This window comes from Methylocystis sp. (genome assembly GCF_051061285.1).
In the GTDB taxonomy this organism is placed as follows: Bacteria; Pseudomonadota; Alphaproteobacteria; order Rhizobiales; family Beijerinckiaceae; genus Methylocystis.
Window position 1 is genome coordinate 170,938 of the sequence record NZ_JBPFEA010000024.1, and the last position, 112,311, is coordinate 283,248.

Genomic DNA, 112,311 nt, shown 5'->3' on the forward strand with positions numbered 1-112,311 from the left:
GGACGGCGTCGCCCGATAGCCACCAGGCGGCTCCGGCGATACAAAGCGTGACAGGCAGAAGCAGCAGCGCGTAACGATCCGCCATGCGGATAAACGGGGCCTTGGCGGTCTGCGCCGCGGTGACCATGCGGACAATGCCAGAATAGGCGCTATCGCCGGCCGTGGCGACGGCGCGCATTTCGAATGCGTCGCCTACGTTGATCGTTCCGCTACTAACTGCCTGCCCCGCTTGCCGCATCACGGGGATCGGCTCGCCTGTTAGCATTGATTCATCGAGCAGAGCGCTGGAGCTGGCGACGTGACCGTCGATCGGAACGACCTCGCCGGCGCGCACCAGGACAACGTTCCCCACATCGATCTGATCGATCGGCACATCTTCGAGCGCGTCTCCGTGCTTGCGGTGTGCGAGACGCGGCGCGCGATCGATGAGCGCCTTCAAATCTCGTTCTGCGCGACCGACTGCGAAATCTTCGAGCGCCTGGCCGCCGGCATACATTACGGCGACGATCGCCCCGGCCAGCGTTTGGTCAAGCGCAAGAGCCGCCGTGATCGAAAAGAGCGCGAGCAAGTCGACGCCCATTCGCCCCGCGCGCAGGTCACGAATAATCGAAAACGCGAGAGCCGCGATAACGGGCGTAGCTGAGGTGATCCATGCCCAACGAGCAAGTCCGGAACGCCCGGCGGTCGTGGCGACAAGACCAACCACGAGCCCGCCCAATGCGATGACGATCAACGCACGCCGCATAGTTAGACCGTTGATCTGAATTGTTCCCCCCGTCCCCCGCGCCTTCGAACCCAGCTTCCATCACGAACACAACAATATCGCCCGCAGGATGTCGATTTTAGCCGCGCTCGATCGTCAAGCGCATAATCGCTCAGTCGCAGGCAGTGGCTTCCAGGGCTCGGTGCGCCACTCGGTCGCTGCCCCGCCCGCATGAGCGAGCGGTCGCCCCCGCGCTGGGAGGTCGTGCCCCGCGACTGCGCCAATGCAGCTCGACGCGCCCGTTACGGCCAACCTTGCATCCGATGGGCGCTTCGAATAGTTCGGACCGCGTCCCCTTTCAGAACCCTTTTTCAGAACGACTTGAAGCAGCGCAGCTTTCGCCGTCGCGCGTCGCCAAAACGCGCCTGCGACAGAGCGCCAATCTGGGCGCCACATTTGGCGCCAAAGCGGCGGCAAACTTGGCCGCACCCTGCCGGGACATTTCGCGAAAGCCGGCGTTTTCAAAGCCTTAACTATTCATCTTTACCGTAAGCGCGGACAAGAATTCGCCCTAAAGCAGCCAAAGCAAGGCCGCTTAGTTCTGGTGAGAATATGTGAAGGCGTTCCGTGCAGTTCTGGCTTTCGCCGAACTTTGTCGCGATTTCGCGCAAATGTCAGCGAAGCTCAGAAGCCTTGCGACGGAAGAGTAAATCGGAGGTAGGGGCGGATGATGCAAGGGATCGGTGCGCCAATCGATTTCATTTCTTTGGATCGCCGTATTTATTCTCGCAAGAGCTCGTCTCATCTGGTCATCGCCGGCGTCGCGCTGGCAGTGAGCCTGTCGGCGGGATGGTGGGCGCTCTCGCAGCGCCCGGCGACCGCCAGCTCTGAGACAGCCGCGGCGGCCCTCAGGCAAAGCGCCTCCGGCGCGCAAAATCCCTACGGCGCCATCGTCGGCCTCGGCGGCCGGCGGCAGACGCTGACGCTCGCCGAAACGACCATGCGCGGCGCCCTCGACGCCAGCATCCAGCCCGCCGCGCAAACGCCGCTTGCCGTCGTTCCCGAGCGCCAAGACGTCGATGGAGATCAGATCGCCTCGGCGGAGGACGCGCCGCTGCCGCCGCGCCGCCCGGTCGAACTCACCGTCGCCAGCCGCGGCCTTTATGAAGGCTCGCTGCGCCGCATGGCGCGCACCACCGTCGTGCCGGGCTCGGGACCGGACGACCGCTCGATCTTCGAGAGATTCTTCGGGCTCGGCGACGCCGCGCAATCGGCGCAAGAGGCGCGTCAGCAGCAGCCGCGCGGTCAGGCGCTCGCCTATGCGGCGCCGGACGGCGGCACGCTTTCCGACCTGAAATCCGGCATCCTAGGGGGCGTTTCGGGCGCGGCCGGCGCGGCGGTCGGACCTGCGGCGCGCTACGACCGCTACACCGCCGTCTATGACATCTCGTCGCATACGGTTTATCTGCCCAATGGCACAAAGCTCGAGGCGCATTCCGGCCTGCGCGAACATCTCGACGATCCGCGCTTCGTCCATCTGCGGATGCGCGGCGCGACCCCGCCTCATCTCTACGATCTGACGCCGCGCGAAGCGCTGTTCCATGGCGTCCAGGCGCTGCGTCTCACCCCGGTCGGCGGCGAAGGCGCGATCTTCGGCCGCGCCGGCCTTCTCGCGCATACTTACATGCTCGGCCCGAACGGCGATTCGAACGGCTGCGTGTCGTTCCGCGATTATCAGGCCTTCCTGCGCGCTTATAAGAACGGCGAGGTTCGCCGGCTCGCCGTCGTCGCGCATCTCTAAGCATTTATACTTACGCGTGAATACGAAAAGCGGCCGGTAGCGGCCGCTTTTTTGTGGTTTATGCTCGGTCATTCAGTTTGGAATGACCGCAAGTTCTTGTCGGGATTGCGAAGTTCCATTAGCGTACGGTTCGGAGCGCATGAGGGGTCGTGCATGTCCGTTTCGATTTATCTCATCAATCCTGCCGGCGATTTTCCAACTTATTTCGGCGGCGAGGCGCTGGCGGCGTCGGGCGTGGCGGGCGGCGTGATGATGGCGGACCTCGCCACGGCGACCGTCGCCGCGCTCGCCCCCAGGGACTTCGCCTTCGAACTCTGCGAAGAGCAGGTCGAACCGGTGAATTTCGACCATCCCGCCGACTGGATCGCGATCACCGGCAAGGTCAGCCAGCGCGGCCGGATGATCGCCATCGCCGACGAATTCCGCCGCCGCGGCAAGCGCGTCATCATCGGCGGCCCCTATGCGAGCCTGTCGCCGGCGCGGCTGCGCGATCACTGCGACGTGCTGGTGAGCGGCGAGATCGAGGCGATCGCCAGCGAGATCTTCTCCGATCTTCGCGCCGGCAAGCCGAAGGACAGCTATGTCGGCGACAAGCCGTCGCTCGCCGCTTCGCCGCCGCCGCGCTGGGACCTTTATCGCAACGACCGCGCGATTCTCGGCGCGGTGCAGACTTCGCGCGGCTGTCCGTTCGAATGCGAATTCTGCGACGTCATCCAATATCTGGGTCGCAAGCAGCGCCACAAGCCGATCGCCAACGTCCTCGCCGAACTCGATGCGCTCTGGGCGGCGGGCTATCGCACGGCCTTCCTCGCCGACGACAATTTCACCGCCTACCGCGCGCACTGCAAGGAGCTGCTCGCGGCGATCGCGCATTGGCGCCGCGATCGTCCGATGGAGTTCGTCACGCAGATCTCCATCGACGCGACTCGCGACGAGGAGCTGCTCGACATGTGCGTCGCGGCGGGCCTCACGCAGGTCTTCGTCGGCATCGAGACGCCCAATGTCGAAAGCTTGCGCGAGACCGGCAAGCGGCAGAATCTCAAGATCAGCCTCGTCGACGAAATCCAGAAGCTCGTCGATCACGGCATGTCGGTGATGGGCGGCATGATCGTCGGCTTCGATCACGACGGGCCGAGCGTCTTCGCCCAGCAGTATGATTTCGCCATGGCGACGCCGATCCCGATCTTCAGCCTCGGCGCGCTGATGGCGTCGGAAGCGACGCCGCTCTTCGACCGCATCGCGCGCGAAGGCCGCCTCATCACCGGCGGCGTCGAGACCCAGGCGGTGCCGTGGAGCTCCAACATCCAGTGCCAGACGATGAGCATGGAGGAGCTGCATCACGGCATGCAGAATCTCTGCAACGCGATCTACGCTCCGGCCGCCTTCGGCGAACGCATGCTGCGCCTGATCAGCACGTTTGGCCGCCACCGCAAGTCGCCTGCCCCGCAGCCCTTCGACCCCAAAGCCCTGCGCGAGGTCGAACAGCAGGCGATGCAGGTCGGCATGGACGTGCGCAAAATGGGCGAATCGGAAGGCCGCATGTGGAACAGGGTCTGGGGCGCCGCCGTGCGCAAGCCGGAGACCATCACCATCGTCGCGCGCATCATGTTCCAATATGCGCAGGCGCGGCACATGTTCGACAAGGGCGATTACTGGGAGCCGCAGCTCTCGAGCCCGCCCGCGGCGTCGCAGCGCGCGGCGTAGGACGGGGGCCCGGCTTCCTCATCCTGAGGAGCGAGCGAAGCTCGCGTCTCGAAGGACGAGGAAGCGTGCTCGCCATTCTCACCCTCGTCCTTCGAGACGCCGCTTCGATCTTCAGATCGAAGCGGCTCCTCAGGAATGAGGGTGAGGTGACGCGGCATCAAAACCACTACACAATGATCGCTTTCAATATCGACAGCGGCGCTTTCGAGCCCTTGACGCCGGCGAGAAGAATGCGCGTCGCCGGCGCGCCGGCGCGGGTGTGGATCGGCTGGATCGAGACGCCCCCTAGCCTTCCCTCGACAGCCGCGAGACATTCGGCGAGCGCGTCGGCGCGATGGATCATCACGAAGGCTCCGCCGGGCGCGAGCAGCGCGAGGCAGGCGCGCGTCCAATCGACGAGCGGCGCGCTGGCGACATGGGCGCGCGCCTTCGCCGCGTCGGGCGTGACGCGCACCTTGCCGGCGGCGTGAAAGGGCGGATTGGTGAGCACGAGCGCCGCCTTTTCGTCGATCAGTCCAGCGGCGCGGCGCGATTTCGCGGCGAGCACGTCGGCTTCGTAAACTGTCGCCCTTGCGTTAAGCGCATTCTCGACAACGTTTTCACGCGCGAGCGCACAAGACTCGCGGTCGATCTCCACAAGTCCAACGCTCGCGCCAGGGGCGCGCAGCGCCGCCATCAGCCCGACCGCGCCCGACCCGGCGCCGACGTCGAGAATGAGCCCCTGCTGATATTCCGGCGTCGCGGCGGCGAGCAGCTCGGCCTCCGTGCCGGAGCGGTGGCCGGCGGCGCTTTGACGCAGGCGCAGGCGCCCGTCGAGAAAACCGTCAAACTCTGTTGCGCGCTTCGTCATTGCGCCGGGAGGCTTACCACGGCGGACCGCGCGCACGCCTCGCCCGAGTGGGGAGGTCGCGCGCGCCGAGGCTCCGAGCGAAAGCGCAGAAATGCGCCGGCGAGCCTCGCTGGAGGCGGCGAAGCGACTCCCCGCCTCGACCTCGCACGAAGGCTCTTCGGTCGGGCATGACATGTAACATGTTGCGGACGTTGCGCGCGGCCCGCGTTCGGGACAAGGACGGAACGCGAACATCCTCGCCGACTTGCCGCCTCCATCCCAAAGCCGTAAGTTCGCGACCAGAAAACGTAAGGCTTAAGGGGGGTCCGTGGGTATCGTCATTCCGCTCGATGAGAAAAAGGACGCCGGCCTCGACAGCCTCCTCGAACTCATCAGGCCCGACCTGGAGCGCACCAATCAGCTGATCATTCAGCGCATGGGCTCCGACGTCACGACGATTCCCGAGGTCGCCAATCATCTCATCTCCGCCGGCGGCAAGCGTCTGCGGCCGATGCTCGTTCTCGCCACCGCCGGCATGTGCGGCTACAGGGGCGACGGGCATCTGAAATTCGCCGCCGGCATTGAATTCATGCATACGGCGACGCTGCTCCACGACGACGTCGTCGACGAAAGCGACATGCGCCGCGGCAAGATCGCCGCCCGCATGCTGTGGGGCAATCAGACCTGCGTGCTCGTCGGCGACTTCCTGCTCGGCCACGCCTTCAAGATGATGGTCGAGCCAGGCGTCATCGCGCCGCTCACCGTCGTTTCGCAAGCGGCGGCGGTGATCGCCGAAGGCGAGATCATGCAGCTCAACGCCGCGAAGGACACGACCACGACCGAGGACGCCTATATGGGCGTCATCCGCCGCAAGACGGCCGAGCTTTTCGCCGCCGCGGCCGAAGTCGGGGTGATGCTCGGCGGCAAGCCAAAGGCCGATGAAGCCGCCGCGCGCAGCTACGGCATGAATCTCGGCATCGCTTTCCAGCTCATCGACGACGCGCTCGATTACGGCGGCTCCTCGGCCAAGCTCGGCAAGAACATTGGCGACGACTTCCGCGAGGGCAAGATTACGCTGCCCGTGGTGCTCGCCTTTCGTCGCGGCAATGAGAAAGAGCGCGAGTTCTGGCGGCGCACGCTGGAAAAGGCCGAGATCAAGGACGGCGACGTCGAGACCGCCTGCGGGCTGATGAAGAAGCACAAGGCGCTCGACGACACGATCGAGCGCGCGACGCATTACGGCGCCATCGCACGCGACGCGATGGAGATTTTTCCCGCATCGCCCTGGAAGAGCGCGCTGCTCGAAGTCGTCGACTTCTGCATCGACCGCGTCTACTGAAGCGGGCTCCGAAAAAGTTGACAGACTTTTTCGGTGAGAACCTGCTCCAACGCTTTTATTTGGAGCGATTCCTTATCGAGCACATGAGTCCATGTGATCGGGAAGCGCTCTCGCGTCGCCGGCCGCGCGAGGCGGCCGGCGGGCCTATTATCCCTTCAGACAGTCGGTCTTGAAGTGTTTGCGGTCTTTGCCGTGAAGCCCTTTGGCGTCGGCTTGCGCGCGGCAGTCTTTTTCCCTCTCCGCATGCGTCCTGGCCGGAGCGGCGCTCGCAGGCTGCGCAGCGGCGGCAGGCGCTTCGGCGCTTGGCGCGGGCGCGTCTGCAGGCGCGGCGCTCTTTGGCGCGATCTCGGCGGGCGGCGCCCAGGCGGTCGGCGCGTCAGTTGGCGCAGACGCCTTCGGCTCGGCGAGCGCGGCGGCGCCTAAGGAGAGGCTGGCGCAAATGACGCCAGCGGCAATGCTTTTCATATTGGTGAACATTTTAAGTTTCTTCTTTGCTTCGAGGCGCGCCGCAACGCCGCATGTTGATCCAGTTGCGGCGCGACTCCATCACGCGCGAACGCGCTTACCCGTCGGCCACACCTCAAGCTTAGGCGATTTATGACAGTTTGTCTTTGATGCAGCGCAGCAGCGTGAAAATGCCGCCTCGAGCGCTTATCGATCACATGGAACATGTGATCGATAAGGAATCGCTCAAAATCAAAATATTGGAGCAGGTTCTCATCGAAAAAGTCTGTCAACTTTTTCGGAACCTGCTATCGCCGCCACCACACGTAGATCGCGACGCCGGCGATGAAGCTCGAATAGACAATCCTCCATGCGAGCCGGCGCAGCGTGGACGCACGGCGCACGGGAAGGACATCGGGTCGGGAAGGCTTTCGCTCGCCGACGGAAACCGGACTGAGCGCAGCATGTGAGTAACGCATGAATCGCTCCTTATCCAAAAGCGGACAGGTCATTGGCGGCAAGGCTAAGGCGCGATTGATTTACAAATTGCTTCGATCCCGTCCGCCGAGAGATCGCTGCCAGAGAGATCGCTGCGCAGCGCGCCATGCGGTGATAAAAGCCTCTGACGACAATCGGCGGAGGATGCCATGGCCCGCGACACGGCGGCGAAACTATCGGATTGGCGATTCGAACTTGCAGGCGCGCCGCCGCCCGTCGCCGCGCAGCGCCATACGCGCAGAGTCATCCATGGCCGCGTGCTCGATGATCCGTACGACTGGCTTGCCGCCAAAAACTGGCGCGAGGTGCTGCGTGACCCCGACGCTCTTCCCGTCGACATCGCCGAGCTGATCAAGGCGGAAAACGCCTACTGCGATCGCGTCATGGCGCCGCTCAAGAATTTGCGAAGGGCGCTGGTGGCCGAAATGCGCGGCCGCATCAAGGAGGATGACAGCGAGGTTCCCGAGCCGGACGGGCCTTACGCCTATTACGAACGCTTCCATGAAGGCGCGGAACATCCGCTCTACTGCCGGACGCCGCGAGAAGGCGGCGCCGAAACCGTGCTCCTCGACGGCGATGCGCTCGCCAAGGGCCACGACTTCTTCGACATCGGCGACGCGGCGCATGCGCCCGATCACGCGCAGCTTGCCTGGAGCGTCGATGACGCGGGTTCGGAGCTTTACGACATCCGCACCAGGACGTTGAGCGATGGCCTCGACCGCGCCGACGTCGTGAGCGACAGCGACGGCGCCATCGTCTGGCAGGCCAATTCGAAAGCCTACTACTATGTTCTGATCGACGAAAACCATCGCACCGCGCAGGTCTTTCGACACGAAGTGGGCGCCGATCCCGCCGACGACGCGCTGATCATCGAGGAAACCGACAGCGCCTGGTTCGTCAGCCTGCATGAAAGCCGCTGCAGGCGTTTCGCCATTGCGTCCATCCACGGCCATGACGCGACGGAATGCTGGCTGATCGACCTTCGCGAAGACGATCCGACGCCGCGCATTGTCGCGCCGCGCGAACCGCGACTACGCTACGACGTCGAGCCGCATGGCGACCTTCTCTACATCCGCAACAACGCCGACGGCGCGGATGATTTTCGCATTTCCGTCGCGCCGCTCGCCGAGCCGGGCCGCGAAAACTGGAAGGACGTCGTGCACCATCGCCACGGCGTCCTGATCGACTCCTTCACCGTGTATGCGCGCCATCTTGTCTGGCTGCTTCGGGAAAGCTCCTTGCCGAAGCTCGTCATCCGCGCGCTCTCCAGCGGCGAGGAACATGCGATTCACTTCGAGGAGGAAGCCTATGCGCTGTCGATTGATCCGGGACTTGAATTCGACACCGACATTCTGCGCTTCGTCTATTCGTCGATGACGACGCCAGACGAGACTTATGACTACGACATGGCTGCGCGCACGCGCGTCCTGCGCAAGCGCCAGGAAATTCCCTCTGGACACGATCCAAAGAACTATGTGACGAGACGCCTGTTCGCGACGGCGCGCGACGGCGAAATCGTGCCGATCACGCTCCTGCATCGCGCCGACTTCACGCCCGGCGGAGACGGCGCGCCGCTGCTGCTCTACGGCTATGGCGCCTATGGCTACGCGCTCTCGGCAAGCTTTAACGAAGACGCTCTATCGCTCGTCGATCGCGGCTTTGTCTATGCCCGCGCCCATATTCGCGGCGGAACCGACAAGGGCTGGCGCTGGTATGAAGACGGCAAGCTCGAGAAGAAGCAAAACAGCTTCTTGGACTTCATCGATTGCGCGCGGCATCTGGTTTCGGCCGGCTACACGCGCGAAGGCGGCGTCGTTGCGCAGGGAGGATCGGCGGGCGGTCTGCTGATGGGCGCAGTCGCCAACGAGGCGCCGGAGCTGTTCGCCGGCATCATCGCCAGCGTGCCTTTCGTCGACACGCTGAATACGATGCTGCGCGACGATCTTCCGCTGACGCCGCCCGAATGGCTGGAATGGGGCAACCCGATCGCCAGCGCCGAAGCCTATGATCGCCTAGCGTCCTATTCGCCTTACGACAATGTGCGCGCGCAACACTATCCGCCGATTCTCGCCGTCGCCGGCGTGACCGATCCTCGGGTCACCTATTGGGAGCCGCTCAAATGGGTCGCGAAGCTTCGCGCGACGATGAGCGGCGGCGGACCTGTGTTGCTGTTCACCCATATGGGCGCGGGCCACGCCGGCGCCTCTGGCCGTTTCGAAGCGCTTGAAGACACGGCGCTGGAATATGCCTTCGCGCTCGCCTGCGCCGCGCGCGCATTCAAAGACGACAGAGATGTCCTGGCGGAATGCTGAGGCGAGCCGCTGCATTTCCCGAGAGTCGGGAAATGCAGCGAAGAAAGTCACTTAGCGACGAAAGTCACTTGCTGGGATGCACCCACTCCGAATCGGGGGGTATGACCGGCTTGCTCTCGGCGGCCGGCGGGCTCGTTTCGGCGGGCGCGCTGGGCGCCGCCGTTTCGGCTGGCGCTGCGCTCACCGCAGCGGGCGCTTCGCTTTGATCTTCGGCGCGGACCGGCGCGCCGAACATTGCGCCTGCAGCGATTGCGGCCGTCAACAGCAGTAGTTTTTTCATATGGCGAATCCCCCTTTGGATTGGGCCCGAGTCGCGGGGTTGCGCTCATTTATGGCCGAGGCGGATTATAGTCGGCGAGTCCCTCGACTCAAGGAATAACGCCAAGCTTGGATTCGCATGTTTGATTCGCACTCATGTGGAAAGGCGATCGGCGACTCTGACGACGATGAGTTCAGTCGCCCATGCATCGCGACGCCGCCGATCGATTCACGCATGGCGATTCCCGACCCGTGTTTTTCTTGCCGCCGATCGCAGCTCGAACTGACGCTATGAGGTTGGCCCCTTCTTCCGCCTGATCTCTTCGGGCGGGGCCCATTCCTGGCCGCTCTGTGTTCCTTTCTTGCCCTCCACCGCCGGCGCGCCGGCGGTGGTTCCACTTGGGCCGGAAACGCCGCTTGGGTTGACGTCCTCCGCTTTGGGATTGTCCTTCTGCACCGATCCCGAAGGCTCAACAGGCGTGCCGGCGGCCGGCCCCGACGTCACGCCCTGCTCCTGTTGCTGCGGCTGCGACTGCTGATCCGACTGTTGTTGCGACGATTGCCCCTGCGGCTCCTCCTCGGCCAACGCCGCAGGCGCCAGAAAGGCGAGGGCAAGGCTTCCGATGACGGCGATTCTTGTCTTCATGTCGAACTCCCTGGCGGGGCGCAAACGCGCAATATTCGCCCCGCGGGTAAATGGAGGAGGGAGCAAAACTAGCAATGGCGTGAAGCGCGCCATGTAGCGCTCGCACACGCTTTGCCGTATTCAGCTTGCGCTTACGCCAGAGCGCTTTCCGATCACATGGACTCATGTGATCGATAAGGAAGCGCTCAAAATCAAAATGGTGGGGCAGGTTCTCTTCGAAAACGTCTGTCAACTTTTTCGGAACCTGCTCTAGGAGGAAGATGATGGCCGTCGACAGCAAGCACGCCGAAACGATTGCGCTCCACGCCGGCTGGCGCGCTGATGAGACCAACGGCGCCGTCGCCGTTCCGATCTATCAGACGACCTCCTATCAGTTTCACGACACCGAGCACGCCGCCAATCTTTTCGCGCTGAAAGAGCTCGGCCACATCTATACGCGCATCGGCAACCCGACGACCGGCGTATTGGAGGCGCGGCTCGCGGCGCTGGAGGGCGGCGTGGCGGCCCTGGCGCTGGCGTCGGGACAGGCGGCGTCGGCGCTGTCGATTCAAAATCTCGCGCGCGTCGGCGACAATGTCGTCTCGTCCACCGATCTTTACGGCGGAACCTGGAACCTCTTCGCCAATACGCTGAAGGACCAGGGCCTCGAAGTGCGCTTCGTCGATCCGGCCGATCCCGAGAATTTCCGCCGCGCCACCGACGATCGCACGCGCGCCTATTACGCCGAGACTCTGCCCAATCCGAAACTCACGGTGTTTCCGATCGCCGAGGTCGCGGCGATCGGCCGGGAACTCGGCGTTCCGCTGATCATGGACAACACCGCGGCGCCGATTCTTTGCCGGCCGATCGATCATGGCGCGGCGATCGTCGTTTATTCGACGACGAAATATCTTGGCGGCCACGGCACGTCGATCGGCGGCGCCATCATCGACTCCGGCAATTTCGGCTGGGAGAAATTTCCGCAGCGTCAGCCGGCGCTGAATACGCCAGATCCGAGCTATCATGGCGCCGTCTGGGTTGAGGCGGTCAAGCCGATCGGACCGGTCGCCTACATCATCAAGGCGCGCGCGACGCTGTTGCGCGATCTCGGTCCGGCGCCCTCGCCGTTCAACGCTTTTCTCACGCTGCAGGGCGTCGAGACGGTGACGCTGCGCATGGAACGTCATGTGCAGAACGCGCAGAAGGTCGTCGACTTCTTGAGTAAGCGCAGCGAAGTGACGCGGGTCATTCATCCGTCGCAGCAGACAGGCGAGATGCGACGGCGCGCCGACGCCTATCTGAAGGGCGGCTATGGCGCGCTGCTCGGCTTCGAGCTGAAGGGCGGCCTCGACGCCGGCCGCAGATTTATCGACGCGCTGGAGATGTTCTATCACGTCGCCAATATCGGCGACGCGCGCAGCCTCGCCATTCATCCGGCGACGACGACGCATTCGCAGCTCGCCGAGGAAGCGCAGCTCGCGAGCGGCGTGACGCCCGGCTATGTGCGGCTTTCGATCGGCATTGAACATATCGACGACATCATCGCCGATCTCGAAACGGGGCTGAACGCGGCGGGAGCGTAAGGCGCTCCCTTCTCCCGTGAAGCGGGAGAGTGGCCCCGCGACGCGGGGTCGGATGAGGGCGATGGCGATGGCGACGACATTTCTTGGTTTACAGGCGACGACGCCTCAGAAGTTCAAGAAGCCATGTGAGCGAATCGTCCATCGTTTGGCGTTGATCACGAGGCGCGGTCGCCCGAGCATGATCGTTTCGGACAACGGCACGGTTCACCTCGAACGCGACGGCAATCCGCGCTTTAGTGAAGATTATCGACGCTTTCGCCTCGCATTCGGCGCTTGTGTCCGTCCTGACGATCGAACCTGCCATTCGTCAAAAAAAAGGCAGGGGAGGCGGAGGAGGAGGTGGTGGCGGTGGCGGCAATCGACGCCATCGTCTGCGGCGTGGTCCCCACGAGTCTGGGGGCGGAGGCGGCGGTTCCCAGCCGGGCCCCGGAGGCGGCGGTCCCCAGCCAGGCTCCGCTTGTGCGAAAGTCGCCGACGCAACTGAGACGGCGCCGGCGAGCGCGGCCAATTCGCTACAACAAATAGCAAATGCCAGCGCTCCCGCCGTCGCGGTCAGCCGTTTGCGCCGTCGAGACGACACATCTTTGTTACACATGATGTCTTCACGCTTGATAGGAAAGAACGCGCTATGGTGATGAACATCGCCAGGCGGCTCAGCGTATCCGTGGAATATCTGCGACCCTTGGGAACGCCTAGAGCGCTTCCCGATCACATGGAATCATGTGATCGATTAGGAAGCGCTCAAAATCAAAACGTTGGAGCAGGTTCTCATCGAAAAAGTCTGTCAACTTTTTCGGAACCTGCTCTAGAAGGCCTTCGGCGGGCTTAGAATTGCATATGGATCGAAGCGATAGTTGAGTCCCGCTCGCACGACATGGAAACCCTGGTCGCCATGTCGACGTGGCCCAAAATCTGCGTTCTGGGAAAGGCGGACATAGAGGTATTCAACCTTCGCGGACCATTTCGGAGCGAAAGCCCATTCAACGCCGCCGCCGGCGGTCCAGCCTGCCCGCGCGCCGCCGCTTCCACCATAGGCGAATCCGCCGGTCCCATAAACGAGCAATGTCGGATTAACTACAGTTGTGCCCAAGCGTCCCCGAACCGTTCCAAACCAATGCACGCCACCCATGCTTGATCCCTGGATATCGGTTTCAAGGCCGGCGACAAACAGCGGCGAAAATTGGTGATTATAACCCAGCTGGCCGCCGCCGATGACGCCGCCGGCTCCCCTATTCGGCACTCCTCCTCCGAGGTTTGCGCCAACATAGAAGCCGGTCCAAAGCGGAGGTGGCGCAATCAAGTACGGCGGCGAAGATTTACGGGAAGACAAGTCCGCCGCCTGTGCGCCCATGGAAATCGCGCTAAAGACAACGAGCGCGCCAAGCGATCTTTTCATATCCTTACCCCTTTTTTATCCACGCTGTCCGGGTCGAGCGAACGCAGTGACGTCCGACAGTTCCGAGCCGCGCCTAGCATAGGGGGCTACTTCCTCGGCCGGACTGGGGCCAATTGATTTCAATTTGTTTCGGGCAGTCGCTCGTGCGAACTCGAGAATATAGGCGCTCTCGGCCCCTCGCGACGTCTGCCTTTTGGCGCGACGAGCTTGCCCGTCCCCCATCAACGTCACGCGACCCGAACGATGGCCACATGCCAACTATTCGCGTCCTTAGCCAAGCGGAGCAAGGCGCAGCAGACTGAGTGGGAAACGGCGGCCGGTCTTCGTCCTATCGCGCGAGTCGAGGGTGGAGACGCGCAAATGACGCGCCCTAATTCGCAATTTGGCTATTGTTCCGATAGCGAGCGACGCCAAAAGCCACACCCAAATTGTCACAACAATCGCCATCTCCCGCCATGAGCAATGATGATGCACAAGCACGACATGAGGCGCTAAACTCAAGGCTTCGTCGCGAGCCGGTCCACGATGGCGCGAATGGCGGCGATCTGCGGACCTTTCTTGGTATGGTGCTCGGCGTTGTCATAGCCCCACCAGTCCCAGCAGGCGTTAGGGTTCCACACGAAATTCAAGGTGTAGAACGGCCAGCCCCAGCCCCAGCGGCTGATGGTTTGCGGATACACAACGATAATATGGTTCGTATCCGCCCAACGATTGTAGCCGGCGTGCTTATAAAATGCGTCGCCGATTTGGGCGGCCTGCTGTTTGCAGCCATGCAGGGCGACATGTATGCGGCACGTCTCCAAGGCGCAGGCATGCGGCACATAGGCGTAGCCGACATCGCTTAGACTGTGATTGTAGGGATTGCCGTCGGGCAGAAATTCCTTCTGATCGAACTCGATATATTTTCCCGAAGGCTGCGCGCTCGGCGGATTGAGCGGACCGTAAATCTGTTCGAGCAATGCTTTCGCGGCGTCAAAATCGCAATCGACGATGAACGGAGCCTTGGTCGCGGCGCAGTCCTTGTCGCCATAGTCCTCGGTCACCATGGCGTGGCCCGCGCCGATGTCGTTTCGATAGACGATGCGATCCGGCGGCACATAAAACGAATAATAGTCGCGCGCCGCATCCATCACCACGGGAAGCACCACACCGTCCTTGCTGCCGGAAAACAGCCAGACGCGCGCATCGTTCAAATTGGCGACGTCGTCTATGGCGCCGGAGCGCGCGAGCGAGTCGGTGATGTCCTTCAGATGCGCCGGATCCGGGACAGGATGCGCGGCGTCCGGCTTCATGCAATTGCCGGTCGCGCGATTAGAACTCTGCTCCGCGCAGTCGTAAGGCACGCCGGCGATGATCCCCGCGCCTTTCACAACGCCGGAATGCGCCACATGGAACTGCAAGGCCATCGCGGCGCCCGATGAAAGCCCTGACACCGAAGTCTCGGACAGATTTGCGCCGTAAGCCGGCAGGCGCTCGGCGCCCGACGCAGCTTCGATCGCAAATAGGGCCGCGAAGGCGACAGCGACAAGGATTTTTGATTTGAGCAAACTGTTGCACATGAACTTTCTCCTTCAAATTACGCGCCCCAAGATTCATTACGCGCCCCAAGACTCAATCTGCGCAGAACGCCAAAAATCAGACGCTCGGCTGACCCTTCACGATCAGCGGATTGCCCGCGACGACGAGCGCGACCCTTCCCGCACTCCGCGAAACGGCCTGATGCAATTCGCCGGCCGCATCCCGAAAAGAACGCGCCAGCGCGTTTTCTGGCACGATGGACAATCCAACCTCGGACGAGACGGCGACGGTCGGCGCTGAACGGGACGACAACGCATGAACAAGCGCGGCGCGATCGCGCGAAAGATCGGCGCCGCCAAGCAGCCGATTGCTCAGCCAAAGCGTGAGACAGTCGATCAGCAGCGGTCCATCGACTGGCGCCTCGCAAATCGCTTCGACGAGCGCTTGCGCCGCTTCGACCGTGCGCCATTCCTCGCCGCGTCTTGCGCGATGCGCGTCGACGCGCGCGCGCATTTCCTCATCGAGAATGTCCGCCGTCGCAATATAGGTCCAGGGCGACGGATGCGTGACGATGAGACTTTCCGCATAAGCGCTTTTGCCGGAGCGCGCGCCGCCGAGCACAAGGGTGAGATACGGATTTTCGCTCATGTCTGGGCTCTTTGGAGCGGCGTGCGGGCGAGCAGAGCCCCTTCGCGATCGAATATGATGATCTCCAATTCGCAGTCCGCCGTATCGAGCGCCCGCGCGGCGGTTTTCCACGCATCGCGCGCGATCGGCGCTGCGAGATCGACCCCGGCGCTCCGCGCGACCTGCAAGGCTTCGAGCGCGCTATTGGCGTTGGCGATGAGCGCCGCAATCTCTTCGCCCGCGCCGACCTCGTGCGCGGTGTGCGCGAGCCGCGCAAGATCGATGCTCGAGCGCCCCGAATGAAGATCGAGCCGTCCTTGCGCGAGCTTGGTCATTTTGGCGAAGCCGCCGCCGATCGTGACGCGCGCGACAGGATGGGTGCGAAGATATTTCAACAGCCCGCCGACGAAATCGCCCATTTCGATGAGCGCCGTCTCCGGCAAATCATAAAGCCGCTTCACCGCCGCCTCGGAGGTCGAGCCTGTCGTGCCGGCGACATGCGCCAGGCCGCTCGCGCGCGCCACATCGACGCCGCGATGGATGCTGTCGATCCAGGCGGCGCAGGAAAAGGGCGTCACGATTCCGGTCGTGCCGAGAATGGAGAGTCCGCCAACGATCCCCAGTCGGCCGTTGAGCGTGTGCTTGGCCAATTCCTGGCCGCCGGGAATCGAAATTTCGATGTCGGCGTCCGCGCCGACGCCGATCTTCGCGCTCGCCTCGATGATCGCCTCAACCATCATCTTACGCGGCGTGGGATTGATCGCCGGCTCGCCGGGCGGCAGCGGAAGCCCCGGACGCGTCACTGTGCCGACGCCCTCGCCTGCGAAAAACCGCACGCCGGCGCCGGGAGCGCCGCGGCGCACTTGCACGCATATCAGGGCGCCGTGGGTGACGTCCGGATCGTCGCCGGCGTCCTTGACCACGCCGGCGCGGGCGAAATCCTCTTCCCGTTCGAAGGTCGCCAGCGCGAAGGCGACGCGCTTTCCCGACGGCAACGCGATCTCGACCGGATCGGGAGGCGGTGCGTCCGTCATCAGCGCCTCAAAGGCGGCGCGCGTCGCGGCGGTCGCGCAGGCGCCCGTCGTCCAGCCGCGGCGCAAAGGACGCCCACTTCCCGCATCGCTCATGCGCCCTCTTTACCGCGAAGCGCGGGCGCGCGACACCAGCGCGCCAATCCGCTAAAGATGCGGCGAATTCCAGATTTGAGGAGCACGCTTACATGTTGCGCAGCGTTTCATCCTTTCTCGGCCTTATCGCGCTGGCCGCCGCCGATTCAAGCGGCGCCCACGCTTTCGAACTCACAAGCCCCGACATCGCCGAAGGCAAGACGATCGATATGAAGCATGTCTATGATTCCATGAGCTGCACCGGTGAGAACGTCTCGCCGGAGCTCAATTGGAGCGACCCGCCTCCTGGCACCAAGAGCTTCGCCGTCGCCGTGCACGATCCCGATGCGCCGACGGGCGGCGCCGGCTTCTGGCACTGGCTCGTCGTCGATATTTCGGCCGACGTTCGCGGCTTGAAGCGCGGCGCCGGCGATGCGTCGGGTAAAAATTTGCCGCCCGGCGCGCATCAGTTGGAGACGGACTTCGGCGACAAGGCCTATGGCGGCCCCTGCCCGCCGCCCGGCAAACCGCACCGTTACGTTTTCACCGTTTATGCGCTCAAGACCGAGAAGCTCGGCGACGCCGCTCATGGCCGCACCGCCATCGCCGGCTTCACCATTAATCAGAATGCGCTGGCCAAGGCCTCGATCACCGCGCTTTTTGGACGGTGAATTTCGGCGTTGCGCTTCTGGCGCTCGCCATCGAGGCGGGCGCCGGCTATCCGGATGCGCTTTTTCGCAGGATCGGCCATCCGGTGACATGGATGGGGGCGTTGATCGTCGCGCTCGACCGAGGACTGAACCGTGAGGGCGATTCCTTCGCGCTTCGACGGTCGAAAGGCGCTCTCGCTCTCGCCGCGCTTCTTGTCGTCGCGGTTGGGAGCGGCGCGCTGATCGAACGCGCGGCGCTCGCGCTTCCGCTCGGCTGGATGGCGCTCGCTGTGGTTGCATCCAGCCTTCTGGCGCAGCGCAGTCTTCATGCGCATGTCGCCGCGGTCGCCGAGGCTCTGGCGATCTCGGTCGATGACGGCCGCGCGGCCGTCGCGAAAATCGTCGGCCGCGACGTGTCGGCGCTCGACGCCTCCGGCGTCGCCCGCGCCGCCATCGAGAGCCTCGCCGAGAATTTCTCCGACGGCGTCGTCGCGCCGGCGCTCTGGCTCGCGGTCTTCGGCCTGCCCGGCGCGCTGGCCTATAAGATCGTCAACACCGCCGACAGCATGATCGGCCACAAGTCGCCGCGCTACCGCGCCTTCGGCTGGGCCGCGGCCCGCTGCGACGATGTGATGAATGTCCTCCCCGCGCGCGCGGCTGCGGGCCTGCTGGCGATCGGCGCCTTGGCGGTGAACGGCGCCTCCCCGGCCAAAGCGCTGACGGCGGCCTGGCGCGATGCGCCGCGTCACGTCTCCCCCAACGCCGGCTGGCCCGAAGCCGCGGCCGCGGGGGCTCTTGGCCTCAAGCTCGGCGGGCCACGCTCCTACGGCGGGGCTGAGGCGGTGGACGGCGCGAGTCTAGGCGACGGCAGGCGCGAGGCCAATGCGGCGGATATCCGCCGCGCTTTGTCGCTCTATCAGATTTCAACCGCCATGCTCTGGTTTTCGCTTGCAGTCGGGGCCTTGGCTGCGAGAATATGACAGAACTGCAAATTTTCAGGTCCGTGGCGCCACAGCTCTGCTCGCCAGATTTCTAACTTAGCCCATCTTGAATGTGTTATAAGTTTGATTGTGCAGTGCAACATGAAACCGCAGCGCGGCGGCTGCGACGGGGGTGGCGGGGAGAAGCGTAAAGATGGACCGTATGTCTTACCAGCTGTACGAAATGTTGCACTTGGCTTTCGCGCCGGCGCGGGCGGCGACGGACGCGATGTTGCACGCGATGAAGAATCCGCTCAATCCGCTGCATCATACGTCGTTCGGCCGCAACGTCGCCGCCTCGGCGGAGCTGTTCGAGCGCATGACTCGCCGCTACGGGAAACCGCTGTTCGGCTTGGCCACGACGGTTGTCGACGGCGCCGAGGTCGAGATCGTCGAGGAGGTTGTCTGGAGCCGCCCCTTTTGCGGCCTGCTGCATTTCAAGCGGCAATTTACTGGTCCGGCGCCCCGACAGTCGAAATTGCTGATTGTCGCGCCGATGTCCGGCCACTACGCCACGCTGCTGCGCGGCACAGTCGAGGCGTTTTTGCCAACCCACGACGTCTACGTCACGGATTGGAGCGACGCGCGCACGGTGCCGCTCGTCGACGGCTCCTTCGATCTCGACGATTACATCGATTATCTCAGCGAAATCATGCGCTTCCTTGCACTGGACGCGACCCAAACGCCCTTGCATACGCTTGGCGTCTGTCAGGCCTCAGTGCCGCTCATCTGCGCGATCGCCGCGATGGAGGCGGACAACGATCCTGACGTCCCGGAATCCATGGTGCTGATCGGCGGCCCCATCGACCCCCGGGTGAATCCGACGGCCGTCAACAAGCTGGCGCAGCAGCGCGGCATGGATTGGTTCCGCCGCCATTGCATCCACACCGTGCCGTTTCCGCACGCGGGCATGGGACGCCAAGTCTATCCGGGCTTTCTGCAGCTTTCCGGCTTCATGTCGATGAATTTCGAGCGCCATATCTCGGCTCATCTTGAAATGTTCAACCATCTCGTCGAGGGAGACGGCGACTCCGCCGAAAGACACCGCGATTTTTACGACGAATATCTCGCGGTGATGGACCTGACCGCGGAATTCTATCTTCAAACCGTCGATCGCGTATTCGTCCGCCACGAGGTGCCGCTCGGCCTGTTGCGCCACCGCGGCAATCTCATCGACCTCAAAGCGATCAGCCACACGGCGCTCTTTGCCGTCGAGGGTGAAAAAGACGACATTTCCGGCGTCGGCCAGACCGAAGCCGCGCTGGATCTCTGCGCCAACATTCCTGCCGGCCGGAAGCGCCATTATGTGCAGAAAGGCGTCGGCCATTACGGCGTCTTCAACGGCTCGCGCTTTCGCGACGAGATCGCGCCGCGCATTCGCGCCTTCGCGACGGACATGGAGAGTCTCGACGGCATAGGGACGGCGCGTCCTCACCTTGCGTGGAGCGCGGAATAAAGGCAAACTCCGCGCCCTCGCCGCGCGATCAGAGTGAGCGCTTTCGCGCGCCTGACGCAATTATCCAAGGAACAATCGATGGACGTGCAGGACGCAGCCTCGCGCGAAGCGCTGCAAAAAGAAATTGACGCCATTCATTGGTATCATGAGTTCGATTTCGGAAACGGGCTGCGCGCCCTCAGCGTGTCGCAAGCCGACGATCACCGCCGCATCTGGCGCTTCATCGAGAACGAACTCGACAAGATCGATTTCGCCGGCAAGAGCGTGCTCGAAATCGGCTGCTGGGACGGATTCTGGAGCTTTTACGCCGAGCGGCGGGGCGCCAAGCGCGTTGTCGCCACCGACGACGTGAGCCAAAATTGGGCGAGCGGCGCCGGACTGCGCCTCGCCAAGAAGCTTTTAAAGTCCAACGTCGAGATCAATCAGAACGTTTCGATCTACGAAGCCTCGAAGCTTAACGAGACCTTCGACATCGTCATCTGTCTTGGCGTCTATTACCATCTCGTCGACCCCTTCGCGGGCTTCGCCGAAGTGCGGCATCTCATGCACGAAGGATCAATCGCGATTTTCGAAGGCGACGCGACGCTCGAATTGCGACCCGACACTTTTTATTGGGACATGTCGGATTCGGCCAAATCCTGCTTCGTGCCGACGCAGTGGGGCCTCAACCATATGTTGAAGACGGCTTATATGGATGTGGCCGCGCAGAGTTGGATGCGCCCGCCGCCGGCGTTCAAGCTCAATGTCGATCCGGCGCATCTTATCGGCTTCACCGGCGCGCTGGACCCTTCGGGCTTCGCGCCCCTGAAACATCGCGAGCGCATTCTCACCGTGGTGACGCCCTTCAGCGGCGAAAATCCGCTGCATCCCTATAAGCCGCCGTTCAACCTGTCGAAATTCGACACGCGCTGGAAATAAGCGCGCTCACAGGGTCGGCGTGAGGCCCGCGACGAAATTCTCGCGCGCCAATCTCATCAGCAATCCGCTCGTCGCCTCGTCGGCGAGCCAGGCGTCGACGCGCGGATTGCTAAGCTGCGATGGATCATGGCCGCTGTAGATCTTGTAGCAGGACGCGATGTACTGCGGCAGCGTCAGGAAGTCGCCCACCGACGTCGATATATGGTGGTTCTGCAGTTTGAACATATAGCCGCCCTGCGCGCCATATCGCTTGGCGATCGGCGGATAGATCGGGAAGATCTCGCTGCGCGCGAGATCATGAATGGCGTAGTAGTTGAAATTCACTGTCCGCGGCTTCAGTCCGACCGTCTCGAAAAGCTTCTTGGAGAGATCGAACAGCACAAAGCTCATCGGATGCACGGTGCTGTACATGAAGACGCCCCGGCGCGACCAGTTCATCAGCTCGGCCGAAAGATCGAGGCCATATCTGTCGCGCGTCGCATCGAGGAGTTCGCGCGACGCGTCGTTCCACATGTCGAAATAGCCGAGCGCGTCAAAGACGTTCTCGTTGAAGAGCGCGTTCGCCATCTCGACCGACAATCCCTTGCGATAGGCGAAAAGCGCGATCGCCGAATGGTAGGGACCGATCGGCCCGCAAACGAAACCGTGCATGCGCGACAGATCGTGAATATAGACGAGATCGGGATGAAAGGCCGCGAAGGTGATCGCAGGAAAGATCATCGTCTTCGGCAGGCGCTTGCACAATTCCTCCGATCCGCCGCCGCGCACATGACCGTCAAGAAAGTCATGCGAGAAGACGTAGTCGTAGGTCTCCAGCGTCTTGACGAAAAGGCCCATCGTCGAGCGGGCGCGGGCGATCATCGAAAAATGGTCAACCGTCGCGCTCGGATCGAGCACTTTCATCGCATAGGCGATGCCGAAACTCTGGCAGTTGCCGATGATGGCGATCCGTGGCCCGGTGTTGCGCATGACGCGGCCGGTGAATTTCGCGATCCTTGGCTCTATGGCGTATTGCCGCCAGGATTTTAAAATCTGTCTGTCAACCTGCGTTAACATGCGGTCTTTCATGGATTGGCGACGGCGCGGGCGTTCTCAGCGGCGCCGCCGGGTGACAAGCGGTCAGGCGCCGTTTATGTTGCGACGCCAGAGGGCTGCTCGCGAACGACGCGGGAAAAGCTCGATCCGCGACCATCGGCCGGATCAGAAAGGAGTGCGACCATGGCGGAGAACCCCTATAGCTCCCTACCCGACCATCGCTTTTGGCGCAAGGCGGTGACGTCGCTGCCGCCCTTCGCGCTCGATCCGATCATTCGCACGCCTTTCAAGATTTCGCCGCAGGACAAGGTCGCCACAGGCGGCAGCTGCTTCGCGCAAGAGATCGCCATGCACCTGCAGGCGAGCGGATTCCATTATTATCTCGCCGAGCAGCCGCCGGCCGGCATGTCCGCGGATGAGGCGCTGCGCCGCAACTACTCAATGTATTCCTGCCGCTACGGCAATCTCTACACGACCGCTCAGCTGCTGCAATTGATCGAACGCGCCTATGGACGCTTCACGCCGCAACTCGATCACTGGAACCGTCCGGAGGACGGCCGCGTCGTCGATCCGTTCCGGCCGCGCATCGAGCCGGACGGATACGCCACTGTTGACGAGATGCGCGCCGATCGCGAGCGGCATCTCGCCGCGGTCCGCCACATGTTCGAGACGATGGACGTCTTCGTTTTCACATTCGGCCACACCGAGACCTGGCGCCACAAGCCGGATGGCGCAATCCTGCAGCTCGCGCCGGGCGTCGCCGGCGGAACCTGGGATCCGAGCGTCTACGAGTTCTACAATATGACCGTCAGCGAAGTCGTGCGCGACTTCATGGCCGCCGTCGACCGCATTCGCGAGGTCAATCCCAAGGTTCGCATCGTGTTGAGCGTGTCGCCGGTCGGCATTATCGCGACCTACGAAGACCGGCACGTCATCGAATCGAACTGCGCCGTCAAGGCGATTCTGCGCGCCGCCGCCGACGAGGTCGTGCGGGCAAGGCCGAACATCGCCTATCTCCCATCCTATGATCTCGCCACGGTTTCCCCAAACGTGCCGATGTTCTATCGGGAGGATACGAGACGCATCAATCCCTATGGCGTCGATCGCGCCATGCGGGTGTTCTTCGACCATTTCACCGATCGCCGAAAAGAGCAGGATGCGGTGAAGGCGGTGAAAATCGACGTCGCCGCTGAAGCCGAGAGCAACTCCCGCGTCGTCTGCGACGAGGAAGCGATCGAGTCTGCTTAAAGAATAACGGCGGCGGGTCGGCGGTCGGGGTCGATTCGCCAGGAACGCCAAATTATGCGCCGACCGCCAAAGGACGCTTCAATGATTATTGGTTCGCTTGCGCTCGCGACGGCTGGCGCTTTCACCGGCGCTTCGCTCTATGTCAACTATGTCGAACAGCCGGCGCGGCTTGCGCTCACTGACGACGCGCTGATCAAGGAGTGGGAGCCCTCCGATCACCGCGGCTTCATTGTGCTCGCAAGTTTTGCCGCGCTTGCCGCCCTCTTCGGCTTCATCGCCTATCGCGAACTCGATGACGTCAGATGGCTTTTCGGCGCCCTGCTCGCCATTGCGAGCTGGCCCTATACCTATCTCGCCATCGTGCCGCTCAACAATCGCATCCTGGCGCTGATCCAGGCCGACGCGGCGCATGAGGCGCGCAAGGTCATCGACCTTTGGGGTCGCCTGGAGCTCGGTCAAACCGCGCTCGGGCTGGTCGCAACGCTCATCTACGTCTGGGCCGCCGCCTGATTTCCGAGAGCGGCGTTTAGCCAAAATTCATCTCGGATGCGTTCATCTGAGAAACGGATCTTGGAGGCGGCGCCATTTTTGAGTTGCGGATGACATGACCTACGATCTTATCGTGATCGGATCCGGTCCAGGCGGTTACGTTTGCGCGATCCGCGCGGCGCAACTTGGATTGAAGACGGCCGTCGTCGAGAAGGACCCGACATTCGGCGGCACATGCCTCAATGTCGGCTGCATTCCGTCGAAGGCGCTGCTTCACGCTTCGCATATGTTTGAAGAAGCCGCGCATGGATTGGCGCCGCTCGGCGTCATGGTCGATCCGCCGCGTCTAGATCTTGCGGCGATGATGAAGCACAAGGACGACACCGTCGGCGCGAACGTCAACGGCGTCGCGTTCCTGTTTAGAAAGCACAAGATCGAGTCGTTTCGCGGCGTTGGCCGGCTGAAGGGCGCCGGGCGAGTCGCGGTCGTCGGCCCCGACGGCGCCGTTCAAACGCTCGAAGCGAAGAATATTGTTCTCGCCACCGGTTCGGCTGTCGCGCCGCTGCGCGACGCCTCCGGCGCGGAGATTGCGGTCGACGAAAAGCTGATCCTTTCGTCGACCGGCGCCTTGGCCCTGGCGAAGACGCCGAAGCGGCTGGTCGTCGTCGGCGCGGGCGTCATCGGACTCGAGCTTGGATCGGTCTGGCGCCGGCTGGGAACGGAAGTCATTGCGATCGAATATCTCGATCGCATTCTCCCGGGCTTTGATCTCGAGATCGCCGCGCGCTTTCAGAAGATCCTCGAAAAGCAGGGCTTCGGTTTCCGCCTCGCCTCCAAGGTGACAGGCGTGCGGCGCGAGCGAACCGGCAAGGCCGAGCGCGCTGTGGTCTCCTATTCGTCGGTCGATGGCGCGACGTCCGACACGGTCGAGGCGGACGCGGTGCTCATCGCGACGGGCCGCATCCCGTTCACGCAGGGTCTCGGACTCGAGGACGCCGGCGTCGCCCTGGAGCGCGGGCGCGTCGTCATCCACGACGGCTTCGCGACCAATGTTCCAGGAGTCTACGCCATCGGCGACGTCGTGCGCGGACCGATGCTCGCCCATAAGGCTGAGGACGAAGGCATCGCCGTCGCCGAAATCCTCGCCGGACAGGCGGGGCATGTGAACTACGGCGTCATTCCCAGCGTCGTCTACACGATGCCGGAAGTCGCGGCGGTCGGCATGACCGAGGAAGAAGCCAAATCCCGAGGGATCGAGGTTGCGATCGGCAAATTTCCCTTTACCGCCAATGGTCGCGCGCGCGCGATGCGCGCGACCGACGGCTTCGTGAAGATCATCGCCGACGCCGCGACCGACCGGGTGCTCGGCGTCCACATTCTTGGCGCCGCGGCCGGCGAATTGATCGCTGAAGCTGCTGTGTTGATGGAATTTTCCGGCTCGGCGGAAGATCTCGCGCGCACCTGCCACGCCCATCCGACGCTCTCGGAGGCGATGCGCGAGGCGGCCTTCGCCGTCGCCAAACGCGCTATTCACATGTGAGCGGGTCTAAGTTTGGCCGTCGTGTTTCACGCCGCGCGCTGGCGCTACGCGCCCGCCGCATGTGAGAGGAAGAACTTATGGAAGATTGGAAACGGCGCCTGAGGGATGCGTTCTGGTTCACGCTCGCCGTCCTCTTTCTGGTCGAAACCTGGCTGTGGGATCATTTCAGCGAATGGCTGCACGATCTTGGACGCGCGCTTGGGCTTGAACGTTACGAACAGCAGTTCAAGGACTTCGTTGCGACGCTTACGCCCGTAAAAACATTGGCGATATTTATCGCGCCAGCGTTCGTGATTCTACCGGCCAAGCTGGTTGGTTTTGAATTGATCGCGCATGGACATGTGTTCACGGGGCTTATCGCGATCCTTCTCGCCAAAACGCTGGCGCTCGGCTGCATGTCGTTTCTTTTCGACATCTGCCGGGACAAGCTGATGCAGCTGGACCGCTTCCGTCAGATCTATTCGGTTGTCCTCGCGATTCGCGCCTGGGCGGCCAGACTGGTCGCGCCGTTCAAACAGCGCATTTATCAGACCGCCGACGCGATGTGCGGGCGAATAGAAGCGTTTATCGGCGTTGAAGCAGGCTCGCTGACGCGCAGCGTCGCGCGCTTGCGCGAACTCGCGCGTCAGAAACGTTCGGCCTGACTATTCGCAGATCGCGTATCCAAAGCAAAAATCGTCGTCGCTGAGCGACGGTCGAGAGAGAATCGTCGTGGCGCTTGCAACGCTTGCCGCGAACAGGAACAACATCAATACATACAAAACCAAATTGCGCATGACGGGCCCAGCCTTCCGCCTCTCGCTGCAACGGATATAAAAACTTGAAAGGCGCGGCGCTCCGCGTCTCCGCTCTTTCGAGCATTGATTTCGGGCGCGCCGGCCTTTCAGAATAAAAACGCAAATGTCGCGCGCGCGTTCCACGAATTGCGCGGCCAAATGAAATTTTTTACTGGCAAATCGCATAGCCGTAGCAAGGGTCCGAGGGTTTCGCTTGCGCGGACGTCGCGATGTAAGCGCCCGCGCCGGCGACTTCCAGCAAGAGAATGCTGACCACCAGAACTAAGCAGCCCATGCTTGTCGTCGGACGCATAACCATTTCCCCTCTTCTGTCGCCCGCCCCCTGCGAACATTCGCGACATTAAGATTCGTTTTACCAAGGCGCAGTGCGACGGCGCACACTGGCGATCGGTCGTCGAAGACCGGTTTGCTCGGGCTGCGGTTACGCCGAACGAGGGGCAAGACGTCTGATGGCCAACGAGACGTCTGATGGCAAAAATGACGACGCCCTCGCGCGCTGGGCGGAGGGCGTCGCAGGAAGCTTAATGAACTGTGGCGAAAAGCTTAGAGCACGACGACTTTCGTGCCGATCTTGACGCGATTGTAGAGATCGATCGCGTCGATGTCGCGCATGCGGATGCACCCCGAGGACACCGCCTGTCCGATCTTGTCCGGCTCATTTGTGCCATGGATACGATAAAGCGTATCCTTGCCGTTCTGATAGAGGTAGAGCGCGCGCGAGCCGAGCGGATTGTCGGGGCCGCCAGGCAGACCACCGGCATCCGCCGTCGGCTGGAGATGCGGCCAGCGCTCGAGCATGTCCTTTGGCGGGATCCACCGCGGCCATTCCTGCAAGCCGCCCACATAGGCCCGGCCGGTGAAGGCCATCGCGTCCTGACCGGTGGCGACGCCGTAGCGCACGGCCTTTCCGCCCGGCATGACATAGTAAAGGAATTTCGAGCGGTTATCGACGATGATCGAACCGACGGGCTCGTTCGTCTTATAATCGACGAGGTAGCGTTCGTATTGCGAGCTTACCCCAGCCTTGGGAGCAAGCGCCATGAATTCGGCGTCGCGGCCATTAAGCCTCGGATCGGGAAGAGGCGTTCCCCCGTTGCAACCCGCCAAAAAAACAGCGAGAAGCGCAGACGCCGCCGTCACATATCTGAAACTCATTTCAGGCACTCCTTTCCGCCGCAAAACAGTTGTTACGATTTTCTTATCATGAACTTTGGCGCTGGGATCACGTCTTCCGAATTATTCCCTTACTGTTGCGCCGGCGCCACGCTAACCGGCGCGAGCCCTCGCTTGAGCTTTACCATTTCTTTTTCATGGACAGGAGGCCGCGGAAGGCCGAGAATCATGGCGTTGACTGGCGTAGCGTCGCCCGCTTGGATTGCGTCGCAGCATTGAAAACCCTTCTCGTCACACATGAAAGCGGGCTCCTTCATGAGATGGGCCCCGGCCATCCCGAAGCCCCCGAACGGTTGCGGGCTATCCAACGCGGCTTGGAGCAAGCGCGATTCGCATCCCTGAGCCGAATGAGCGCGCCCCAAGCGCAAGCGGAGGCGCTGCAACGCGTCCATCCGCAATCCTATCTTGCAGCCCTTGAGCGCGCCGCGCCGCGCGAAGGCTATTCGGCGCTCGACAGCGATACGCTGATGTGTCCGAAGACGATCGAAGCTGTGTGGCGCGCCGCCGGCGGCGCCGTCGCGGCAGTGGACGAAGTCATGTCGGGACACGCCGACAACGCCTTCGTCGCTGTTCGGCCGCCCGGACATCATGCCGGCGTGCACAATCCAATGGGTTTTTGCTTCGTCAACAATGTCGCCGTGGCCGCGCGCCACGCCCTGGCGGCGCATGGGGCGGAACGGGTGGCGATCGTCGACTTCGACGTCCATCACGGCAATGGCACGCAAGAGATCTTCTGGGCCGACGACAAAGTGCTGTTCTGCTCGACGCATCAGGCGCCTTTTTATCCAGGCACGGGCGGGCGCAACGAAACCGGCGACCATGACAATATCGTCAATGCGCCGCTGCTCGCCGGTTCGACCGGGGACGCCTTTCGAGAAGCGCTCGCCGACCGAATCCTGCCGCGGGTGCGCGATTTCGCGCCCGATCTGATCCTGATTTCGGCGGGCTTCGACGCCCATGAGCGGGATCCGCTCGGCGGCCTGCGGCTCCGCGAGACGGATTTCGGCGACGCGACCAAACGGCTGATGGATATCGCCGACCGGCGCTGCGGCGGCCGCGTCGTCTCAATGCTCGAGGGCGGCTATGACGTTGACGCTCTGAGCCGCAGCGTCAACGCGCATGTGCTCGCGCTCATGGGGGTTGCGGAGGCGAGCGGTTAGTCTGGCGTCTACTCGCTTCCGATCAAAGCCTCTGCTCCAGGTCAAAAAGCCCTAAGGCTTCGCGCACTTCCGCCATGGTCTCTGCGGTTAGACTTTGCGCTTTGCGCGTCCCCTTTCGGAGAACGTCCATAACAAAATCAGGATCGCGCTTCAGTTCAAACCTCCGCTCGCGAATTGGGCCAAGTAACGCCTTTAAAACATCTCTCAGGCGCGATTTCAGCGCCATATCGCCGAGCCCGCCACGTTGATAACGAGCCTTTAGATGGGCGACGGCTTCACGGTCATCGTCGAATGCGTCGAGATAGGTGAAGACAACATTACCCTCGACACGGCCGGGATCAGAGGCGCGCAGATGGCCGGGATCGGTGTACATGCGCTGCACCGCCTCCTCTATCTCATCGTCACGTGCCGAGAGCGGAATAGCATTGCCCTGGGACTTGCTCATCTTCGATCTGCCATCGACGCCGGGAAGGCGTCCCACCCGCGGAATCAAAGCCCGAGCTTCGAGCAGCACGTGTCGACCGATCTGTCGATTAAGGCGCCGCACGATCTCGTTCGTTTGTTCGATGATCGGGGCCTGGTCTTCTCCCACAGGCACTAAAGTCGCCTTGAATGCCGTTATATCGGCAGCTTGCGCGGCCGGGTAACAAAGGAAGCCGGCAGGGATGTCGCGGTCGAAACCACGCGCGCGTATCTCATCCTTGATGGTCGGATTGCGCTCGAGACGGGCGAGACTGACAAAGTTCAAATACAGCAGCGTCAGCTCGGCGAGCGCGGGCAGAAGAGATTGGACGCAGATCGTGGACACAGCCGGGTCCACGCCAACGGCCAGATAGTCGAGGGCTACCTCGAACACGTTGCGGCGGACTTTTTCCGGGTCGTGTGCGTTATCGGTGAGCGCCTGTGAATCGGCGAGCAACAGATATTGCTCGTGAGTGTGTTGCAGGGCGACGCGGTTCTGAAGCGATCCCGCATAATGGCCTAGATGCAACGGACCGGTCGTACGATCACCGGTCAGGATCACGGGAGGAGGCGTTTTGGTCATGGCGCAAAGGGCTCTCTCGTTGAGAGCCGCCGCCACGGTCGGTTAGCCACACAAATGCCCGCGCCGCCGTAACAGCGGCTCGGGTCATGAAATATGACGGGCCGCGCTTAGGAAGCGCGACGCCAGCAATATGCAATGCAGAGCAAAAGCGACGTTTCTCGCCTGGCAGAAATCACGACGGACCCCTGATCAGCCCTGACGCGCCTTATAGCGCTTTTGCACCTTGTTGATGATGTAGACGCGGCCTTTGCGGCGCACGATCTGGTTGGCGCGATGGCGCGAACGCAGAGATTTCAAAGAGTTGCGGACTTTCATCGATCTCACCCCGGCAATAGTGAACTGGCCGGGATACGCCCAGCGCTTCGTTGGCCCCGCCTATGCCCTATTTCGCCCCGGCGATCAAGCCGAAACGCCTCAGGCGCCTAAAAGCGCGCATTGACGAAGACGCGCAGATTGGCGCCCGGCAGCAGCACCTGATCCTTGCGGAAAGAGACGCTGTTACGAATGTCGTCGTTGAGGAGATTGTCGCCCACGAGTCCCATCCTCAATTCGCGGCTCAGCGGATCGCCCGGATCGAATAGCATGCGATAGCTGATCTCGGCCCTCAGCAGATTGTAGCCCTTTGTCGGCGTTTCATTGGTTGGATCGATGTTGCGCTGCGCGAAGGCGTGCAGGAGATTGACCCGCAGCAGCCAGTTCATATCTCGCCAGAAGAGTCCGCCTCCGAGCCGAACGGGCGGGATGCGGGGGACATTGCCGCCGCCGACGAATGTCGCCCGCACCACGTCGAACTGGTGCTCCACGCCAAAAACGCCGCCTGCCAGCGGCGCGACGTCGAGCTGGCTCTGAAATTCGCCGCCGCGAAAAACCGCATTGCGCTGCGAATAGATCGCCTCGCGCAGATCCCCCGCGCCGTCGAAGGCGCAGCTCGCGAAATCCGCCTCGCAAACCGCGCCGGTGAGATTTCGGAAGATAAAGCCGTCGAAGCGCGTGAGGTAAGCCGTCGCTTCAAATCGAAATGGGCCGACTGGACGACGCAAACCGATTTCGACGGTCTTCGCCGTCTCGATTCCAAGGTTGGGATTGCCGATATCGAAGGTTCCGGTCGCGTCGTGGATTCCGCGCGAGAAGAGTTCGGGCGCGCGCGGCGCGCGTTCGACATATTGCGCGGTCAGGCTGGCGACGACGCCTTCGGGCAAATCCTGCAGGACGCCGAAGGCGGCGCTCTTTGGCGTGAAATTGCGCACGCGCGCGATTTGCAGCGTCGGATCAATCAGGAGTTCGGGGAATGCGCCGGAGACAGTCGCATGTTCGATGCGTCCGGCAAGCTGCATCCTCGTCGTGTCGCTCAACCTGAATTCATTGAACCAATAACCGGCGACGTTTCTTGTCCGATTGGGATCGAAGAGCCCGCCCTCGCGTCCTGGCGAGGTCAGGATCTGATGCATGCCTTGGACGCCGAAGGCGCTGGTCAGAGTGGCGAAGGATAGGTCGACGGGACGAAGCTGCGTTTCGACCCGGGCCTCGAGATCCTTGTTGGTGAAGGTCTGCTGAACGCCGTCAAAGCCCCCCTCATTGGCGAGTTCGTGGTGCTTGTAGTCGGTCAGACCGGCCCAGAAGCGGACCGCTTCGATATAGGCCGACTGCGGACGGAACTCGCCCTTGGTCGTCACGCGCGTCTGGCGAAGCTCGATGCGCGTATTGGTCTCCGTCGGCTCAATGCCGGGGATGTGATAGCGCGAGTTGAACTGCGTCACCGCGACGCCGACAAAGCCGCCGTCGAAGAAATAGGAGCCGCCGACCGAACCGCCGGCCGAGCGCATCGACGAATTGGGCTGGCGTCCGAACATCGGCGGCGGCGGATCCGGCGGAAAAAGATAAGGATAGCCGGGAATGCGGTAGTCGCTGCTGCGCCGGCCATGGACATCCATGTGGAAGGCGACGTTGCCGCGGCCGACGTCGAGCAGCGTCGCGTTTTCCAGCGCGTTGTCGACGGTCATCACCGCGCCGCGAGTCTCGACGACCGAGCAACCTTGCGTCTCGGCCGTAGGGATGAAAGCAAGACGGCAGGGCAAGGCCGTGGGAATGCGGTTGTTTTCGACATTGACGACGCCGCCGATCGCTTGCGATCCCCAGCGCAGCGTCGCCGGGCCGCGCACCACCTCCACCTGGCTCGCGGCGACGGGATCGAGCGGTACGGCGTGGTCCTCGCCAAGTTCCGAGACGCCGCTGTTGCTGACGCCGTTCTCCTGGATGCGCACGCGGTAATTGTCGAGACCGCGCACAATGGGACGGCTCGCCGCGCCGGGCGCAAAGCTCGATCCGGTGATGCCCGGCTTGGCGAAAAGCACATCGCCAAGGGTCGCGCCCGGCGAGCGCCGCAGCTCCTCATTGGTGACGACCGTCACCGTCGCGAACTGATCGGCGACGATGGGAAGGACGCCTTGCGGCGCCACGGCCGGCTCGCGCGGCTCGGGTCCGCTCGGGCCGGCGACGCTGCGGTTGCGCCCGCCGGGCGCTGGAGGGGTCTGTGGCGGGGAGACGATCTTGGCGCGTTTAATCGGACTCACGGCGCCGACTTCGATCGGCGGCAAGGCCTGCTGCGCCACGGCGCTCGCGACGCTCGTGAAAATCCAGACGACTGCGCCGCCGGCCGCTGCGCCGACCAAAACGCTCTTCCTCATCGACGCCCGCTCTCGCTGATTATGTTATAACATAACATATCTAGACCTAGCGGAAGCGTGTCAATGCATAGTCGCCCTTTCATGCACAGGTCCGCGCCGCCTGTGGCCGCGAGGCCACATTCGAAAGATCAGAAGGTCTCGGCCGCCGCGCTCGTCTGTCCGGCGCGATAGTTCTCCCAGCCGTGCGCGCGCAGCTTGCAGGCCGGGCATTCGCCGCAGCCATAGCCCCAGTCGAAGCGGCGGCCCCTCTCGCCGAGATAACAGGTGTGGGTTTCTTCGACGATGAGCCGCACCAGCGGTTCGCCGCCGAGCGATTCCGCCAGTCGCCAGGTCGCCGCCTTGTCAATCCACATCAGCGGCGTATGAATGTTGATGCTGCGATCCATGCCGAGACTGAGCGCCTGCGCCATGGCGCGGATCGTCTGGTCGCGGCAATCGGGATAGCCCGAATAGTCCGTTTCGCACATGCCGCCGACGAGATCGGCGACGCCGCGACGATAGGCGAGCGCCGCGGCGAAGGTCAGAAACAGCAGATTGCGCCCCGGAACGAATGTGTTGGGAAGCCCGTCGGCGGCGAAGGCGATCTCCGCGTTGCGCGTCAACGCCGTCTCGGAGATGGCCCCGAGCGCTTCGATCGAAATCGTGCGATCCTCGCCAAGCCGCGCGGCCCACAGCGGCGAGAGGCGAATAAGGCCGTCGCGTAGCCCCGCGCGGCGCGAGAGCTCGACGCGATGGCGCTGGCCGTAATCAAATCCGACCGTCTCGACGCGCTCGAAGCGCGACAGCGCCCAGGCAAGGCAGGTCGTGGAATCCTGCCCGCCGGAAAACAGCACGAGCGCGGCGGCGGGTTGAGTCGGGAGATCGTTCGTCATCGCGACTAACTTAAATCATGGCTGCAAAACTGCGAGCCGCCGCCGACAGGAATGCATTTTCGGAAAGTTTTCACGCCGCCATCGCCAATCGCAACAATCCCCCTATCCGAACCCGGAACGAGATCGACATGCTGCTCTATAATACGCCGCTCGCGCCCAATCCCAGACGCGTCCGCATTTTTCTGGCTGAGAAAAACGTCACGATCCCCGTTCGTGACGTCAACCTGATGGCGCAAGAGCATAAGAGCGAGGCCTATGCGCAGATTAACCCGCTCAACGAGGCGCCGGCGCTCGTGCTCGACGACGGCGCGACGCTCACCGAATCCGTCGCCATCTGCCGCTACATCGAGTCGCTTTACCCGGAGCCGCCACTCTTTGGCCGCGACGCGCGCGAACAGGCCTTTGTCGAGATGTGGCAGCGCCGGGTGGAATTCCGCCTGTTCACGCCGGTGGCGCTGGCCTTTCGCCACAGCCATCCGGCGCTGGCGCGGCTCGAATCGCCGCAGCTGCAGCAATTGGCCGAGCATCAGCGGCCGCGCGCGCAACAGATGATGCGCTTTCTCGATGGGGAACTCGCCGCGCGGCGCTTCATCGCCTCCGACGACTTTACGATCGCCGACATCACCGCCATCGTCGCCATGGACCTGACCAAGGCCGCGCGGGTCGACATCCCTCAAGATCTGCCGAATCTTTCGCGCTGGCGCGCGGACGTCTCGGCGCGTCCGAGCGTCGTGCCGTAATGACGCGGCGCTCGCCGAGCAGGAAGCTTGAGGAGATCACGGGGCGCATCCGCGCCTGCCGTCTCTGCGCCGAAACGCCTGAGGGCGTAGAGCTGCCGCATGAGCCGCGGCCGGTGCTGCGCGTCTCGTCCACCGCGCGGCTTTTATTAGCGAGCCAGGCGCCCGGCAATCTCGTCAATCAGACCGGCGTTCCCTTCAACGATCCCTCCGGCGATCGGCTGCGCGACTGGATGGGCGTCGATCGCGAGACCTTCTACGATGTCTCGCGCATCGCCATCGTGCCGATGGGCTTCTGCTTTCCGGGTTACGACGCCGCCGGCGGCGACCTGCCGCCGCGTCCCGAATGTCGCCCGCGCTGGCACGACTCGCTATTCGCCGCGCTACCGCAGATCGAAACGGTCGTCGCGATCGGGCGCTATGCGCATGACTATCATTTCGCCCGTCTCGGCCATGCGCTGCCGAGAGGCGCGAGCGTTTCAGAGATCGTCGCGCGCTGGCGCGAATTCCAGAATACGACGCCGCTGATCTTTCCCCTCCCCCATCCGTCCTGGCGCAACAGCGGCTGGCTGAAACGCAATCCCTGGTTCGAAGCCGAGGCGCTGCCGGCGCTGCGCGCCGAGGTCGCGCGGCTCGTCAAAACATGAGACAAGGCCCGGGTGACAAGCGTAATCATCGGAGACGGCGCGCGGCGGGTTGAGATCGGCAACGATTTGCCTTTGACGCTCATCGCCGGCCCCTGCGCACTGGAGAGCCGCGATCTGGCGCTCAAGGTCGCCGGCGAACTCGCCGCGATCGGCGCGCGACTGAAGATCGGCGTCGTCTTCAAGGCCTCATTCGACAAGGCGAATCGCACGAGCGCCGCGGCGCGTCGGGGCGTCGGGCTTGAGGCCGCCCTGCCGATCTTCGCGGAGATAAAGGAGAAGACCGGCCTACCCGTGACAACCGACGTGCATGAGGCGGGGCAATGCGCGCGCGTCGCGGAGATTGTGGACCTTCTGCAAATACCCGCCTTTCTCTGCCGCCAGACCGATCTCATCGTCGCCGCGGCGAAAACCGGACGCCCGGTCAATATCAAGAAGGGTCCGTTCCTGGCGCCCTGGGACATGGTCCACGCCGTCGAGAAAGCGCGTGAGGCCGGCGCCGCCGACGTGCTCGTCACCGAGCGCGGGACGAGCTTCGGCTATAATGCGCTTGTCGCGGACATGCGCGCCCTGCCGATCCTGAAGGAGACCACCGGCGCGCCCGTCGTCTTCGACGCCACGCATGCCGTGCAGCAACCGGGCGGACGAGCGACGTCCTCAGGCGGCGAGCGGCGTTTCGTTGCAACCCTCGCCCGCGCCGCCGTCGCCGTCGGCGTCGCGGCGCTTTTCATCGAGACGCATCCCGATCCGGGCGCGGCGATCTCGGACGGCGCGACGCAAGTCCCGCTCGGCGAGCTCGAAACAATGGTCAAGGAGCTGATGGCGTTCGACCGTCTGGCGAAAAAGCCCGTCTAAAGCGAGGCGGAGCAATTCCTATGCGCCTGTCATTCCTCCGAGAGGCCAAAGGCTTGATCGGGAGGGCGTCGGCATTAACCCGCCTCCGCATAATCCGTCAGCCAGCCGACGGCGATGATGACAAGGCCCATGCCCGCGAAAAAGGCGAAGGCCGGCTTGACGCTGAAAATATCGGGAAGAAAAGCGACGGCGATGAGCGCCGGGCCGACGATCCTTTCAACCCAGCCATGGAGCGTGAAAGCGAGCCGCCGAAACACGCCGAGCGGAAATTTCGTCACGAGCGTCATCGCCAGATGCACGCCCGCGAGCAGCCAGGCGAGCTTCGCCGGCAGGCCGCCGAAACCAAGGACGCTTGGCGCGGCGAGGAAAATCAACACCGTCAGATAGTCGAGATAGCCATGCAGGCGCGCCGTGAGTGGTTTCATTGTGGTTTCCCCGCGTTGGCGGCGCGGATCGGCCGCCTTCTCCTCTCGTTAGCTCGCGGCGCGGAGGCCGTCTGTCATCTTGATTACAGATCGACGGGCTTTTCTTTCGCGAGGGATTGCAGCGCGAGATGATTGACGCAGATAAGGTCGCGCCGATAGTCGAGCGCGCCCCGCCGCCTCAACCCGTTCATCATCCGCGTCACGACCGGGCGGCTCGCATGGACGAGGTCGGCGATGTCCTGCTGCGTGAGCCTGATTTCGAGCGAATAGCCATGCGGGCAAGGCGCGCCGAACGCCTGCACAAGCTCGCCCAGTGTTTCGATCAGCCGCGCGGCGACTGTCTTGGTCTGGCGGTCGATCAGCCTGCGCTCGGCGCGTTCCCGCGACGCCTCCAGTCCGGCGCTGAGGAAGCTCGAGAACGATGGGCTTTTCGCGACGAGACGCTCCACGTCCAAAGGGGTGATGAAAAAAACGCGCGCGTCGCCGATGGCGTTCGCGCTGTGCGCCGACGCTCTTGCCCGCGACACGCGCCCGAAGAGTTCGCCGGCGCCCGCGATGGCGAGCGTGATCTGCGCGCCACTTTCCGCGACATGCGAAAGCCTGACGACGCCCCGCATCAAACAATAGAGAAAGCCCGGCTCCTCGCCTTGCCGATACAGCATTTCGCCGTCGGAGAGCTCCGCTTCCCGCAGAGAAGGCGCGCAGAGCCGCCACTCGGCGATATTCTCTTCCGACAGCATGTCGTTCCCCGGCGCTTCCGCCCGACCGCGCATCCTATCAAAATCGAAGCTGCACAAACCATCCTGCTCAAGAGACCGTCTGGCGATGGCGATCCGCTAAGCCTTGCGCGCAGCCAACGGATCGTCGAGCAGCGCGCGATCGATCGTCACGAGACGCAACGCCTCGATTTTGCATTGCGCCAGTGGCTACCCGTAGCCACCTGGTCAAGCCGGCTCCCGCTGGTCGCCCCGTATGAACTTTCCTAATTAAGAGATTACGGTTAAAGATCCTTATTGCTCAGGCGGGGGTCATGGCGCTCAATCCTTTCGATGACCAAGGCGACAATTTCAAAGCCAAGGCTGCCGCGACCTATGGCTTGATCATCGCGGCCAATGTCTTGGCCTGGACTTGGGCGTGGACAGCCTTTTCCGATCGACCGGGTTTGATGGGGGCCGCCGTTCTGGCCTTTATGTTCGGGCTTCGCCACGCCTTCGACGCCGATCACATCGCCGCCATCGACAATGTCGTCCGCAAATTGATGCAGGACGGCAAGACTCCGTATTCGGTCGGATTTTTCTTCTCGCTCGGCCACTCCACCTTCGTCGCGCTCGCTTCGGTCCTGATGGCGACGGCGGCCGCGGCCATGCAGGGCCAGGCGCATGACTTTCAGGCCTTCGGCGGCGCCATCGGCACGATGGCGTCAGCTTCGTTCCTCATCGTCATCGGCCTTGCAAATCTACTCCTGCTCAGGGGCATCTGGTCGGCCTACAACCGCGCCCGACTTGGCGAACCGGTGCTCGAAGAGGACCTCGACCGTCTGCTCAACGGGCGAGGCGTGTTCACCCGGGTTTTCCGCCCGCTGTTCCGCTTTGTTTCGCGGTCATGGCACATGTACGTCGTTGGATTTCTGTTGGGACTGGGCTTCGACACGGCGACGGAGATCGGCCTGCTCGGCATTTCGGCGGCGCAGGCGGCGCAAGGCATGTCATTTTCGACGATTCTGGTGTTTCCGGCGCTATTCACCGCCGGCATGACCCTGATGGACACCACGGACAGCCTGGTGATGACCGGAGCCTACGGCTGGGCGTTCGACGATCCGCGGAGGAAACTTTGGTACAATCTGGTCATGACCGCGATGTCGGTGATCGTCGCCCTTTTCATCGGCGGCATCGAAGCGCTCGGCTTGATCGGCGATAAGCTCGGCTTCGAAGGCGGTGTTTGGCGCCTCGTTCAAGGGCTTAACGACAATCTTGCCAATTTCGGCTTTGCGATCGCCGCGATCCTGATCGCGAGCTGGATCATCTCCATGCTCTTCTATCGAAGCCAGGCGCAAATGAAGGCGTATCGCGGCGCAGTCGGCATGGACTATCCGGCGCGGCGCTAGAGCGCGGCTCGCGAAAAAGTGGGAACCGGTTTTTCGCACAGAGCGCGCTCTAAACTTTGGGAATCGATCAATTTATCTGCATCTGGGCGATTCCGCCCAAATGCAGCGCGATCTGGGAGTCGTGAACCCCTAGCCTCGCCCCCGGTAAGGCGGCACGCCCTGGTCAGGAAGCCACAGCCCCTCGGGCGGGGCGCCGGTCTGCCAGAAGACGTCGATCGGCATGCCGCCGCGCGGATACCAATAGCCGCCGATGCGCAGCCATTTCGGCGTCATCGCCGCAACGAGATCGCGCGCGATCCGCAGCGTGCAGTCTTCGTGAAAGGCGCCGTGGTTTCGGAAGCTCCCGAGATAGAGCTTCAAGGCCTTCGACTCGACCAGCCATTCGGCGGGGACATAGTCGATGACGATATGCGCGAAGTCCGGCTGCCCGGTCACCGGGCAGAGCGAGGTGAACTCGGGCGCGGTGAAGCGCACGAGATAGGTCGCGTCCTTGTGCGGATTGGGCACGAGATCGAGTTCGGCCTCGTCCGGCGAAGCCGGCAGCGCGGCCGTGCGGCCGAGCAGCGCGGCGCCCTTATGAGTCTTGGTCATGCGGGTAACAAAGGCGCGATCGCCGCCGCGTCAAGCGCCAAACGGCTCACGGGTCGCGTGAGTCCGGGCATTCTCCCGCGCGCAAAGTGATCGGATGCGCCGACATCCAGCCGGAGAGAAGGCGGTTCTCGGGGCTCTCGAGCGCCTTCAGCATTTCGACGCGCACGATTTCGAGCCATTTCTCGCGCCGGTCCGGCGTGTTCATCTCCGCCGGCACGGCGATTTCGAGCGCCTTCACGGCGAATTGATAGGGCATGGTGTTCCACAAGGCGACGCCGCCGCGGTCGAGCATCGCCGAGACGTCCTTTTCCGGCATATGCGCGATCTGCTCCTGTTCTGGGATCGGCACAACGCCCGGCATGCCGCTTTTGGGCGCAACGATCGCGACGCCGTTGCGATAAAAGCGATTCTGCTTCACGCCGCCGCGCGCCGCGATCAGATTGCCGCCGATCACAAAGCTGGCGCCTGTGCTGTCGAGCGCGCATTTCAACGTCCGGTCGAAACAATGGCCTGCGCCGACCATCAGGCGGCTGCATCCGGCCTCGACCCAGCGCGCCAGAGTTTCCGGCTTGATGTCGAGCACATAGGCGAGGCCAGGCATGTCCTCGCGCTGATATTCGCACCGCTGCACGAGGCTCGCCGGCCAGCCGAGAAAATCTTCCTGCGCCGGCGCGCAATTGGCTCGGACGGGAGATTTCTCCAAAGTCGCCTTGGCGGCGGCGACATGTTCCGGCGACTGAGCCCAGGCGCCGGCGGGACTCCAAAGCCCCAAACAAAGACTGAAAACGACGCTACGCGCCAATCGTGCTGTGCTTAGGGCCATCCGAACCTCCCGCCGACCTGCGCGCGGGGCGGCGAACGCCCGCTCATTGATCAAGCTCAAGGATAGGGAGGGCCCCTCCCCAGTCAACGGATTTCGCTGGCGCGCCGTCGCGGCGGCGCAGCACAGGCGCCCCGAAAAGCGCCCGGCGGACGCAGAACCTTTTTGCGGCTGAGGCTTTTCGGGACCGCGCAATAGGTCTAAGAAGTCGCGCCGCTCCGCGCCGCATCATGAAGAGGCACCCATGACCGAGATCGTCGACATCCACGCCCGCGAAATTCTGGATTCTCGCGGGAACCCAACCGTCGAGGTCGACGTCACCCTGGAGGATGGCTCTTCTGGACGGGCGGCGGTGCCGTCCGGGGCCTCGACGGGCGCGCATGAAGCGGCGGAAAAGCGCGACGGCGACAAGTCGCGCTATCTCGGCAAGGGCGTGCTCACGGCGGTCGACAACGTCAACGACGAAATCGCCGGCGCGCTGCTCGGCTTCGAAGCTGAGGATCAGGTCGCCCTCGACGAGGCGATGATCAAGCTCGACGGGACGCCGAACAAGTCGCGGCTCGGCGCCAACGCCATTCTCGGCGTGTCGCTCGCCGTCGCCAAGGCTGCCGCAGAGGCGACCGCCCTGCCACTCTACCGTTACGTAGGCGGCGTGCAGGCGCGGGTGCTGCCGACGCCGATGATGAATATCGTCAATGGCGGCGTGCATGCCGACAATCCGATCGATTTCCAGGAATTCATGATCATGCCGACCGGCGCGCCGAATGTGCGCGACGCCATCCGCTGGGGCGCGGAGATTTTCCATACGCTCAAGGCGGCGTTGAAGAAGGCCGGCCTCAGCACCTCGGTCGGCGATGAGGGCGGCTTCGCGCCCAATCTTCCCTCCGCCGAAGCGGCGCTCGACTTCATCATGAAGGCGATCGAAACGGCGGGCTTCAAGCCCGGCGTCGACGTGCATCTTTGCTCCGACTGCGCCGCCACGGAATTCTTCAAGGACGGCAAATATGTCTATGAGGGCGAAGGCGTGACGCGCTCGATCGACGAGCAGGTCGCCTATCTCGCCAAGCTTGCCGACGCCTATCCGATCGTCTCGATCGAGGACGGCATGGCCGAAGATGATTGGGAGGGCTGGAAGAAGCTCACCGACCTTCTGGGCAAGAAAGTGCAACTCGTCGGCGACGATCTTTTCGTCACCAATGTGGTGCGCCTCAACGAGGGCATAAAGTTGGGCGTCGCCAATTCGCTGCTCGTCAAGGTCAATCAGATCGGCACGCTGACCGAGACGCTCGCTTCGGTCGAGACCGCGCACCGCGCCGGCTACACCACCGTCTTCTCGCATCGCTCCGGCGAGACCGAGGATTCGACCATCGCCGATCTCGTCGTCGCGACGAACAGCGGCCAGATCAAGACCGGCTCGCTCGCCCGCTCCGACCGCACCGCCAAATACAACCAGCTCATCCGCATCGAGGAGGAGCTGGGCGACGCGGCGATCTACGCCGGCAAGAGCGCGCTCAAGGCGCTGGCCTAGCGCGAAGCGCCACCCTCTCCCATTGGGAGAGGGTCGGTCCGGAGGACCGGGGTGAGGGGCATGCCCCTTTGCCGACTTGCGTATTTCAGCGGCTCGCATTCGTCAGCGAGCGGCGAGCGTGGTAACCCCTCACCCGGCTGCTCCGCAGCCACCCTCTCCCCTTGGGAGAGGGTTCTCTCGCCCGATGACCATGGAAAAAACCTTCGCTCCCGCCTCAATTGAATCGCGCATCCGCGACGCGTGGGAAGAGGCGCAAGCCTTTCGCGCCGGGCGGCCCGAACGCGCGCGGGCGGCGCCCTATTCCATCGTCATTCCGCCGCCGAACGTCACCGGCAGCCTGCATATGGGCCATGCGCTCAACAATACGCTGCAGGACATTCTGGTGCGCTATCGGCGCATGAAGGGCGACGACGTGTTGTGGCAGCCCGGCACCGACCACGCCGGCATCGCGACCCAGATGGTCGTCGAACGCCAGCTCATGGAGCGCCAGGAGCATCGCCGCGAACTCGGACGCGAGAAATTCGTCGAGCGCGTGTGGGAATGGAAGGCGGAGTCAGGCGGCAAGATCGTCGAACAGCTGAAGCGCCTCGGCGCCAGCTGCGACTGGTCGCGTGAACGCTTCACGCTCGATGAGGGCCTGTCGCGCGCGGTGGTGAAGGTTTTCGTTCAGCTCTATCGCGACGGCCTGCTCTACAAGGACAAGCGCCTCGTCAATTGGGACCCGGCGCTGCACACGGCGATCTCCGATCTCGAAGTGCAGCAGGTCGAAGTGAAGGGCCATCTGTGGCGCTTCAAATATCCGATCGTCGACGACGCTGGGAAAGAGACCGGCGAATATATTGTCGTCGCGACGACGCGGCCCGAGACGATGCTCGGCGATACCGCCGTCGCCGTGCATCCGGAAGACGAGCGCTATACGGCGCTGGTTGGCAAGCGCGTGCGTCTGCCGCTCGTCGGCAGGCTGATCCCGATCGTCGCTGATGAATATTCAGATCCCGAGAAGGGCACCGGCGCGGTGAAAATCACGCCCGCGCATGACTTCAACGATTTCGAGGTCGGCAAGCGGCATGGATTGCCGCTGATCAATGTATTGAACGGTTCGGCGTCACTTTGGCTACGCGAAAATCACGAGTTCATATCGAGTGTCTCTGCGTCTGCTACAACCGATTCTGCCATCGAAGCCCTAGATACGCTTGATAGATTTGAGGCGCGCAAACGTGTCGTAGAAATGATGGAAGAGCGCGGCCTTCTTGAGGGAATCGACGACCACAAACATATGGTCCCCCATGGCGACCGTTCGCACGCCGTGCTTGAGCCGTTCCTGACCAACCAATGGTATGTCGACGCCAAAACTCTCGCAGAGCCGGCGCTCAAAGCAGTCCGCGACGGCCGCACGAGCTTCGTGCCGAAGAACTGGGAAAAGACCTATTTTGAGTGGCTGGAGAATATCCAGCCATGGTGTGTCTCGCGCCAGTTATGGTGGGGACACCGCATTCCGGTTTGGTATGGCCCCAAAAAGAACGACGATGGAACAATTGAGTCGCTCAACAAATACGGCCCCGCGTCGATAGCTGATCCAAATAGCTTGATCAGTTTCATTGAAGAGGATGAGTCTGCGGCACTAGAAGCCGCTAGAGCCTATTACAGCCGTGATGTTAGTGTTGAAGAAGGCTGGATGAATGCGATGACGGCGCAGTTTGACCGTCAAGTAATTCCTATTTGGCGCGACGAAGACGTGCTCGACACCTGGTTCTCGTCGGCGCTGTGGCCCTTCTCGACTCTCGGTTGGCCGGAGAAGACGCCGGAGCTCGCGCGCTATTATCCGACGAGCGCCCTCGTCACCGGCTTCGACATCATCTTCTTCTGGGTCGCCCGGATGATGATGATGGGCCTCTATTTCATGGACGAAGTCCCCTTCCGCGACGTCTATATCCACGCGCTGGTTCGCGACGAGAAGGGCGCGAAGATGAGTAAGTCGAAGGGCAATGTCATCGACCCGCTGCGCCTCATCGACGAATATGGCGCCGATGCGCTGCGCTTCACGCTCGCGGCGATGGCGGCGCAGGGCCGCGACATCAAGCTCTCGACGCAGCGCGTCGAAGGCTATCGCAATTTCGCGACGAAGCTGTGGAACGCCTCGCGCTTCGCGGAAATCAACGGCTGCGCGCGCGTCGCCCATTACGATCCGCGCGCCAATCAGATCACGCTCAACCGCTGGATCATCGGCGAAGCGGCGCGCACAACGGCGGACGTGAGCGCGGCGATCGAGGCCTATCGTTTCAATGACGCGGCGAACGCCGTCTATCGCTTCGTCTGGAGCGTCTTCTGCGATTGGTATGTCGAACTCGCCAAGCCGCTGCTGCAAGGCGCCGACGGCGCTGAAAAGGACGAGACGCGCGCGACGACCGCCTTCGTTCTCGATCAGATTTATGCGCTACTGCACCCGTTCATGCCCTTCCTCACCGAGGAGCTTTGGGCGATCAAGGGCGCGGACGGTCCCAAGCGCGAGACGATGCTGGCGCTCGCCTCGTGGCCCTCGCTCGAAGGACTCGAAGATGCGGAGGCCGAAAGCGAAATCGGCTGGGTCGTCGACCTCATCTCCGAGGTGCGCTCGCTGCGTGCGGAAATGAATCTGACGAGCGAGACGGTGCTGCTGCTGGTCGGCGCAGACGACGCGCTGAAAGCGCGCGCGACGCGCTGGGACGAGACGATCCGCAAGCTGGCGCGCCTCTCGCACATCGGCTTCGCTGAGGCGGCGCCCAAGAGCAGCGCGCAAATTATCGTCCGCGGCGGCGTCGCCGCCATGCCGCTTGAGGGCGTGATCGACCTTGGCGCCGAAAGAGCGCGGCTGGCGAAAGAGATCGGCAAGCTCGAAGCCGAGTTGAAGAAGCTCGACGCCAAACTCGCCAATGAGGGCTTTCTCGCCAAGGCCGAAGAAGAGGTGATCGACGAGCATCGCGAGCGGCGCGAAGAGACGGCGGCGCGCGTCGACAAGCTCAATGCGGCGCTTCTCCGACTAAGCTAGCGATCCGCGTTCTCGACGACCCCGACGATCGGCCCCATCGCCGGCATAAAGCGATCGTGGCGCGAGAGCGACGGCGCATAAAGCGCCGAAGCGGCGCCGCCGTCGAGAAACAGCGCGTCCAGACAGTGCAGGCGATCGCGAAAGAATCGCGCGAATTCGTAAAATGTCACCGGCTGATTGGAGATCGCGAAGCGCGCGACATGGCCGTCTTGGACGCACACGCCGTTGCGAAATTTCTGCGACGTTCCGTCCTCATGGATGCGGGGATGAATGCGTCCGCCGACAACGAGCATCGGCCCAGACTGGGTCGCGAACTGCGCGCGCTGGCGGCTCTTCAAGAAGCGCGCCGTTTCGGTCACGCCGGCGCGCGACCCGTCTACCCAGAACACGCCGTTGGGCTTCATGTGAAAATTGCCGGGACCGGGACGCGTATTGGCGCCTTTGAGCGTGCGGCCGTTCTCGACATAGAGGCCGACCGGCGCGCGACTTTCCGCATACATGCCGGCGTTCATGGCGAAGACGAGCGTTTCGCCCTTGTTCGCCAGTTTATCCGCAAGCCGCGAGAAAGAGCCATAGATTTCGCCTTTCTCGTCGCGCAGAAAGAGCCGAATGTCGCCTTTGCGCGCATCGAAGTCGCACACTGTGTAGGCGGCGCCGGCCTGATCGATCTGGGCGCAGGGGCCGGGCTTGGCCGCCGCCCCGGATGCGATAAAAAGCGCCAGCCCTAGCGCCGCGAGCGTTTTTGAAAAGACGCGCATCATGCGCGTCATTAGCTTCGTAACGAGCAAATGCCCTCTCCTTTCTTCCTATCGTCTAAATCACCATCCGGAGGCGCCGACTTTGGGACTATGTCATTCCCGGCAGGCCGCGGGCCTGACCGGGAATCCAGAGCAACGCCATGAATGGCCGGCTTTATGCTGGATTCCCGATCGCGCGCCGCGCGTCGGGAATGACAATTGCGAAAGCTGCGCAGCCGCCCGTTTGAAACGTCGCCACGGCAAGGCTAGATATGCGACGCAGGCGCCGCAAGCGGCAGGTTCCGGAGATCTCATTGTCCCATTCCATCACTGAAGCCGTCGAGGCCGTGGCCCGAGGCGAGATCGTCGTCGTCACTGACGATGACGACCGCGAAAACGAAGGCGACCTCGTCGTCGCCGCGTCGCTCTGCACGCCGGAAAAAATGGCCTTCATCATCCGCCACACGAGCGGGATCGTCTGCGCGCCGCTCACGCTCGAGGAGGCGCGCCGTCTGCATCTTGCGCCCATGGTCGCGGAAAACGACGCGCCGCTCGCGACGGCCTTCACCGTCACCGTCGACGCGCGCCACGGGCTCACCACCGGCATTTCCGCCGAGCAGCGCTGCAATACGGTGCGCGCGCTCGCCAATGGCAATATGGGCGCGAGCGACTTCGTGCGGCCCGGCCATGTTTTCCCGCTGATCGCCAAGGACGGCGGGGTGCTGATGCGCTCGGGACATACTGAAGCCGCCGTCGATCTCTGCAAACTCGCCGGCCTGCCGCCGGTCGGCGTCATTTGCGAACTCGCCAATGACGACGGCACGGTGATGACCGGACGCCAGATCGAGGAATTCGCCCGCGCGCACGACCTCAAACTCGTGTCGGTGTCCGATCTTATCGCGTTCCGGCAGGCGCGCGAAAAGCTCGTCGAACGCGTCGCGACGTTCCCCGTCGACACGGAGGCCGGTGCAATGATCGGCCACGCCTATGTGACGCCGTTCGACAGCGTGCAGCACTTCGCCTTCGTTCTGGGCGCGATCGGCGACGGGCGCGACGTGCCGACGCGCCTGCATCGCGCCGATATCATCTCCGATGTGATGTGCGGCGCGCCGACGATCAAGAAGACTCTCGCGCGCTTCGCCCGCGAAGGGCGCGGCGTGCTCGTCTATCTGCGCGACGGCGCGGCCGGCGTGCCGGCGAATATCGTCGGACGCCAGAAGGACGAGGAGGAAAGGGCGGAGGAAACGCGCAAGCGGCAATGGCTCGACGTCGGCCTCGGCGCCCAGATTTTGAAGGACCTCGGCGTTTCCTCGATCCGTCTGCGCTCCTCGTCGTCAAAGCCCCGCGCCTTCGTCGGGCTCTCGGGCTTTGGAATCGAGATTAGCGCTGTCGAGCCGGTGGAGTGAGCGGCTTTCTCAGCCGCCAGACAAGGACGGCGAAACCGACAAGGAAAAGCGAGGCGACGACGGCGAGGAGAAGGCCCGACTCGGCGGCGGCGATGACGAAGAAAATATGTTCGCCTTCATGCGCCACGCCGTCCGGCTTCCGAATGCTCACGGCGACGACATATTTGCCGTCCTCGGAAAAATCATAATCGAGGGAGAGCGACGCGACGCCATGCGCACGATAGGTTTTTAAAAGTTCGGGCGTCTTGAGGTCGTTTCTCGCCCAATAGAGCCGGGCCTCGATGTCGAGGTCCTTGATGTCCTCGAATTGCGGCGGACGCGTCGGATCGCCCTCGCGCCCGGCAATCTCGATATTCAAATGGGTCGGACCGAAGCTGGGGATTTCCCGGTAATAGCGCTGCGCCGTTCCCTCTTCGTAGGTTTGGGTCGCGAAAAAACCCGTGAGATAGGGGCCGACCGCGAAAACGCCCTTGCAGGCGTCGCCCTTGCAGACGTCCGGCGCGGCGGCGCTCGCCATTAGGCCGGCGCCGGCGAAAAAGGCGATCAGCGCGACGATCAGCGTCCGGCTGAACATTCGAACTTCCTCTCGCCGCCCGAATAGGCGCCCTTGGCGCATAGCGCGTCGACCTTTCACCCTCCCCTCGAGGGGAGGGTGGAGTTCGCGGCTCCTCAGGGCTTCACGCGGCCTTCAGTTTCACTTCGCCCGCGGATGCGCCGAGCGATACGCGTCGAGGAGCCGCGTCTTGTCGACGGCGGTATAAATCTGCGTCGTCGACAGCGAGGCGTGGCCGAGCAATTCCTGGATCGTGCGCAGATCGCCGCCGCGACCCAGGAGATGCGTCGCGAAAGAATGGCGCAGCGCATGCGGCGTCGCGCTCTCCGGCAGGCCGAGCGCCCCGCGCAGGCGCTGGACGGCGAGCTGGATGATGCGCGGCGAGAGCGGCCCGCCGCGCGCCCCCACAAACAGCGGCCCGCCGGCGAGATCATAGGGACAGAGCGCGAGATAAGCTTCGATCGCCGCGCGCACCGGCGCGATGACCGGCACGGTCCGGCTCTTGCCGCCCTTCCCCAGGATCGTGACCCGATCGGCGGCGCCGATCGGCGCCGCGGCGCTCCCGATCGACAGCGCCTCGGAAATTCGCAGGCCGGCGCCGTAGAGCAGCGCCATCACAGCGGCGTCGCGAGCGATCACCCAGGGCTCTCGCGCCTCGCCCGCTCTCTGGTCGGGGTCCACGATGTCGCGGGCGTCGGGCACGGTGAGCGCCTTGGGGAGGCTGTGCGGACGCTTAGGCGGACGCACGGCGCCAAAGACGTCCGTGCGGGCGAGGCCCTTCTTCTCGATGAAGCGCAGAAAATTGCGAATGGCGGCGAGCGCCCGCAGCAGCGAACGGCTTTCCAGTCCGTCGCGGCGACGCTTGGCCATAAAGGCGCGCAGGTCGGCGGGTTGAAGAGACTTAAGCGCGCCGGCATCGGGCCGCTCGCCCGTATGCTGCGCCAGAAATCCCAAAAAATTGGCGAGGTCCCGGCCATAGGCCTCGACCGTATGCCGGGAGGCGCGCCGCTCGCCGGCAAGATAGCGCAGCCATAGCGCCGCTTCCTCGGCGATCGCCGGCGCCGCCTGAAAATAGGAGGCGTCGGGAAGCGGTTTCTGTCGGGGCGCTCTCAGGGACGAATCGCGCATAAGCGACTATCGCCCAAGAAAATGAACGAAGGCGAACGGGGCTATTGGCCCGACTTGATCTCGGCCTTCGCCTTGGTCAGCATCTCGTCCATGGTGCGGCGGATCTGATGCTCGGACTGATTCACGCCCGCCGCCTCGAAATCCTTCATGACCAAAGCCACGACCCGCTCATCGGCGTCGGCGGTCACTTCCGCTGCGACCAAGGCGTCCGCGTAGGCCTGCGCCTCGGCGCCTGTCTTGCCGAGCTTCTCGGCCGCCCAGAGGCCGAGCAGCTTGTTGCGGCGCGCTTCGGCGCGAAACTGCAGCTCCTCTTCATGGACAAAGCGTTTTTCGAAGGAATCTTCGCGCTGGTCGAACGTGCTCATGTCCATCCTCGGCCGGGTTGTTCTTAAATCAGGACTCGGCGATCATGCGCCGCATCGGCGTGGGCTCGATATATGCGTATTCGCGCGCAAAGCCAATGCCGGAAAGCGCGGTCCTGGCCGCGACGAAACCGCCCCTGCCCGCCGCGCGCCACGGCGCGAGCGCGGATATGGCCGCGCGCCGCGCCGAATTGCAAAAAGCGCGCCGATGCGGCTATTTGTCGAGGCAGTAGAGTTTTTCGTCCGGCGATCGGACAAAGCAGGGGCGCTTCATGAAGAAATTTGCATGCGCTGTTTTATTCGCCTTGGCCGTTACGAGCCCGGCCCTGGCCCAGAAAATGTCGAGCGACGACCTCAAATGGATCAATCAATGCATCGGCGATAACAAAGGCGAGGAAGGCGGGACGCCCGCCATTGTCCGCGCCTATTGCATATGCATGAACGAAAAGATGGACGATAACGAAACCCGGTCCGTCACCCAATGGGAAAAGGCCAATCCTGAAGCCCGGCAGGACTGCGAGAAACAGGCCGGCTGGAAATAGCATAAACGCCAAGGCCGCTTCTGTTTACGGCATCGTTCTTGGTCCCGATGTGTATTTCCCACGAGCCGCCATACGCGCCATAAGCGTCGCAGGGGCGAGCGGGCGCGGTCGGAAAATCGCCGACCAGATGCTCAAATTACGTGCGCCGGCGGGTGCGAGAGGAACCGACACGGCGACGGCGCCGCCGGGCCGCCGCCCTCTCAGTTTCATTGTATCGTCTTTCCCTTTGCGATAGAGTGCCCTGTCGGCTTGTCACTGGCCGCCAAAGACGCTACGACCGCCGGTGTTCGCGGCAGGGCGCACGCCCGCCGCCGCTCCCTGAGAGCCGCCCAAAGGCCGGCATGCGTTCACACTTCGGAGGAGCGACGACCCGCCAGATGGACTTCCTCAAGCCCCGGTTGATCCCAATGAACCGCCGACGCCGCATCTACGAGGGCAAGGCCAAGGTCCTCTATGAGGGCCCGGAGCCCGGCACTTTGATTCAGCATTTCAAGGACGACGCCACAGCCTTCAACGCGAAGAAACATGAGGTGATCGACGGGAAGGGCGTGCTCAACAACCGGATCTCCGAATATATTTTCCAGCATTTGAACAGCATCGGCGTGCCGACCCACTTCATCCGCCGGCTGAACATGCGTGAGCAGCTCATCCGCGAGGTGGAGATCATCCCGCTCGAAGTCGTCGTGCGCAATGTCGCGGCCGGTTCGCTCGCCAAGCGCCTCGGCATGGAAGAGGGCACGCAACTGCCCCGCTCCATCATCGAATTCTACTATAAGAACGACGCGCTCGACGACCCGATGGTGTCCGAGGAGCATATCACCGCCTTCGGCTGGGCGACTCCCCAGGAGATCGACGACGTCATGGCGCTCGCCATCCGCGTCAACGACTTCCTCTCCGGGCTCTTTCTCGGCGTCGGCATCCGCCTCGTCGACTTCAAGATGGAGTGCGGTCGGCTTTGGGAAGGCGACATGATGCGAATCGTCGTCGCGGACGAGATTTCGCCCGACAGCTGCCGGCTGTGGGATATCAAGTCGAACGACAAGCTCGACAAGGATCGCTTCCGTCGCGACTTGGGCGGGCTGGTCGAGGCTTATACCGAAGTCGCGCGCCGTCTCGGCATTATGCAGGAAAACGAGACGATCCGCACCGGCGCGCCGAAGCTCGTGCAGTAGCCGGCGCCGCGGGCGCTGGGCTGCCTTTTGGGATAAGGCCGCGCAAACAGAAAAGCCGCGTCGGCTGAAGCCGGAACGCGGCTTTGTCGCATCCGGGGCGCGGAATTATCTCGTGCGCGGCGATCCGACCGCTCGTCAAAGCGCCCCGCCCGCCAAGATTCGATGCTGGTCAAAACCACCAACGGCGCTTCTTCGGCGGAACAGGCGGGGCATCGACGCCAGACACCGACGCTTGGCCAAACGACGCCTCCAAGCCTTGCGACAGGATAAAGCGCACGATCACGCCGATCGTCGCCGCTAACGGCACGGCGATGAGCAGACCGACAAAGCCGAACAGATAGCCGAAGGCGGCGATGGCGAACATCACCAGGAGCGGGCTGAGATTGACGCGCTGGCCGACGAGGCGGGGCGTCAACGCATTATCATCGAGCAATTGTCCAGCCAGGAATATCCCCAATATGAGCGGAATCGTGCTCCAGTTTGGCCAGAATTGAAGAAGCGCAACGCTCACCGATAGGACGACGCCGGTCAGCACGCCCAAATAAGGAATAAAACTGATCAGCCCTGCGGCTATTCCAATCAGATAGGCATGATTGAGCCCGATCAATTCCAGCGCCGCGGCATAATACACAGCGAGAACGAGGCAAATAATCCCCTGGCCGCGTAGAAAGACGCTGATCGTCTCATTGATCTCGGACGCCAGAGCCCGCACGGTCTCCCGCCGCGTCGGCGGAATCATCTTGTCGAGCGCCGCGATGATTTGGTCCCAATCAATCAGCAGATAGAAGGTGACGATTGGCGCGACGACGAGCAGGGAGAAGATCGACGCCAATGCGCGGCCGTCCGACCATAGCCGGCGCAAGAGGTGTGCGCTCAGATGGGCGCCGAGAGTAGTCAGTTCTCCTGACGATTGCCGAGCTTCGCTGAGCCCCTCGCTGATGAGCTTGCGCATCCATGGCCGGCCCGGATCTGTCGCCAATGTTTGCAATTGCGTCAGATAGCCGGGGAGCTTTTCGATGAAAAGCGCGATCTCCTCGCCGATGATCGGCGTGAGAACAACGATCAAAGTGATGATGACGCCATAGAAAAGACTGATGATTCCGAGCGCCGCGACGCCGCGACCCAATCCGAAGCGCTCGAGCCGAGTGACGAGCGGATCGAGTAGATAAGCCAGAGCAATCCCGACCAAAAAGGGCGTCAGGATTTCGCGTAACAGGACAACCGTTCCGGCGATGATGACAGCCGTCGCGATCCAGAAAATCGGTAGACGTTGAAGATTCATGGCTTGATCTTACTCCCCGGAATGCTGACCCCGAACGCCTTCAGAAAAAAGGCCGAACGCAACCTCGCCGAGACCGATGGCGATCTGGTGAATATCGGCGAAAATGAGATTGCGTGTTTGCGTGGCCCCCACTAACACTTCTCCATTCAGCTTGGACCTCAGCCCATGAAAGCCCGCGTCGTCGTCACTCTCAGATCCGGCATTCTCGATCCGCAAGGCAAGGCGATCGAGGGCGCGCTGAAGTCGCTTGGCGTCGAAGGCGTCGCCAGCGTGCGGCAGGGCAAGGTGTTCGACGTGGAGTTCGACGGCGATGACGCGGACGCCGCGAAAGCTCAGTTGCAAACCGCCTGCGAGAAGCTGCTCGCCAATACCGTGATTGAAAACTACCAGATCGATGTGTGACGCGATATATGGCAGTCGGGCATTCGGCATTCGGCATTTGGAATCGCTTTCAGACTGCCGACCTGCCGACCTGCCGACTAGGGCTCGCCCATGAAAGCCGCCGTCGTTGTTTTCCCCGGCTCCAATCGCGAAGGCGACATGGCCCGCGCGCTGAAACAGGCGACCGGGCGCCCGCCGGCGATGCTGTGGCACGCCGACCATGAACTCCCCGCCGGGACTGACCTTGTCGTATTGCCCGGCGGTTTTTCCTACGGCGATTATCTGCGCTGCGGCGCGATCGCCGGCCGCGCCGCCATCATGGACGCGGTGCGGGCGCATGCGGCGCGCGGCGGACTGGTGCTCGGCGTCTGCAACGGCTTCCAGATTCTTTGCGAAAGCGGCCTGCTGCCGGGCGTGCTGATGCGCAACGCCAATTTGCGCTTCGTCTGTCGGATGCAGCATCTCAAAGTCGAACGCAACGACACAGCCTTCACGCGGCAATACGCAAAGGGCCAGACGATCGAAGTCTGCATCGCCCATGGCGAGGGCAATTACGAAGCCGACGACGCCACGATCGAGCGGCTTGAGGGCGACGGCCTTGTCGCCTTCCGCTACTGCGACTCGGCCGGCAATGTCGGCGGCGAGTCCAATCCCAACGGCTCACGCAACGATATCGCCGGGATTTATTCGGACAGGCGCAATGTGCTCGGCCTGATGCCGCATCCCGAAAATCTCATCGACCCGCTTGTGGGCGGAGTTGACGGCCGCTGGCTTTTCGAGAGCCTCGCCCGCGCGGCGTGAACAAAACGAGACGACCGATTGTCATTTCCCGAAGCGGCGTCAAAGGCATGCCAGCAAGAAGGAGCGGCGCAATGAGCTATGTCGACGGTTTCGTGATTCCCGTGCCCCTGGGCAAGAAGGAAGATTACCATCAGGCCGCCGCGCAGATGTGGCCCATCATGAAGGAGTGGGGCGCTCTACGCGTCGTCGAATGTTGGGGCGACGACCTCCCCGACGGCAAAGTCACCGACTTCAAACGCGCCGTCGCCGCCGAGAGCGGCGAAAACATCGTGTTCTCATGGGTGCTATGGCCGTCCAAAGACGTGCGCGACGCGGCGCACAAGAAAATGCACGAAGACCCGCGCATGAAGGACATGCCGATGCCGTTCGACGGCAAGCGCATGATCTTCGGCGGCTTCGAAATACTGATGGACGAAGGCCAGGGCTGACTATCGCCGCGCCGCGCGCGCGACGTTCCACAGCGCGCGCTCGGCCTCCATTTGCGCTACGCCGGCGTTGGCGCGCGCGCGCGTCTGCGCGGCGCGCAGCGGCTCGATCAGCGCGCCGAGGCGCGCGGATGACCAGCTCTTGAGCTGCTCGTCCATCAGCGCGCGGTGCATGAAGCCGAAGCCGGCGCGCATCAGCGCCGAAACGCCAGCGTCGGGTCGCCCGCCCTCGCGCTCCATGGCAAGACGGGCGCGATGCAGCGCCACGGCGTAGCGCAGCGCGCCGATGAGAAGCTGCTGCGCGTCGCCGTCCTGCGCGAAATAGCCGTCGAGCGCCGCGCCGATATCGGCGGCGCCGGCGAAAGCCGCCGTCACCATCCGGTCCGAGGCGATGTTCGAGGCGTGCGCGACGATCGCTTCGACGTCCTCGGCCTCGACGTGTTCGCGGCCATGCATATAGAGGGCGAGCTTTCCAAGCTCGGCGCGACTCATCAGCCGGTCTTCCCCAAGCGCGCCGAGGAGCAGGCTGCGGGCCTCGGGACTGGCGACAAGGTCGGCGTCGCGCAGGCTGCGCTCGATCAGCGCCTGCAAATCCGCTTCCGCGTCGGGCTGGCACTCGATCGCCGCGCCCTGCTTGGCGCCCTCGACCAGCTTGCGCAGCGGCGAGTCGCGCCTCAGCGCGCCCGCTGTGAGCACGATCGTGCAATGCGCCGGCGGCGCGCCGATAAGCGACGTCAGCGCCGGAATGACGGATTTGGCGCCGGTCTCGACGAGGATGGCGCGCCGTCCGCCAAAGAGCGGCGTGGTGTTCGCCTCGTCGAGCAGCGCCAGCGGGTCGGAAGCGACCGCATCGCCGCTCATCTCGACGAATTGGAAAGGATCGCGGCGATCGTCGACGCGTTTTTCGACGAGCGCGAGCGCGCGCTCGCGCACCATGCCCGCGTCGGCGCCGAAGACCAGGAAAAGAAAAACGCCCTCGGGCGGCGCGGCGATGAAGCGTTCGGCGTCGCGACTCTTGACCGCCGTCATGAGGCGCTATTGTCCGTCTCCGCCGTCAATAGCGAACGACGGCGGGCGGCGGGACCGGCGACAGGCGCGTGGCGAGCACGGTGGCGACTCTGGTGCGGATCGAATCGGCGATGACCCGGGCGTTGCGGATCTCTGCGTCGCGCGCGGCGCGCACATTGGAGAAGCGGTTCGAGAAACGATCGTAGCTCGCAATGTTGAACGCCACGCCCTTCGTGACCTCCACCTCGTCAGGCAAGGTGACGAGCCGATATTCGGCGTCGACGATCACCGTCGCCGACGTGGCGCGGCCGGTCACTGTGTCGAGGATCGGCGTCTGCACGCGCTCGCGGAGCACAACCATCAGACGGTAGCGCGGCGGCGGCTGCGAGCCGGTGCCGTTCAGCCCGAAGATCAGGTCGTTCCGGACATAGTGACCGAGCCGCTGCGGAATTTCGTCAACTGCGATCGACTGCAGCTCGGCCGCGAGCGGCGCGGAGTCGAGACCAAATCCTGCCGGCGCATAAAGCGGCTGGATGCAGCCGGCGAGCGGCAGGGCGGCAGAAAAGACGGTCATCACAACCAGGAGCCTCATCCTGAGGAGCCCGCGCAGCGGGCGTCTCGGAGGATGCTCCAGAAGGCGCAGCGAGGAGCCCTCGACCACGCCTTTCAGGCGCTCCTCAGGGTGAGGGCGTTGTGGGTCGCTCGAAACGCGGAAAGCCTGGGACGCGCGACATGCGGTTTCAAACCACCACATTGACGATCCTTTTCGGAACGAGAATGAACTTCCTCAGCGGCTTGCCTTCCATGGCGCGCTGAACGCCATCTTGCGCCAAAGCCTCTTTGCGAATCGTTTCCTCGTCGGCGTCATGGGCGACAAGAATTTCGGCGCGCTTTTTGCCGTTGACCTGCACCGGCAGGCTTATCATCTCCTGGGCCAACAGGGTAGGATCGGCTGCCGGCCAAGGCGCTTCAGCAACCAGACCTTTGTGGCCCAAATCGGCCCAGCACTCCTCGGCGACATGCGGCGTCATCGGCGCGACAAGCCGAATGAGCGCGTCCGCCGCCTCGCGGAAGGCGAAGGCGAGATCGGCCGGAACCGGCGTTTCGGTCACGGCGTCGAGCGCGCTGGTCAGCTCATTGGCGAATTCGCGGATGCGGGCGATGGCGCTGTTGAAGCGCAACCGCTCGATATTTTCGCTTGCCTGCGCGATCGAACGATGCGTCGCCTTGCGCACGGCCAGCGCGAGATCGTGAAACGCCGGCGGCGGCTCAGCCCCGACGGGCGCGGCGACTCGCCCCAATTCGCCGGTCAACCGCCACAGGCGCTGGACGAAGCGCCATGCGCCCTGCGCGCCCTCGTCCGACCAGATGACGTCGCGATCGGGCGGGCTGTCGGACAGGACGAAGAGGCGCGCCGTATCGGCGCCATAGCTCGCGACGATGTCGTCCGGGTCGACCGTGTTCTTCTTCGACTTCGACATTTTTTCGATCGGGCCGATCTCGATCTCGACATCGCCGTCGAGGAGAAAGGCGCGGCGGCCGCCGTCCTTGGCCTCGACGCGGATCGCGTCTGGCGCGACCCATTGGCCGTCCGGCGCGCGATAGGTCTCATGCACGACCATGCCCTGGGTGAACAGTCCGGCGAAGGGCTCGGCCACCGCGGCGTGGCCGCTGTCGCGCATGGCGCGGGCGAAGAAGCGCGAATAGAGAAGATGCAGAATCGCGTGCTCAATGCCGCCGATATATTGATCGACCGGCAGCCAGCGCGCGAGCGCCTCGGCGCTCGCCGGCGCCGTCTCATTATGCGGATCGGCGAAGCGCGCATAATACCAGGACGAATCGACGAACGTGTCCATCGTGTCGGTCTCGCGCCGCGCCGGCGCGCCGCAAGAGGGACACGGGACATTTTTCCAGCTTGCGTGGCGATCGAGCGGATTGCCGGGCTGATCGAAGGAGACGTCTTCGGGCAGCCGCACCGGCAGATCGGCCTCGGGAACCGGAACCGGGCCACAGGTCTCGCAATGAATGATCGGGATCGGGCAGCCCCAATAGCGCTGGCGCGAAATCCCCCAGTCGCGCAGCTTGTAATTCACCTTTCGCTCGCCCTGGGGATGGCCGAAAAGCGCCGTCGTCGTCAGACGGTTGGCGACGTCGTCCTTCGCCTGCGGCACGGTCATGCCGTCGAGAAAGCCGGAATTCACCAGCCTGCCCTCGGCCTCGAAGGCTTCGCCGCTCTGGGTAATCTGCTTTTCGAGCTGCTGCGGATCGAGACTTTCCGGGCAAACCACGACCTTGAAACCGAGCCGATATTTCGTCGCGAAATCCAAATCGCGCTGGTCATGCGCCGGGCAGCCGAAGATCGCGCCCGTGCCATAGTCCATCAGGATGAAATTCGCGACATAGACCGGCAGCGTCCAGTTCGGATCGAACGGATGAACGACGCGCAGCCCCGTGTCGTAGCCCATCTTTTCCGCAGTCTCGATCGCTTCCGCGGACGTCGCGCCGCGTCGGCACTCGTCGGCGAAGGCGGCGAGCGCCGCGTCCTTCTCGGCAGCGGCCTTCGCCAGCGGATGGTCCGCGGCGAGCGCCACGAATTTCGCGCCAAACAGCGTGTCGGCGCGGGTGGTGAAGACTTCGATTTCTTGCGCTGCTCCGAGCGGCTGCGCGAGCGCGAAGCGCACGAGCATGCCTTCCGAGCGCCCGATCCAGTTGCGCTGCATCAGCCGCACCTTATCGGGCCAGCGTTCGAGCGCGTCGAGCGCGGAGAGCAGCTCTTCGGAATAGTCGGTGATCTTGAAGAACCATTGCGTCAGCTCGCGCTGCTCGACCAGCGCGCCTGAGCGCCAGCCGCGCCCGTCGATGACCTGCTCATTGGCGAGCACGGTCATGTCGACCGGGTCCCAGTTCACCTTCGACTTCTTGCGGTCGACGATGCCGGCTTTCAGGAAATCGAGGAAAAGCTTTTGCTGGCGTCCATAATATTCCGGATCGCAGGTCGCGATCTCGCGCGACCAGTCGAGCGACAGCCCGAGCGTTTTAAGCTGCGCCCGCATCGCCGCGATATTCGCGTATGTCCATTGCGCCGGATGCGCGCCGGTCTGCGCCGCGGCGTTTTCGGCGGGAAGGCCGAACGCGTCCCACCCCATCGGATGCAGGACGTCGAAGCCCTTGGCGCGCATGAAGCGCGCAATGACGTCGCCCATCGAGTAATTGCGCACATGGCCCATGTGCAGCCGGCCCGAAGGATAGGGAAACATCTCGAGCACGTAATATTTGGGCGCGCCCCCACGATCGCCTGCCTTAAAAGACTGTTTTTCTTCCCAAATTTTTTGCCAGCGGGGCTCCGACTCGGCAAAATTATAGCGTTCGGGTCTCATCTTGCTGGCGCGTCCGGGTCAAAAGGCTTGCGGGATTGCGCCTCTAATGCCGGGCGGTCCGGGCGATGTCAAAGGCAGGAGCCATTCGCAGAGCCCCGAAAAAGCTCGGGGGCCGCAAGCACGGCCCCCTACAGTTCCCCATGAACTCAGGCCTTCGCCGAAAGTCCGACGGTGATCCAGCTGACGCCCTCGAAGATCAGATTGATCGCGAGGAAGAGGCCAAGGATATAGAGGCCCGACATCGGCCACTGGGCCAGGATCATCCCGCCCAACACGATGCTGATCACGCCCGAGAACGCCACGAGGCCCCAGGGGCCGACGTCGCGGATGTGCCAGGCGAGGACCAGTTTGAACAGCCCGGCGACGATCAGCGCAACGCCGATTATCGCCGTCAGCGACACCGCCGCGAGTAAAGGATCGCGGAAGACCAGAAAGCCCGCGACGATCGTGATCAGCCCGATCACGCCCCACAGCAGCGCCCTGGTCCAGGGCCGGATCTGAACGGCGGTGATAATCTCCATCGCGCCGGCGACGAGCATCGCCGCGCCGACATAGAACACGGTCACCAGCGTAGCGGTCGTCACGTCGTAGAGCGCAAACAGTCCGCCGGCGAGCATGAGCGCGCCGAGCGCGACGATCCATCCCCATTTGCGGCGCAGATGATGCAAATGCATCGCGCGCCCGTCGTAAATCAGGCTGTCATTGACCATATCGGCCTCCAATTCGGTAGGAACAATTATTGGTAGGCGGGACGCGTTTCTCAATGATGAATGTTGCGACGATACCGCCCCTCGCCCTGCCCCTCGCCCGCCGGAAGCTTAACGCGCCGGACTGCGCGAAGTTCCGCGCTGCGAAGGCGTAAAAGATTCGGCGCTTGACCCGGCCGCCGAAATCGCGATTTTCGCGCCATGGGAGCCGCCGATCGCCTCGAATCGACACGCGAAGCGATTTGCCGCGCTGCAGTCGACTGCGGGCGCGATCCGGCCTCGGTCACGCTCATGTGCGTCACCAAGACCTTTCCGGCCGAGGACGTGGCGCCGCTGCTGGAAGCGGGCCATCGCGTCTTCGGGGAAAACCGCGTGCAGGAGGCTTTGTCGAAGTGGCCGCCGTTGCGCGAAAAATATCCGGACATCGAATTGCATCTCATCGGCCCGCTGCAGTCGAATAAGACGCGCGAGGCGGTCGAGCTCTTCGACGTCATAGAGAGCGTCGACCGCGAAAAGATCGCCAAGGCGCTGTCCGAGGAAATCGCCAGGACGGGCAAGCGCCCGCGGCTTTTCGTGCAGGTCAACACCGGCGCCGAGCCGCAAAAGGCCGGCGTCCTTCCCGAAAGCGCCGACAGCTTTTTAGCCGCCTGCCGCGACGCTTATGGATTGAAAATCGAAGGGCTGATGTGCGTGCCGCCCGTGGGCGAACAGGCGTCTCCGCATTTCGCGCTGCTCGCCGACATCGCCGCGCGCAATGGAATCGCCGAACTCTCCATGGGCATGAGTTCGGATTTCGAACTCGCGATCCAGTTAGGGGCGACCTATGTCCGGGTCGGCTCGGCGATCATGGGCGAGCGGGACTATCCGGCCTCTCCGCCTGCAACAGCTGGATGAAGAAAACGCGCACATACCCTCTCCCATGGGGAGAGGGTGGCTGCGAAGCAGCCGGGAGAGGGGTTTGAATCTCTGCAAGATCGCACCATAGGAAAGAGAGGCTCTTGCCCCTCACCCCGGTCCTTCGGACCGACCCTCTCCCAATGGGAGAGGGTGAGCGCGCCCTCGATTCAGCTCATCTCAACAGCGCCTATCCGATCAATACCGCGACCTTGCGTCCCAACCGCGGCAGAAGCCGCGCCAAGTCGCGGGCGCGCAATGCGACGCAGCCGGCCGTGGGCGAAAGATCATCCGTGGCGATGTGAAAGAAAATCGCGCTGCCGCGACCGCGCACGCGCGGACAAAGATTATAGCCCATCACGCCGACGGCGTCGTAAAGCGCGTCCTTGCGCCACATTTCTTCATGGCCAAGGCGCGACGGCGCATGCAGCGGCCTGTTATAAAGGAACGCGCGCGGATCGTCGCACCAGAGGTCGTGCGGCCGCGTGCGCCGCCATGGCAGGCGCAACGGCGCGGGCGCGCGCAGGTAAAAATAGAGGAGCGGCCAGCGGCCGGCCGGACTCGCGCCGTCGCCTTCGCGCTTGTTGCGCACAACGCCGCTGCGACCTAGCGCGCAAGGAAGAACGAGCGTCCCGGCGATCAGCCTTCCCTCGTGTGGACGCCCGCCAATGCTCCGCGCGACGCGCAGCACGGCCAGTCCGGCAGGTTTCGTCCGGTTCGTTATGCGATGCATGATGCGTTATATGCGCCGCTCGCCGGCGCGTCTGACCGCCTATAGCAGGAATATTCTCTTCGACGCGAGGAGCGACCCCGGCCGATGTTCTTTCCGCGCGCTCTGGTCATCGCCGCCGAACCCCAGTTGCGGGCGACGCTCGTCGAGCAATTCGCCGCGCTCGGCCGCTATGCCCTGCGCGACGACCCGCTCGGCGCGCCGGGAGAAGATTGGCCGGATGCGGCGATCGTGGACGAAGCCCATTGCGACCCTGAGGCGCTTGCCGATGCGCGCGCGCGCGGCTGCAGGACGCGTGTCGTGCTCATCGCGGATGGGCCGAAATCGCCGCCGCAGGGGGTCGACGCCGTCGTGACGCGTCCCTTCCGCTTTACGGAATTGGTCGCGCTGATAGATTCGACGCCTTCTCGGGCCGCTATCGGCCCCTATCATTTCGAGGCCGGCGAACTCCGGGCGCCTTCTGGCGCGCGCTTGAAGTTGACCGAAAAAGAAACGGCGATTCTCGCGAGGCTGGCGCGCGCACACGGCGCGACGGTGTCGCGCGCGGCGCTGCTGCGCGACGTGTGGGGCTACGGCCCGAATATGTCGACCCGTACGCTCGAAACGCACATTCATCGTCTGAGACGCAAACTCGAGCCGTCGCCCGAACGGCCGCGCTGGCTCAAAACCGAAGGCGACGGTTATCGGCTCGCCGCCAGCGAAGAGGACCCCGCGTCTTAACGCTTACGCCGCGCCGCCGGCGCATATAGAGATAGCGTGGGGGACGCCGAACAAAAGTGACATGACGCTGGACGACGATATCGACAATCTCGCGCGCATCCCCCTCTTTTCGATCTTCGAGCCGAACGCCCTGCGTATGCTCGCGCTTTCCACAGAAACGCGCCTGCTGCGCGCCGGCGACGTCCTGTTTCGACGCGGCGAAATGTCGGACGGCGGCTATGTGCTCACCTTGGGGTCGATCGCGCTGACCGTCGCAAACGACGGACGTCCTCAGTCGAAGATCGTCCGGCCCTGGACGCTGATCGGCGAAACCGCCCTCCTCGCGCCCTCGACCCGCCCCGCCGCCGCGACCGCGCAGGAGCCGGCCACGGTGCTTAAGATCATGCGGCCATTGTTTCATTTGATTTTGGAGCAGCATCCGGCGACCGCCGCTCGCGTGCGCGATTTCTTTCGTTGCAGGCTTTTGGATTTCATCCACGATATCGGCGCCGAGGCGTCGGCGTCTGACAGCGACGTGGGGCGCTTAACGTAAACGCCAAAAAAAGTCACGTTTCAGCCTCTCGCAGCGGATCAATTTCCGCCTAAGTAAGTTGTTAGTGCGGCGTGAGCTCCAGGGGAGTTTGCGGCGCAGCGCGGCGGGACGCCGCGCCAGTAGGAGGATGAACGATGCGAAAAGGCCTGAAATTGGCGCTGTCCGGCGCGCTCTGCAGCGCGACATTGGCGACCGCCGTTCCGGAAGCGATCGCCGGGCCGATGAGCGCGCCCGATCGGTCGGTTGTGGCGCCTTCGAGCCCGGTCGAAACTGTCTGGTATCGTCGCGGCTCGGGCTATCGCGGCGGCTGGGGCCGGCGCTACGGCTACCGGCGCGGCTATTACAACCCCGGCGGCGCCATCGCCGCGGGCGTGGGCCTCGGACTTTTGGGCGCCGGCCTCGCGGCTTCGAGCGGTTACGGCGGCTATTATGGCTACCCCTATGGCTATGGCTATTACCCGAGCGCCTACAGCGGATGGGGAGATCCCTACGGCGGCTGGGGCGGCGGTGGCTGGGGCGGCGGCGGCTGGGGCGGCGGCTGGGGTGGAGGCTGGGGCGGCGGCGGCTGGGGCGGCGGCTGGGGCTGGTAAGCTCAATATTTCTCCAGGCAGTCTGAACGGCGGCGCGGGACTCGCGCCGCCTTTTTGCCGTTCCCGGAGACGAATTGTAGAAGCGGACTCCGCGTCCCCGCGGCGCCGACAACCACGCGAGGCCTCCGCTCCAAAATGGGGAATTCACAGGCGACCACGATCGCAACGACGCCCTTCGCCGATCAACGCCCGGGCACATCCGGCCTGCGCAAGAAAGTCGAGGTCTTCAAGCAGCGCCACTATCTTGAAAACTTCATTCAATCGATTTTCGACAGTCTGGAGGGATATCAGGGCGCAACATTCGTCGTCGGCGGCGACGGCCGCTATTACAACCGCGAGGCGATTCAAAAGATCCTGAAGATCGCCGCCGCCAACGGCGTCGGCCGAATCGTCATCGGACAGAGCGGCATATTGTCCACGCCCGCAGCCTCGGCGCTCATTCGCGGGCTTACGGCCTTCGGCGCAATCGTGCTGTCCGCCAGCCACAACCCTGGCGGCCCGCACGGCGACTTCGGCGTGAAATACGATGTCGCGAATGGCGGTCCGGCGCCCGAGAAGGTGACGGACGCGATCTACGCGCGCACCCGCGAGATCACGTCGTTCAGGATCGTCGAAGCCCAAGACGTCGATATCGACAGGCTTGGCGAAACGCGCGTCGGCGGCATGCGCGTCGATGTCGTCGACAGCGTCGCGAATTACAAAGCGCTGATGCAGACGCTCTTCGACTTCGATCGCATCCGCGAGGCTTTTCGGTCGGGCTTCACCTTCACCTTCGACGCCATGTCGGCCGTCACCGGCCCCTATGCGCGCGTGCTGTTCGAAGAGGAACTGGGCGCGCGGCCGGGCAGCGTCATCAATGCGACGCCGCTGCCCGATTTCGGCGGCCATCATCCCGACCCCAATCTCGTCCACGCCAGGCATCTTTATGATCTCGCCATGTCGGACGCCGCACCCGATCTTTGCGCCGCGTCGGACGGCGACGGCGACCGCAATCTCATCATCGGCCGCGGGTGTTTCGTCACGCCCTCGGACAATCTCGCGATCCTCGCGGCCAACGCCACGATCGCGCCGGGCTATCGCAAAGGCGTCACAGGACTTGCGCGATCGATGCCGACAAGCGCCGCCGCCGACCGCGTCGCGGAAAGGCTCGGCGTCCCGCTCTACGAGACGCCGACAGGGTGGAAATATTTCGGCAATCTGCTCGACGCCGGCCTCGTGACGATCTGCGGCGAGGAAAGCGCCGGCGCCGGCTCCGACCATGTGCGCGAGAAGGATGGGCTATGGGCGGTGCTGTTCTGGCTCGACATTCTCGCCGCGCGCAAGGAGAGCGTCGACGCCATCGTTCGACAACATTGGACGACCTATGGACGCAATTATTATTCGCGTCACGATTATGAGGAAGTCGCGAGCGACGGCGCCCATGCGCTGATCGACGCGCTGCGCCAACGTCTGCCGACTCTCAAGGGCCAATATCTCGGCGGCCTTGAAGTCGCGACGGCCGACGACTTCGCCTATCACGATCCGGTCGACGGCTCCGACTCGCAGCATCAGGGCCTGCGGGTGATCTTCGCCGACGGCTCGCGGATCGTTTACCGGCTATCGGGCACCGGCACGGCCGGCGCGACGCTGCGGGTTTATATCGAGCGCTACGAACCCGATCCCGCGCGCCAACATCTGGAGACTCAGGCGGCGCTCGCCGATCTCGTAAGCCTGTCGCGCGAAATTGCCGCCATCGAACGCTATACGCAGCGCGCCGCGCCGAGCGTCATCACCTGAGCCCCCCAAGGCCGGTGAATAGGATTCAGTCGCGTGAACGACCCTCCAATGCGAGCCAAGAGGCGCAATGGAAATCAGCGAAGACGAACCCAAGACTCTCAGCGAGCATCCCTTCCGCGAGGCGGTTCTCGCGGAGCTGCACGCGCGGCCGTTCCTGCCGCTCGACGCGCCGCGGCGCGTCTATCACTACGCCTTCGCCACGGACCACGAAGCGGCGGCGGCCGATCGTGAAGCGATCGGCGCGCTCGCGCTCGCGCATGGCGTGCTGGCGCCCGATCCGGGCGGGCGATTCCACTACTTTATCTTTGGCGACTGGCGGCTTCGCTGGGAGCAACATAGCGAATTCACCACCTACAGCTGGTCGACCGGCGTCGGCGCCGATATCCCCTTCGCGCATGCCGATCCGTTCAAAGCAGGCGAAATCGCCTTTAAGCCGCCGGGCGTTCTCATCGTTGCGACGCAGCTCTGCGTCGTCGACGGCGCGCGATCGGTCGAAGAGCTTGCATCCTATTTCAATTCGCAGAGTCTTTGCGTCGTCGGCGTCGAAGATCGCGACGCGCAGGTTCTGACCGACTTCGCCGTCGACGCCTATGGCTTTACGCGCATACTGATCCGCGGAAAGGCGCTGCCGCGTTTCGAAGCCGGCCGTCTCGCGCAGCGCGTCCTCGAGATCGAAACCTATCGTACGATGGCGCTGCTGGGGCTGCCGCTCGCGCGGCAAGTGTCGCCGCAACTCGCCAACATGGAGCGAGAGCTTTCGGGCATCACCGAAGCGCTGAACGAAGCGCATGATATGCGCGTCAATTACCTTTTGCTGAAACGGCTCTCGGACCTGCTCGCGAGCGGTCAGGCGCTGTCGACGCGCACGGCCTTCCGTTTCGACGCGAGCCGCGCCTATCGCGCGCTGGTGAAGAACCGCCTGTGCCAGCTGCAAGAACGGCGCGAAGGACAATATGTGACGATTTCAGATTTCCTCAATGCGCGCCTTGATCCAGCGATCGAAACCTGCAACGCCGTCGAGGCGCGCCAGACCCGCTTCTCGGCGCAGGTCGAGCGCGCGACCGATCTGATGCGCACCGGCATCACGCTGGAGATGGAGCGGCAGAACAGCGCGCTGCTTGAAGAGATGAACCGCCGCACGCGTTTGCAGATGCGGCTCAACCGCATCGTGCAAGGAATCACGATCGCCGGGCTCGCCTATTTTCTCACCGGCCTCTTCAGCTTTATCGCCAAGGGGCTCAAGGCCGCCGGCGCTTTGCCGCCGCAGGTTTCCGCCGATCTCGTCGCCGCCCTCGCGATGCCGATCGCGGTGCTCATCGCTATCGCGTTCATGGCCCGCGTCCACAGATTGTCGCGAGAGGCGGCGGAGGAGGAACACTTGGATTAACGTCTATTCGACGTCGAAGGGCGCGACTCCGGTCGGCTGGCCATTCTCGCCAAGCGTGATTTTCTCGATGCGGGCTTCGGCCTCGGCGAGAAGCGCCTCGCAGCGCGCCTGCAGCGCCTTGCCGCGCGCATAGAGCTTCACCGACTCGTCGAGCGACACGGCGCCTTTCTCCAAGTCGGCGACGATGCGCTCAAGCTCCTGCATCGCCTGTTCGAAGGGCATCGAGGCGATATCAGCGGCGGCGTCGGGCTGCTGTGTCATGGCGTCTCTCATAGACGAAGCGCGCATCCTTGGCTATGCGGCGGCTGAGCGATCGCCGGGCTCGGCGCGGCCGACGATGCGCAGAATCGCCGGAAATTCCTCGCGCGTGCGGCGCTCGATCTCGTCAAGCGCATCATGGGCGCTTTGCACGGATACGGCCGCGTCGAGACGGCCGCGGAAGTTGACGACGATGCCTCCCGCCGTTTCGCGGACTCGCACGTCCCGCACTTGCGCCGGCGGTCGGGTCTGAGCGGCGACGCGCGCGAGCGCCGCTTCAATCGCGCCGGCAAGCCCGGGATCGGCGACCTGCGCCGCAAGCAGTTGCATTTCCAGCGGCTCGATATGCGTGTCGACTTCGGCGTCGGTGCCGAATTCGTCGCGCAGCGCGCTCTCGAAGTCGGCGGCGATCGCGTGCGCGCGGCCGAGCGGCATGGCGCCATCGAGTTCGACGTCGACGCCGATCGATAGCCTGCCCTCGATCTGCTGGGCGATGACATGATGGGCGTGGATGTGGCGACGCGCCCCAACCAGCAGGATGCGTTCCGCGATCGTTTCGTCGTCAAGCGCCCGCGGCTCGATCGACAGCGTGACCCGGGCGCGCGGCGTGACTGTGGCGATCGCTTCGGCGACGGCCGATTTGATGCGCGCCGCCTGCTCGACGCGCAAGCCGCGCGAAACGCCGATCGTCGCTTCGCCGATGATGTCAGGGCCAATCGTGCGCAGCCGCAGCGAATCGATCGCGATGACGCCCGGCACGTCGACGATCGCCCTCTCGAGACGCGGCGCCATTTCGCGTGGCGCGGCGTCGAGCAGAGTGTCGATCGTGCGACGGCCCAGCCGAAACCCCGCGATGGCGATGAAGGCGGCGACGCCCAAGGCGGCGAGCGCGTCGCCGCGCTCGAACCCATAATGCGCCGCAACGAGACCGAGCAGCACCAGCGCCGATGACACCAGATCGCTCGAAAAATGCAGCGCGTCTGCGGCCAGCGCGTCGCTGCCCTCTTCCTTTGCGATCCGCCGCAACTGCCGCGAGCGCACGAAATCGACGACGATCGAGACGACCAGAACGCCATAGATCGGCCAGCCGGCGTCGATCACGACGTCCGTTTCCTGCAACCGCCGCCAGGCTTCGCCGACGATGAACAAGGCGAGGCCGAAGAGGAAGCCGGTTTGGATCAGCGCGGCCAGCGCCTCATATTTGCCATGGCCATAGTGATGTTCCTCGTCCGCCGGCTTCTCTGCTTCGCGCACCGCGAAGAAGGTCAGCACTGTCGCGCCGGTGTCCACGAAGGCGTGCCCGGACTCGGACAGCAGCGCGAGCGAGCCGGACCACAGACCGGCTGCGAGCTTTGCCGCCGCGAGTAAAGCGCTGGCGGCGATCGACGCCTTGGCGGCCGACAGCTTGACGCTCGGCGCCGCTCGAGGAACAGCCTTCGTCTCGGTCACGTCGCTAGGCACCTATGTTTTGGGAGCGCCAGCGCTCTAGCAGGCGCCCGGCGCGGGCGCAATCCGCGCCCGCGGAACGCTATTATTATGGCGGACGCATCAGATAGGAGCCGCATATGAGATTTCTGCACACCATGATCCGAGTCGGCGACCTCGACCGCGCGCTAGCGTTTTTTTGCGGCGCGCTCGGACTACAGGAGGTGCGCCGCACCCAGAACGAAAAGGCGCGCTATACGCTCGTCTATCTCGCCGCGCCCGAGGACGCCGCGCAAGCCAAGGAAAACGGCGCGCCGATGATCGAACTCACCCATAACTGGGACGAAGACGCGTATGCCGGCGGGCGCAATTTCGGTCACATCGCCTTCGCCGTTGAGAATATTTACGAGGCCTGCGCGCGGCTGCAGGCGGCAGGCGTGACGATCAATCGGCCGCCGCGCGACGGCCATATGGCCTTCGTGCGAACGCCGGATTTGATCTCCATCGAGTTGTTGCAGAAGGGCGCGTCGCTGCCGCCAACGGAACCCTGGGCTTCGGCGCCCAACATCGGAGCCTGGTGAGAATTCCGCGGCGCGGCGTGATCTTTTGCGCCGCAGCTACGAATTTTTTAGCTGCTCGGAACTATTGCTCTAGCCACGAGTTTAGTCTGGAGTCGTGCTGTGGCCTCAGCTCGGCTGATCATTATGTTGTTGAAATGCTGGCGAACTTCGTCGCGAAGCTGTCACGGCTTTCAGTTAGAAGGCAGCAGCGCACGGCATGGGGAGCGAACGTCTCTCGGCTCTTGCGCCGACAGCCTTGTTCGCCGGGCTTGAGAGGTCCCATCCGATCGTCGGATGCGGAATTTTTTCATCACTCATACAGATAACGTTCAGCTTAACTGGATAGCTTGGCGGAAACCGACGCGCCTCATGGCGCGAGGAAAACTGATGTCGCGGAGATAAAGAAAACCGCGGCCAACAAAGGGTTCCAAAACATGGAACGTTCAAGGGCGGAGGTCGTCATGGTCATCGTGGATCTGATCAATTCCTGCTCGAACGACAAGGTCGCACATGCCGCCTTGGCCTGCATTGGCGGCGGCTTCGCCGAACGCGTGCGCGCCGCGGCTGAAGAGAAAGGCGTCAGCGTCGGCAAATTCGTCGCGCTGGCGGTGCGCGAGTTCGCGAGCCGGTCGGATGAAGCCGCGCAAGAGGCGCTTCGCGCCAAGGTCGTCCGCGACGACCAGCCTCTGCTCAGAGGATTGCGCGAGGTTCTCCAAGTGGCGCTGGAGCGCGACCCCTTCTTCTTGGACAGCGAGGCCATGGCGGCGACGCCGCCCTACGCCTTCAGCGCCGCGCGAGAGAATGCGCTGCAATATCACTGACGCGGTCTGATTTACGTTCATAGAATGGCGGCCCGCTTCGGCGACGTCGCCATTTGCGCGTTTAGGCCTACATGAGAGTGTCGTAAGACAGTTTTGGGCCAGGATGACGCATTTTCTTGACCAGGCGCAGATCGCCGCCATCTTAGCGACCTATGGTTATTGGGCGATCTTTATCATCGTGGCCCTGGAAAGCGCCGGCATTCCGCTGCCCGGCGAAACCATGCTCGTCGGCGCGGCAATTTTCGCACGGCTCTCCGGGACGATCGCCATCGAGAATATCGTCGTGGCGGCCGCTGCAGGCGCGATCGTCGGCGACAATATCGGCTATTGGCTGGGGCGGGAGTATGGAACGAAGCTTCTCGAACGCTACGGCCATCATGTCGGGCTCGGGCCGGAGAAGCTGCGCCTGGGCCAATATCTCTTCTATCGGTGGGGCGGCGCGATCGTCTTTTTTGGCCGCTTCGTCGCGTTGCTGCGCATTCTCGCGGCCTCGCTCGCGGGCGCAAACCATCTGCCGCCTGGCCGTTTCTTCATTTATAACGCGTCGGGCGGCGTCGTTTGGGCCTGCTTATTCGGCTTTGGCGCTTATTACCTGACGGCCGGCTTCGAAAAAATCGAAGGTCCCATCGCGATGGCCCTCGCCGGCGGGCTCGTCATCGGCCTGTTTGCGCTTTGGCGCTACTATAAGCGGCACGAGGCGCGGCTGATGCGGGAAGCCGACGCCATGCTGAGCCAGCGACGCTAGATCTCTCCAATTTTTTGAACCGCGCTTAGCCGAAACGGGCGCCCATGCGCGCGTCGATGAGCGCGCGGTTAAGTTCGCGCGCCAGCTCCGCTTTCTGATCCGGCCCCAAAAAGGCGCCGATCTCAATGCATTCGCCACGCGAGATCAGGGCCACCCGCTCTGTCCCGAATTCTTCGTGGATCGTTTGCTCAAGCCGCACCCAGGAAGGGTTAAAGCGCCATTCCTTTCGTTGTCCGCGCGCGCCGATTTGCGCGAAAACGAGCTCCAGCGGCGTGAGGTCGAGCGTCTCATGACTGCGGGCGGCGCGGAAGCTGACGCGGAAGGCGAGATAGAGACCGACCGCATCGAGGCCCATGAAGCCGGCGACGGGCCAGGCGCCCATAAAGAAGAACGGCAGCGCGAACAGCAGCTGTCCCAAGCAGAAGATCATGATGAAAAGGTAGAAGGCGTGCGGCGTCATCGACCGGTGCGGCGTCAGCCGCGCTTCGTAAATTTTCCGCTCGAAGGGGTCGGACATTTCTCCTGCCGGCTTTGTCCCTCAGATTCTAAAAGTTATAACGCGCCCATGGCGGAAACAAACAGTCAGCGCGCGCGCGTCACCAAAAAACCGCGCGCCGGCCGGCGGCCGGCGGCCGCTGAAGCTGCGCGCATCGAAGAGATTTTTGCGCGTCTCGCAGCCGCGAATCCCGAACCCAAGACCGAACTCGGTTACAAAAACCCCTTCACGCTGCTCGTCGCCGTCGTGCTGTCCGCGCAAGCGACCGACGCCGGCGTCAACAAGGCGACTCCGGCGCTCTTCGCGCAGGCCGACACGCCCGCCAAGATGGCGGCGCTCGGCGAAGAGCGCGTGCGCGACCTGATCAAAACGATCGGCCTCTACCGCGCCAAGGCGAAAAATATCGTCGCCCTGTCGCGATTGCTGGTTGAACGTCATGGCGGAGACGTGCCGCGCACGCGCGAGGAATTGACGGCGCTCCCCGGCGTCGGCCGCAAGACCGCGAATGTCGTGCTCAATGTCGCCTTCGGCGAGCCGGTGATCGCGGTCGACACGCATATTTTTCGAGTCTCCAACCGGCTGCCGCTCGCAAGCGGCAAGACGCCCGAAGAGGTCGAAGCGGGCCTGGAACGCATCGTGCCAGAGAAATATCTGCTGCACGCGCATCACTGGCTCATTCTGCACGGACGCTATGTGTGCAAGGCGCGCAGGCCAGAATGCCCGCGCTGCCTGATCGCCGATCTCTGTCGGTTCAAAGCCAAGACGATCTGATCTTCCGATCCTTCCAGCCCACGCCGGCGATGAAGACAAAGTCACAGACGCGCGTCGGGCGACGTGGGATTTTTTTAAAATCAAGCCGAAGGTCTGAACGCTGTCGGAGAGGAACCGCGATGAATTACAAAATGGCGATCATCATCATGGGCGGATTGCTGCTTGTCGCCGCCATGATCCCCTACGCCTACCAACCGCGATGCACGACTGCGGAATGCACGCCGGAGCGTCCGTATTAATCCGCCAGACGGCGATCCGAGACGCCTGCCGTGCAGGCGTCTCGCAATGTTCTCGCGTCAATTGACCTGGCAGGTCGACTCATATCTTCCGCAGGCCCGGGCGTCGCCTCTGTCGCAGCTCTGCTTCCAGGTCCGGCAACCCGGCTTTTTCCACGGCTGGCTTTCAAATTCGCTCGTTCGTTTACGTACAGGCACGCAATTATCGGTTTCCGGAACGGGCCGCGTTCCGGGCGGGCAGCCATGCATCAAATGGCCTTCCTCGCCGCGACCCGGCCGCTGTCGCTGGCCGCTGTCGACGCAGAACTTCTGGGAGATGAAGCACGTCACCCTCCCGCCTTCCCGGCAAGACGACGAGGCGGTTTGGTAATGAACATTGCCGCTCCCATAATTGCCTTCAAGCCTTCGAACCTCCACCAGTCCCTTGTTGTTGGCCTTCGAAAGCGCTTCTTCTCTGGAATAGCCGCTGGCCGAAGCCTGCAACACGCCGCAGAAAGCAAAGGCGCTTCCCGAAAGAGAAACCAACGAGAGAAACATTGTGGCCGAGATAAGCGCAATATGTCTGAAGCTCATGCAGCCCCCTTTTCGCCCCAGCTCAGGCTAAGCCTGATGCGGAATGAAAGATAGAGGGCGCAAATAAACCGGGCGAAGTCAGGCATGGACGCGTAAACGCCGGACGATCCTAGGACAATTCTTTCCCCAACCGTCCGGCGAGATCCTGCACGAACTGCCAGGCGACGCGACCAGAGCGCGCGCCCCGCGTGATCGACCACTCCAGCGCCTCGGCGCGGATCGTCGCCTCGAGCGCGTTAAGGCCGAAATGGTCGGCGTAGCCGAAGACCATCGCCAGATAGTCGTCCTGGCTGCAATTGTGAAAGCCGATCCAAAGTCCAAAGCGATCGGAGAGCGAGATTTTCTCCTCGATGACCTCGCCGGGATGGATGGCGGTGGCGCTCTCATTTTCCATCATGTCGCGCGGCAACAGATGGCGGCGATTCGACGTGGCGTAAAACAGCACATTGTCCGGCCGTCCTTCGACGCCGCCTTCGAGAGCGGTCTTGAGCGCCTTGTAGCTCGTCTCCGCGCCGTCAAACGACAGGTCGTCGCAAAAGACGATGAAACGGAACGACGCCTGCGCCAGGGCGCCGAGCAGCGCCGGCAGCGCTTCAATATCCTCGCGGTGGATTTCGATGAGTTTCAGCCCCGTCTCGGCGATCGCGCCGTGCACGGATTTCACCAGCGAAGATTTGCCCATGCCGCGCGCGCCCCACATCAGCGCGTTGTTGGCGGGAAGCCCCTGCGCGAACCGGCTGGTGTTGGCGAGAAGCATGTCGCGCTGACGGTCGACGCCCTTGAGCAGCGCCAGATCGACGCGATTGACCCGGCTGACGGGATGGAACGCCTCGCCGGCGGCGCGCCAGACGAACGCCTCGGCGGCGGAGAAATCCGGCGCGGACGGCTGCGGCGGCGCCAGGCGCTCCAGCGCCCCGGCGATGCGGGCGAGCAGCTGCGCGACATCCTCTTGCGACATGAAATCTTTCTCTTCATTGGCGCCACGCTCCCTCGTCCTTCGAGACGCGTGCTCCGCACGCGCCTCAGGATGAGGGAGCTTGTTGTGCGCTGCTTCACTCAGCATCAAGACCACAATGACGCCGTGAAGCCTGTTCCTTCTGCGGAACCAAGGATCCTCATCCTGAGGAGGCTCCGCAGGAGCCGTCTCGAAAGACGAGGGTCCGGCTCCTTTTTCCGTTGACGATCGCCCGTCGACTCTCAAAGCTGATTTACCGCATAGCCGGATTTATATCCCGGCGCAAAACCGCTCTCGACGCCCTGAAAGGCAAATCAATTTGACGTCGGACGCCAATGCCCTTCTCGACCGCGCCAAGGTCTTCATCGCGACTCTCGACGCCGAGAAGGCCGAAGCGGCGCTGGCGCGCGTTCTCGAAAAAGACGGCGCGGCCGATGGCGCGCTCGCGGCGCTGTTGCGGGATCGGCCGAAAGCGCGCGATCTGCTGCTCGGCGTGTTCGGCTCTTCGCCCTATCTGACCGACCTTTCCGCCCGCGATCCGGCGCGGCTCGCGCGCATCCTTGCGAGCGATCCCGCGCAGCGCATTGAAGCGCTGATCGAAGAAACGCGAAACATCGAAACCCAAGACGAAGCCGAGCTGATGCGCCTCTTGCGCCTCACGAAGCAGGACGCCGCGCTCGTCATCGCCCTCGCCGATCTTGCCAAAGTCTGGGACATGCCGGAGGCGACGCGGGCGCTCACGCGGATCGCCGACGCCACCCTTTCCGCCGCCATTCGCTTCACCCTGCGCGCCGCGGCGTTCGCCGGCAAGATCGAACTCGCCGATCAGCGCGATCCGGAACGCGGTTCCGGATGGATTTTTCTTGGCATGGGCAAGGGCGGCGCCTTTGAGCTGAATTACTCCTCCGACATCGATCTCATCGTCTTCTTCGACCGTTCACGCGCGCGACTCGCCGACCCGTCGGAGGATGTGGATTTTTTCGTCAGACTGACGAAACGGATCGTGCGGATCATGAGCGAGCGCACCGCCGACGGCTATGTGTTTCGCACCGATTTGCGGCTGCGTCCCGATCCGGGCGCGACGCCGATCGCCATCCCGCTCGAAGCGGCGCTCAGCTATTACGAAAGCATGGGCCAGAACTGGGAACGCGCCGCCTATATCAAGGCGCGGCCCGTGGCGGGCGACATTTTCGCCGGCGAGCAATTCCTGCAGGAGCTCGCGCCCTTCGTCTGGCGCAAATATTTCGACTTCGCCGCGATCGCCGACGTGCATTCCATCAAACGGCAGATCCACGCCCATAAGGGACACGGCGCGATCGCCGTCGTCGGCCACAACATCAAACTGGGACGCGGCGGCATTCGCGAGATCGAGTTCTTCGTGCAGACGCAGCAGCTCATCACCGGCGGCCGCGATCGGCGCCTGCGCGGGCGCTCGACGCTGGCGATGCTCGACCAGCTCGTCGAGAGCGGCTGGGTGGCGCGCGAGGCGCGCGACGATCTGCGCGAAGCCTATCTCTTTCTGCGCGACGTCGAGCATCGCATCCAGATGGTCGCCGATGAGCAGAAACACACGCTGCCCGAGACTGAAGACGGCGTCGCCGTCATCGGCCGCATGATGGGCTTTGCGGGCTACGCCGATTTCGCCGAAGCGCTGCTGAAGCGGCTCGACGTGGTGCAGAGCCATTATGCGAAGCTTTTCGAAAGCGCGCCGCAGCTGACATCGTCTGCCGGCAATCTCGTCTTCACCGGCGACGACGACGATCCGGAAACGATCGAGACGCTCGCCAATATGGGCTTCGCCAACCCCAAGACGGTGACCGCGACTATCCGAGGCTGGCATTTCGGCCGCTACGCCGCGACGCGTTCGACGATCGCACGCGAACGACTGACGGAGCTGACGCCCATCCTGCTCGAGGCCATCGCCGCGACGGAGAACGCCGACGCCGCCTTTCTCGCCTTCGACAGGCTCATCTCGAAACTGCCGGCGGGGGTGCAGCTCTTTTCCCTTTTGGTTTCGCAGCCGCGACTTCTCAAACTCCTCGCCGCGATTACGGGCGGGGCGCCCAAGCTCGCCGAAACGATCTCCAGGCGCCCGCGCGTGCTCGACGCGCTGATGGAGCCCGCCTTTTTCGAGACGGCGCCGACGCAAAGCGAATTGGAGGAGCGCCTCGCCGGGCAATTCGCCGAAGCGCGCTCTTATGAAGACGCGCTCGACCGCGCCCGCATCTTCGGACAGGAGCAGAAATTCCTCATCGGCGTGCGCATCCTGACGGGCTCACTGTCGGTAGCGGAAGCCGGCTTCGCCTATACGCGGCTCGCCGAAACGCTGATCGCCCGGCTCTTCGCGCGCGTCTGCGAGGAATTCGCCAAAACGCATGGAACGATCGATGGCGGCGCGTGCGCGGTCGTCGCCATGGGCAAGCTTGGCGGATGCGAGATGACGGCCGCGTCCGATCTCGATCTGATGCTACTCTATGACGCCGACCCGCTGGCGGAATCACAGGGCGGCGGACGGCCGATTTCAACGCAGCAATATTACGGCCGCCTCACGCAGAGGCTGATCAGCGCCCTCTCCGCTCCCACGGCCGAAGGCCTGCTCTATGAGGTGGATTTTCGTTTGCGCCCGTCCGGCAACAGCGGGCCGCTCGCCGTAAGTCTCGCCGCCTTTTCGGACTATCAGGCGAATGAAGCGTGGACATGGGAGCACATGGCCTTGACCCGCGCGCGCGTCGTCGCGGGTCCTGAGCCGTTCACACAACGGGTCGAAGCGGCGATCCAAGTGGCGCTGACGCAACCTCGCGATGCGCAAAAACTCAAGGACGACGTCTTGTCCATGCGCCGGCGGATCGAAAAGGAAAAGGGCTCGACGAGCCCCTGGGAGGTTAAGCAAGTCCCCGGCGGATTGATCGACATCGAGTTCATCGCGCAATATTTGATGCTGCTGCATGGCCCACAGCATCCTGAGCTTTTTTCAACGAACGCCACGCTCGCCCTGCAGCGTGTAAAAGACGCCGGGTTTCTCGACTCGGGCGCGGCGGACGCGCTGACGGAGGCTTCAAAGCTCTATCAAGGGCTGACGCAATTGCTGCGGCTCGCCATCGACGAGGCTTTCCGTCCCGCTGACGCGCCGCGCGGATTGACGGAGCTGTTGCTGCGCGTCGGCGACGCGCCAGATCTTTCCAACCTCGAAGCCCTGCTCGCCGACACGCAGAAGCGAACCCGGGAAATTTTCACGAGCGTCGTCGGCGAAGTGGCCGAGCGCCCTATTTCGGCCTAGCCGGGAGTTGTCAGAACCGGCTCCTCGGGCATAGATACGCCGGATTCCTCGCGCAGGAGCATTTCCCGCCGGCGGCGACGGCCGCTTTTGTTCAGGGCCGCCCTGGCCTCTTTTTGGAGCACATCATGTCTCACGCCCGCAAGAATGCGCGTTCTCTCGCCCGCGCCGCGCTCGGAGCGACCGCGCTCGCCGCCCTGCTGGCGATGAGCGCCGTCGGCGCGACATCTGCGGTCGCGAAAACCCTCGCCAAGGTCAATGGCGTCGAGATCACCGACGAGGACCTGAAGCTTGCGATGGAGGATCTTGGCGCCGCCATTCCGCGTCAGCTCGAAGGAAAGGCGCGCGAAACCTATGTGCTCGACTTCCTGATCGACGAGCAGCTCGTCGTACAGAAGGCGCAGGCCGACAAGCTCGCCGAGACGCCGGAATTCGCCAAGAAGCTCGCCTATCTGCGCGACAAGGCGCTGATGGAGACGTTGCTCGGCGACGTCGCCAAGAACGCGGCGACTGAAGCGGCCGTCAAGCAGACCTATGATGAAGCGGCGAAGAACCAGAAGCCCGAAACGGAATATCACGCGCACCATATTCTGGTGCCGACCGAAGAAGAGGCGAAGGCCGCGCTGAAGCGCGTCAAGGCCGGCGAGGATTTCGGCAAGGTCGCGACCGAACTTTCCAAGGACCCCGGCGCCAAGGGCGGCGACCTCGGCTGGTTCACGAAAGACCGCATGGTGCCGGAGTTCGGCGACGCAGCGGCGAAGATGGAGCCGGGTCAGGTCTCCGATCCGATCAAGACGCAATTCGGCTGGCACATCATCAAGCTCGACGAGAAGCGCCCGAAAGTCTTTCCGCCGCTCAATGAGGTGAAGGATCAGGTCGCCCGCTATGTCGTGCAGAAAGCGCAGAGCGAACTCGTCATGAAATTGCGCGAGGGCGCCAAGATCGAACGTTCCGACGCGCCCGCCGAGGGCGCGCCCGGCGCCAAGCCGGCGGCCCCGACGCAAAAGCCGGCTGACGCCAAGAAGAAGTAAGTAGCGCCGAGCCCCTCGCCCTCCCCCTTGATGGGGAGGGCGAAACGCAAGCGTTTGGGGGACGCTCACCCGCGTGTACGACGGCGCAACTCTCCCCCTCAAGGGGACAGTGAATTGCGCGAGACCGCCCCAAGTCAGCCTTGACGCGGAGTTGTCGCGCCGGGCACATCGGCGCAGGTCCACTCCGATTGACAAGGCTCCGCTATGGCTCATGACGCTCCTGTCTCGCCGCTCGCGCCGAAATCCGCGCCCGAAATCCCGCCGCTCGAGGGCGTGCGCTTCGGCGTCGGCGCCGCGGGCGTGCGCTACGCCGGGCGCACCGATGTGATGCTGGCGTTGCTCGACGCGCGAACGACGGTCGCGGGCGTCTTCACCAAATCCAAATGTCCCTCGGCGCCGGTGGACTGGTGCCGCGACCGGCTGAAGGGCGGCAAGGCGCGCGCCTTGCTCGTCAATTCAGGGAACGCCAACGCTTTCACCGGCAAGACCGGCGCCCAGGCGGCCAAATTCTCGGCGAAGCTCGCCGCCGCGGCGACCGGCGCGCCCGAACGCCAGATTTTTCTGGCGTCCACGGGGGTCATCGGCGAACCGCTCGATGCGCATAAATTCGATGGCGTGCTTGAGAAGCTCGCGCAGGAAGCGCGCCCCGACGGCTGGTTGGACGCCGCGCGCGCCATCATGACGACCGACACCTATCCGAAGCTCTCCACCCGAAGTGCGACGATCGCCGGCGTCGAAGTGACGATCAGCGGCTTCGCCAAGGGCGCGGGCATGATCGCGCCGGATATGGCGACGATGCTCGCCTTCGTCTTCACCGACGCCGCCGTCGGCGCCGAGGCGCTGCAGGCGATGCTCGAGAGCGGCGTTAAGGGAAGCTTCAACGCCATCACGGTCGACGGCGACACGTCGACCTCGGACACGCTGCTGCTCTTCGCCACCGGCGCGGCGAAGAAACGCGGCGCGCCGAAGATCGACAAGGCGAGCGACAAGCGGCTGATCGAATTCAAGCGTGCGCTCGACGCCGTGCTGCTCGATCTCGCCCATCAAGTGGTGAGGGACGGCGAAGGCGCGCGCAAATTCGTTGAAGTGACGGTGACGGGCGCCGACAGCGCCAAGGCGGCGAAGCGCGTCGCCTTCTCCATCGCCAATTCGCCGCTTGTGAAGACGGCGATCGCCGGCGAGGACGCCAATTGGGGCCGCATCGTCATGGCGGTCGGCAAGGCCGGCGAGAAGGCCGATCGCGACAGGCTGGCGATCTGGTTCGGCGGCGTGCGCGTCGCTCACAAGGGGGTGCGCGACCCCGACTATGACGAAGCAGAAGTTTCGCAGATCATGAAGCGGGACGACATCGTCATCAACGTCGATCTTGGACTCGGCAAAGGCGCCGCGACGGTATGGACCTGCGATCTCACCAAGGACTATGTCGCGATCAACGGCGATTACAGAAGCTGATCGCCGGATGATCCTCCCGGGCGCAATGGCGATCATGATTCCCGACCTCGCGCCGGCGACTGCGGCTGAGCGGTCGCTGTGCGTCGCAGTCGTCAGAACGATGCATGACGTGCTAGATTGCCTCGTCGCCGCCGAAGCCGCCTCGCCGGTCTGATCCGCGGGCGCGCGGCGTCGGCGCCGGTCAAAGTGTGCGATCTGCGTTCTCGTGGAGCGTTATTGTCATGCGTTGCGTCATGCTTCTCTTCGCCGCGCCGCTCATACTGCTCTCAGCCTGCAACGCCGGGCGCGGCCCAGCCCCCGGCGTCGGCTTCGATCCGTCGCAGGCGAATTACATCAGGGCGCCCGGCAGGGGCGTCATCGCCGGACAGGCCTTTCTGCGCGACGCCTCGGGATCGAACGTGCGCTACGCCGCCGGCGAAACCGTGAGGCTGATACCGGCCACGACCTATGCGCAGACTCGCATCAAGAATTTTTACGGCTCGGTGAAATTCCTGCCGGCCGCGTCAATCCCGAAGGTCGAGCCAGACACGCAATACGCCTCTCTGACCCGCACGACGACGACGGAGTCAAACGGGCGATTCACCTTCGAGAATGTCGCGCCCGGACGCTACTATCTCACCACCCAGCTCATCTGGAAACCGAAGGATGCGCCTACGCCTGAAGGCGGCGCGATGTATGAAGAAGTGACGCTCACCGGCAAGGAAAACGGCCCGGTGAAAGTCGTTCTCTCCGGCAATTGAGCGCGCCCGTGACTCTATTGCTCGTCGTGGCGGCGGCGCTCGTCGACGCCGACAATCGCGTGCTGATCGCGCAACGTCCCGAAGGCAAGCAGCTCGCCGGCCTGTGGGAATTTCCCGGCGGCAAGCTACATCCCGGCGAGCGGCCGGAAGACGCTCTCGCGCGCGAACTCGAAGAAGAACTCGGCGTGCGGGTCTGCGCGCCCTGCCTCGCGCCGTTGACGTTCGCGAGCCACGCCTATGACGACTTCCATCTTCTGATGCCGCTCTACGTCTGCCGTAAGTGGGAGGGCATTATTTCGCCGACGGAAGGCCAGGCGGTGAAATGGGCGCGGGCGCGCGATCTGCGCAACTATCCGATGCCGCCCGCCGACGCGCCGCTGATTGGTCCGCTGATCGATCTGCTGGGCTGAGCGGACAGCCGGCTGACCGAAATTTTTTTAACGTTGTTATGAGCTGAAGGACTTCCTGATCATGATCATTGAAGGCGCTGCGCATACAGAAAGCTCCAACCGTCGCGCGCGCTACGCGGCGGGAAAGACTCTGCGCAAGATCGTCCCGCGCGAGTCGCTGGCGGACTTTACGCCCGCCCCAAACCGGAATGCGGCGGCGATCATCGCCGAGACCGAGCGCGATCGGATCCAATTCTTGCTTCAGCTTCGCCGTAAATCCATGGCGGCGTCGCCGCATGCTTTTCTACGCGGCGCCGCCGATGTCATGGCCGCCGATCTTTCGGCGCAGCCGGCCCCAGGAATTCGCGCGCAGGTCTGCGGCGACTGTCATCTCATGAATTTCGGCGCCTTCGTGTCGCCGGAAGGACATCCGCTCTTCGATCTGAATGATTTCGACGAGACGCTGCCCGATGTCGATGTCACGGTCGATGTGCGCCGCTTCGCGACAAGCGTCGTCGTCGCAGCGCTTTGCGCAGGCAAAAGCGAGCGAGCCTCAAGATCAACGGCGCGGGCCGCCCTTAAGGCCTATCGCAGGGCCGTGACAGAACTCGCCGCCGTGTCGCCGCTCCAGGCCTGGAACACGCGCGTGCCGCTACGCGACGTCCTCGCGGAGCTCCGTAACCGAGTTCTTTCCGCCGTTGCACACGCCGCTCAGTCGGCGCGTGGGGACGAAGACGACCATGCCGACGACTTTCCGAAGATTTCGAAGGGAGCAAACGGCGACTTGCGAATCGAGGATAGGCCGCCGCGGCTCTTTCACTTCGACGAAGGCGTCGCCAACCAATTCGATGTCAACGGGCTCATCGCCGCCGCCTTCGCGAATTTGCCGCCGCACGTCGCCGCTTTATTGGGCCGCTACCGTTTGTGCGACATCGCTTTCAAAGCCGTCGGCGTCGGCAGCCTCGGAACCTATTGCACGATCGCGCTGTTTATGAGCCCGGACGACGAGCCCCTGTACATCCAGGTGAAAGAAGCAAAGCGGTCCGTGCTGGAGCGCTTTGGCCTTGGCGTCTGGCCCGGCGTTCAGGGCGAGCGCGTCGTCAGAGGCCAACGCATGATGCAGGCGGCAACCGACGTTTTTCTCGGTCCGACGCGCGACCCGGCTTCGCAGCGAGAATTCTACATGCGTCAGCTGAAGACGCGCCGTCTCGGCGATCTTACCGAATTACTGCAACGCCACGACTTACTGGATTACGCCAAACTATGCGGACGCACCTTGGCGCGCGCGCATGCGCGTTCCACCGATGCGGCGGCTCTCGCGGGCTATATGGGGAAGAGCGAAGCGTTCGACGACGCGCTCGCGTCCTTCGCGATGCTCTATGCGCAGCAAAACGCTAAGGACTACGAAGCATTCTGTAAGCAGGGAGGCGCTAAGCCTGATCGTCCCTGACGGTCGCGTAGCTCGCCGGGATCGACAGAGTCCAAATCAATCCGTCGGGCGGAAAATTCAGCGTCGCCGTCCCATCCAGCGCCTGTGCGACAAGTCGCTTGATGACCTTATGGCCGAAGCCTTCGCGCGGCGGCATCGCCACCGCCGGGCCGCCGCTCTCGCGCCATTCGATATTGAGCCGACCGTCTTCGAAGCGCCATGTCAGCGAGACGGCGCCGTCCGGCCGTGACAGGCCGCCAAAGCTTAGCGCGTTTGTGGCGAGTTCATGCAAGGCGAGGCCGATGTTCTGCGCCGCCTCCGGCTTCAGCATGATTTTCGGGCCATCGATCGTCGCGCGCGACGTCACGTCGCCCTGCGGCACGTCCATGCAATAGGCGAGTTGAGCGCGCACCAATTCGCGCATCGAGGCGCCGCGCCAATCCTGCGACACGAGCAGATCATGCGCCATCGACAGCGCCTGCAGGCGGGCGCCGAATTTGCGCTGAAAATCTTCGACGGAGGGCGAACCGGCGGCCGTCTGCCGCGACATCGCCTGCACCACGGCGAGCAGGTTCTTCGAGCGATGCACGAGTTCGCGCAGCAGCACGCGCACATGCTGCTCGCGCTGCTTGCGCGGCGTGATGTCGCGCGCGGTGCCGAGAATGCGGACCGCGCGGCCTTCGTCGAAAAAAGTACGGCCGCGCACCGAGACCCAGCGCTCGATGCGGTCGGTCTGACCGATGACGCGATATTCGATCTCGTAATCGCCCTCGTGGGTGGGATCGAGCGCGACGCCGACAGCCTCTTTCGTACGCTTCTTATCCTGCGGATGCAGCGCGCTGCGGAAGATTTCGAAACTTGCCGGAACCCCCTCGGGAAGGCCCCACAAGCGGCGCACGCGCTCGTCGATATGCACTTCGCCGGTCAGGAGGTTCCAGTCCCAGATGCCGGTGCGCCCGGCGTCGAGCGCGAGCTGCATCCGCTCCAGGGCGAAGGCCTGCTCGTCGCAGACGGATCGCGGGGGGCGCGCATCCTCGGTCGTTGGGCGAATTTCCGTGTCGGTCACGCGGCGCCTATCGTCGTGGGAGGACGACACCATACTCCCAGACGCGTCCAGGCGCGAGCGGTTAGATATCGACCAGTTCCGTCGCGAACGCGGCGCGCTCCTGAATGAAGGCGAAGCGCGCTTCCGGCCTGTTGCCCATCAGCCGCTCGACGCAGTCCGCGGTCTCCTCGCGATCTTCCGGCTCGACGACGACTTTGAGGAGCGTGCGCTTGCTCGGATCCATTGTCGTTTCCTTGAGCTGAGCCGCGCTCATCTCGCCAAGCCCCTTGAAGCGGCCGGTCTCGATTTTTCCCTTCCCGGTCAGTTCCTTGGCGATCAATTCCTCGCGATGTTCATTGTCGCGCGCATAGACGGTCTTCGCGCCTTGCGTCAGCTTATAGAGCGGCGGCTGCGCCAGATAGAGATGGCCGTTCTCGATGAGGCGCGGCATCTGCCGATAGAAGAAGGTGATGAGCAGCGACGCGATATGCGCGCCGTCGACGTCGGCGTCGGTCATCACGATCACCTTCTCGTAGCGCAGATCCTCGTCGCGGTAATGCGCGCCCAGTCCGCAGCCGAGCGCCTGGGTCAGATCGGCGAGCTGCTGATTGGCGAGGAGCTTGTCCTTCGTCGCCGAGGCGACATTCAAAATCTTGCCACGCAGCGGCAAAATGGCCTGCGTCGTGCGGTTGCGCGCCTCCTTCGCCGAGCCGCCGGCGGAGTCGCCTTCGACGATGAACAGCTCCGAGCCCTGCGCCGAATTATTCGTGCAGTCGACGAGCTTGCCGGGCAGCCGCAGCTTGCGGGTCGCGGTCTTGCGGGCGATGTCCTTCTCGGCGCGCCGGCGCAGGCGCTCCTCGGCGCGCTCAACGGCGAAATCCAAGAGCTTATTGGCCTGCGAGGGGGCGCCGGCGAGCCAATGGTCGAAGGCGTCCCGCACCGCGCTCTCGACGATGCGCGCCGCCTCGGCGCTCATCAGCCGGCTTTTGTTCTGGCCCTGAAACTCCGGCTCGCGCATGAAGACCGAGATCATCGCGGCCGACTGGCCCATGAGATCGTCGGCGGTAATGTCCTTGGCGCGCTTCGCCTGTCCGACGCGTTCGGCGTGATCCTTGAGCGCCTTCAGGAGCGCGGCGCGAAACCCCGCCTCATGCGTGCCGCCGTCGGGCGTCGGAATCGTGTTGCAATAGGAATGGACGAAGCCGTCATCCTCGGCGAGCCAGGAGACCGCCCATTCCAGCGAACCATGGCCGCCTTCGCGCGTGATCTTGCCGACGAAGGGCTGATCGGCGACGAGTTCCTTGCCATGGATTTCACGCGCCAGATAATCCTTCAAGCCGCCGGGAAAGCGCAGCACCGCCTCAGGCGGCGTGTCCGCGCCGGGGTCGATCAGCGTAGGATCGCAGCGCCAGCGAATTTCGACGCCGCCGAAGAGATAGGCCTTGGAGCGCGACATGCGGAAGAGCCGCGCCGGCTTCCAATGCGCGCCCGCGCCGAAAATCTGCGCGTCGGGCTTGAAGCGCACCTTGGTGCCGCGCCGGTTGTTGACGCGGCCGAGCGTCTTGAGCTTGCCGAGCGGCAGGCCCCGCGAAAACTCCTGGCCGTAAAGCTGCCCGGCGATCGCCACCTCGACGTCGAGCTTTTCGGACAGCGCATTGACGACGGAGACGCCGACGCCGTGCAGACCGCCGGAGGTCTGATAGGCGCCTGAATCGAACTTGCCGCCCGCGTGGAGCGTGGTCATCACCACTTCCAGCGCCGATTTCTTGGGAAATTTCGGATGGGACTCGACCGGAATGCCGCGGCCGTTGTCGTTGACCGTGAGCCAGCCGTCAGTTTCCAGCGTCACTTCGATGAAGGTCGCATGGCCGGCCACGGCCTCGTCCATGGCGTTGTCCAGCACCTCGGCGAAGAGGTGATGCATCGCCGCCTCGTCGGTGCCGCCGATATACATGCCGGGGCGCCGGCGGACGGGCTCGAGCCCCTCCAGCACTTCGATCGAGGCGGCGGAATATTCCGCCGGCCCGCGCTTTGGGGCGGGTTTCGACGCGGGCGCCTTGCGCGGCGCGCCGCTGAACAGATCGGGTTTTGAAGCCATGGGCGATCTTAGCGCGATTCGCGACAGTGTGGGCCGGTTCGGCGCAAGCGTCCTCGCCTGGCCGACATAGGGAGTTCACAAAAAAGGCAGACAGCGCTTCGGCTTGTCGCACAGGCGGCGCTGAGGCATGCTCGGACTTGGCTAAATACTCACTTAAGGATTTTTGCTCAACCGAAAAATTGGAGCTAATCCATGCCGCACGACAAACAATTAGCGGTGTACGAGGTCACCCCACCACCTGCCGCCAGGGCCTTCACGCCCGCTTTCTTCGTCGAAAGCACGGCGCCCGATAATATCGACGACAAGGAAAGCGCGCCGTCAACTCCTGAAAATTGCGAACCTTCAGAGATCGATAAGATCGTCAAGGTATTGAGCAAACAGGAGAGCCCTAAACTCTTGATTACCGTCCACGGCTTCAACACGCCGCGAAAGAAAGTTCTCGAAACCTTCAAAGAATCTTTCATCGCGTTGAACGACGACGACGCGCTCAAGAACCGCGGCCTCGTTTGCATCGGTTATCGTTGGCCGTCAGAGGCGATGGGAACCCCTTGGCGAAGCGGTTTGAACGCTGCGCCATTGTTCCTCCTCGGCATTCTCTTCGTCTCACTCGCCGCCGTATATCTCGTGAACTTCTCTTTCGAGATTTGCGACTGGTGGAAGCTGGCGCGCGTCGTCGTTACGGCTGTGACTGCGGCGATGGCCATAATTCCCCTCACCCTTTTTGGCTTGCGGCTCATCGTCTATTTTCGTGACGGCTTTCGAGCGACGAATTACGGCGTGCCCGATCTCGTCAATCTTATTCGCGAGATCGACGACAGGCTTCCCAAACGACCGAGCGATGACCCCGACGATCTTGTCGGAAGGGTCGACCTTTCCTTTATCGGCCACAGCATGGGCGGCTTCGTCGTCACCAACGCCGTGCGCATTCTCTCCGACGTGTTTTCCCCACTCGCGATCGCCGCCATGCGCCACGGCCCAGAGACGCTCGGAAGCGAAGAGGAGCGCGGGCGGCGGGAGCTCAGATCGAAGATTGGAGAGAATTTTATATTGCGCCGCCTGGTTCTCATCTCGCCCGACATTCCATCGGAGGTGCTGCTGCTCGGCCGCAGCAATGCGTTGCATTCATCGTTGATCCGCTTTCAGGAGGCGCATCTTTTCTCCAACGAAGGCGACGAAGTTTTACGCGACATTTCGACGACGGCGAATTTCTTCTCGTTGCCGACGAAGAGCCGCAGGTTCGGCTATCGCCTCGGCAATGTCGGCGTGCTGACCGGCTGGGGACTTTCCGAACAGCTGACGCTCGGCAATCTGCGCGTCGGCGCGCGCACCCTTTACGAGCTTTACGCTGAACTCGACGCCATGCAGTCGGAAGAGTCATTCGCGCAGCGGCTGACCTATTTCGACTGCACTGACAGCATCGACGCCGAGGGACATGGGGTGGTGACGGACGCTGCGCCCGGCACGCCGCCGAACTTATCCTGGCTTGGACATCTGCGCCTGCTGTGGGTCTATGTCAGAGGCGAGGTTGACGTCCACTCCGGCTATTTCCTGAAGCCCAGCCTCGTGCGCGAACTGATTTATCGCTTCGCCGCCATCGGATTTGGCGACGCCGAGAGGCTTTACGGCGGCCTCGCAGCGTTGAGCGCGGAATGTGAAAAATATCAGATCAAGGCGCTGAAAGCGGGTGAGCGCAGCGTCGCCGCCGCCGCGGCGGAAGACGCGAAAGCGGCCGTGTCGCCATGATCGGCCTCATCGTCGCGCTCTTCAGCGTGCTGCTGCCGCTGGCGCATCTGGCGCTAAGCAGAGTCCCAAGGACTCGCGCACGCGTCGTTCGCCTGCTGCTGCTGTACGCGCTGGTTCTCGACGTCGGCGTCATCGGCCTGCCGCTCGGCTTCGTCCCGCATGTCTTCTTCGCCGATGAGACCGCGCGCAGCATCGGCTGGGCGCCAGGCAGCCCGTTCCAATTCGAAGTCGGCGTTCACGACGGCGCCTGGGGCGTTCTCGGTTTTCTCTGCATTTGGATCCGCGGCGCCTTTTGGCTCGCCACCGGGCTTGGATGGTCGTTGTTCATGCTCGGGGCGACCTACGGCCACATCGAGCAGACGCTTCGCGCCGGGGACTATGCGCCCTACAACTTTTTGACGATCTTCTCCGATGGCTTTATCGCGCTCTGGTTGCTCCTGCTGCTTTACCTTCGCCATCGATGGGACGCGGAGAAAGGCTAGGCGCAGATGAAAGGCCGCGCGGATTCACGCATGCGGCGACCGAATGCCGTCGGAGGGTGAGATGGAAACGAAGCTCGATGAAATCGCCGAGCGCATCTATCGTCTGTCGACGTTCGCGCCGGAGATCGCGGCGCCCGCCGGCTTCACCTTTAACCAGTTCCTTATCGACGCCGACGAGCCGCTGCTGTTTCACTGCGGGCCGCGTTCGCTGTTTCCGTGCGTCTCGAAGGCTTTGGCCGCGATCATGCCGATCGAACGGTTGCGCTGGATTTCCTTCGGCCATGTCGAAGCCGATGAATGCGGCGCGATGAATCTCTGGCTCGCCGCTGCGCCGCAGGCGCAAGTGGTTCATGGCCAGACCGCCTGCATGGTGTCGCTCAACGATCTCGCCGACCGGCCGCCGCGCGCCCTTGCGAATGGCGAAATCATGGACATCGGCGGAAGGCGCGTGCGCTACATCGATACGCCGCATGTGCCGCATGCGTGGGAATCGGGGCTGATCTATGAGGAGACGACCCGCACGCTGTTCTGCGGCGATCTCCTCACGCAGATCGGTCAAGGACCGGCCCTCACGACGGAGAGCGTGCTTGAAGCCGCAATCGCGGCGGAAAACGCCTTTCAGGCCACGGCGCTGACGCCGATGACAGGACCGACGATCCGCATGCTCGCGGCGCTGGAGCCGCGCCGCCTCGCCGTGATGCACGGCTCGAGTTTTGAAGGCGACTGCGCCGCCCTGCTCTCGCAGCTTGCGGACTTTTATGAAGCGGCGCTCGCGGCGAAGCGACAAACCTCTCCTTGAAGGCAACCGTCATGGCCGGGCGAAGACCTTCGTTGGCGCACCGAACCGTCATGGCCGGGCTTGTCCCGGCCATCCACGTGTCGACATTGCGTGCGCCTTGCAACCGTTGCGTAACGTCCCGGCGTGGATGCCCGCGACAAGCGCGGGCATGACGCGGAGAGTCTGCGTCAGCGGCTTCGGCGGATATTGCCAGCCTAACGCGACGCATCGACGATATGTCGATCCTGCGGTAAGACGTTCCGAGAAACCTCAGGAAAACATGCAACGCTTCTTCATCGCTCTCGCCGCCTGTCTCGCCAGCGTCTTTCTCCTCGCCGCGCCGGCGCAGGCGGAAAAACTGCGTATCGCGCTGCAGAAGACCGGCACGCTCGGCTGGGAGCTTGCCGTCGCTAAGGCGTTCGGCCTCGATACGGAAGCCAAGCTCGACATCGACGCCACCGAGCTCGCCTCGACCGACGCCGGCAAGATCGCCATCCAGGGCGGCGGCGCCGACCTCATCATCTCCGATTGGCTATGGGTCGCCCGCCAGCGCGCGCAGGGCGCGAAGCTGACCTTCTACCCGCACTCATCGGCGATCGGCGCGGTGATGACCAAGAACCCCGCAATCAACAGCGTCAAGGACCTCGCCGGCAAGACGCTGGGCGTCGCCGGCGGGCCGCTCGACAAAAGCTGGCTGATGCTCAAGGCCTATGCGCTAAAGAACGGCGTCGATCTCGACAAGACCGCAACGGTGCTGTACGGCGCGCCGCCGCTCATCGCCGAAAAGGCGCTGCAGGGCGAGATCGACGCGGCGCTCGAATTCTGGAATTTCGCCGCCGACCTCGAAGCCCAAGGCTTCAGGCGCGCCGTCGAGCTCACCGACGTCGAAAAGGCGCTCGGCGCCAAGGGCGACGTCGTCGTCACCGGCTATGTCTTCGACGAAGATTTCGCGGCGAAGAACCAGGACGCGCTGGCGCGGTTCTTCTCGATGACGAAGAAAGCCAAGGAGCTGATCGCGTCATCCGACAGGGCCTGGGGCGCAGTCATCGCGCAGCGCCTCGGCGGCAGAGACGCCATGACAGTCGACGTCTACCGCAAGCGCTATGTCGCCGGCGCGCCGAAACGCTCGATCGCGCAGGAAGAGGCCGACGCCCGGACGCTCTATGGCGCGCTCGCCGCGCTCGGCGGCGCAAAGCTTGTCGGCCCCGGCAAAACGCTCGATCCCGGAACCTTCTACAAGGACGCCAAGGGCAAGCCGCGTTGATCCGCTTCATCTCGCTTGCGGCTCTGCTCCTGCTTTGGCAAGTCGGCGCGTCTCTGTCCGATCCGCGCCGACTTCCGGGGCCGGCGGCCGTTTTCGAGAAGATTTACGAAGAGGCGGTCTCCGGCGGGCTGTTCTTCAATCTCACGATCACGCTGGCGCGCGTCGTCGCCGCCTTCGCGCTCGCCATGAGTTTCGGGACGGCGATCGGCTATGTCATGGGTCGCAACAAGCTCGCCGACCGGCTGCTCGATCCCTGGCTCATCACGCTGCTCAATCTGCCGGCGCTGGTCGTCATCGTGCTCGCCTATGTCTGGGCGGGCCTCACGGAAGTCGCCGCGATCGGCGCCGTCGCGCTCAATAAGCTGCCCAACGCCATCGTCGTCGTGCGCGAAGGCGCGCGGGCGCTCGATCCGCATCTTGAGGACATGGCGCATGTCTTCCGCTTTTCGCCCGCCGCGCGTTTCAAGCATCTCATCCTGCCGCAGCTCGCGCCCTATCTTGCCGCGGCGACGCGCTCCGGCCTGTCGCTCGTCTGGAAGATCGTCCTCGTCGTGGAGCTGCTCGGGCGCTCCAACGGCGTCGGTTTTGAAATCAACATGGCCTTTCAGCTCTTTGACATGAAGCTTCTGCTTGCTTACGCGCTTCCCTTCGTCGCGCTGATGCTCGGCGTCGAAACTTTTCTGGTGCAGCCTCTTGAACGACACGTCTCGCGCTGGCGGCGCGGCGTCTCTCGACGTCTCGATCGCGTCTAAGGATTATCATTCCGCCAGCGGCAGCCCGCTTCGGTCGCTGGAAGATTTGCGGCTGACGCTGCCCGCGGGACAGGCGGGCGCGGTCGTCGGCCCTTCCGGCTGCGGCAAGACGACTCTGCTGCGGCTCATCGCCGGACTCGACAAGGACTACATCGGAACGATCGTCCTGCCCGAACACGGCCGGCTCGGCATGGTTTTCCAAGAGCCGCGATTGCTGCCCTGGCGCAGCGTCATCGACAATGTCCGCATCGCCGCGCCGCATGCGCGCGAAGACGACATCGCCGCGCTTCTCGACGAACTCGGGCTCGCCGAGCACGCATCGCATTTCCCGCGCGAACTCTCGCTGGGGCTCGCCCGGCGCGTCGCGCTTGCGCGCGCGCTCGCGGTCACGCCGGACCTGCTGCTGCTCGACGAGCCGCTTGTGTCGCTCGACGCGGCGCTGGCCAAGGATCTGCGCGAGATGATCGCAAGGCTCATCGACGAACGGCGCATCACCACGCTGATCGTGACGCATGATCTCGCCGAAGCGATCGCGCTCGCAGACAGGATCTTCCTTTTATCCCCGCGTCCGGCTCGCGTCGTCGCGACGCTCGATGTGCCGACGCCGCGAAGAGCGTTGGAGCGAGAGACGGCGGCGAAAATCGAGGCGCAGGCGCGGGCCATTTACCAGGGAAGCTCTTCGCCGCGATAGTCGAGATAGCGGCGCGTATCGGCGAGCGTCAACGACTCGGCGGTTCGAATGATACCCGCCACGCTGTCGCGCACGTCGAGCGGCGCGTTGGGCCCGCCCATGTCGGTGCGCACCCGACCCGGACTCAGCGCGACGACGACGACGCCTTCCGCCTTCAGATCGTCAGCGAGACATTGCGCGATCTTGTTCAACCCTGCTTTCGAGACGCGGTAGGCGACATTGACCGTCCCGTCGAGCGACATCGAGCCCAATCTGCTGGTCATCAACACGATGCGGGGATGGGCGCTCCGCTTCACCAGCGGCAGGAAGGCCTGAACGACGCGCAGCGGGCCGAGCGTATTGACCGAGAGAAGATCGAGCGCGCCTTCGAAATCCATGTCGGTGGAGGATTGGCGCTGCGGCCCATAGGCGCCGGCGTTGGCGATCAGCACGTCGATCGGATCGGAGACCTGCGCGGCGGCGGCCTCGATCTCGGCCTCATTGCGCACGTCGAACTGCAGGGGCGCCGCCTGCGGCGCTGCCGCTTTGAGCGCCGCCAGGCCCGTCGCGCTGCGCACGCTCGCGGTCACGCGCTCCCCTCGCGCCGAAAGCTGACGCGCAGTTTCAAGTCCGATGCCGCGGCTGGCGCCGACAATGAGCCAGTGAGACATGTCGCTGTTCTGGCGCGCCTCCCAATCCTCACCAATATAGAGCGAGCGAAGGCTTGGGGCAGGCGCCACAGCTCTGGTGAGTTCGTGCGACTTTTTGCGGAGTGCAGACCGATTTGGCGTTACCGGACTGAAAGGCGCGGCGCGCTTCTTGCGCCGCGTCGTTCAATCATTCCTCGGATTCCGGAGCCGTTACGCAGCCGGCGCCGCCGCCGACTCGATACGCGCGACGCCGTCGCGCACCGCCGCCTGCACCTTCTCGAAGGCGCGCACCTCGATCTGCCGCACGCGCTCACGCGACACGCCGAATTCCTCGGAGAGCGTTTCGAGCGTGAGAGGATCATCCGAAAGCCGCCGCGCCTCGAAGATACGCCGCTCGCGCGGATTGAGCACGTCAAGCGCGCCGCGTAGCGCCTTCAGGCGATTGTCGCTTTCTTCGTGGGCGACGAGCAGATGCTCCTGGTCGACGCTGTCGTCGACGAGCCAGTCCTGCCATTCGCCTTCGCCCTCCTCGCGCAAAGGCGTGTTGAGCGACGCGTCGCCGCCCATGCGGCGATTCATGTCGATGACGTCCTGCTTGGACACGCCAAGCCGATGCGCGATCTTTTCGACGTTCTCAGGCCTGAGGTCGCCTTCTTCGAAGGCGGAGATGCGGCTCTTAGCCTTGCGAAGGTTGAAGAAGAGCTTCTTCTGGCTCGCGGTGGTGCCCATTTTGACGAGCGACCAGGAGCGCAAAATATACTCTTGGATGGAGGCGCGAATCCACCACATTGCATAGGTCGCGAGGCGGAAGCCGCGCTCGGGCTCGAAGCGCTTGACGGCTTGCATGAGGCCGACATTGCCTTCGGAGACGATTTCCCCGATCGGCAGGCCGTAGCCGCGATAACCCATGGCGATCTTCGCCACGAGCCGCAGATGCGACGTGATCAGTTCCTGCGCGGCTTTCGCGTCTTCATGCTCGCGCCAGCGCTTGGCAAGCATATATTCCTGCTGCGGCTCCAACATTGGAAACCGCCTGATTTCAGATAGATAGCGGGCTAGGCCGTCTTCTGAGACGATTGGCAAGGCATTCGCCATAAGTCCCTCCTGGCGAACCCCCTGAGTATGGCGGGTCCGCAAAGCGCGGCCACGAAACGCCGGCCGCGATAGGGGGACATTATAGGGCGCCCCTAGAGGGCTGGAAAATGACAATTGCGTGAAGGGAGGCTAAAGCACGGATTAAGATTCAGCAATGTGAATGCCGCGCTCAAAAGAGCAGTCACGCCACTTTGGCGACTCGCACGGGCAATGAAATCGTCTCAAGTGTGGTGAGATCGAGTTTTTTCGAGGCGTGGTCGATATCGAGTCCGACCACGTCGCCAGACGCGTCAATATCCACGTTGAGGCCCGACACAACCTCTCGCGTCTCCGTTCCTGGGCCGGACTTCAATTCTATGTAGAGACTGTCGGTGTCAGGGTAGTAGTGCAGTTTCATTGGTCTTCTTTCCTAAAATCTCGGTCAAAAAAGGCGTTGTGCAGGTTTCGCCGTCCTCGAGCGTGACGACCCTCAATATACGCTCATTTCCGTCGCGTGTGTCGACCACCGATCCCCAATGACGAAGCCGACCATCTGGCTGGACCATTCGCTTTAGCGGTGACGCTATAACGGCCTTGCACATCGACTAACTAATATAGGGTCGCTTGCGCAGCACTTGTTCAGAAAAATAGCGCGTCGACTTCATCACGACGTCCATGTCAACGAATGGATTCGATGGCCATTTCGCCCGAATTCACTTCGACATTCCGCCCAGCACGCCGCGCAGAATTTGGCGCGCGATCTGCGTCCCGGCGGACCGCGCCGCCGATTGGATCGCGGCGCGCGCCGCAAGTTCCGCGGGCGACATGCGCTTCTTGTCGCCCTTGCCAAAAATGCCGCCCAATATGCGGCCGAGCGCGCCGAGCAGACCGCCGCCGGCGCCGCTTTCGGCCTCGCCCTTGGCGGCGCGCGCCTGCAGCATTTCGAAGGCGGATTCGCGATCCACCATCGTGTCGTATTTTCCCCCGAAGGCGCTCGCCGCCATGACGGCCTGCCGCTCCTGCGGCGATATCGGTCCAACGCGGGCGGACGGCGGCGCGATCAGCGTTCGTTCGACGACTTCCGGCGCTCCCTTGGCGTCGAGCATGGACACCAGCGCTTCGCCGACGCCAAGCTGCATGATCGCCTCGGCTTCCTCGAGGGCGCGATTGTCGCGAAACGTCTCGGCGGCGGCGCGCACCGCCTTCTGATCGCGGGGCGTGAATGCGCGCAGCACATGTTGGATACGGTTGCCGAGCTGGCCCAGAACCGTGTCCGGCACGTCGAGTGGATTTTGCGTGATGAAATAGACGCCGACGCCTTTCGAGCGGATGAGACGCACGACCTGCTCAATCGCGGACAGCAGCGCCTTCGGCGCGTCGTTGAACAGAAGATGCGCCTCGTCGAAGAAGAAGACGAGCTTCGGCTTGTCGAGATCGCCGACTTCCGGCAGGATTTCGTACAGCTCGGAAAGCATCCAAAGAAGGAAGGTCGCGTAGAGCCGCGGCGCGCGCATTAACTTGTCCGCGGCGAGAATATTGATAACCCCGCGTCCGTCCCGATCGACTCGCAGGAAATCCATGATGTCGAGCGCCGGTTCGCCGAAGAAATTTGCGCCGCCCTGCGTCTCCAGCACCAACAGCTGGCGCTGAATGGCGCCGACGCTCGCGGGCGCCACATTTCCGTATTTCTGCTTGTAGGCTACGGCGTTCTCCGCAACATGCGCGAGCATCGCCCGCAGATCCTTCAAGTCGAGCAGCAACATGCCCTGCTCGTCGGCCGCCTTGAAAACGATATTGAGAACGCCCTCTTGGACGTCGTTCAAATCGAGCAGGCGCGACAGAAGCAGCGGCCCCATTTCCGAAATGGAGGCGCGAACCGGGTGTCCCTGTTCGCCGAAGACATCCCAGAAGGCGACGGGAAACCGGTCAGGCGCGTAAGCAAGGCCAATCTCCTTGGCGCGCGCGACGAAGGCCGACTTGCCTTCGCCCGGCTGCGACAGTCCCGCGAGATCGCCTTTGACGTCGGCGAGAAAGACGCAGGTTCCGGCGTTCGAGAAGCCTTCGGCGAGCAGCTGCAGCGAAACGGTTTTGCCGCCGCCGGTTGCGCCCGCGATCAAGCCATGGCGATTGCCCAGCGCGAGCAGAAGATAGCGGTAAGCGTGCGGTTTCCCGTCCGTTACGCTTGCGCCGACGAGGATTTTGCCTGGAACGGCGCTCGGAGTTTCGCTCATGGTTAAAGCGCTTTCACAGTCAGGAATCGCAATTGCGCGAAGCTACACCATCGGCGCGGGACGCGCATGTCCGGCCCGTTCGGCGCCGCACAGGCGCCGACAGCGCTTGGCGAATGCAAAAGGGCGAGATAAGTTCCCGTCGGGAGAAGGTCCAATGAAGCTACGCTTGGCGATGATCGGCGTCATCGCCGCCGCCGGCGTCGCGCAGGCGGTCGGCGCAACGAAGCCGCGAACGGCGCCGGCGAAGCTGGCGCAAACCGTCGATCTGGAGAACCAGCGTCCCGTGCCGCTGAAAAGCTTCGAGATCGTCATGGCGGCAAAAGATAAGACCCCGGAAGCCATCGTCGGCAAGCTCGATAAGCCGCTGGCCGCGGGAGGCCGCATGCGGTTTCCGATCACCGGCGCCAGAGGTTGCCGCTTTGAGGCGCGTTGGGCGTTCGACGACGCGAAGGATTCAGGCGACGTGGACTTATGCAATGACGCCCATATAGTTTTCGCGGACTGATCCTATTCGTGGTCCGCTCAGCGGACCCGCTGCGGCGCGCGCCGCCCATGACAACAATCAGGAAACGCACGATGGCCAACGGATCGAAGGGTGGCGCAAAGGGAGTCAAGCGCGGCGCAAAGGGCGCACAAACCGCCAGCGGACCAGGTATTTCGAGGCCGCTGCTGATCGGCGTCGGCGCTGTCTTCGCGCTCATGTTCGGCGCCTTTGTCTACTTCACCAGCGGCAAGCCGACGACGTCGACGGAAACCATCGGCGGACCTTTTCAGCTCACCGCGCATACCGGGCAGCAGGTGACGGAGCAGGATTTCCTCGGACGTCCCTTCCTCGTCTTCTTCGGCTATACGCACTGTCCCGATATTTGTCACACCACGCTCTTCGAGATGTCGGAGATCTTGCGGGCGATGGGGCCGGATGCGAAAGTCGGCGCGCTGTTCGTCACCGTCGATCCGGAGCGAGACACGCCCGAGGCGCTCAAAGACTATCTCTCCAATTTCGATCCGCGCATCATCGGCGTCACCGGTCCGCGCGCGTCGCTAGATCCCGTATTGCGCGAATATCGCATTTTCTCTAAGCGTGCGCCCGGCAAGGACGAGGACTATTCCGTCGACCACACCACCGTCGTCTATCTGATGGACAAGAACGGCCGCTTTGTGAGCCCGTTCAACGTGGCGCGACGCCCTGCCGAAGCCGCGCGTGAACTTGAACGCCATCTGTAGCGCGCGCCGTCGCCTGCGTCGGAGTGCGCGCAAAAAAGCAACGCAAGGGAAATATTTCCATCAAGCCGCAATTTTGGAACTCGCGACTCATATGGCCTTTGCGCTAGCATGAGCGCCATGCTTCGACTCCTGCGCGAAGGACCGGCGCCAACTGGCGGCGCGTCGATTCTCACATTGGTCCACGCCGGCGAAACAATCCTCGTCGCTTTGCGTCGGTCACAGAATGCGCGGCGATTCACTTTGCGCGTGCGCTTCGCCGCACGCGACGCGGTGTTGACGATGCCGAAGCGGGCGTCATTGCGCGATGCGCGAGATTTCGCTCAGCGCCACGCCGCCTGGATCGCTTCGCGTCTCGACAGGCTTCCTGCAACCATTCCCTTCGCGCATGGTTCGGTCGCGCCTCTTCGCGGCGTCGATCATATGATCGCCCATCATCCAGACCGCCGCGGGGTCACCTGGATCGAGCCAAGAGACGACGCCGAGGCTCCCTTCGCGCTTTGCGTCGCCGGTCAGACCGAACATGTGCACCGCCGCGTTCAGGATTATTTGAAGCGGGAGGCGCGGCGCGACCTTGAGGAGGCGGTCGCCCGCCACACTGGCGCACTCAGTCTGCCGCCCCGCGGCGTCGGCCTGCGCGATCCGATCAGCCGATGGGGATCGTGTTCGGCCGCCGGCTCGCTGAGCTTTTCCTGGCGGCTGATCATGGCGCCGCCGTTCGTCCTCGATTACCTCGCCGCCCACGAGGTCGCGCATCTCGTGCATCTCGACCATTCGCCGCGATTTTGGAAGTTGACGCGGCGGCTTTGCGCCGACACGGATCGCGCCGAAGCTTGGCTCTCCGCCCATGGCGCGCACCTCCACAAATATGGAGCCAAGGCGCGATGATCGACCGCCGCGGCCTGCTCGGACTCGCCCTGCTCCTGACCCTCCCGCTGTCTCAAGCCGCGTCGGCGCTGGCCGAAGCGCCGCGCAAACGCCTGCTCGTTCTCGATTTCGAGCTGGTCGACACGTCAAACGAGCCTGTCGACCAAAGCGCCGAACATGCAAAAAGACTGGCGCGGGCGCGTGACGACATCGGCGCGGGACTCGCCGCGCGGCGCGTCTATGACGTCGTCGACCGCGCCCCCATCGCGGCGGATCTCGACGCGATCTTGAAACAAACCTACATTCGCACCTGCAACGGCTGCGAGTTGACGCTTGCCGGCAAGGTCGGCGCCGATCTCGTTCTGACGGGCGTCGTCAATAAGGTCAGCACGCTGATCCTCAGCATGGGCGTTTCAATCGCGCGCGTCTCGACGGGCGAACTGATCTATCATCAGGGGTTCGATTTTCGCGGCGATAATGATCAATCCTGGGCGCGCGCGACAAAGTTCTTCGTCGATCGCATCGCCCGCGATCCGCCGCATTGAGCGAAGGAGGCCTGTATGAGCCAGAGCGCTGGCTGTGAACCGACGGCGACGTCGCGCCCGCCCTGGTCCATGGTGGCGCAAGCCCGCACGCGCGGCGCCTTGCTTGACGCCCTCGTGCGTCGGGCGCAGGCGCTGCCGCCCATCCGCATGGGCGTCATCCACCCTTGCGACGCGCGCTCGGTCGAAGGCGCGATCGCCGCGCGCGACAAAGGGCTGATCGTCCCGACTCTCATCGGACCGCGGGCAAAAATCGAGGCGGCCGCGCGCGCGAGCGGCGTCTCGCTCGAAGGCGTCGAGATCGTCGACGCGCCACACAGCCACGCCGCCGCCGATCAGGCGGTGGAGCTCGTGCGTCGCGGCAGGCTGCACGCGCTGATGAAAGGCGCGCTGCACACGGACGAACTGATGACCGCGGTCATACGCGACGGCGCCGGACTGCGCACGGACCGGCGGATCAGCCATGTCTTTGTGATCGACGCGCCGTACTATCACAAGTTGCTGCTCGTCACCGACGCCGCGATCAACATTGCGCCGACGCTCGACGCCAAGCGCGACATCGTGCGCAACGCAGTCGATCTCGCGCATGCGATCGGCATCGAACGTCCCAAAGTGGCGCTGCTTTCGGCCGTCGAGACGGTCGAGGGGAAAATCCCGTCGACGATCGAGGCGGCGGCGCTCTGCAAGATGGCCGATCGCGGCCAGATCGCCGGGGCCGACCTCGATGGTCCTTTGGCCTTCGACAACGCCATCTCGCGCGAGGCGGCCGACGCCAAGCACATAGAGTCCGAGGTCGCCGGCGACGCCGACATTCTCGTCGCGCCCGATCTCGAGGCGGGCAATATTTTGGCCAAGCAGCTCGTGTTCCTCGGCGGCGCCGACACGGCGGGGCTGGTGCTCGGCGCACGGGTGCCGATCGTGTTGACCAGCCGCGCCGACGACGTCGATTCGCGCGTCGTCTCTTCGGCGCTGGCGCAGATTTTCACGCATCGGCCGCGCGCCGCGCCGTAGAGCGCGTGATCTGGCGTTCTCGACAGAACGCCCGTCGCGTGGCAGAACGCGACGCAAGAACTCCCGGCGCGAACGGCTCATTCTATGCCCTCATGCTGAGGAGGCTCCGTAGGAGCCGTCTCGAAGCACGAGGGCATAGGCTGCGCGCGCTGCGTCCTCGTCCTTCGAGACGCCCGCACCCAAGTCGGGCAAGCCCGGCTTGGGTGCGGGCTCCTCAGGATGAGGACGCAATGGCCTTCGCGAAAATCGAAACTGATATGACCGACCTCGCCAAACTCGAAGAAGATACGCTGCGCCAGATCGACGAGGCCGCCGACGAGGCGGCGCTCGAAGCCGTGCGCCTCGCCTCACTCGGCAAGAAGGGCGCGATTTCGGCGCTGCTCGCGACGCTCGGCAAAATGTCGCCCGAGGAGCGCAAGACCGAGGGCGCGAAGATCAACGCGCTGAAAGACAAGGCGGCCGAGGCGATCGTCGCGCGACGCGAGCAGCTTGCCGAAGCGGCTTTGGCGACGCGCCTTACGGCCGAGACGCTCGATATGACGCTGCCTGCGCCGGCGGGTCCGCTGCAACGCGGGCGCATCCACCCGATCTCGCAGGTGACGGACGAACTGTCGATCATCTTCGCCGACATGGGCTTCGCCGTCGCCGAGGGGCCGGACATCGAGAGCGACGACTATAATTTCACCAAGCTCAACTTCCCCGAAGGGCATCCCGCGCGGGAGATGCAGGACACGTTCTTTCTGACCGCCGAGTCAGGAGAGAAACGGCTGCTGCGCACCCATACGAGCCCGGTGCAGGTGCGCACCATGCTGTCGCAGACGCCGCCGGTCCGGGTCATCTGCCCTGGCCGAGTCTATCGCTGCGACTTCGACCAGACGCATACGCCGATGTTCCATCAGATCGAAGGACTCGTCATCGACGAGACGACGCATCTTGGGCATCTCAAATGGACGCTCGAAGAATTCTTAAGGAGCTTCTTCGAGGTCAAAGGGGTCAAGCTGCGCTTTCGTCCCTCCTTCTTCCCCTTCACCGAACCATCGATGGAGGTCGACGTTCAGTGCCGGCGCCAGGGCGGCGAAATCCGCTTCGGCGAGGGCGAAGACTGGATGGAGATTTTGGGCTGCGGCATGGTGCATCCCAATGTGCTCAGAAACTGCGGCATCGATCCCGACCGCTATCAGGGCTTCGCCTTCGGCGTCGGCGTCGACCGGCTGGCGATGCTGAAATATGGCATGTCGGATCTGCGCGCCTTCTTCGACGCCGATACGCGCTGGCTGGAGCACTATGGATTCAGGCCGCTCGACTTCCCGACGCTTGCGGGCGGATTGAGCGGCTAACGACAATCTCTCCCGCGTCATGGCCGGGCTTGTCCCGGCCATCCACGTAACGCCGAACAGTAATAGAGACACGAAACCAGAATGGCGCCGCTCACTTTCATTATTCCGCAGCCTCACGGCGTGGATGCCCGCGACAAGCGCGGGCATGACGCGCCCTTGGCGCCGGCGCTCGACAACTTCAAAGTTCTCAACAAATGAAATTCACCCTCTCCTGGCTCAAGGAACATCTCGACACGTCGGCTTCGCTCCGCGAGATCGTCGAGACGCTGACGCGCATCGGCCTCGAGGTCGAATATGTGCACGACCCCGCCGCGCAGCTGAAAGATTTCACCATCGCGCGCGTGATCGAGGCGACGCCGCATCCGAACGCCGACCGTTTGCGGGTTTGCATGGTCGACACCGGCGCCGGCGCGCCGGTGCAGGTGGTCTGCGGCGCGCCGAACGCCCGCACCGGCATGAAGAGCGTCTTTTCGGCGCCTGGAACATACATTCCCAGCAAGAAGATCACGCTCGGCAAGGGCGTCATTCGCGGCGTCGAGTCGCTCGGCATGCTGTGCTCTTCCGCCGAACTCGAACTTTCCAACGACCATGAGGGGATCATCGATCTGCCCGAGGACGCGCCGGTCGGCGCCGTCTATGCGCAATGGGCCGGGCTCGACGATCCGATCATCGAGATCAATCTGACGCCCAACCGTCCGGACGCCGCCGGCGTCTACGGCATTGCGCGCGACCTCGCCGCGGCCGAGCTCGGCGTCCTCAAGAACAAGGACATTCTGCCGGTCGAAGGCAAGTTCCCCTGCCCCATCGGCGTGACGTTAGACTTCGCGCAAGAGGACAAGCATCTCGCGCCCTTCTTCGGCCTGCGGCTGGTGCGCGGCGTCAAGAACGGACCGAGCCCCGCCTGGCTGCAGGCGAGGTTGCGCGAAATCGGCCTTCGTCCGATCAACGCGCTGGTCGACATCACCAACTTCCTCACCTTCGATCGCGCGCGGCCGCTGCACGTCTTCGACGCGAAAAAGGTGAAGGGCGATCTCGTCGTGCGCCGCGCCAAGATGGGCGAGACGCTGCTCGCCCTCGACGGACGGAGCTATGAGCTCGACGAGAGCATGGTCGTCATCTGCGACGACAACGGGCCGGAATCGCTTGCGGGCGTCATGGGCGGCGAGGCCTCAGGCTGCGATGACTCGACGACCGACGTGCTGATCGAAACGGCGCTCTGGGACCCGATGAATATCGCGCACACCGGCCGCAAGCTCGGCATTGTCACAGACGCGCGCTACCGGTTCGAGCGCGGCGTCGATCCCGCCTTTGCGCTGGCGGGGATCGAACTCGCGACGCAGCTCGTGCTGGAATTTTGCGGCGGCGAGCCGTCGGAGCTCACGCTCGCCGGATCGGTTCCACGCGAGCCGCGCGTCATCGGTTTTCCTTGGAGTGAGATCAACCGGCTGGCTGGGATCGATGTCGCGCCCGCGCGGGCGACGGTCATCCTCCAGCGCCTCGGCTTTACCGTCGAGAAAGCCGGCGACGACGAGGCGCGCATCACCGTCCCCACATGGCGCCCGGACATCGAGGGCAAGGCCGACATTGTCGAGGAAGTCGTGCGCCTGATCGGCGTCGACAATGTGCCCTCGACGCCGCTGCCGCGCGCCGAGGGCGTCGCGCCGCCGGTGCTGACCATGATGCAGAAGCGCGCCCGCAACGCCCGCCGCGCGCTCGCCGGCCAGGGACTTGTCGAAGCGGTGACGTGGTCCTTCGTCTCCAAGGAGCAGGCGGAGGCGTTCGGCGGCGGCAAGCCGTCGCTGGCGCTCGCCAATCCGATCGCCGCCGATCTTTCCGACATGCGGCCGAGCCTGCTGCCGGGCCTCGTCGCGGCCGCCGGCCGCAACGCCGCGCGGGGGCTTGGCGATCAAAACCTGTTCGAAGTCGGCCAGATCTTCTTCGACGCCGCCGAGACCGGCCAGCGCCTCGCGGCGGCGGGCGTGCGGCGCGGACTGGCGGGCGCCGGGCGACACTGGTCAGCGCCGGCGCGCGGAACCGGCGCCTTCGACGCCAAGGCCGACGCCATGTCGCTGCTGAATGCGCTCGGCGTCGCCGCCGGCGGCTTGCAGATCGTTTCCGGCGGTCCGGCGTGGTTTCATCCCGGCCGCTCGGCGACGCTGCAATTCGGGCCGAAGACGATCGTCGGCCATTTCGGCGAATTGCATCCGCGGGCGCTGAAAATCATGGATGTCGAGGGGCCGGTGGCGGCTTTCGAGATCATTCTCGACGCGCTCCCCGCGCCCAAGGCGAAGCCGACGAAGATCAAGCCGAAGCTGGATATTTCGGATCTTCAGCCGGTTTCGCGCGATTTCGCCTTCATCGTCGATCGCACGGCGGCGGCCGGCGATCTGGTGAAGGCGGCGCAGGGCGCCGACCGGACCCTGATCGCCGATATCGCCGTCTTCGACGTCTATGAGGGCAAGGGCGTCCCCGAAGGCAAAAAATCGATCGGACTCGCCGTCACGCTGCAGCCGCGCGAAAAGACCCTGACCGACGCGGAGATCGAAGCGGTGGCGCAGAAGATCGTGGCGGAGGCGCAAAAGAAATGCGGCGCGACGCTGAGAGGATGAGCGGCCGTCATCTCCAGCGACATGAAGCCGTCGAGAGCCGTGAAGCGGCCCCTGGATGGCTTTTTCGCGAAGCCCCTCGCGGCGGCTTGTCCTTGGCGATTGCGGCATTCCTTGCTGTCCTCGCCACCCCGGCGCTCGCCGCGCCGCGAAGCATCGACGATTGCGAAGCGATCAAGGAAGCGGACGCCTACAACCGCTGCCTCGCCTCCTTCGGACCGATGCGCGGCCAGCATGGAGCGACCTATCCCGGCGTCGCCAGCGAGGGCGCCCACGGAGGGAAAGCTTCGGGCCGCAGCGCCTCCCGCCCGCCGTCTCGCTCCGGACGCGCCGAGCTTTCGCGCGGGCGCGGCGGCCGCGTGCGGATGGAGTTCACGCCGGGGCGGCGGTAACGCCGCTGAACTGGGCGAGAAACATCGTTTTCCCCCTTGGCAAACCGCTCCACTCCCCTTAAATAGACGATCCGGGGCTGGCCAATCGACCTGCGGCCCCGTTTTCAGTTTTGAGCTTCCGCCTCGACTCAAGTCCCTACAGGACAAAGGAAAAGGCGGTGGATAGGCCGGCGGACCCGGGGGTTCTCCCTCGTGTCCCGTCCGGCCATGTCCTGTCCGAGACTGCCGGCGCACGCAAGGGGTTTCAACCCTGTAGCGGCTCAATCGGCCCAAGAGAAGGCGGAGCGATCCGTCGTCTTGAAGGCGGCCTGCACAGACGGGGAAACCGGAATTTTAGAGGCCGCAAGCGGGCTCCCCGCGAGCGTCCTTCGAATTTGGTTCGCGCCCCTTCAACCGCCGCGGCGTTGCGCCGTGACGGGGACAGGATCTACGGCGTCGCTCGCCTCAAGCGAGCGGCATGTCGCAACCGGCGGGATTTCCCGCCAGTAGAGAGAGCAACCGTGGACAGAGCGGAGAAAAAGGAAGCGGTCGCGGCGTTGCGCGAAGTCTTTTCGAAGACCGGCGTCGTCGTCGTCGCTCACTACTCCGGCCTGACCGTGGCCCAGCTGCAAAACCTGCGCAAGCAGGCCCGCAATGCTGGCGCGACGGTCCAGGTCGCGAAGAACCGCCTCGCCAAGATCGCTCTCGATGGCGCCGACGTCGCCTCTATCGCGCCCCTGCTGAAGGGGCCGACCCTGATCGCCTATTCGGACGATCCGGTGGCGGCGCCGAAAGTCGCCGTGGCCTTCGCTAAGGACAACAACAAGTTTGTCATCCTCGGCGGCGCCATGGGCAAGACTGCTCTGAATCCGGACAGCGTCAAGTCGCTTGCGACGATGCCGTCCCTCGACGAACTGCGCGCCAAGCTCGTGGGCCTCATCCAGGCGCCCGCGACCAAGATCGCCCAGCTCTCGACCGCGCCAGCCGCCAAGCTCGCGCGCGTCTTCGGAGCCTACGCCAATCGAGACGCGGCCTAAGAGGCCGAGAACCAGACAAACCAAATTCAAAGGACGCAACAAATGGCAAATCTCGAAAAGATCGTCGAAGACCTTTCGGCGCTGACCGTCCTCGAGGCGGCTGAACTCGCGAAGCTCCTTGAAGAGAAGTGGGGCGTTTCCGCCGCCGCCGCCGTCGCCGTCGCCGCCGCTCCGGGCGCCGCCGCCGCCGCGCCGGTCGCGGAGGAGAAGACCGAGTTCAATGTGATCCTGGCCGCGACTGGCGAGAAGAAGATCGAGGTCATCAAGGAGGTCCGCGCGATCACCGGCCTCGGCCTGAAGGAAGCCAAGGATCTGGTCGAAGGCGCGCCCAAGCCCATCAAGGAAGGCGTGGGCAAGGACGAGGCCGAGAAGATCAAGGCCGCTCTCGAAAAGGTCGGCGCCAAGATCGAACTCAAGTAATTGCCGCCGCCTCTGGCGGCGTCGTAATCGTCGCAGCCCCGGCGCGCCGGGGCTGCGGCCAATGAAAAAAGAAGGCGCTCACGGACGCGGGACTCACGCCGCAATGACGAGCGCTTGACGGGCAAGGACCTCTCGCAGCGGGACGGTCGGCTCAACGAAGAAAGAGGCTCGAAAAGCGACATGGCTCAGACGTCGGCGAGAAAGTTCACCGGTCGCAAGCGCATCCGCAAATTCTTCGGACATATCCGCGAAGCGGCGGAAATGCCGAATCTGATCGAGGTCCAAAAGGCCTCCTACGATCAGTTCCTCCTTGTCGACGAGCCCAAAGGCGGCCGTCCTGACGAGGGGTTGCAGTCCGTCTTCAAGTCCGTCTTTCCGATCTCCGACTTCTCGCAGGTCTCCCTGCTCGAATTCGTGCGCTACGAGTTCGAACAGCCCAAATATGACGTCGACGAGTGCCGCCAGCGCGGCATGACCTACGCTGCGCCGCTCAAGGTGACGCTGCGCCTCATCGTGTTCGACGTCGATCCCGATACGCAGGCGAAGTCGGTCAAGGACATCAAGGAGCAGGACGTCTACATGGGCGACATGCCCTTCATGACGTCGAACGGCACCTTCGTCGTCAACGGCACCGAGCGCGTCATCGTCTCGCAGATGCATCGCTCGCCGGGCGTGTTCTTCGACCACGACAAGGGCAAGAGCCATTCTTCGGGCAAGCTGCTGTTCGCCGCCCGCATCATTCCCTATCGCGGATCCTGGCTCGACATCGAGTTCGACGCCAAGGACATCGTCTATGCGCGCATCGATCGCCGCCGCAAGATTCCGGTGACGTCGCTCCTGTTCGCGCTCGGCCTCGACGGCGAAGAGATTCTGTCGACGTTCTACAAGACGATTCTATACACGCAGGACGGCGAGAACTGGCGCATGCCGTTCGACGCCGAGCGCATCAAAGGCGTGAAGGCCGTCGCCGACATGGTCGACGCCGACACCGGCCAGGTGATTCTTGAAGCCGGCAAGAAGCTCGCCGTGCGCGCCGCGCGCCAACTCGCCGAGAAGGGCGTGAAGGCGATTCGCGTCGCGCCCGAAGAGCTCTACGGCCAATATCTCGCGCAGGACCTCTTCGACCCCGCCACCGGCGAGATCTTCGCCGAAGCGGGCGACGAGATCACTGTGAAAACGTTGCCGTTGCTGATGGAAAAGGGCTTCGACGAGCTGCCGGTGCTCGACATCGACCACATCAATATCGGCCCGTATATCCGCAATACGCTCGCCGTCGACAAGAACTCGATCCGCGAAGAGGCGCTGTTCGACATCTACCGCGTCATGCGCCCGGGCGAGCCGCCGACGATGGACACGGCGGAAAACATGTTCCACTCGCTGTTCTTCGATCCCGAGCGCTATGATCTCTCGGCCGTCGGCCGCGTGAAGATGAACATGCGCCTCGATCTCGACGCGCCGGACACGACGCGGACGCTGCGTCGCGAAGACATCCTCGCGGTCGTCAAGGCGCTCGTCGATCTGCGCGATGGTCGCGGCGAAATCGACGACATCGACCATCTCGGCAACCGCCGGGTGCGCTCGGTCGGCGAGCTGATGGAGAATCAGTATCGCCTCGGCCTGCTGCGCATGGAGCGCGCCATCAAGGAGCGCATGTCGTCGGTCGATATCGACACGGTCATGCCGCAGGACCTGATCAACGCCAAGCCGGCTGCGGCGGCCGTGCGCGAATTCTTCGGGTCGTCGCAGCTGTCGCAGTTCATGGATCAGACCAATCCGCTGTCGGAGATCACGCATAAGCGTCGTCTCTCGGCGCTTGGCCCGGGCGGACTGACCCGTGAAAGAGCGGGCTTCGAGGTGCGCGACGTGCACCCGACGCATTACGGCCGCATCTGTCCGATCGAGACGCCGGAAGGTCCGAACATCGGCCTGATCAATTCGCTCGCGACCTTCGCCCGCGTCAACAAATACGGCTTCATCGAAGCGCCGTATCGCCGCGTGCGCGACAGCAAGGTGACCGGCGAAGTCGCCTATCTGTCGGCGATGGAGGAGGCGAAATATCACGTCGCTCAGGCGAACGCGCAAGTCGACAAGGACGGCAATCTGACGGAAGACCTCGTGCTCTGCCGTCACGCCGGCGACGTCATGCTCGTGCCGCGCGAGAAAGTCGACGCGATGGACGTGTCGCCCAAGCAGCTCGTGTCGGTGGCCGCGGCGCTCATTCCGTTCCTTGAGAACGATGACGCCAACCGCGCGCTGATGGGTTCGAACATGCAGCGTCAGGCCGTGCCGCTCGTCAAGGCCGACGCGCCGCTCGTCGGCACCGGCATGGAGGCGATCGTGGCGCGCGACTCCGGCGCCGCCATCTCGGCGCGCCGCACCGGCGTGGTCGATCAGATCGACGCGACCCGTATCGTCATCCGCGCGACCGAAGAACTTGATCCGGGCAAGCCCGGCGTCGACATCTATCGGCTGATGAAGTTCCAGCGCTCGAACCAGTCGACCTGCATCAACCAGAAGCCGCTCGTTCGCGTCGGCGATCTTGTGGTGAAGGGCGACATCATCGCCGACGGTCCGTCGACCGACCTTGGCGATCTGGCGCTCGGGCGCAATGTGCTCGTCGCCTTCATGCCTTGGAACGGCTACAACTTCGAGGACTCGATCCTCCTCAACGAGCGCATCGTCAAGGACGACGTGTTCACCTCCATTCACATCGATGAATTCGAGGTGATGGCGCGCGACACGAAGCTCGGTCCGGAAGAAATCACCCGCGATATTCCCAACGTCTCGGAAGAGACGCTGAAAAATCTCGACGAGGCGGGGATCGTCTATATCGGCGCCGAAGTGCAGGCGGGCGACATCCTCGTCGGCAAGATCACGCCCAAGGGCGAAAGCCCGATGACGCCGGAGGAGAAGCTGCTGCGCGCCATCTTTGGCGAAAAGGCCTCCGACGTGCGCGACACGTCGCTGCGCGTGCCGCCGGGCGTCCAGGGAACGATCGTCGAGGTGCGCGTCTTCAACCGCCACGGCGTTGAGAAGGACGAGCGCGCCCAGGCGATCGAACGCGAGGAGATCGAGCGTCTGGCCAAGGACCGCGACGACGAACTCGCGATCCTGGACCGCAACGTCTATACGCGTCTCTGTGAAACGCTGATCGGCAAGGTCGGCATCGCCGGCCCGAAGTCGTTCAGGAAGGGCGAGAAGCTGACTCAGGCGATCCTCGACGAATATCCCCGCTCGCAGTGGTGGACCTTCGTCGTCGAGGACGACGCGCTGATGGCGTCGATTGAAGCCGTGCGCAAGCAATATGACGAGTCGAAGAAGGGGCTTGAGAACCGCTTCCTCGACAAGGTCGAGAAACTGCAGCGCGGCGACGAACTGCCGCCCGGCGTGATGAAGATGGTCAAGGTCTTCGTCGCGGTGAAGCGCAAGATCCAGCCCGGCGACAAAATGGCCGGCCGTCACGGCAATAAGGGCGTCGTTTCGCGCATCGTGCCGCAGGAAGACATGCCGTTCCTCGAGGACGGCACGCCTGTCGACATCGTGCTCAATCCGCTCGGCGTGCCGAGCCGGATGAACGTCGGACAGATTCTCGAGACGCATCTCGGCTGGGCCTGCGCCGGTCTCGGCAAGCAGGTCGGCCAGGCCGTCGACGCTTACTATCGCAGCAGAGACAGCAAGCCTTTGCGCAAAGCGTTGACGGAAATCTACGGCGACGATCCGGAACTCGCCTCGCTCAGCGAGACGAGTCTTGTGGAAGTCGGCAAGGATTTGAAGCGCGGGGTTCCGATCGCGACGCCGGTGTTCGACGGCGCGCGCGAGAAGGACATCGTCGAAATGCTGGAGAAGGCGGGACTGGCCTCGTCAGGTCAGGTGAGGCTCTTCGACGGACGCACCGGCGAGACCTTCGACCGCAAGGTGACCGTCGGCTACATCTATATGCTGAAGCTGCACCATCTCGTCGACGATAAGATCCACGCGCGCTCCATCGGCCCCTACTCGCTGGTCACCCAGCAGCCGCTGGGCGGCAAGGCGCAGTTCGGCGGACAGCGCTTCGGCGAAATGGAGGTCTGGGCGCTCGAAGCCTATGGCGCCGCGTATACGCTGCAGGAGATGCTGACCGTGAAGTCGGACGACGTCGCCGGCCGCACCAAGGTCTATGAGTCGATCGTGCGCGGCGACGACACCTTCGAATCAGGCATTCCGGAGAGCTTTAACGTGCTCATCAAGGAGATGCGCTCGCTGGCGCTGAACGTCGAACTGACCAACGCGGAGCCGGAAGAAGAAGAAGCGCCGCCGACGGCGGTCGAGGCGGCGGAGTAATCGCATCGCGAAGCGCGCCCCTTCTCCCGCTTGCGGGAGAAGGTGTCAGGCGAAGCCTGACGGATGAGGGCTGGCGCCGCTTCTTGAAGATCGAATCGCCCTCACCCGACCCCGCTTCGCGGGGCCACCCTCTCCCGTGAACGGGAGAGGGAAGCGCAAATGGATTTAGACCGGCGGAGCGTACGACCGCTTCCATCCCGGTCCAGGAGAAGACCATGAATCAGCAAGAGGTCATGAATCTCTTCAATCCGGTCGTGGCGACGCAGGCCTTCGACCAGATTCAGATTTCGATCGCCAGCCCGGAGAAGATCCTTTCCTGGTCTTACGGCGAGATCAAAAAGCCCGAGACGATCAACTACCGCACGTTCAAGCCCGAGCGCGACGGACTGTTCTGCGCGCGCATCTTCGGTCCGATCAAGGACTATGAGTGCCTGTGCGGCAAATATAAGCGGATGAAATACAAGGGCGTCATTTGCGAGAAGTGCGGCGTCGAGGTCACCCTCGCGCGCGTGCGGCGTGACCGCATGGGCCACATCTCGCTCGCCGCGCCCGTCGCCCACATCTGGTTTCTGAAGTCGCTGCCCTCGCGCATCGGCCTCTTGCTCGACATGACGCTCAAGGATCTTGAGCGAATCCTCTATTTCGAGTCCTACATCGTCCTCGACGCGGGCCTGACGCCGCTCAAAGAGCGTCAGTTGCTGTCGGAAGACGAATATATGCGCGCGCAAGACGAATATGGCCAAGACACGTTCACGGCCATGATCGGCGCGGAAGCGATCCGCAAACTTCTTGAGTCGATGGACCTGGAAGCGATCGCCGCGTCGCTGCGCATCGAGATCTCCGAAGCGAAGACCGAGCTCAAGCCCAAGAAGCTGGCCAAGCGCCTCAAGATCATCGAGGCTTTCCTGCAGTCGGGCAACCGCCCCGAATGGATGATCCTCAAGGAAGTTCCGGTCATTCCGCCGGATTTGCGTCCGCTCGTGCCGCTGGACGGCGGCCGCTTCGCGACCTCGGATCTGAACGATCTCTACCGCCGCGTGATCAACCGCAACAATCGTCTGAAGCGGCTGATCGAATTGCGCGCGCCGGACATCATCATCCGTAACGAGAAGCGCATGTTGCAGGAGGCCGTCGACGCGCTGTTCGACAACGGCCGCCGCGGACGCGTGATCACGGGCGCCAACAAGCGTCCGTTGAAGTCGCTCGCCGACATGCTGAAGGGCAAGCAGGGCCGCTTCCGTCAGAACCTGCTCGGCAAGCGCGTCGATTATTCCGGCCGCTCGGTGATCGTCGTCGGTCCGGAGCTGAAGCTGCATCAGTGCGGCCTGCCCAAGAAAATGGCGCTCGAGCTGTTCAAGCCGTTCATCTATTCGCGCCTCGACGCCAAGGGCTATTCAGCGACCGTCAAGCAGGCGAAGAAGCTCGTCGAAAAGGAAAAGCCGGAAGTCTGGGACATCCTCGACGAGGTCATTCGCGAGCATCCGGTGCTGCTGAATCGCGCGCCCACTCTGCATCGTCTCGGCATTCAGGCGTTCGAGCCCGTGCTGATCGAGGGCAAGGCGATTCAGCTGCATCCGCTCGTCTGCGCCGCCTTCAACGCCGACTTCGACGGCGACCAGATGGCCGTGCATGTGCCGCTGTCGCTCGAAGCGCAGCTCGAAGCGCGCGTGCTGATGATGTCAACGAACAACATCTTGCACCCGGCCAATGGTCAACCGATCATCGTGCCGTCGCAGGATATCGTTCTCGGCCTTTATTATCTCACGCTTGAGCGCGACGGCGAACCCGGACAGGGGATGGCCTTCGCGAGCCAGGGCGAGATCGAGCACGCGATCGCCGCGAAGGCGGTCACGCTTCACACCAAGATCAAGGGCCGCGCCTGGACCTATGATGAGAAGGGCAAGCGCGTGTCGAAGATTTTCGACACGACGCCCGGCCGCATGATGCTCGGCCAGCTCATGCCCAGGCACGACAAGATTCCCTTTGACGTCGTCAACAGACTGATGACCAAGAAGGAAATCTCAAACATGATCGACACCGTCTACCGCAACTGCGGTCAGAAGGAGACAGTCATCTTCTGCGATCGCATCATGTCGCTTGGCTTCCGCGAAGCCTTCAAGGCGGGAATCTCCTTCGGCAAGGACGACATGGTCGTGCCGGAAAACAAGGAGGCGATCGTCTCCGAGACGCGCGCGGCGGCCAAGGAATATGAGCAGCAATATAACGACGGCCTGATCACCCAGGGCGAAAAATACAATAAGGTCGTCGACGCCTGGATGAAGTGCACGGACAAGCTCGCCGAGGAGATGATGCAGCGCATCTCGTCGGTCAGCAAAGACGAGCACGGCCGCGACGTGCCGATCAACTCGATCTATATGATGTCGCATTCCGGCGCGCGCGGCTCGCCGCAGCAGATGAAGCAGCTCGCGGCGATGCGCGGACTGATGGCCAAGCCCTCGGGCGAGATCATCGAGAGCCCGATCATCTCGAACTTCAAGGAAGGCCTCACCGTCCTTGAATACTTCAACTCTACGCATGGCGCCCGCAAGGGTCTCGCCGACACGGCGTTGAAGACCGCGAACTCGGGCTATCTCACGCGCCGCCTCGTTGACGTCGCGCAGGATTCCATCATCTCGTCGACCGACTGCGGCTCCCAGAACGGCATCCGCATGCGCGCGATCATCGACGCGGGACAGGTCGTCGCCTCGCTGACGTCGCGCATCCTCGGCCGCACCGCGGCGGAGCCTCTGATGTCGCAGGACGGCAAGACCGTGATCGTGCCGGCCGGCGAGATGATCCAGGAGCAGCATATCGACGCGATCAACGCCGCCGGCATTCAGGAGGTGAAGATCCGCTCGGTCCTGACCTGCGAGGCCAAGAATGGCGTCTGCGGCAAGTGCTATGGACGCGATCTGGCGCGCGGCACCCCCGTCAATATGGGCGAAGCCGTCGGCGTCATCGCGGCGCAGTCGATCGGGGAGCCGGGCACGCAGCTCACCATGCGCACCTTCCATATCGGCGGCGCGGCGCAGCTGGCTGACCAGTCGTTCATCGAGTCGAACTTCGAGGGCAAGGTGCATGTGCGCAACCGCCATCTCGCCCGCAACTCGGACGGCGACCTCATCGTCATGGCGCGTAACGTCGCCATCGTGATCCTCGGCCCGAACGGCGAGGAGCGGGCGGTGAACCGCCTCCTCTACGGCGCCAAAATGAAGGTCGACGAGGGCGACAAGGTGAAGCGCGGCCAGCGACTGGCCGAGTGGGACCCTTACACGCGTCCGATCCTCAGCGAAGTCGACGGCGTCATCGGCTTCGAGGAACTCGTCGAAGGGCAATCGATGTCGGAGACGGTCGACGAATCGACCGGCATCACCAAGCGCATGGTCATGGACTACCGCCTCAACCTGCGTTCGGCGAGCCTGAAGCCCTCGATCCTCATCAAGGGCGCCGACGGCAAGATCGTCAAGCTGGCCCGTGGCGGCGACGCTCGCTACTTGCTGCCCGTCGACTCGATCATTGCCGTCGAACCCGGCGGCACGGTGAAGGCCGGCGACATTGTCGCGCGTATTTCGGTGGAGAGCGCCAAGACCCGCGACATCACCGGCGGTCTGCCGCGCGTCGCGGAGCTTTTCGAGGCGCGCCGTCCGAAAGATCACGCGATCATCGCGGAAATCTCCGGCACGGTGGCCTTCGGCAAGGACTACAAGAACAAGCAGCGCATCACCATCACGCCGACCGAGGAAGGCGCGGATCCGGTCGAATATCTGATCCCGAAGGGCAAGCATATCCATCTTCAGGACGGCGACGTCGTCGAGAAGGGCGATTACATCGTCGACGGCAATCCGGCGCCGCATGACATTCTTGCGATCAAGGGCGTGGAGGAGCTTGCGGCTTACCTCGTCAACGAGATCCAGGAGGTCTACCGGCTGCAGGGCGTCAACATCAACGACAAGCACATCGAAGTGATCGTGCGTCAGATGTTGCAGAAGATCGACATCGTCGATCCGGGCGACACCGGCTTCCTCGAAGGCGAGCAAGTCGACAAGCTGGAGCTCGAGGAGGCGAACGTCAAGGCGCTCGAGAATGGCGGCAAGCCTGCGTCGGGCACGCCGGTGCTTCTCGGCATCACCAAGGCCTCGCTGCAGACGCGCTCCTTCTTCTCGGCCGCCTCCTTCCAGGAGACGACCCGCGTCCTCACCGAGGCCGCCGTCAACGGCAAGATCGACCCGCTCGTCGGCCTCAAGGAGAACGTCATCGTTGGCCGGCTCATTCCGGCCGGCACCGGGGCTGCGATGTCCAAGTTCCGCGCCGTCGCGGGCGGGCGCGACGAACTCATCATCGAGCAGCGCGGCGCCGAAGCGGCCGAGCCTGCGCCGGCGCTGCCGCCGGCGGAATGAGATCGCGCAACACGCTAATACCGAAAAGGCCGCCCTCGCCGGGCGGCCTTTTTTGTTGGACGGACTGGGGCGAACATTGCGAGTCCCCCGCCCTGCGACCGCTCCATCCCTTCCGATCGGGCGGCCGAGGACATAGATTGCTGTCCATGTCCTCCCTGCTGTCCTCCTCTTCGTCCTTCCCCGCTCGCGCCGCGCGCGCGCTGATATTCGTCTACCGGGTCACATTCTCGGCCTTCGCGGGACGCTTCTGCCGCTATGCGCCGACCTGCTCCGAATACGCCGACGAAGCCATCGCGACCCATGGCTTATGGGCCGGAGGCTGGATGGGGTTCGCGCGGATCTGCCGCTGCCGTCCGGGCGGCGGCGCGGGGTTCGACCCCGTGCCCGAGACACTGCGCGCCGACGCAAGCCCGCTCACGCCCTGGCGCTATGGCGTCTGGCGGCAGCGCTTGGTCTGCGAAGCCGTCGAGCCCCAAGACCAGCCGAGCCCCGAGACAAGATGAACGCCGGGCGCCCTTAATTGAGCACGACGACTTTCGTCCCGACCTTAACGCGACTGTAGAGATCGACGACGTCCTTGTTGGTCATGCGGATGCAGCCCGATGACACGGCGGCGCCGATCGTGTCCGGCTCGTTGGAGCCATGAATGCGATATTGGCTCGAGCCGAGGTAGAGCGCGCGCGCGCCAAGCGGATTTTCCATGCCGCCGGCCATATGGCGCGGCAAATCCGGTCTGCGCTTGAGCATCTGCGGCGGAGGACTCCAGTCCGGCCACTCGCGCTTGCGCGAAATCGTTTTCACGCCGGACCAGGTGAAGCCCATTCGGCCGACGCCGACGCCATATTCAATCGCGCGTCCATCTCCGAGCACGTAATAGAGCCGACGGTCCTTGGTCGAGATGACGACCGTGCCGCGTTTGAATTGCGAATGGCGCCAATAGACGGCCTGCCGCGGTATCGCCTGCTCGCGAAATACATTGAGGAAGTCGGCGAGCGGTCCGCGATTGATCGGGCTGTCGAACGCCTGCGCCGGGGCCGCCGAGAGAAGCGCGGCAAAAAGGATCGATCCGCTGTTTTGGCGCATGGTTGATCTCCCAAAAGCCGCGGACCGAGCTTTTTGGGCGATTATGGCTGTTTTCAGGTCGCCGATGTCGACGACATAGATCCGATAGACTCCGTTCGGCTGCTCAGATCGTCGCGTTCGACGCGCCCCCGGCCTTCTTGGCGCACCGGTTGAGGATTTCGATCACTTCATCATCGCTGATCTGCCGAAAATCCCGGTAGAAAAAGCCTATCGCGCCGAACGCACGATGCGTCTCAAGACAGACAATCTCGTCGACTTCGGCGCTAAGAGACTCCAGCGTATCTGGAGGCGCGACCGGCACGGCCAGCACAAGCTTCTGCGGCGCACGCGCGCGGACGGCGCGCAGAGCCGCGCGCGTCGTCGCGCCGGTGGCGACGCCGTCATCGACGACAATGGCGACGCGCCCTTTCGCCTCCGGTCGCTCGCGGCGGCCAAGATAGAGCTGCCGGCGCCGCTCGATCTCCTCAAGCTCGCGCGCGCACACGCTCTCAAACTCTTGTTCGCTCACATCCGCCATGGCGATCACGTCCTCATTGCGCACGATCACCGGAGCGCCGCCATCCGCCACGGCGCCCATCGCCAGCTCCGGCTGGAAGGGCACGCCAATTTTCCTGACGAGCACGAGATCGAGAGGCGCCTTCAGCAAAACCGCGATCGGCTCGGCGACGGGCGCGCCGCCGCGTGGCAGGGCGAAGACGACAACATCCTCGCCCTTGAATTTCTCCAGCTCGGCGGCAAGGCGACGTCCCGCGTCGGTTCGGTCGTAAAAGGACATGGCGCCCTCACTTCCCCGTCCGATTGTCGGCGGCGAGCGCCGATTGCGCAAGATTCAGATAGCGCGTCGCCAGCGGCTCCCACTTCCTTGGCTCACGTGGCGCATCATCGAGAAGATGCGCCACAGACTGCCGCGCGCGCAGCACCGCGCGCCAAGCCGCGTAAAGCGACACCAGGCGTCGCGGCGGTTCGCAGGAGAAGCGCTGCGCCACCTTGTCGACAAGTTCGACGCCGAGCGCATTCGCGCCAAGCAGCGCACATTCGACGCCAAGATAGGCAAGCTCGTCGAAGGGATCGACCTGGCGCAGTTCGGCGTTGAACTCCAGACAGTCGAATATGGCGATGGGGTCGCGA

Annotated in this window: 108 protein-coding genes (2 of these 108 cut by a window edge); 63 read left to right on the plus strand and 45 right to left on the minus strand. The window is 63.6% G+C overall.

What is annotated here, in order from left to right; genetic code table 11:
• Window positions 1-745, minus strand: partial view of a heavy metal translocating P-type ATPase gene (locus ACR65T_RS08475; RefSeq protein ID WP_434496070.1) — the start only. Its footprint begins 1,559 nt before the window's first position; the window shows 745 of its 2,304 coding nt (coding positions 1-745); its start codon is at window positions 743-745; its stop codon lies off the left edge, out of view.
• A 685-nt stretch (window positions 746-1,430) separates the two neighbouring features.
• Between ACR65T_RS08475 and ACR65T_RS08480 the strand changes: the two genes are divergently transcribed.
• Together ACR65T_RS08480 and ACR65T_RS08485 are read left to right on the plus strand one after the other, a co-directional pair.
• Window positions 1,431-2,504 (plus strand): DUF2778 domain-containing protein, encoded by a 1,074-nt coding sequence (locus tag ACR65T_RS08480; protein ID WP_434496071.1) that lies wholly within the window; start codon window positions 1,431-1,433, stop codon window positions 2,502-2,504.
• Window positions 2,505-2,657: 153 nt separating this feature from the next.
• Window positions 2,658-4,208: a radical SAM protein gene (locus tag ACR65T_RS08485; RefSeq protein ID WP_434496072.1), complete on the plus strand. Its 1,551-nt coding sequence runs from the start codon at window positions 2,658-2,660 to the stop codon at window positions 4,206-4,208.
• Between the two features lie 166 nt (window positions 4,209-4,374).
• On the opposite strand, the gene ACR65T_RS08490 is transcribed toward ACR65T_RS08485, so the two are convergent.
• On the minus strand, window positions 4,375-5,058 hold the full coding sequence (locus tag ACR65T_RS08490) for a tRNA1(Val) (adenine(37)-N6)-methyltransferase (protein ID WP_434496073.1): 684 nt from the start codon (window positions 5,056-5,058) through the stop codon (window positions 4,375-4,377).
• Between the two features lie 307 nt (window positions 5,059-5,365).
• Here ACR65T_RS08490 and ACR65T_RS08495 point away from each other — a divergent pair, with 307 nt between their 5' ends.
• Complete coding sequence (locus ACR65T_RS08495) at window positions 5,366-6,376, plus strand: polyprenyl synthetase family protein (protein WP_434496074.1); 1,011 nt, start codon at window positions 5,366-5,368, stop codon at window positions 6,374-6,376.
• Between the two features lie 147 nt (window positions 6,377-6,523).
• Here the strand turns inward: ACR65T_RS08495 and ACR65T_RS08500 are convergent, their stop codons facing one another.
• Both ACR65T_RS08500 and ACR65T_RS08505 read right to left on the minus strand, forming a co-directional pair.
• The gene (locus ACR65T_RS08500; protein WP_434496075.1) at window positions 6,524-6,853 is read right to left on the minus strand and encodes a PsiF family protein; all 330 of its coding nucleotides are present in this window, start codon (window positions 6,851-6,853) and stop codon (window positions 6,524-6,526) included.
• Window positions 6,854-7,128: 275 nt separating this feature from the next.
• The gene (locus ACR65T_RS08505; RefSeq protein ID WP_434496076.1) at window positions 7,129-7,299 is read right to left on the minus strand and encodes a hypothetical protein; all 171 of its coding nucleotides are present in this window, start codon (window positions 7,297-7,299) and stop codon (window positions 7,129-7,131) included.
• Between the two features lie 168 nt (window positions 7,300-7,467).
• Between ACR65T_RS08505 and ACR65T_RS08510 the strand changes: the two genes are divergently transcribed.
• Window positions 7,468-9,630, plus strand: a complete 2,163-nt coding sequence (locus ACR65T_RS08510; protein ID WP_434496077.1) for a S9 family peptidase — start codon at window positions 7,468-7,470, stop codon at window positions 9,628-9,630.
• 64 nt (window positions 9,631-9,694) lie between these two features.
• Here the strand turns inward: ACR65T_RS08510 and ACR65T_RS08515 are convergent, their stop codons facing one another.
• On the minus strand, window positions 9,695-9,910 hold the full coding sequence (locus ACR65T_RS08515; RefSeq protein ID WP_434496078.1) for a hypothetical protein: 216 nt from the start codon (window positions 9,908-9,910) through the stop codon (window positions 9,695-9,697).
• A gap of 267 nt (window positions 9,911-10,177) precedes the next feature.
• Entirely contained in the window at window positions 10,178-10,534 is a 357-nt protein-coding gene (locus ACR65T_RS08520; protein WP_434496079.1) for a hypothetical protein, read from the minus strand.
• A gap of 263 nt (window positions 10,535-10,797) precedes the next feature.
• Here ACR65T_RS08520 and ACR65T_RS08525 point away from each other — a divergent pair, with 263 nt between their 5' ends.
• On the plus strand, window positions 10,798-12,096 hold the full coding sequence (locus ACR65T_RS08525) for an O-acetylhomoserine aminocarboxypropyltransferase/cysteine synthase family protein (RefSeq protein ID WP_434496186.1): 1,299 nt from the start codon (window positions 10,798-10,800) through the stop codon (window positions 12,094-12,096).
• An 805-nt stretch (window positions 12,097-12,901) separates the two neighbouring features.
• Here ACR65T_RS08525 and ACR65T_RS08530 read toward each other — a convergent pair.
• From ACR65T_RS08530 to ACR65T_RS08545, 4 genes are all read right to left on the minus strand, one after another.
• Window positions 12,902-13,492 carry an outer membrane protein gene (locus ACR65T_RS08530; RefSeq protein WP_434496080.1) on the minus strand — a complete coding sequence of 197 codons (591 nt, stop codon included), beginning with the start codon at window positions 13,490-13,492 and terminating at the stop codon, window positions 12,902-12,904.
• Window positions 13,493-13,989: 497 nt separating this feature from the next.
• On the minus strand, window positions 13,990-15,051 hold the full coding sequence (locus ACR65T_RS08535) for an extracellular catalytic domain type 2 short-chain-length polyhydroxyalkanoate depolymerase (protein WP_434496081.1): 1,062 nt from the start codon (window positions 15,049-15,051) through the stop codon (window positions 13,990-13,992).
• Between the two features lie 76 nt (window positions 15,052-15,127).
• Complete coding sequence (cobU, locus tag ACR65T_RS08540) at window positions 15,128-15,658, minus strand: bifunctional adenosylcobinamide kinase/adenosylcobinamide-phosphate guanylyltransferase (protein WP_434496082.1); 531 nt, start codon at window positions 15,656-15,658, stop codon at window positions 15,128-15,130.
• Window positions 15,655-16,764 carry a cobalt-precorrin-5B (C(1))-methyltransferase gene (locus tag ACR65T_RS08545; RefSeq protein ID WP_434496083.1) on the minus strand — a complete coding sequence of 370 codons (1,110 nt, stop codon included), beginning with the start codon at window positions 16,762-16,764 and terminating at the stop codon, window positions 15,655-15,657. Before ACR65T_RS08545 ends, cobU begins: the two co-directional genes overlap by 4 nt.
• Before the next feature lie 92 nt (window positions 16,765-16,856).
• Between ACR65T_RS08545 and ACR65T_RS08550 the strand changes: the two genes are divergently transcribed.
• From ACR65T_RS08550 to ACR65T_RS08565, 4 genes are all read left to right on the plus strand, one after another.
• Window positions 16,857-17,414, plus strand: coding sequence for a YbhB/YbcL family Raf kinase inhibitor-like protein (locus ACR65T_RS08550; RefSeq protein ID WP_434496085.1), 558 nt, complete (start codon window positions 16,857-16,859; stop codon window positions 17,412-17,414).
• On the plus strand, window positions 17,411-18,373 hold the full coding sequence (gene cbiB, locus ACR65T_RS08555; RefSeq protein WP_434496086.1) for an adenosylcobinamide-phosphate synthase CbiB: 963 nt from the start codon (window positions 17,411-17,413) through the stop codon (window positions 18,371-18,373). The genes ACR65T_RS08550 and cbiB overlap by 4 nt, the downstream gene beginning before the upstream one ends.
• 154 nt (window positions 18,374-18,527) lie before the next feature.
• On the plus strand, window positions 18,528-19,829 hold the full coding sequence (locus ACR65T_RS08560) for a polyhydroxyalkanoate depolymerase (protein WP_434496087.1): 1,302 nt from the start codon (window positions 18,528-18,530) through the stop codon (window positions 19,827-19,829).
• Window positions 19,830-19,907: 78 nt separating this feature from the next.
• Window positions 19,908-20,747 carry a class I SAM-dependent methyltransferase gene (locus ACR65T_RS08565; RefSeq protein WP_434496088.1) on the plus strand — a complete coding sequence of 280 codons (840 nt, stop codon included), beginning with the start codon at window positions 19,908-19,910 and terminating at the stop codon, window positions 20,745-20,747.
• A 6-nt stretch (window positions 20,748-20,753) separates the two neighbouring features.
• Here the strand turns inward: ACR65T_RS08565 and ACR65T_RS08570 are convergent, their stop codons facing one another.
• Window positions 20,754-21,803: a WcbI family polysaccharide biosynthesis putative acetyltransferase gene (locus ACR65T_RS08570; protein ID WP_434496089.1), complete on the minus strand. Its 1,050-nt coding sequence runs from the start codon at window positions 21,801-21,803 to the stop codon at window positions 20,754-20,756.
• Between the two features lie 162 nt (window positions 21,804-21,965).
• On the opposite strand from ACR65T_RS08570, the gene ACR65T_RS08575 reads away from it, so the two are divergent.
• The 4 genes from ACR65T_RS08575 to ACR65T_RS08590 all read left to right on the plus strand — a co-directional run bounded on the left by ACR65T_RS08575 (window position 21,966) and on the right by ACR65T_RS08590 (window position 25,703).
• Window positions 21,966-23,030, plus strand: coding sequence for a GSCFA domain-containing protein (locus ACR65T_RS08575; protein ID WP_434496090.1), 1,065 nt, complete (start codon window positions 21,966-21,968; stop codon window positions 23,028-23,030).
• Between the two features lie 81 nt (window positions 23,031-23,111).
• Window positions 23,112-23,540, plus strand: coding sequence for a DUF1772 domain-containing protein (locus ACR65T_RS08580; protein WP_014892460.1), 429 nt, complete (start codon window positions 23,112-23,114; stop codon window positions 23,538-23,540).
• Window positions 23,541-23,634: 94 nt separating this feature from the next.
• Window positions 23,635-25,059 carry a dihydrolipoyl dehydrogenase gene (gene lpdA / locus ACR65T_RS08585; RefSeq protein WP_434496091.1) on the plus strand — a complete coding sequence of 475 codons (1,425 nt, stop codon included), beginning with the start codon at window positions 23,635-23,637 and terminating at the stop codon, window positions 25,057-25,059.
• A gap of 77 nt (window positions 25,060-25,136) precedes the next feature.
• Complete coding sequence (locus tag ACR65T_RS08590; protein ID WP_434496092.1) at window positions 25,137-25,703, plus strand: hypothetical protein; 567 nt, start codon at window positions 25,137-25,139, stop codon at window positions 25,701-25,703.
• A 301-nt stretch (window positions 25,704-26,004) separates the two neighbouring features.
• On the opposite strand, the gene ACR65T_RS08595 is transcribed toward ACR65T_RS08590, so the two are convergent.
• Complete coding sequence (locus tag ACR65T_RS08595) at window positions 26,005-26,148, minus strand: hypothetical protein (protein ID WP_434496093.1); 144 nt, start codon at window positions 26,146-26,148, stop codon at window positions 26,005-26,007.
• A 251-nt stretch (window positions 26,149-26,399) separates the two neighbouring features.
• Window positions 26,400-27,011: a L,D-transpeptidase gene (locus tag ACR65T_RS08600; protein ID WP_434496094.1), complete on the minus strand. Its 612-nt coding sequence runs from the start codon at window positions 27,009-27,011 to the stop codon at window positions 26,400-26,402.
• A 278-nt stretch (window positions 27,012-27,289) separates the two neighbouring features.
• Between ACR65T_RS08600 and ACR65T_RS08605 the strand changes: the two genes are divergently transcribed.
• The gene (locus ACR65T_RS08605; RefSeq protein WP_434496187.1) at window positions 27,290-28,189 is read left to right on the plus strand and encodes a histone deacetylase family protein; all 900 of its coding nucleotides are present in this window, start codon (window positions 27,290-27,292) and stop codon (window positions 28,187-28,189) included.
• Window positions 28,190-28,211: 22 nt separating this feature from the next.
• On the opposite strand, the gene trpS is transcribed toward ACR65T_RS08605, so the two are convergent.
• The 4 genes from trpS to queC all read right to left on the minus strand — a co-directional run bounded on the left by trpS (window position 28,212) and on the right by queC (window position 32,790).
• Entirely contained in the window at window positions 28,212-29,234 is a 1,023-nt protein-coding gene (gene trpS / locus ACR65T_RS08610) for a tryptophan--tRNA ligase (RefSeq protein WP_434496095.1), read from the minus strand.
• A 189-nt stretch (window positions 29,235-29,423) separates the two neighbouring features.
• Window positions 29,424-29,549 (minus strand): type B 50S ribosomal protein L36, encoded by a 126-nt coding sequence (gene ykgO, locus ACR65T_RS08615; RefSeq protein WP_018407448.1) that lies wholly within the window; start codon window positions 29,547-29,549, stop codon window positions 29,424-29,426.
• Window positions 29,550-29,656: 107 nt separating this feature from the next.
• Window positions 29,657-31,918, minus strand: coding sequence for a TonB-dependent receptor (locus ACR65T_RS08620; protein WP_434496096.1), 2,262 nt, complete (start codon window positions 31,916-31,918; stop codon window positions 29,657-29,659).
• Window positions 31,919-32,046: 128 nt separating this feature from the next.
• A complete protein-coding gene (queC, locus tag ACR65T_RS08625; RefSeq protein ID WP_434496097.1) occupies window positions 32,047-32,790 on the minus strand; it encodes a 7-cyano-7-deazaguanine synthase QueC in 744 nt (247 codons plus the stop codon).
• A 128-nt stretch (window positions 32,791-32,918) separates the two neighbouring features.
• Here queC and ACR65T_RS08630 point away from each other — a divergent pair, with 128 nt between their 5' ends.
• The 3 genes from ACR65T_RS08630 to kdsA are packed head-to-tail and all read left to right on the plus strand — an operon-like array spanning window position 32,919 to window position 35,026.
• Window positions 32,919-33,530, plus strand: a complete 612-nt coding sequence (locus tag ACR65T_RS08630; RefSeq protein ID WP_434496188.1) for a glutathione S-transferase family protein — start codon at window positions 32,919-32,921, stop codon at window positions 33,528-33,530.
• Entirely contained in the window at window positions 33,530-34,174 is a 645-nt protein-coding gene (locus tag ACR65T_RS08635) for a uracil-DNA glycosylase family protein (protein ID WP_434496098.1), read from the plus strand. The genes ACR65T_RS08630 and ACR65T_RS08635 overlap by 1 nt, the downstream gene beginning before the upstream one ends.
• Window positions 34,175-34,186: 12 nt before the next feature.
• Entirely contained in the window at window positions 34,187-35,026 is an 840-nt protein-coding gene (gene kdsA, locus ACR65T_RS08640; protein WP_434496099.1) for a 3-deoxy-8-phosphooctulonate synthase, read from the plus strand.
• Window positions 35,027-35,100: 74 nt separating this feature from the next.
• Here kdsA and ACR65T_RS08645 read toward each other — a convergent pair whose 3' ends face one another.
• Complete coding sequence (locus tag ACR65T_RS08645; RefSeq protein WP_434496100.1) at window positions 35,101-35,451, minus strand: hypothetical protein; 351 nt, start codon at window positions 35,449-35,451, stop codon at window positions 35,101-35,103.
• 83 nt (window positions 35,452-35,534) lie between these two features.
• A complete protein-coding gene (locus ACR65T_RS08650) occupies window positions 35,535-36,224 on the minus strand; it encodes a Crp/Fnr family transcriptional regulator (RefSeq protein ID WP_434496101.1) in 690 nt (229 codons plus the stop codon).
• A gap of 257 nt (window positions 36,225-36,481) precedes the next feature.
• Between ACR65T_RS08650 and ACR65T_RS08655 the strand changes: the two genes are divergently transcribed.
• A complete protein-coding gene (locus ACR65T_RS08655; protein ID WP_434496102.1) occupies window positions 36,482-37,555 on the plus strand; it encodes a HoxN/HupN/NixA family nickel/cobalt transporter in 1,074 nt (357 codons plus the stop codon).
• A 129-nt stretch (window positions 37,556-37,684) separates the two neighbouring features.
• Here ACR65T_RS08655 and queF read toward each other — a convergent pair whose 3' ends face one another.
• Entirely contained in the window at window positions 37,685-38,146 is a 462-nt protein-coding gene (gene queF / locus ACR65T_RS08660; RefSeq protein ID WP_196401552.1) for a preQ(1) synthase, read from the minus strand.
• Window positions 38,147-38,192: 46 nt separating this feature from the next.
• Window positions 38,193-38,969, minus strand: coding sequence for a hypothetical protein (locus ACR65T_RS08665; protein ID WP_434496103.1), 777 nt, complete (start codon window positions 38,967-38,969; stop codon window positions 38,193-38,195).
• 241 nt (window positions 38,970-39,210) lie between these two features.
• Here ACR65T_RS08665 and eno point away from each other — a divergent pair, with 241 nt between their 5' ends.
• Both eno and ACR65T_RS08675 read left to right on the plus strand, forming a co-directional pair.
• Window positions 39,211-40,494 (plus strand): phosphopyruvate hydratase, encoded by a 1,284-nt coding sequence (gene eno, locus ACR65T_RS08670; RefSeq protein WP_434496104.1) that lies wholly within the window; start codon window positions 39,211-39,213, stop codon window positions 40,492-40,494.
• A gap of 190 nt (window positions 40,495-40,684) precedes the next feature.
• Window positions 40,685-43,519 (plus strand): valine--tRNA ligase, encoded by a 2,835-nt coding sequence (locus ACR65T_RS08675; RefSeq protein WP_434496189.1) that lies wholly within the window; start codon window positions 40,685-40,687, stop codon window positions 43,517-43,519.
• Here the strand turns inward: ACR65T_RS08675 and ACR65T_RS08680 are convergent.
• A complete protein-coding gene (locus tag ACR65T_RS08680) occupies window positions 43,516-44,277 on the minus strand; it encodes a phosphodiester glycosidase family protein (RefSeq protein WP_434496190.1) in 762 nt (253 codons plus the stop codon). The genes ACR65T_RS08675 and ACR65T_RS08680 overlap by 4 nt on opposite strands.
• Before the next feature lie 251 nt (window positions 44,278-44,528).
• Here ACR65T_RS08680 and ribB point away from each other — a divergent pair, with 251 nt between their 5' ends.
• Entirely contained in the window at window positions 44,529-45,662 is a 1,134-nt protein-coding gene (ribB, locus tag ACR65T_RS08685; protein ID WP_434496105.1) for a 3,4-dihydroxy-2-butanone-4-phosphate synthase, read from the plus strand.
• On the opposite strand, the gene ACR65T_RS08690 is transcribed toward ribB, so the two are convergent.
• The 3 genes from ACR65T_RS08690 to ACR65T_RS08700 form a co-directional block, all read right to left on the minus strand.
• The gene (locus ACR65T_RS08690; RefSeq protein ID WP_434496106.1) at window positions 45,637-46,236 is read right to left on the minus strand and encodes a hypothetical protein; all 600 of its coding nucleotides are present in this window, start codon (window positions 46,234-46,236) and stop codon (window positions 45,637-45,639) included. The genes ribB and ACR65T_RS08690 overlap by 26 nt on opposite strands.
• Before the next feature lie 120 nt (window positions 46,237-46,356).
• Window positions 46,357-47,343: a tyrosine recombinase XerC gene (locus ACR65T_RS08695; protein ID WP_434496107.1), complete on the minus strand. Its 987-nt coding sequence runs from the start codon at window positions 47,341-47,343 to the stop codon at window positions 46,357-46,359.
• Between the two features lie 41 nt (window positions 47,344-47,384).
• Window positions 47,385-47,708, minus strand: coding sequence for a DUF1476 domain-containing protein (locus ACR65T_RS08700; protein ID WP_123177435.1), 324 nt, complete (start codon window positions 47,706-47,708; stop codon window positions 47,385-47,387).
• A 44-nt stretch (window positions 47,709-47,752) separates the two neighbouring features.
• Between ACR65T_RS08700 and ACR65T_RS08705 the strand changes: the two genes are divergently transcribed.
• The 3 genes from ACR65T_RS08705 to purC all read left to right on the plus strand — a co-directional run bounded on the left by ACR65T_RS08705 (window position 47,753) and on the right by purC (window position 49,419).
• Complete coding sequence (locus ACR65T_RS08705; protein WP_434496108.1) at window positions 47,753-47,938, plus strand: hypothetical protein; 186 nt, start codon at window positions 47,753-47,755, stop codon at window positions 47,936-47,938.
• A gap of 39 nt (window positions 47,939-47,977) precedes the next feature.
• Window positions 47,978-48,247 carry a hypothetical protein gene (locus tag ACR65T_RS08710; protein ID WP_434496109.1) on the plus strand — a complete coding sequence of 90 codons (270 nt, stop codon included), beginning with the start codon at window positions 47,978-47,980 and terminating at the stop codon, window positions 48,245-48,247.
• A gap of 377 nt (window positions 48,248-48,624) precedes the next feature.
• On the plus strand, window positions 48,625-49,419 hold the full coding sequence (gene purC / locus ACR65T_RS08715) for a phosphoribosylaminoimidazolesuccinocarboxamide synthase (protein WP_014892432.1): 795 nt from the start codon (window positions 48,625-48,627) through the stop codon (window positions 49,417-49,419).
• A 169-nt stretch (window positions 49,420-49,588) separates the two neighbouring features.
• On the opposite strand, the gene ACR65T_RS08720 is transcribed toward purC, so the two are convergent.
• Window positions 49,589-50,701, minus strand: a complete 1,113-nt coding sequence (locus ACR65T_RS08720; protein ID WP_434496110.1) for an AI-2E family transporter — start codon at window positions 50,699-50,701, stop codon at window positions 49,589-49,591.
• A gap of 165 nt (window positions 50,702-50,866) precedes the next feature.
• On the opposite strand from ACR65T_RS08720, the gene purS reads away from it, so the two are divergent.
• From purS to ACR65T_RS08735, 3 genes are all read left to right on the plus strand, one after another.
• Window positions 50,867-51,103 carry a phosphoribosylformylglycinamidine synthase subunit PurS gene (gene purS / locus ACR65T_RS08725; protein ID WP_434496111.1) on the plus strand — a complete coding sequence of 79 codons (237 nt, stop codon included), beginning with the start codon at window positions 50,867-50,869 and terminating at the stop codon, window positions 51,101-51,103.
• A 90-nt stretch (window positions 51,104-51,193) separates the two neighbouring features.
• On the plus strand, window positions 51,194-51,883 hold the full coding sequence (gene purQ, locus ACR65T_RS08730; protein WP_434496112.1) for a phosphoribosylformylglycinamidine synthase subunit PurQ: 690 nt from the start codon (window positions 51,194-51,196) through the stop codon (window positions 51,881-51,883).
• Window positions 51,884-51,954: 71 nt separating this feature from the next.
• Complete coding sequence (locus ACR65T_RS08735; RefSeq protein ID WP_434496113.1) at window positions 51,955-52,311, plus strand: DUF1428 domain-containing protein; 357 nt, start codon at window positions 51,955-51,957, stop codon at window positions 52,309-52,311.
• On the opposite strand, the gene holA is transcribed toward ACR65T_RS08735, so the two are convergent.
• From holA to ACR65T_RS08755, 4 genes are all read right to left on the minus strand, one after another.
• The gene (gene holA, locus ACR65T_RS08740) at window positions 52,312-53,337 is read right to left on the minus strand and encodes a DNA polymerase III subunit delta (RefSeq protein ID WP_434496114.1); all 1,026 of its coding nucleotides are present in this window, start codon (window positions 53,335-53,337) and stop codon (window positions 52,312-52,314) included.
• A gap of 25 nt (window positions 53,338-53,362) precedes the next feature.
• Window positions 53,363-53,890 carry a hypothetical protein gene (locus ACR65T_RS08745; RefSeq protein ID WP_434496115.1) on the minus strand — a complete coding sequence of 176 codons (528 nt, stop codon included), beginning with the start codon at window positions 53,888-53,890 and terminating at the stop codon, window positions 53,363-53,365.
• Between the two features lie 166 nt (window positions 53,891-54,056).
• Entirely contained in the window at window positions 54,057-56,693 is a 2,637-nt protein-coding gene (gene leuS / locus ACR65T_RS08750) for a leucine--tRNA ligase (RefSeq protein WP_434496116.1), read from the minus strand.
• A gap of 146 nt (window positions 56,694-56,839) precedes the next feature.
• Window positions 56,840-57,403 carry an HdeD family acid-resistance protein gene (locus ACR65T_RS08755; protein ID WP_434496117.1) on the minus strand — a complete coding sequence of 188 codons (564 nt, stop codon included), beginning with the start codon at window positions 57,401-57,403 and terminating at the stop codon, window positions 56,840-56,842.
• A 198-nt stretch (window positions 57,404-57,601) separates the two neighbouring features.
• Here ACR65T_RS08755 and ACR65T_RS08760 point away from each other — a divergent pair, with 198 nt between their 5' ends.
• Entirely contained in the window at window positions 57,602-58,294 is a 693-nt protein-coding gene (locus ACR65T_RS08760; RefSeq protein ID WP_434496118.1) for a YggS family pyridoxal phosphate-dependent enzyme, read from the plus strand.
• Window positions 58,295-58,484: 190 nt separating this feature from the next.
• Here ACR65T_RS08760 and ACR65T_RS08765 read toward each other — a convergent pair whose 3' ends face one another.
• Window positions 58,485-59,027, minus strand: a complete 543-nt coding sequence (locus tag ACR65T_RS08765) for a L,D-transpeptidase family protein (RefSeq protein ID WP_434496119.1) — start codon at window positions 59,025-59,027, stop codon at window positions 58,485-58,487.
• Between the two features lie 84 nt (window positions 59,028-59,111).
• Here ACR65T_RS08765 and ACR65T_RS08770 point away from each other — a divergent pair, with 84 nt between their 5' ends.
• The 5 genes from ACR65T_RS08770 to ACR65T_RS08790 all read left to right on the plus strand — a co-directional run bounded on the left by ACR65T_RS08770 (window position 59,112) and on the right by ACR65T_RS08790 (window position 64,029).
• Window positions 59,112-59,744 (plus strand): winged helix-turn-helix domain-containing protein, encoded by a 633-nt coding sequence (locus ACR65T_RS08770; RefSeq protein WP_434496120.1) that lies wholly within the window; start codon window positions 59,112-59,114, stop codon window positions 59,742-59,744.
• A 61-nt stretch (window positions 59,745-59,805) separates the two neighbouring features.
• On the plus strand, window positions 59,806-60,276 hold the full coding sequence (locus ACR65T_RS08775) for a cyclic nucleotide-binding domain-containing protein (protein WP_434496121.1): 471 nt from the start codon (window positions 59,806-59,808) through the stop codon (window positions 60,274-60,276).
• Between the two features lie 134 nt (window positions 60,277-60,410).
• Window positions 60,411-60,866 carry a hypothetical protein gene (locus ACR65T_RS08780; RefSeq protein ID WP_434496122.1) on the plus strand — a complete coding sequence of 152 codons (456 nt, stop codon included), beginning with the start codon at window positions 60,411-60,413 and terminating at the stop codon, window positions 60,864-60,866.
• A 135-nt stretch (window positions 60,867-61,001) separates the two neighbouring features.
• Window positions 61,002-62,642, plus strand: a complete 1,641-nt coding sequence (locus ACR65T_RS08785; RefSeq protein ID WP_434496123.1) for an alpha-D-glucose phosphate-specific phosphoglucomutase — start codon at window positions 61,002-61,004, stop codon at window positions 62,640-62,642.
• A 67-nt stretch (window positions 62,643-62,709) separates the two neighbouring features.
• Entirely contained in the window at window positions 62,710-64,029 is a 1,320-nt protein-coding gene (locus tag ACR65T_RS08790; RefSeq protein ID WP_434496124.1) for a DUF3422 family protein, read from the plus strand.
• A gap of 3 nt (window positions 64,030-64,032) precedes the next feature.
• On the opposite strand, the gene ACR65T_RS08795 is transcribed toward ACR65T_RS08790, so the two are convergent.
• Both ACR65T_RS08795 and ACR65T_RS08800 read right to left on the minus strand, forming a co-directional pair.
• The gene (locus tag ACR65T_RS08795; RefSeq protein WP_434496125.1) at window positions 64,033-64,290 is read right to left on the minus strand and encodes an exodeoxyribonuclease VII small subunit; all 258 of its coding nucleotides are present in this window, start codon (window positions 64,288-64,290) and stop codon (window positions 64,033-64,035) included.
• 33 nt (window positions 64,291-64,323) lie between these two features.
• Window positions 64,324-65,736, minus strand: coding sequence for a cation diffusion facilitator family transporter (locus ACR65T_RS08800; protein ID WP_434496126.1), 1,413 nt, complete (start codon window positions 65,734-65,736; stop codon window positions 64,324-64,326).
• A 116-nt stretch (window positions 65,737-65,852) separates the two neighbouring features.
• On the opposite strand from ACR65T_RS08800, the gene ACR65T_RS08805 reads away from it, so the two are divergent.
• The 3 genes from ACR65T_RS08805 to ACR65T_RS08815 all read left to right on the plus strand — a co-directional run bounded on the left by ACR65T_RS08805 (window position 65,853) and on the right by ACR65T_RS08815 (window position 67,838).
• Window positions 65,853-66,293, plus strand: a complete 441-nt coding sequence (locus ACR65T_RS08805; RefSeq protein ID WP_434496127.1) for a VOC family protein — start codon at window positions 65,853-65,855, stop codon at window positions 66,291-66,293.
• 440 nt (window positions 66,294-66,733) lie between these two features.
• A complete protein-coding gene (locus ACR65T_RS08810; RefSeq protein WP_434496128.1) occupies window positions 66,734-67,093 on the plus strand; it encodes a hypothetical protein in 360 nt (119 codons plus the stop codon).
• Between the two features lie 103 nt (window positions 67,094-67,196).
• Complete coding sequence (locus ACR65T_RS08815; RefSeq protein WP_434496129.1) at window positions 67,197-67,838, plus strand: DedA family protein; 642 nt, start codon at window positions 67,197-67,199, stop codon at window positions 67,836-67,838.
• 25 nt (window positions 67,839-67,863) lie between these two features.
• Here the strand turns inward: ACR65T_RS08815 and ACR65T_RS08820 are convergent, their stop codons facing one another.
• Window positions 67,864-68,355, minus strand: a complete 492-nt coding sequence (locus ACR65T_RS08820; protein WP_434496130.1) for a DUF2244 domain-containing protein — start codon at window positions 68,353-68,355, stop codon at window positions 67,864-67,866.
• 48 nt (window positions 68,356-68,403) lie between these two features.
• On the opposite strand from ACR65T_RS08820, the gene nth reads away from it, so the two are divergent.
• Window positions 68,404-69,105 carry an endonuclease III gene (gene nth, locus ACR65T_RS08825; RefSeq protein ID WP_434496131.1) on the plus strand — a complete coding sequence of 234 codons (702 nt, stop codon included), beginning with the start codon at window positions 68,404-68,406 and terminating at the stop codon, window positions 69,103-69,105.
• A 296-nt stretch (window positions 69,106-69,401) separates the two neighbouring features.
• On the opposite strand, the gene ACR65T_RS08830 is transcribed toward nth, so the two are convergent.
• Both ACR65T_RS08830 and ACR65T_RS08835 read right to left on the minus strand, forming a co-directional pair.
• On the minus strand, window positions 69,402-69,914 hold the full coding sequence (locus tag ACR65T_RS08830; RefSeq protein ID WP_434496132.1) for a hypothetical protein: 513 nt from the start codon (window positions 69,912-69,914) through the stop codon (window positions 69,402-69,404).
• A 109-nt stretch (window positions 69,915-70,023) separates the two neighbouring features.
• Entirely contained in the window at window positions 70,024-70,872 is an 849-nt protein-coding gene (locus tag ACR65T_RS08835; protein ID WP_434496133.1) for an ATP-binding protein, read from the minus strand.
• A 316-nt stretch (window positions 70,873-71,188) separates the two neighbouring features.
• Between ACR65T_RS08835 and ACR65T_RS08840 the strand changes: the two genes are divergently transcribed.
• From ACR65T_RS08840 to ACR65T_RS08870, 7 genes are all read left to right on the plus strand, one after another.
• Complete coding sequence (locus tag ACR65T_RS08840; RefSeq protein WP_434496134.1) at window positions 71,189-74,146, plus strand: bifunctional [glutamine synthetase] adenylyltransferase/[glutamine synthetase]-adenylyl-L-tyrosine phosphorylase; 2,958 nt, start codon at window positions 71,189-71,191, stop codon at window positions 74,144-74,146.
• A gap of 125 nt (window positions 74,147-74,271) precedes the next feature.
• Complete coding sequence (locus tag ACR65T_RS08845; protein WP_175093639.1) at window positions 74,272-75,174, plus strand: peptidylprolyl isomerase; 903 nt, start codon at window positions 74,272-74,274, stop codon at window positions 75,172-75,174.
• A 204-nt stretch (window positions 75,175-75,378) separates the two neighbouring features.
• Complete coding sequence (gene argJ, locus ACR65T_RS08850; RefSeq protein WP_434496135.1) at window positions 75,379-76,626, plus strand: bifunctional glutamate N-acetyltransferase/amino-acid acetyltransferase ArgJ; 1,248 nt, start codon at window positions 75,379-75,381, stop codon at window positions 76,624-76,626.
• Between the two features lie 7 nt (window positions 76,627-76,633).
• On the plus strand, window positions 76,634-76,780 hold the full coding sequence (locus tag ACR65T_RS08855; protein WP_434496136.1) for a hypothetical protein: 147 nt from the start codon (window positions 76,634-76,636) through the stop codon (window positions 76,778-76,780).
• Window positions 76,781-76,847: 67 nt separating this feature from the next.
• Window positions 76,848-77,366 (plus strand): carboxypeptidase regulatory-like domain-containing protein, encoded by a 519-nt coding sequence (locus tag ACR65T_RS08860; RefSeq protein ID WP_434496137.1) that lies wholly within the window; start codon window positions 76,848-76,850, stop codon window positions 77,364-77,366.
• 17 nt (window positions 77,367-77,383) lie between these two features.
• Window positions 77,384-77,776, plus strand: a complete 393-nt coding sequence (locus tag ACR65T_RS08865; protein ID WP_434496191.1) for a (deoxy)nucleoside triphosphate pyrophosphohydrolase — start codon at window positions 77,384-77,386, stop codon at window positions 77,774-77,776.
• Between the two features lie 61 nt (window positions 77,777-77,837).
• Window positions 77,838-79,205 (plus strand): DUF2252 domain-containing protein, encoded by a 1,368-nt coding sequence (locus ACR65T_RS08870; protein WP_434496138.1) that lies wholly within the window; start codon window positions 77,838-77,840, stop codon window positions 79,203-79,205.
• On the opposite strand, the gene ACR65T_RS08875 is transcribed toward ACR65T_RS08870, so the two are convergent.
• Both ACR65T_RS08875 and parE read right to left on the minus strand, forming a co-directional pair.
• Entirely contained in the window at window positions 79,186-80,250 is a 1,065-nt protein-coding gene (locus tag ACR65T_RS08875) for a sensor histidine kinase (protein ID WP_434496139.1), read from the minus strand. The genes ACR65T_RS08870 and ACR65T_RS08875 overlap by 20 nt on opposite strands.
• A gap of 61 nt (window positions 80,251-80,311) precedes the next feature.
• Window positions 80,312-82,327 (minus strand): DNA topoisomerase IV subunit B, encoded by a 2,016-nt coding sequence (gene parE, locus ACR65T_RS08880; RefSeq protein WP_434496140.1) that lies wholly within the window; start codon window positions 82,325-82,327, stop codon window positions 80,312-80,314.
• 192 nt (window positions 82,328-82,519) lie between these two features.
• Here parE and ACR65T_RS08885 point away from each other — a divergent pair, with 192 nt between their 5' ends.
• From ACR65T_RS08885 to ACR65T_RS08910, 6 genes are all read left to right on the plus strand, one after another.
• Window positions 82,520-84,070 carry a hypothetical protein gene (locus ACR65T_RS08885; RefSeq protein WP_434496141.1) on the plus strand — a complete coding sequence of 517 codons (1,551 nt, stop codon included), beginning with the start codon at window positions 82,520-82,522 and terminating at the stop codon, window positions 84,068-84,070.
• Window positions 84,067-84,552 carry a DUF6790 family protein gene (locus ACR65T_RS08890; RefSeq protein ID WP_434496142.1) on the plus strand — a complete coding sequence of 162 codons (486 nt, stop codon included), beginning with the start codon at window positions 84,067-84,069 and terminating at the stop codon, window positions 84,550-84,552. The genes ACR65T_RS08885 and ACR65T_RS08890 overlap by 4 nt, the downstream gene beginning before the upstream one ends.
• Before the next feature lie 61 nt (window positions 84,553-84,613).
• Window positions 84,614-85,351 carry an MBL fold metallo-hydrolase gene (locus ACR65T_RS08895; RefSeq protein WP_434496143.1) on the plus strand — a complete coding sequence of 246 codons (738 nt, stop codon included), beginning with the start codon at window positions 84,614-84,616 and terminating at the stop codon, window positions 85,349-85,351.
• A gap of 259 nt (window positions 85,352-85,610) precedes the next feature.
• The gene (locus ACR65T_RS08900) at window positions 85,611-86,594 is read left to right on the plus strand and encodes an ABC transporter substrate-binding protein (RefSeq protein WP_434496144.1); all 984 of its coding nucleotides are present in this window, start codon (window positions 85,611-85,613) and stop codon (window positions 86,592-86,594) included.
• Complete coding sequence (locus ACR65T_RS08905; protein WP_434496145.1) at window positions 86,591-87,346, plus strand: ABC transporter permease; 756 nt, start codon at window positions 86,591-86,593, stop codon at window positions 87,344-87,346. The genes ACR65T_RS08900 and ACR65T_RS08905 overlap by 4 nt, the downstream gene beginning before the upstream one ends.
• Complete coding sequence (locus ACR65T_RS08910) at window positions 87,288-88,037, plus strand: ABC transporter ATP-binding protein (protein WP_434496146.1); 750 nt, start codon at window positions 87,288-87,290, stop codon at window positions 88,035-88,037. Before ACR65T_RS08905 ends, ACR65T_RS08910 begins: the two co-directional genes overlap by 59 nt.
• Here the strand turns inward: ACR65T_RS08910 and ACR65T_RS08915 are convergent.
• The 4 genes from ACR65T_RS08915 to ACR65T_RS08930 form a co-directional block, all read right to left on the minus strand.
• The gene (locus ACR65T_RS08915) at window positions 88,010-88,687 is read right to left on the minus strand and encodes an SDR family oxidoreductase (protein WP_434496147.1); all 678 of its coding nucleotides are present in this window, start codon (window positions 88,685-88,687) and stop codon (window positions 88,010-88,012) included. The two genes, ACR65T_RS08910 and ACR65T_RS08915, sit on opposite strands and share 28 nt — an antisense overlap.
• A gap of 189 nt (window positions 88,688-88,876) precedes the next feature.
• A complete protein-coding gene (gene rpoH / locus ACR65T_RS08920) occupies window positions 88,877-89,761 on the minus strand; it encodes an RNA polymerase sigma factor RpoH (protein ID WP_434496148.1) in 885 nt (294 codons plus the stop codon).
• A gap of 181 nt (window positions 89,762-89,942) precedes the next feature.
• A complete protein-coding gene (locus ACR65T_RS08925; RefSeq protein WP_109026124.1) occupies window positions 89,943-90,158 on the minus strand; it encodes a DUF2283 domain-containing protein in 216 nt (71 codons plus the stop codon).
• A gap of 295 nt (window positions 90,159-90,453) precedes the next feature.
• Window positions 90,454-91,971 (minus strand): helicase HerA-like domain-containing protein, encoded by a 1,518-nt coding sequence (locus ACR65T_RS08930; RefSeq protein WP_434496149.1) that lies wholly within the window; start codon window positions 91,969-91,971, stop codon window positions 90,454-90,456.
• A 154-nt stretch (window positions 91,972-92,125) separates the two neighbouring features.
• On the opposite strand from ACR65T_RS08930, the gene ACR65T_RS08935 reads away from it, so the two are divergent.
• From ACR65T_RS08935 to yidD, 13 genes are all read left to right on the plus strand, one after another.
• Complete coding sequence (locus ACR65T_RS08935; RefSeq protein WP_434496150.1) at window positions 92,126-92,476, plus strand: hypothetical protein; 351 nt, start codon at window positions 92,126-92,128, stop codon at window positions 92,474-92,476.
• 71 nt (window positions 92,477-92,547) lie between these two features.
• Window positions 92,548-93,195, plus strand: a complete 648-nt coding sequence (locus tag ACR65T_RS08940) for an SCO family protein (protein ID WP_434496151.1) — start codon at window positions 92,548-92,550, stop codon at window positions 93,193-93,195.
• Between the two features lie 117 nt (window positions 93,196-93,312).
• A complete protein-coding gene (locus ACR65T_RS08945) occupies window positions 93,313-94,080 on the plus strand; it encodes a M48 family metallopeptidase (protein ID WP_434496192.1) in 768 nt (255 codons plus the stop codon).
• Window positions 94,077-94,604 (plus strand): DUF3280 domain-containing protein, encoded by a 528-nt coding sequence (locus tag ACR65T_RS08950; protein ID WP_434496152.1) that lies wholly within the window; start codon window positions 94,077-94,079, stop codon window positions 94,602-94,604. The genes ACR65T_RS08945 and ACR65T_RS08950 overlap by 4 nt, the downstream gene beginning before the upstream one ends.
• 15 nt (window positions 94,605-94,619) lie before the next feature.
• On the plus strand, window positions 94,620-95,612 hold the full coding sequence (locus ACR65T_RS08955) for a bifunctional enoyl-CoA hydratase/phosphate acetyltransferase (RefSeq protein ID WP_434496153.1): 993 nt from the start codon (window positions 94,620-94,622) through the stop codon (window positions 95,610-95,612).
• A 257-nt stretch (window positions 95,613-95,869) separates the two neighbouring features.
• Window positions 95,870-96,949, plus strand: a complete 1,080-nt coding sequence (pheS, locus tag ACR65T_RS08960) for a phenylalanine--tRNA ligase subunit alpha (protein ID WP_434496193.1) — start codon at window positions 95,870-95,872, stop codon at window positions 96,947-96,949.
• A gap of 194 nt (window positions 96,950-97,143) precedes the next feature.
• Window positions 97,144-99,558, plus strand: a complete 2,415-nt coding sequence (pheT, locus tag ACR65T_RS08965; RefSeq protein ID WP_434496154.1) for a phenylalanine--tRNA ligase subunit beta — start codon at window positions 97,144-97,146, stop codon at window positions 99,556-99,558.
• A gap of 92 nt (window positions 99,559-99,650) precedes the next feature.
• On the plus strand, window positions 99,651-99,947 hold the full coding sequence (locus ACR65T_RS08970) for a hypothetical protein (RefSeq protein WP_434496155.1): 297 nt from the start codon (window positions 99,651-99,653) through the stop codon (window positions 99,945-99,947).
• A 500-nt stretch (window positions 99,948-100,447) separates the two neighbouring features.
• Window positions 100,448-100,963: a 50S ribosomal protein L10 gene (rplJ, locus tag ACR65T_RS08975; RefSeq protein WP_018407366.1), complete on the plus strand. Its 516-nt coding sequence runs from the start codon at window positions 100,448-100,450 to the stop codon at window positions 100,961-100,963.
• Between the two features lie 42 nt (window positions 100,964-101,005).
• Window positions 101,006-101,383: a 50S ribosomal protein L7/L12 gene (gene rplL / locus ACR65T_RS08980; protein ID WP_196401499.1), complete on the plus strand. Its 378-nt coding sequence runs from the start codon at window positions 101,006-101,008 to the stop codon at window positions 101,381-101,383.
• Between the two features lie 180 nt (window positions 101,384-101,563).
• Window positions 101,564-105,703, plus strand: a complete 4,140-nt coding sequence (rpoB, locus tag ACR65T_RS08985) for a DNA-directed RNA polymerase subunit beta (RefSeq protein WP_434496156.1) — start codon at window positions 101,564-101,566, stop codon at window positions 105,701-105,703.
• A 215-nt stretch (window positions 105,704-105,918) separates the two neighbouring features.
• Window positions 105,919-110,100, plus strand: a complete 4,182-nt coding sequence (rpoC, locus tag ACR65T_RS08990) for a DNA-directed RNA polymerase subunit beta' (protein ID WP_434496157.1) — start codon at window positions 105,919-105,921, stop codon at window positions 110,098-110,100.
• 146 nt (window positions 110,101-110,246) lie between these two features.
• A complete protein-coding gene (gene yidD, locus ACR65T_RS08995) occupies window positions 110,247-110,603 on the plus strand; it encodes a membrane protein insertion efficiency factor YidD (RefSeq protein WP_434496158.1) in 357 nt (118 codons plus the stop codon).
• A 13-nt stretch (window positions 110,604-110,616) separates the two neighbouring features.
• On the opposite strand, the gene ACR65T_RS09000 is transcribed toward yidD, so the two are convergent.
• The 3 genes from ACR65T_RS09000 to ACR65T_RS09010 form a co-directional block, all read right to left on the minus strand.
• A complete protein-coding gene (locus ACR65T_RS09000; RefSeq protein ID WP_434496159.1) occupies window positions 110,617-111,183 on the minus strand; it encodes a L,D-transpeptidase in 567 nt (188 codons plus the stop codon).
• A 103-nt stretch (window positions 111,184-111,286) separates the two neighbouring features.
• Entirely contained in the window at window positions 111,287-111,958 is a 672-nt protein-coding gene (locus ACR65T_RS09005) for a phosphoribosyltransferase (RefSeq protein ID WP_434496160.1), read from the minus strand.
• 7 nt (window positions 111,959-111,965) lie between these two features.
• Window positions 111,966-112,311, minus strand: the 3' end of a protein-coding gene (locus ACR65T_RS09010; RefSeq protein ID WP_434496161.1) for a hypothetical protein. It continues 719 nt past the right edge of the window; the window shows 346 of its 1,065 coding nt (coding positions 720-1,065); its start codon lies beyond the right edge, outside the window; the stop codon is at window positions 111,966-111,968.

Coding starts and splice junctions, on each gene's coding strand:
- ACR65T_RS08940 (WP_434496151.1), top strand. CDS start 92,548: ATGGCCAACGGATCGAAGGGTGGCGCAAAGGGAGTCAAGCGCGGCGCA.
- ACR65T_RS08520 (WP_434496079.1), bottom strand. CDS start 10,534: ATGAAGACAAGAATCGCCGTCATCGGAAGCCTTGCCCTCGCCTTTCTG.
- ACR65T_RS08695 (WP_434496107.1), bottom strand. CDS start 47,343: ATGCGCGATTCGTCCCTGAGAGCGCCCCGACAGAAACCGCTTCCCGAC.
- ACR65T_RS08720 (WP_434496110.1), bottom strand. CDS start 50,701: ATGAATCTTCAACGTCTACCGATTTTCTGGATCGCGACGGCTGTCATC.
- ACR65T_RS08830 (WP_434496132.1), bottom strand. CDS start 69,914: ATGAGCTTCAGACATATTGCGCTTATCTCGGCCACAATGTTTCTCTCG.
- ACR65T_RS08790 (WP_434496124.1), top strand. CDS start 62,710: ATGGAAATCAGCGAAGACGAACCCAAGACTCTCAGCGAGCATCCCTTC.
- cobU (WP_434496082.1), bottom strand. CDS start 15,658: ATGAGCGAAAATCCGTATCTCACCCTTGTGCTCGGCGGCGCGCGCTCC.
- ACR65T_RS08510 (WP_434496077.1), top strand. CDS start 7,468: ATGGCCCGCGACACGGCGGCGAAACTATCGGATTGGCGATTCGAACTT.
- ribB (WP_434496105.1), top strand. CDS start 44,529: ATGCGACGCAGGCGCCGCAAGCGGCAGGTTCCGGAGATCTCATTGTCC.
- ACR65T_RS08655 (WP_434496102.1), top strand. CDS start 36,482: ATGGCGCTCAATCCTTTCGATGACCAAGGCGACAATTTCAAAGCCAAG.
- ACR65T_RS08675 (WP_434496189.1), top strand. CDS start 40,685: ATGGAAAAAACCTTCGCTCCCGCCTCAATTGAATCGCGCATCCGCGAC.
- ACR65T_RS08570 (WP_434496089.1), bottom strand. CDS start 21,803: ATGTTAACGCAGGTTGACAGACAGATTTTAAAATCCTGGCGGCAATAC.
- ACR65T_RS08505 (WP_434496076.1), bottom strand. CDS start 7,299: ATGCGTTACTCACATGCTGCGCTCAGTCCGGTTTCCGTCGGCGAGCGA.
- ACR65T_RS08925 (WP_109026124.1), bottom strand. CDS start 90,158: ATGAAACTGCACTACTACCCTGACACCGACAGTCTCTACATAGAATTG.
- ACR65T_RS08620 (WP_434496096.1), bottom strand. CDS start 31,918: ATGAGGAAGAGCGTTTTGGTCGGCGCAGCGGCCGGCGGCGCAGTCGTC.
- ACR65T_RS08820 (WP_434496130.1), bottom strand. CDS start 68,355: ATGTCCGACCCCTTCGAGCGGAAAATTTACGAAGCGCGGCTGACGCCG.
- ACR65T_RS08900 (WP_434496144.1), top strand. CDS start 85,611: ATGCAACGCTTCTTCATCGCTCTCGCCGCCTGTCTCGCCAGCGTCTTT.
- ACR65T_RS08705 (WP_434496108.1), top strand. CDS start 47,753: ATGCGCCGCATCGGCGTGGGCTCGATATATGCGTATTCGCGCGCAAAG.
- ACR65T_RS08710 (WP_434496109.1), top strand. CDS start 47,978: ATGAAGAAATTTGCATGCGCTGTTTTATTCGCCTTGGCCGTTACGAGC.
- ACR65T_RS08545 (WP_434496083.1), bottom strand. CDS start 16,764: ATGAGCGATGCGGGAAGTGGGCGTCCTTTGCGCCGCGGCTGGACGACG.
- lpdA (WP_434496091.1), top strand. CDS start 23,635: ATGACCTACGATCTTATCGTGATCGGATCCGGTCCAGGCGGTTACGTT.
- ACR65T_RS08525 (WP_434496186.1), top strand. CDS start 10,798: ATGGCCGTCGACAGCAAGCACGCCGAAACGATTGCGCTCCACGCCGGC.
- ACR65T_RS08785 (WP_434496123.1), top strand. CDS start 61,002: ATGGGGAATTCACAGGCGACCACGATCGCAACGACGCCCTTCGCCGAT.
- purS (WP_434496111.1), top strand. CDS start 50,867: ATGAAAGCCCGCGTCGTCGTCACTCTCAGATCCGGCATTCTCGATCCG.
- ACR65T_RS08485 (WP_434496072.1), top strand. CDS start 2,658: ATGTCCGTTTCGATTTATCTCATCAATCCTGCCGGCGATTTTCCAACT.
- ACR65T_RS08645 (WP_434496100.1), bottom strand. CDS start 35,451: ATGAAACCACTCACGGCGCGCCTGCATGGCTATCTCGACTATCTGACG.
- rplL (WP_196401499.1), top strand. CDS start 101,006: ATGGCAAATCTCGAAAAGATCGTCGAAGACCTTTCGGCGCTGACCGTC.
- ACR65T_RS08945 (WP_434496192.1), top strand. CDS start 93,313: ATGCTTCGACTCCTGCGCGAAGGACCGGCGCCAACTGGCGGCGCGTCG.
- rpoC (WP_434496157.1), top strand. CDS start 105,919: ATGAATCAGCAAGAGGTCATGAATCTCTTCAATCCGGTCGTGGCGACG.
- ACR65T_RS08935 (WP_434496150.1), top strand. CDS start 92,126: ATGAAGCTACGCTTGGCGATGATCGGCGTCATCGCCGCCGCCGGCGTC.
- ACR65T_RS08870 (WP_434496138.1), top strand. CDS start 77,838: ATGATCATTGAAGGCGCTGCGCATACAGAAAGCTCCAACCGTCGCGCG.
- parE (WP_434496140.1), bottom strand. CDS start 82,327: ATGGCTTCAAAACCCGATCTGTTCAGCGGCGCGCCGCGCAAGGCGCCC.
- ACR65T_RS08595 (WP_434496093.1), bottom strand. CDS start 26,148: ATGCGTCCGACGACAAGCATGGGCTGCTTAGTTCTGGTGGTCAGCATT.
- ACR65T_RS08815 (WP_434496129.1), top strand. CDS start 67,197: ATGACGCATTTTCTTGACCAGGCGCAGATCGCCGCCATCTTAGCGACC.
- nth (WP_434496131.1), top strand. CDS start 68,404: ATGGCGGAAACAAACAGTCAGCGCGCGCGCGTCACCAAAAAACCGCGC.
- ACR65T_RS08605 (WP_434496187.1), top strand. CDS start 27,290: ATGGGCCCCGGCCATCCCGAAGCCCCCGAACGGTTGCGGGCTATCCAA.
- ACR65T_RS08600 (WP_434496094.1), bottom strand. CDS start 27,011: ATGAGTTTCAGATATGTGACGGCGGCGTCTGCGCTTCTCGCTGTTTTT.
- ykgO (WP_018407448.1), bottom strand. CDS start 29,549: ATGAAAGTCCGCAACTCTTTGAAATCTCTGCGTTCGCGCCATCGCGCC.
- ACR65T_RS09005 (WP_434496160.1), bottom strand. CDS start 111,958: ATGTCCTTTTACGACCGAACCGACGCGGGACGTCGCCTTGCCGCCGAG.
- ACR65T_RS08860 (WP_434496137.1), top strand. CDS start 76,848: ATGCGTTGCGTCATGCTTCTCTTCGCCGCGCCGCTCATACTGCTCTCA.
- purQ (WP_434496112.1), top strand. CDS start 51,194: ATGAAAGCCGCCGTCGTTGTTTTCCCCGGCTCCAATCGCGAAGGCGAC.
- ACR65T_RS08780 (WP_434496122.1), top strand. CDS start 60,411: ATGCGAAAAGGCCTGAAATTGGCGCTGTCCGGCGCGCTCTGCAGCGCG.
- argJ (WP_434496135.1), top strand. CDS start 75,379: ATGGCTCATGACGCTCCTGTCTCGCCGCTCGCGCCGAAATCCGCGCCC.
- ACR65T_RS08775 (WP_434496121.1), top strand. CDS start 59,806: ATGACGCTGGACGACGATATCGACAATCTCGCGCGCATCCCCCTCTTT.
- ACR65T_RS09000 (WP_434496159.1), bottom strand. CDS start 111,183: ATGCGCCAAAACAGCGGATCGATCCTTTTTGCCGCGCTTCTCTCGGCG.
- ACR65T_RS08580 (WP_014892460.1), top strand. CDS start 23,112: ATGATTATTGGTTCGCTTGCGCTCGCGACGGCTGGCGCTTTCACCGGC.
- ACR65T_RS08575 (WP_434496090.1), top strand. CDS start 21,966: ATGGCGGAGAACCCCTATAGCTCCCTACCCGACCATCGCTTTTGGCGC.
- ACR65T_RS08735 (WP_434496113.1), top strand. CDS start 51,955: ATGAGCTATGTCGACGGTTTCGTGATTCCCGTGCCCCTGGGCAAGAAG.
- rpoB (WP_434496156.1), top strand. CDS start 101,564: ATGGCTCAGACGTCGGCGAGAAAGTTCACCGGTCGCAAGCGCATCCGC.
- ACR65T_RS08560 (WP_434496087.1), top strand. CDS start 18,528: ATGGACCGTATGTCTTACCAGCTGTACGAAATGTTGCACTTGGCTTTC.
- ACR65T_RS08635 (WP_434496098.1), top strand. CDS start 33,530: ATGACGCGGCGCTCGCCGAGCAGGAAGCTTGAGGAGATCACGGGGCGC.
- ACR65T_RS08500 (WP_434496075.1), bottom strand. CDS start 6,853: ATGTTCACCAATATGAAAAGCATTGCCGCTGGCGTCATTTGCGCCAGC.
- ACR65T_RS08930 (WP_434496149.1), bottom strand. CDS start 91,971: ATGAGCGAAACTCCGAGCGCCGTTCCAGGCAAAATCCTCGTCGGCGCA.
- ACR65T_RS08665 (WP_434496103.1), bottom strand. CDS start 38,969: ATGGCCCTAAGCACAGCACGATTGGCGCGTAGCGTCGTTTTCAGTCTT.
- ACR65T_RS08885 (WP_434496141.1), top strand. CDS start 82,520: ATGCCGCACGACAAACAATTAGCGGTGTACGAGGTCACCCCACCACCT.
- ACR65T_RS08690 (WP_434496106.1), bottom strand. CDS start 46,236: ATGTTCAGCCGGACGCTGATCGTCGCGCTGATCGCCTTTTTCGCCGGC.
- ACR65T_RS08630 (WP_434496188.1), top strand. CDS start 32,919: ATGCTGCTCTATAATACGCCGCTCGCGCCCAATCCCAGACGCGTCCGC.
- yidD (WP_434496158.1), top strand. CDS start 110,247: ATGTCCTCCCTGCTGTCCTCCTCTTCGTCCTTCCCCGCTCGCGCCGCG.
- ACR65T_RS08895 (WP_434496143.1), top strand. CDS start 84,614: ATGGAAACGAAGCTCGATGAAATCGCCGAGCGCATCTATCGTCTGTCG.
- rpoH (WP_434496148.1), bottom strand. CDS start 89,761: ATGGCGAATGCCTTGCCAATCGTCTCAGAAGACGGCCTAGCCCGCTAT.
- ACR65T_RS08890 (WP_434496142.1), top strand. CDS start 84,067: ATGATCGGCCTCATCGTCGCGCTCTTCAGCGTGCTGCTGCCGCTGGCG.
- ACR65T_RS08755 (WP_434496117.1), bottom strand. CDS start 57,403: ATGGTCAATGACAGCCTGATTTACGACGGGCGCGCGATGCATTTGCAT.
- ACR65T_RS08535 (WP_434496081.1), bottom strand. CDS start 15,051: ATGTGCAACAGTTTGCTCAAATCAAAAATCCTTGTCGCTGTCGCCTTC.
- ACR65T_RS08760 (WP_434496118.1), top strand. CDS start 57,602: ATGGGAGCCGCCGATCGCCTCGAATCGACACGCGAAGCGATTTGCCGC.
- ACR65T_RS08700 (WP_123177435.1), bottom strand. CDS start 47,708: ATGAGCACGTTCGACCAGCGCGAAGATTCCTTCGAAAAACGCTTTGTC.
- ACR65T_RS08650 (WP_434496101.1), bottom strand. CDS start 36,224: ATGCGCGGTCGGGCGGAAGCGCCGGGGAACGACATGCTGTCGGAAGAG.
- ACR65T_RS08805 (WP_434496127.1), top strand. CDS start 65,853: ATGAGATTTCTGCACACCATGATCCGAGTCGGCGACCTCGACCGCGCG.
- ACR65T_RS08565 (WP_434496088.1), top strand. CDS start 19,908: ATGGACGTGCAGGACGCAGCCTCGCGCGAAGCGCTGCAAAAAGAAATT.
- pheS (WP_434496193.1), top strand. CDS start 95,870: ATGACCGACCTCGCCAAACTCGAAGAAGATACGCTGCGCCAGATCGAC.
- leuS (WP_434496116.1), bottom strand. CDS start 56,693: ATGAGACCCGAACGCTATAATTTTGCCGAGTCGGAGCCCCGCTGGCAA.
- ACR65T_RS08915 (WP_434496147.1), bottom strand. CDS start 88,687: ATGTCTCACTGGCTCATTGTCGGCGCCAGCCGCGGCATCGGACTTGAA.
- ACR65T_RS08955 (WP_434496153.1), top strand. CDS start 94,620: ATGAGCCAGAGCGCTGGCTGTGAACCGACGGCGACGTCGCGCCCGCCC.
- queF (WP_196401552.1), bottom strand. CDS start 38,146: ATGACCAAGACTCATAAGGGCGCCGCGCTGCTCGGCCGCACGGCCGCG.
- ACR65T_RS08795 (WP_434496125.1), bottom strand. CDS start 64,290: ATGACACAGCAGCCCGACGCCGCCGCTGATATCGCCTCGATGCCCTTC.
- ACR65T_RS08770 (WP_434496120.1), top strand. CDS start 59,112: ATGTTCTTTCCGCGCGCTCTGGTCATCGCCGCCGAACCCCAGTTGCGG.
- trpS (WP_434496095.1), bottom strand. CDS start 29,234: ATGACCAAAACGCCTCCTCCCGTGATCCTGACCGGTGATCGTACGACC.
- queC (WP_434496097.1), bottom strand. CDS start 32,790: ATGACGAACGATCTCCCGACTCAACCCGCCGCCGCGCTCGTGCTGTTT.
- ACR65T_RS08745 (WP_434496115.1), bottom strand. CDS start 53,890: ATGACCGTCTTTTCTGCCGCCCTGCCGCTCGCCGGCTGCATCCAGCCG.
- holA (WP_434496114.1), bottom strand. CDS start 53,337: ATGACGGCGGTCAAGAGTCGCGACGCCGAACGCTTCATCGCCGCGCCG.
- ACR65T_RS08550 (WP_434496085.1), top strand. CDS start 16,857: ATGTTGCGCAGCGTTTCATCCTTTCTCGGCCTTATCGCGCTGGCCGCC.
- ACR65T_RS08590 (WP_434496092.1), top strand. CDS start 25,137: ATGGAAGATTGGAAACGGCGCCTGAGGGATGCGTTCTGGTTCACGCTC.
- eno (WP_434496104.1), top strand. CDS start 39,211: ATGACCGAGATCGTCGACATCCACGCCCGCGAAATTCTGGATTCTCGC.
- ACR65T_RS08835 (WP_434496133.1), bottom strand. CDS start 70,872: ATGTCGCAAGAGGATGTCGCGCAGCTGCTCGCCCGCATCGCCGGGGCG.
- pheT (WP_434496154.1), top strand. CDS start 97,144: ATGAAATTCACCCTCTCCTGGCTCAAGGAACATCTCGACACGTCGGCT.
- ACR65T_RS08855 (WP_434496136.1), top strand. CDS start 76,634: ATGATCCTCCCGGGCGCAATGGCGATCATGATTCCCGACCTCGCGCCG.
- ACR65T_RS08765 (WP_434496119.1), bottom strand. CDS start 59,027: ATGCATCGCATAACGAACCGGACGAAACCTGCCGGACTGGCCGTGCTG.
- ACR65T_RS08480 (WP_434496071.1), top strand. CDS start 1,431: ATGATGCAAGGGATCGGTGCGCCAATCGATTTCATTTCTTTGGATCGC.
- ACR65T_RS08490 (WP_434496073.1), bottom strand. CDS start 5,058: ATGACGAAGCGCGCAACAGAGTTTGACGGTTTTCTCGACGGGCGCCTG.
- ACR65T_RS08845 (WP_175093639.1), top strand. CDS start 74,272: ATGTCTCACGCCCGCAAGAATGCGCGTTCTCTCGCCCGCGCCGCGCTC.
- ACR65T_RS08950 (WP_434496152.1), top strand. CDS start 94,077: ATGATCGACCGCCGCGGCCTGCTCGGACTCGCCCTGCTCCTGACCCTC.
- purC (WP_014892432.1), top strand. CDS start 48,625: ATGGACTTCCTCAAGCCCCGGTTGATCCCAATGAACCGCCGACGCCGC.
- ACR65T_RS08515 (WP_434496078.1), bottom strand. CDS start 9,910: ATGAAAAAACTACTGCTGTTGACGGCCGCAATCGCTGCAGGCGCAATG.
- ACR65T_RS08810 (WP_434496128.1), top strand. CDS start 66,734: ATGGTCATCGTGGATCTGATCAATTCCTGCTCGAACGACAAGGTCGCA.
- ACR65T_RS08530 (WP_434496080.1), bottom strand. CDS start 13,492: ATGAAAAGATCGCTTGGCGCGCTCGTTGTCTTTAGCGCGATTTCCATG.
- ACR65T_RS08680 (WP_434496190.1), bottom strand. CDS start 44,277: ATGCGCGTCTTTTCAAAAACGCTCGCGGCGCTAGGGCTGGCGCTTTTT.